A 115,343-nucleotide genomic window follows, 5' to 3' on the forward strand; every position below is an offset into this window, starting at 1 on the left:
GCACTTATCTTCCAGCTTTTCGTATTCTTGCTGCTTTAGCCTTAAATAGAATTCTTTTGAGAAGTCGCTATTCCTGCCCTTTTCTTTTGGCTTAAGTGTTTCATCTCCAAAGATTTCCGGGTGATCTTTCATCTGATGTTCTACAAAATCGTGCATCTGATCCTGTATCGTTTCCAGTCTTTTCTGATCGAATACTTTTGTTTTTGCCACCTGCTTGCTTAGTCCTCGTTTATATCCCGTTGCTATCGGAACTCCTACTACGTGCATATGAGGTGAATCCTCATCTAAATGTGTTACTGCCGATGCAATTTTGAATTCCGGAACTATCTCTTTTACATATTCAAGCTGTTCCCTTAACAGTGGCTTCATTGCATTCCACTGTTCTCTTGTCTTATCAGCCCAGAACTCCTTATCTCCTACTTGGAGAATTACTTCTGTAGCCACATCGTTCTTTTTGCTTTCGGATACATACTCCAGATAGTCCGGAATTTGTCTGTCGCTTCTCTTATCTTTGTTGTATTCCGCAAGAACTTCGGAGAATTCCCTTTCGTAAATCTCTTTTACATCGTCGAGAATATTTACTTCACTCCCGACTTCCACTTCGATCATTTCTTCGTTATACTCTTCACTTTGAAATAATCGAAGATTGTGTTTGCTCACCGATACCACATCTCTTGTTTTGGTGAGCGAATGTTTCTTACATGAGATGTGAAATGTTACTGTTATCATAAACAAACTCCTTTCGTAATATTTTTTTGCCGCCGGCAGGCCCCTCGGAGAGCCCCCGGATAATGATGTGTAATGTCATTATCCATAGGGGGTTACCCATAACGACACGTTATGGGGAAGCTCGCTGCGCTCGCCGGCCAAATCACCACCTAAAGCTTTCGCTGATACCTCGTTTTTTAAGATATTCCAGCCTGGCTTTTTCTCTTTCTTCTTCACTTGGTGCGGTTTTATATTTTGCATAAAGATCATGCATAATGATTGCATCAACTTTTGTTTCCATGGCTTTTTCTATTTTGGAAAACAGCTCATCACTCGCCATATCCAGAACAAAGTACTGCACCAAATATATAAATAACGTAAAAGGAATTTGTACATTCTTCCTCATCTGATTATTTCCTTTCATAAAAAGGGTGACGATAATGACGATGATGACGATATTTTTGATACCACCCCGGTATGTAAAATACCGTCATTACCGTCACACATCGTCACCAATAATTATTCTTCAGGGACCACCCTAAGAAGGAACGGCTTTCTGTCCTTCTTTCTCTGAAGAGGCTCGTAGTAAATGCCATACTCTTTATAGAGCTTTCCACGATTTACGTTCAGTCTCCTTACAAGAGCATTGGATGAAATGAGATTCTCCAGCCCCGGAACTGCTTCTAAAAGTTCAGAAGCTATTCCATTGAACTCACCTGCCGTTCTGACAAATACAGCAATTGCTTCAAGTACTTCATCAGGCTTCGGCTTAAAAATCTCATTCTCTGCTTTGGTAAGATTCCAAACACAGGTGTCCATGTCACGCTCAAGTGTCAGTTCCTGGTCCTGCTGATCCCTGCCGACGATATCAAGCACAGCTTCTCTGTCCGTCCTCTTCTTTTTGTAAAGAATAAACGCTCCATCTGCTGCTCCAAGCAAACCGTTAGTGCCGGAGATCATCTCAAAACTATCCGAGGATTCCAGCTTCCTTGTATGATGGACTATCAGAACACAGAGTCCGGTTCTATCACTGAACTCCTTGAACTTGGTAATGTTCTCATAGTCACCTGCATAGCTGTACTTATCCTCACCAATCTCTTTGACCTTTTGAAGAGTGTCGATAATAATCAACCTGGCATCGGGATACTCTTTGACAAATGCTTCCATCTGCCCATCGAGTCCATCCTTCAATGTCTTAGCTCTGGTTGCAAGGAAAAGATTGTCTACACCATCTTCACCAAACATCATAGAAAGCCTTTGCTGAAGTCTTGGATAGTCATCCTCAAGAGCAAGATAAAGAACTGAGCCTTTCCTTGTCGGATAGTTCCACAAAGGTGTTCCTGTCGCAACATGATACGCAAGCTGTGCCATAAAGAATGACTTGCCGATCTTCGGTGCCCCAACAAAAAGGTAGGTACCGCAGTTAAGCAATCCGTCAATTACAGGAAGCTTTGGCGGAAATGAGTTGTCATAAAGCTCAGTCATGGACATGATCTCAAGGCCTTTCAAATCGAATCTCCTCCCATCATCACTGTGAGAACTGTCATTTACTGACAATTCACCCGGTGGCTTCGTATTGCTCACATCCCCCTTGTTTGTTATAATTTCCGTATCGACTACGGAATTGTGCTGCTCGCTGGTTGTTTCCGCAACCGCATTATGAGCAGCCTTTTCTTTTGCATCTTTTCTCAAAACGCATCCTCCTTATTTTGATTTTCTATATCAATATGCCTGCCTCTGGCATCTGATTCCCTTGGAACCATTCTGTGCTCATGTACGCTCCTTTCCAGCTCAAGCTTTCTCTGAACAATTCTGCTCTGATCAACTGAAACACCTTTCTCAAAGGCCTCCATGATCTGAAGCATCGTTCTGATCGGATCAAGCAAATCTTTCCCAATCTGACTTGCATCTGTTATCCTGGTAAGCTCAGTTTCGATATTCTGAAGGGAACGCCTGAATTGCAGCATCATCAATGGGTTTCCTACTGCATAAACCTCATTGTGCAGAACCGCCTCGACTATGTAGTCCTGCTTTATCTGATACCCCATGAGTTTTACACGCTCATTAAGCTCTATTTCTTCTTCCGGAGATAACCTGAAAGCGATTGTACGATTTCTCCAACGATTCTTCTCGTCCCTCTTTTTCTGAGACATTTGCTAAACCTGCCTTTCTCCTATCAGCCTTTGGCTCAAATCCAACCAATGAAGTACGCTCTTTATCCAGATCCATTGCCATTTCACTCTGGATAGATGGAAAAAGATGTGCATATCTGTAAGTAATCGCTATAGCTTCATGGCCTACTCTGTCTCCTATAGCAAGTGCAGAATACCCCATATTGATTAAAAGGCTCACATGGCTGTGCCTGAGATCATGGATCCTTATCCTCTTAACACCGCTGAGTTTCACTCCGCGGTCCATCTCGTGATGAAGGAAAGTCTTGGATATCTGAAACATCCTATCGTAATCTCTTATCCCATAAAGCCTTGTGATGTAGTCTTTTACTTCAAGAGCAAGAAACTCAGGCATATAGATAACTCTGTTGCTCTTCGGAGTCTTGGGAGTTGTAATAACATCCTTTCCCTTTAGTCTCTGAAAAGACTTGTTTATCCTAAGTTTATTGTTATCAAAGTCGAAGTCTGCAGGAGTAAGGGCAAGCAGTTCGCCAAGACGAATTCCACACCAATACAGGATTTCGAAAGCGATATAGGATTCTTCCTTATCAGCAACAGCCTCAACAAAGGTCTGGTACTCGTCCTGTGTCCAGAAAAGCATTTCCTTCTTCTCTTCACGTCCCATGTTTCCGGCTCTGCGTGCAACATTTACTCTAAGTCCATACATATTTACCGCATGGTTTAAGATTGCACTAAGCTGATTGTGTATTGTCTTTAGATATGTCTGTGAATACCTTTTGCCATCTTTCGTCTGAAGCTTCATCATTTCATTTTGCCACTGTAATATATCTGACGTCCTAATCTCAGATAGCTTCTTCTTTTCAAAATAGGGCATGATTTTCTTTTCTATGATGCTTTCTTTGGTGAGCCAGGTATTGTATTTAACCCTCGGCTTCTTATCTCTGATGTATATTTCAACAAAATCCTTAAAATACATATCAAGATTTTCATCTTGCTGGAGTTTGAAAGAGCGTTCCCAATCAATCGCATCAGATTTTCTATCAAAACCTCGTTTGGTTTTCTGCTTAAGAGTTCCGGTAAAATCCTTATAGTAAGTCCTGACTTCCCATTTTCCGGTTTTCTCGTTTTTTAAGACAGCCAACTAAACCACCTCTTTCTCATGAGTGACACCGTAGTAGCTTTCTTCAAAGTATTTACGACTAACTCTACCATGAACTGTATGAAAGCCTTTTGCTTCCAATTCACGATTAAGCTCTCTGATGATTCTGTAGGCCATTCCATCAGACACACCTAAAACTTCCATGATTTCTGCTGCTCTCATAAATGATTTCTGTTCCATTTCTTATCCTCCTTTTCTATACCGTTCACTTTTGAACTGTTTTGGTATTTTGAATTCTAACCGTTCAATTCTGAACTGTCAATACTTTTCCAGAAAAACATTTCATTTCTGAACGGTTAGTGATATACTCATTTCAGAAACGAACTGAAAGGAGCCTTGCAAAATGAGGTACTTCGATGAACAGCACAACGACAAACTCAAAAATAATTTAGGCGAAAATATTCGTAAATACCGAAAGCTCCGGGGAATGACTCAAAAAGAACTTGCAGAAAAAATCAATAAAAGCGAATCCGCAGTCCGAAACTATGAGTTAGGAAACCGAATGCCTGACCTTAACACCTTAGACCTTATTTCCATACATCTAGGAATTAGGCGTGATTATTTTTACTCTCCAAATCCTGAGGATAGAAGTTCTGCATTCAATATGCTAGTACGCTTTGAATCACTATATGGCTTGGTTCCCAAAATGGTTGATGGCGATCTTCACTTTGTATTCCTACCTCCTTCTGAAGATGTCAGCATTGAATCTCCTACAGATAAATACATACTAAAAGAAGAGCTCCTACGCTGGTGCCAAGTAAGGGATTCCTACAAGGCAGGCGAACATACAAAAGAAGAATACGAAGAATGGAAACTCTCTGACGGCGTGCTTGAAAATGTCTTCTCCGATTATGAGGGCTATCCTCTTTCTCTTGAAGAAGAGATTGCCAATGAAACTGCTCGCAGAGAATGTGGCTTCTTCCCTTCTCCTGTTTATGATGAAAAAGGTAATCTTGTAATGCCAGTGCCAGATGATGCAAATGAATTACCTTCATACATTGAAGACCTTCCTGTATCTGAAGCTTTAGATAAATTCTTCAAAGAGCGTGATGCTAAAAAACAAGCTGATGAAAAAAAGCTTAAATCCAATAAATAACCATACAAAAAAGCCGTAGTAAATGTATTGAATACATTCACTACGGCTCATTTTATGAACTGATTTATAGTTTGATATTTACTCTAAAATAACACCATATTTTCAAAGTGTATTGTCATTTTATTGTCACTACACTTCCATACACCTCTCAAAGTCTTGTAAATACAGGCTTTGCAGAAACGCTGGTATTATTCCAGTTCCACTGTTCCGGGCGGCTTAGAAGTGAGGTCATACATTACGCGGTTAACGCCCTTAACCTCATTGATGATTCTGCTCATGACTTTCTGGAGAACTTCGAAAGGAATCTCGGAAGCCTCGGCTGTCATGAAGTCTACGGTCTCTACAGCGCGGAGAACGATTGCGTAATCGTAGGTTCTCTCATCACCCATAACGCCTACGGAGCGCATGTTTGAAAGCGCTGCAAAGTACTGATCGGGAAGCTTGGATAAACCGGCTGCCGCGATTTCTTCTCTATAGATGTAATCCGCATCCTGAACAATACGAACCTTATCGGCAGTAACTTCGCCGATAATACGGATACCAAGTCCGGGTCCCGGGAAGGGCTGACGGAACACAAGATACTCGGGAAGTCCGAGCTCAAGTCCTGCCTTACGAACCTCATCTTTAAACAATGTCTTAAGGGGCTCAATGATTTCCTTGAAATCAACGAAATCAGGAAGTCCTCCTACATTGTGATGTGACTTGATAACGGCTGACTCACCGCCAAGTCCTGATTCTACAACGTCAGGATATATTGTACCCTGTGCAAGGAAGTCAACTGCACCGATCTTCTTGGCCTCTTCCTCGAACACACGGATAAACTCTTCACCAATGATCTTACGCTTGCGCTCAGGCTCTTCTACACCTGCAAGCTTTGCGTAATATCTGTCTGCCGCATTCACGCGGATAAAGTTGATGTCGAAGTTACCTTTCTCACCGAATACGCCTTCAACCTCATCACCTTCATTCTTACGAAGAAGTCCGTGATCTACGAATACGCATGTAAGCTGCTTACCGATTGCTTTAGCAAGGAGAGCTGCAAGAACAGATGAATCAACACCACCTGAAAGAGCAAGAAGCACCTTGCCGTCTCCAACCTTAGCCTTGATATCTTTAATTGTATTCTCTACGAAAGAATCCATTCTCCATGTACCTGCAGTCTCGCAGATATTTCTTACGAAGTTATGGAGAATCTCTTTGCCTTTAACTGTATGTAATACTTCGGGATGGAACTGAATAGCGTACAGTTTCTTATCTTCACAAGCCGCTGCAGCTACGGGACAATCCGCTGTGTGAGCAATGATATCAAATCCCGGTGCAACTTTGCTGATATAGTCGAAGTGACTCATCCATACGATAGTGTCATCCTCAACACCTGCAAACAACTTATCCTTAGATCCGTCAATAAATGTCTGCGTCTTACCGTACTCTCTAACAGGCGCTTTCTCTACCTTACCTCCGAGCACGTGCATCATGAGCTGCGCTCCGTAGCAAAGTCCCAAAACAGGAATACCAAGCTCGAACAATTCCTTTGTATAAGTTGGTGCTCCATCCTCATAACATGAGTTGGGGCCTCCGGTCAAAATAATTCCCTTAGGCGCCATCGCCTTTATCTGCTCTATCGGAGTACGATATGAATAAATCTCACAATAGACGTTACACTCCCTGACACGACGAGCTACAAGCTGGTTGTACTGTCCGCCGAAATCAAGAACTATTACTTTCTCTTCTGCAGTCATGGTTCCTCCCGAAAAAAATTTACAACAATAATTATGCACGATTATACACTATGGCATAAAGGCTAACAACTGGCACATCACACAAATCTTCTGACACAGATGATCGGTCTGTACATTGCTGAACTGTATTTGATTCCGGTCTTCTGTGTACTTGCGTGAACAATCTGTCCGCCGCCAATATATATTCCCACATGCCCGCCGTAGTAGATAACATCTCCCGGCTGTGCATCGGAATATGAAACTTCCGTTCCGTAATTTCCCTGCTCCCATGATGTTCTGGGAACCGATATTCCAAACGCCTTGTAAACAGAATATACAAATCCCGAACAATCCGCGCCGTTTGTAAGACTTGTTCCGCCGGACACATATGGATTACCGACGAACTGGCAAGCATAGCTCGCAATATTAGAGCCGGATCCGCCTCCCGAAGGTGCCGGTGGAGGTGATGAGTTCTTTGAACCGCCTGAAGAAGTAGAATCTCCCGAGCCACCGCCGTTATCTGCGCTTGCTCTCTGAGCTTCCTCGCTCTTACGCTTCCTCTCAGCTTCTTCCGCCTCACGGGCAGCCTGCGCAGCTTTCTTGGTCTCATTAACCTCATTCTGCTTGGATGCTATCTGCTTCTGAAGTGCAGCCATATCAGACTGCTGGCTCTTAATCTGCGCCGTATATATCGCAGCATCCTGTTTTGCCTTAGCAAGCTTTACCTCGTAATCCGAATATTTAGCCTTGTACTCCTTAAGGACTTCTTCCATCTGCTGCTGCTCTTCTTCCATCTCAAATTTCGAAGTTTCAAGCTGTCCCTTCTCCTCTTCGAGCTGTGTCTTGGCTTTATCAGCAGCCGTCTTTACTTCAACATATTCCTTAAGCTTCTCTCTGTCATATTCATAAATCTGCTCAATGTACTGAGCTTTATTAAGTGCATCCGAGTAATCTGCGGCGGTCAAAAGAATCTGTATATAAGATGATTCTCCCTGCTCATACAAATACTTTATTCTCTGCACCATTGCTTCATACAAGGTATCTTCTTTTTGCTTCGCTTCCTCATACTCAGCTGTTTTTATTTTTATCTGCTCTTCGGTTTTCTCAATTTCTTCTTTTATAAGATCTATATCAGCCATCATGGAAACAATTGCACTTGAAGTTTCATCCATGGCTGCTTTTGTCTTTCCCTGATCTGCGGCAATCGAATTTACCTTGCCGTTTGCGTTATTGAGATTTTTCTGACTCTCGTTCTTTTTCTTCTCAAGCTCTTTTTTCTGATTCTTTAATGCCTGTTCTTCCTGTTCCAGCTTGTTCTGTTTTTGCTGTAAATCAGTACTGGTGGTAGCCCAGACAGGGTCCACCACCAGCATACTAAGGACTAAGGAAAGAGCTATAGCAGAAAAAAATTTACCTTTTTTCATTTCATCCTCCTTGTCCCTCATTATTCAGTATCTCTATATAATTATAACACGTGATATCAAGAAATTCCTTGTTTCTTCACATCAAAGATCGCAATTTCCGACTGTTCTCGGGAATGACTCAACGTCTCTTATATTTCCCATTCCTGTAAGGTACATTACGCAACGCTCAAATCCGAGACCAAATCCGGCGTGTCTTACACTTCCGTACTTTCTAAGGTCAAGATAGAACTGGTAATCATCCTTCTTCATTCCAAGCTCATCCATACGCTTTTCGAGAATCTCAAGGTCGTCTTCTCTCTGGCTTCCGCCAATGATCTCTCCGATTCCGGGAACAAGACAATCTGCTGCTGCAACAGTCTTTCCATCGGGATTAAGCTTCATGTAGAACGCCTTGATATCCTTAGGATAATCTGTTACGAAAACAGGCTTCTTGAATACTTCTTCAGTGAGATATCTCTCATGCTCTGTCTGAAGATCGCATCCCCATGATACCTTGTAATCAAACTTATCATTGTTCTTTGTAAGAATATCGATAGCTTCTGTATAAGTGATACGACCAAACTCATTACCTACAACGTTGTTAAGTCTGTCGATAAGTCCTTTGTCAATGAACTCGTTAAAGAATGCCATCTCTTCAGGGCAATGCTCAAGAACATAGTTGATAACGTACTTAAGCATAGCTTCTGCTGTGTCACAATCATCCTTAAGATCTGCAAAACACATCTCAGGCTCGATCATCCAGAACTCAGCGGCATGTCTTGTTGTATTGGAGTTCTCGGCACGGAACGTAGGTCCGAATGTATATACGTTCTTAAATGCAAAAGCATAAGTCTCAACATTGAGCTGTCCGCTAACAGTAAGGTTAACAGGCTTTCCGAAGAAATCCTTTGAGAAATCAACAGCTCCGTCCTCAGTCTTGGGAACGTTGTTAAGATCGAGGGTTGTTACCTGGAACATCTCTCCGGCACCTTCACAGTCACTTCCTGTAATAAGAGGAGTGTGAACATATACGAAATTTCTCTCCTGGAAGAAAGAATGAATAGCATATGCAGCAACTGAACGAACCTTGAATACTGCCTCAAAAGTATTTGTTCTTGCACGAAGATGAGGAATTGTTCTGAGGAACTCAAGAGTGTGTCTCTTCTTCTGAAGAGGATAATCTGAAGTAGATGTTCCCTCAATCTCAACTTCCTCAGCCTGCATCTCGAAAGGCTGCTTTGCGCCGGGTGTTGCAACGATTGTTCCTGTTGCGATAACCGCAGCACCTACGTTGAGCTTACTGATCTGTGCAAAGTTTGAAAGTGCATCAGAATATACGATCTGAAGTGGTTTAAAGTATGTACCGTCATTCAAAACTATAAATCCGATAGCCTTAGAATCACGGATACTTCTAATCCATCCTCCGACTGTCACTTTCTGTCCGACATATTTTTCTTGTTCTGTAAATAATGCTTTTATATCTGTAAGTTCCATGACATCCTCCAATTAAAAATATTTCCCAACAAATAAAACGCTCTATCAATTAGCAGGCTCAACCACATTTGCATTATCAACAAGGAATGCTACAACCTTATCTGCCATAAGGCCTTCCTTAATAGTCTTGGGATCAACATCACCCTTAAGTTCATCAAGTGAGCTGTATCCTGTAGTTCCTGCATCAAAAGCTTCCTTAAGATAATTCTCAACATCCTCATCAGAAATTGCAATATTTTCATTCTTAGCAATTGCTGCGAATGTTATAAACTGCTGAGCTACCTCATTTACCATGTTCTTCAAAAATGCATCGGCATCTGTCTGATCGGAAGCGGTATTCTCCATCATAATGCGAACAATATCGCTTGCAGTTGTAGGCTGTCCATATGCAGTGTACATCTGAGCATAATTCTCAAGCTGCTCATTCTCCTGAACAAGGTAATAATTGAGAAGTTCCTGAGGGAAATCCTTAAACTCTGAGATTTCAATGACTTTCTCAATAACCGCAGACTCAACATCAGCTTTGTGTGTTGCCTCTGCTTCTTCTGTAAGCTGCTGCTTAGATGTTTCCTTAAGCTGCTCAAGATTTGTAACACCTTCCATTCCAAGACCGGCTGCCCACTCATCTGTAGGCTCTTTTGACTTTTCACTTATCTTGTTAACTTTAACTGTAAATACAACCTTCTTACCTGCAAGATCCTTTGAACCGTATTCTTCAGGGAATGTAAGGTCAAGATCTACTGTATCTCCAAGTTTTACACCAACAAGTCCGTCTTCGAATCCGGGAATAAACATACCGGATCCGATATCAAGATCGAATCCCTGCGCTGTTCCACCATCAAAAGCAACTCCTGTGTCAGCGTATTTTCCTTCGTAATCTATATTTGCAATATCACCCTTCTGTATAGGTCTGTCTGTAATCTCTGTCTTGGCAGGATTGGACTCAATAAGATTATTGATATATCCGTCAACATCCTCATCTGTTACAGATGCGGGAGCAACCTCAACAGTCAGCCCTTTATACTCGCCCAATGTGATGTAATCCAAAGGATTTATATCATCAAGAGTCTTCACTTCAAGTTTGTCCAAATTCTGCAAAGATGCAATGTCGTTTGAGCCTGCTGTTGCAGCTGCTTCTGTAGATGAGCTCTCAGCTGCCGCATCGCTTGCAGCCTCTTTAGACTTTGAGCCACATGCTGTAAGTGAAGTTACTGCCATTGCCACGACCAACAATACAGAAAGATTCTTTTTCATAATGCTTTCTCCTTTAAAATAATTTGATATATTCAAGAATATAGAATATCTTGCTATTTCATATCAAAACAATATTTCTTATACTACCACACCTTCCAAAATGATTAAAGTATTTTATTTGCCTATCTTCCTAAAGAATGCTACAATACTTTTTGCTATGATATAGTATATTGATTTTCGGAGGATAATAGATTGAGTACCGGTTTAATTGTATTTATCGTAATAGCAGTAATTTTAGTCGCAATAATCATTGCACTTATGATAATCGGCAGAAAAGCCCAGAAGAAGCAGGAAGAACAGCAGGTTCAGCTCGATTCCATGAAGCAGAGCATGTCCATGCTTATCATTGACAAAAAGAGAATGAAGATCAACGAAGCAGGTCTTCCGCAGGCCGTTATCGACCAGACTCCCAAGCTTCTTCGCAGATCCAAGCTTCCAATCCTTAAGGTAAGAGTCGGAAACAGGGTTATGAGCCTTATCTGTGATGAAAAGATTTTCGATTCAGTTCCCGTTAAGAAGGAAGTTAAGGCTTCAGTCAGCGGTATCTACGTAACAGAAGTTAAAGGCCTTCGTGGTAAGACTGTTACTCCTGAGAAAAAGAAAGGCTTCTTTAAGAACCTTGTTGCTAAGGCTCAGGAAAAAGCCGGCGCTAAGATGGTTAAATAATATTTGCTCAAATTATAAAGCTCTCGCATGCGGTGATAATATATCACGCGATGTGAGAGCTCTTTTTTTGCCTTATCTTGCTTTTATTTCTATTATCATTTTGGAGTCGGATAAAACCTCATCTCCGGATTTAATTATGTATTCCGCAGAAATTTCACCGATCACACCGTTTTCTTCATTCTTAAAATCAAGGCTCTTGGTGATAACTTCCATCTGCATCGATCCGTACGGTGTCTTGTAATCCATGACATATTCTTCGGCGCCAAATACCATCTTTGAATTCATAGCGCCTGTGCGCACGACCTCAACACTCTTTAAATCCGCAGGTACAGTAACTTTGTTGGCTACCTTTATCCTCTGGCCACTCATATCCTGCACTTCATCATACTCTATGCATACAGAGCCGTCTGCAAATGCCTGGTAGATTCCGCTTGAACTTGTATCAATGCGTTCTTCTTCGTTTCCGTCTCTTATGTGGATACCTGCCACATTTATATCAACTTTTTTCTTCATATTGCCGTCTCAGTCCTCTTTACCGGGATTAATTGGTGCGGACAAAAAAGCTTCCGGCGCAAGCTTACTTTCAACAACTGCCTTATACCCTGCTTCTGCCGCTTCTTTTTTGTCGAATACGCCAAATACTGTGGGGCCGCTTCCTGTCATGAATGCACCTACAGCGCCCTCATTTCTGAGTATCTCTTCAATCTGCCCTACCTCTTTGTACTTGGATGCAGTGACATCTTCAAGAACATTTCCTATAAGAGAACACATCTTCTTAAGGTCACCTGCTTCTATTGCAGCCTTGATTCCGTCTATATCAGGATGTGTTATCACTTCCCTGCTGTCCAGTTCTTTATAAACCCAGCCTGTTGAAACATCTATTGCAGGCTTTGCGATAACAAGATAACAATCCGGCATGTCGCTTATAGTTGTCAGCTCCTCACCGATTCCCTCTGCAAGCGCTGTTCCGCCGACTATACAATACGGGATATCGGCACCCAGAGACACAGCAAGCTCACAAAGCTCTTTTTTACTGAGGTTAAGTCCCCATAACTCATTCAAAGCCAGATATGCTGCCGCACCGTCCGTACTTCCTCCTGCCATTCCGGCAGCCACGGGGATTCTCTTAACAAGGTGCATAGTAACACCTTTTTTCACATTAAATTTGTCCTTAAGCTGTCTTGCAACCTTGCAGATGAGGTTCCTTTCGTCAGTCTCTATCTTATCGGTAGACGCAGTCAAAACAATCTCACCGCTGTCATTATCTTCAAATGTAAGCGTATCGTACAGATCCACATTCTGCATTATCATCTTAACAATGTGGTATCCGTCCTCACGAACTCCCGTAACATCAAGTCCGAGATTTATCTTTGCATATGCTTTTCTCTCAAGCTTCATAATTATATACTCCGAAATTATTTTTCTTCATCTTCTCACTCCGAAGGATCAAACTCAAGGAAAAAATAAAATTTTTAAAAATTTTCGATATTCCGCTAAAGTTTTTTGTATAATTACCGATATGAGGATTAGGTAAACCATAGTTTCGTTTCAGCGCGGTATTTAGTACCCTGTCGCAGAAAAGGAGTTCGATATGGGCGTAAACGGAATTACCGAGGTTACTAACAACATCGCAACCACCTATGCTTCATCAGTTAATCCGTCTGTAGACGAGAAAAGTAAAAACGATGAAGTAAAGGAAAAGACCCAAGCTGCAGCCGTGTACGAGAAATCTGAGGAAAGTGATACAAAAAACGTATCTTCCAAAGAAGCGGACCGGACCAAGATCATCAAGCAGATGCAGGCAGATGTAGCAATGCGCCAGCAGCAACTTTTGAACATTGTTCAGAAGATGATGGGCAAGCAGGCCAAAGCCTACGGCATCGCCAACTCTGACAACGATGAAGATTCAATGTGGAAGTTCCTTGCAAAAGGGGATTTCACAGTGGATGCAGCAACTAAGGCACAGGCAGAGGCTGACATTGCCGAGGATGGCTACTGGGGCGTCAAGCAGACATCCGAGAGAATCCTCGATTTTGCCACCACACTGGCCGGAAACGATCCTGAAAAGCTGGAAAAAATGAGAGCTGCTTTTGAGAAGGGTTATGCTCAGGCAGAGAAAACCTGGGGAGGAGAACTTCCCGAGATTTCGAAAAACACCTTCGACGCAGTTATGAAAGGCTTTGACGAATTAACCGGCAAGACAACAACCGAATAATACGTTGCTAGTAACAAAAAAGGACTGTCACTTTAGATGATCACTCATCTAAGTGAAGTCCTTTTTTCATGTTATTCATATGTTCTTCGTATATTTTTGCTTCCGATCTTGGTTCTTCCGATGCATCGGTACTTGCCGCCTCAGTAACAGGAGCTGCAGCGCTCTCTTCAAGTTCCGCCATCCGCTGAATCCTCATTACCGAAACATTTGTCGCCGCACCGCTAAGCATATCATGCGCCCACGGACTGACCGTGCATATGAAAATAATAAGAAAAACCAATGCGATCAACGCACCTATTGCATATAATAATTCTTCCAATATCTTCTTTATAATCATAATCTTTCCTTTACAGACCGCTTCCTTGCGTCCCCTTGTCTGTTCGTTTTTTATTCTATCATCACAATATTAAAAAACGTTAAAGGATTGATTATATATAGATAAAAGAACTATTTATACAATCTTACGTATATCGTCTATGTCCTTAACATCGTACTTCTTCATGTACTCTTCGATGCCATCCACTACTTTTTCCGTAGTATAAGGATCGTGGAAGTTCATTGCTCCGACTGCAACCGCTGTGGCTCCTGCCATGATGAACTCAATCGCATCCTCAGCATTGGCAATTCCGCCCATTCCTATAACAGGGATATCAACCGCATGAGATGCCTCATATACCATTCTTACGGCAACAGGCTTGATTGCAGGGCCGGACATTCCTCCGGTCTTATTTGCAAGCGCGAACTTTCTCTTATAAATATCAATCTTCATTCCCGTGATCGTATTTATAAGTGAGATTGCATCCGCTCCGGCTGCTTCTGCCGCCTTAGCCATCTCGGAAATGCTTGTGACATTTGGACTTAATTTCATGATAATGGGCTGCTTTGCAACCTTTTTTATCTTCTCTGTTATGTCAAAAAGAGCATCTTTGTTCTGGCCGAAAGCGATAGCTCCCTCCTTAACGTTGGGACATGAAACATTGATCTCAAGCATATCTACGCGCTTCTCATCGCCAAGTCTCTCTACTACTTCAAGGTAATCCTCTACGGACTTTCCGCATACATTTACAATGACCTTTGTGTCATATTTCTTCAAAAACTCAAGATCACGTTCTACAAACACATCTATTCCGGGGTTCTGAAGTCCAATTGCATTGAGCATACCGCCGTACACTTCAGCAACTCTGGGAACCGGGTTTCCGGGCCACGGCACGTTTGCAACGCCTTTAGTTACTACTGCGCCAAGTTTATTAAGATCTACAAAGTCCGAGTATTCCATTCCCGAACCGAATGTTCCCGAAGCTGTCATTACGGGATTTTTAAATTTAACTCCTGCTATTTCAACTGTTGTATTCATATCACATCTCCAAATCGTCAGCATCAAAAACCGGGCCGTCGGTACAAATTCTCGCATTATGAACGTGAGAATGGTCATCAATTTCCTTTGTCTTACAGATACAACCAAGGCAAGCGCCTACGCCGCATGCCATTCTTTCTTCAAGAGAAAGATATGCCTTTGCACCAACCTCGGATGCATATGCTTTTATTGCTCTGAGCATAGGCATAGGACCGCATGCAAAAATAACGTCGCACTCTATTTTCTCTGCTTTCATTGCATCAATGACATTTCCCTTTGTTCCAACACTACCGTCTTCGGTTGCGATGTACATCTTGGCATACTTAGAAAACTCATCAGACAAAAATGTCTCACTGTTTCTATATCCCATGACTGCACTGACGTCTTCGGAAGAAAGTCTCTTTGCCGTCTCAAGAAGCGGTGGCACGCCGATTCCTCCGCCCATTACAACTACCTTTTTTCCCTTGGCAGCTTCAAGCGGAAAGCCGTTTCCCAAAGGTCCGAGGATATTTATATAATCACCCGGCTGATAAAGCGCAAACTCCGCCGTTCCGGATCCGACAACTCTGTAAACAAGTCGGATTGCCGATTTCTCTGCATCAACTTCGCATATACTGATAGGTCTTGGAAGTAATGTAGATTTATTTACAGGATATACCCCAACAAACTGACCGGGCTTAACATCGCCTGCAAAGGGCGTTTCAAGCCACATATCATATATTCCGTCCGCAAGAAGCTTCTGACTTAGAACCTTTGCTTCTTTTTTCATTTTTTTAGCCATTAAGAACTCTCCTCATTTATATATTTCTAAAAAGGTATTTCGCTCGCGAAATTACTGCGCTAATGTATACTCTGTATCCCCAAGCCTAAGCACGTCATCTTTAATGAAATACTTGATTGCCTGTGAAGGATCGTTATCATATTGTATTCTCTCATCGTTCCATACAAACCAGTAATCACTTTCATTTCCCGAATTATGTATTCCGGTTTTGTCACTGTAAAATACAATATAATCTCTCCACTTATACTGCATCCTCGAATCCTGATAATCTTCTTCTCTTTCGCGAATGTATACGGTGGCTTTTCTTCCTGTCCTCTTCGGATCCACAAAATCTGTAAATTTCACGTACTCATTGCCGTGCTTATCGACAATCTCCATCCACTTATCATATGAAATCTCATTGGTAGTATCCCAATAAGGACTTTCGTCAGAATAAAAATACCTGATTTTTTCTGTATTCACCAAATATTCATCACGGAGTCCCTCGACAATTTCAAGCTCATCATTGATAAACTTATAAAATGTAGCAACCTCCAATACCGATTTTGAAGGCATTGTACTGGGCTTGCTGTCTTCCTTGATGATTGTTCCGTCTGTTCCAAAATAATAGGTTTCGTCTTCTTCGCTTTTCAATACATGTACCATTACACTTTCCTGTAAAGTAAAGATATCAAAAATAAGCGTATGATATCTGTCTTTTCCCGGTATGTCGGTGTCTTTTATACATGAATTAGCACCGATGATAAGCTCCTTTATTCCATCACCGTCAAGATCTCTTATCACATAGCCATATCGCAGATCTTCGGCCTCACTCCTGTATGTATTATATACATTTGAAGAAACATCCAGCCCTTTGAGATCTCCTTTTTCAACGCAATACCTTATGTCATCAATAAACTGCTCGTACGATCCATACTTCTCTTCATCAATTTCTTCGGAAGTACCGTCTTCAACGGATTCGCTATTTTCGCCATTCGAAGCTAAGCTCGCATCTGCGCCAAGAATATCAACGGCATCTGCGGCTATCTCTTCACCTGCTCTGCTTCCATTGATCGCACTTGCTTCTGTACGACATCCTGTCAAAAAAACGGACACCATAAGTGCTAAAATAAATCTTTTCTTCATTCTTTCATTCCTTTATCAATCTGCTTCATATACCACTTTTCCACAGCATATTGTATATAAAACACGCGCAGGGAATTTTTCTCCCAAAAACGGTGTATTTGTGGCCTTTGAATATGTCTTATCAAACACCCACTCTGTCTTATTGTCAAATATCACAAGGTCTGCCTTTCCTCCGACTTTCACGCTTCCCGCATCCAGACCGTAGATCTTGGCAGGGCAGATTGTCATGCGCTTTAACAGCTCAGAAAGCGTCATGTATCCCTTGTCGACAATTTCTCTTATTCCCAGCAAAAGAGATGTTTCTATTCCGGTTATTCCACTCGGAGCCTCTTTTATCGGCTTATCCTTCTCTTCCTTCGAATGAGGCGCGTGATCGGTTGCGATCATCTCTATCGTGCCATCCTTAAGCCCCTCGATTATTGCAAGTCTGTCTGACTCAAGTCTGAGCGGAGGATTCATTTTTGCCAAAGTTCCGTGCTTTAAAACCGCATCCTCTGTAAGTGTGAAATGATGCGGAGTTGCCTCGGCATATACTTTCACGCCTCTCTTTTTGGCCTGTCTTATAAGATCGACTGACTCAGCTGCGCTTATATGCTGCACGGTTATCTTAGCGCCCGTCCTCTCAGCTATCTCAATATCTCTTTTCACCATGGAAATCTCTGCTTCTCTGGGTGAGCCTGTGATTCCAAGCTTCCCTGCAACAGCGCCCGCATTGATTCCGTTGTCTGTAATAAACTTAGGATCTTCTTCGTGGAGACTAACGACTTTATCAAGTGCCGCAGCTTTCTTACAAACAGCCTCCATTATCTTCTCATCGGTTATGGGTTTTCCGTCATCTGTGAAAAGAACTGCTCCTGCGTCAAGCAGCTTTTCCATATCAACCTGCTCTTTTCCCTCCATGTTCATGGTCACATTTGCGCAGGTATACACGTTGATTCCAGTTTCTTTGCCCTTATCAAGAGCATACTTTATTGTCTCGACATTATCCATATGCGGATTGGTATTTCCCATCATAACAACCGATGTGAATCCGCCTCTTGCCGAAGCTCTTGCTCCTGTCTCGATATCTTCTTTATAAGTAAATCCGGGGTCCCTGAAGTGAACATGTCCGTCAACAAGTCCAGCCGTTACTATTTTTCCGTCTGCATCTATCACTTGGTTTGCGGAATCCTGCAAAAGTTTTTCCACTTTTACACAATCTTTATCCACAATATCCACAATTTTTGTACCATCTATTATTATATCTTTATATCCTTCATAGCCTGATTCGGGCTCGATAAGGTATCCATTCTTAATAATCAGCATTACATTTCTCCCCGGCTGCTTTTGTTTTGCATATTACTCTGCCCCATTATACGACAAAATAAATAATAATGGCATTAAATTATATGGTAAAATATGTTTTGAATCAGAGAATTATTTAATAGAAACGAGGTTTTACATTTTATGATACGTTTTATCGCTGCAATACTTTTCATCGTGATATTCCTGATCGTGAGTATCCCGATTCAGCTTGTTCTTTTGATAATCAAGAAATCCAATCCTTACGCTGTCAAAACAGCTTCATTAAAAATCGTCGGATTTGCATTTAACACCGTTATGCTGATATGCGGCATAAAAGTTACCGTTATCGGCGAGGAAAATGTTCCCAAGGATCGTTCCGTTTTGTATGTCGGAAATCACAGAAGCTACTTCGATATCGTAGTTACTTATCCCAGAGTTCCCAGACCTACGGGTTATATTTCAAAAGATGTCATCAAAAAGATTCCCATTCTTGGCTACTGGATGGTATTCCTCGATTGTCTGTTCCTCGACAGATCTGATATCAGAAAAGGTCTCGAGATGGTTCTTGCAGCTATCGAAAAAGTTAAGAGCGGCATTTCAATGTGTATCTTCCCCGAAGGAACCAGAAACAGCACTGACGCACCCATGCTCGATTTCCACAAAGGAAGCTTTAAGATTGCCCAGAAATCAGGATGTCCCATTGTCCCTATGGTAATCAACCACTCGCGTGACATTTTCGAAAATCACATTCCTTTTATCAAACCTACTCACGTTGTTATCGAGTATTGTAAACCCGTTGTCATCAGTGAACTTGATAAGGAAGATCAGAAAAACATCGACAGCTATGTAAAAAATATCATCGAAGAAACTTATATTAAAAACGAAAAACTTCCTCTGTAATCTATTATAAATCAATATTTGCTTAGAGAAAAACCGCTGTAGCATGCTACCATGTTACAGCGGTTTATTTTTACTTATCAGCCTTTGCTTCCCTTGGAACCTCCGCCAAGCTTTACACCCTCAAGTACGTTTGTCTCGAAAGAATAAACAACCTTGTGATTCTCTCTGTCAGCCTTGAGTGCAAGCTGGATCATGTTGTCCAAAAGATGCTCATATTTCATTCCAAGAGGCTCCCAAAGATAGAATGAAAGCGATCCCGGAATCGTGTTGATCTCATTGAAATATACGTTATTAGTCTCCATATCGATCATGAAGTCGATTCTTGAAACTCCCGAACATCCAAGCGCGATGAACGCATCTACAGCCATCTTTCTGATCTTGTCACGCATCTCATCAGAAATGTCTGCAGGAATCTTTCTCTTAAGAGAAGCCATTCCCTTGCTTCCGCCTGATTTTGCGCCCTTAGCGGATCCCTTTGATCCACCACCGATATACTTATCTTCAAAGCTAAGAATATCATCAGAGTTGATAGGCTCTTCGCACTCAGATGCCTCAGCTGACTCATAATCGCCGAGAACCGAGCAGTTGATCTCTTTAAGCTTAGAAATAGCGTGCTCAACAAGAATCTTCTTGGAGAACTCAAATCCAAGGTCAAGAGCTTCAAGAAGAGATGCTCTGTCAGATGCCTTCTTGATTCCGATACTTGAACCAAGGTTAAGAGGCTTTATGATAACGGGATACTCAAATGTTCCCTCGATTTTTGCTACAAGTGCGTCAACGTCCTCATAGTCTTTCCATGTATAGCATTTGCAATCAAGAACAGGAATATCATTGTCCTTAAGAACAGTCTTCATTACATACTTGTTCATTCCGACAGCAGATGAAAGAACATCACATCCTACAACGGGAAGACCGAGTGTTGCAAGGAATCCCTGAAGTGTTCCGTCTTCCACATTTGTTCCGTGAACGATGGGGAATGCAACGTCAACCTGAGTCATAACGTTATTTCCGAATTTCTTCATAGGATATCTTACAAGATTAACCTTGTCATTCTCTTTTACCCATACAACCTGTGTGCTCTTAGCAAGGAGCTGGTTAATGTGAGTGTACTCCTCAATCTTATCGATGTCCTCTCCGACATAGAAGTCGTTGTTCTTTGTGATATAAACAGGCACAACATCGTATTTTTCCTTATTGATATGTCCTATTGCCTGAATCGCAGAGATAATTGAAATCTCATGCTCTGTACTTTTTCCGCCGAATAAAACCGCAACTTTAAGCTTCATAGTATCCCTCTTTCATAATTTCTTTTTTGATCATGTATAGTTATCGGGAAGATCGTTCTCAAGAAGTATTACTTTTTCTCTTCCCGCTTCAAGCTCGTACATAAGCTGTGTAGCTTCCGTGAGGCTGCTCTTTACAAAGAGCTTATCCTCTGCAAATCCTGCACCAAGTGCTCCCTTTTTGATCGCATGAGTCTGCTTCTCACCTACAAGTATGATGTAGTCGCAAACGCCTGCAGCCTGTCTTCCGAACTCTTCGTTGTACTCATCCTCTTTTGCCCCGAGTTCTACCATTCCGGGTGTAACAAGTATCTTTACCGAGTTCTCAAAAAGAGCAAGTGTCTCAAGCGCAACTTTCGCTCCGTTAGGATTGGAGTTATACGCATCATCAAGTATTGAAACAGCGCCGTGTCTTACAAGTTCAAGTCTGTGTGGAACGGGCTGTATTCTTCTTACCGCTATGCGAAGCTTGTTCATCGGAACTCCGAAGCTTGCCGCAACTGCGATAGCACCCGCAATATTTTCAACGTTATGTCTTCCGACGAGCTTCGTACTGAATTCAGAAGTCTCGCCCTCGGGTGTAGTCACATTAAATGTCGTTCCCGCTCCCGTAACGGAAATATCGGAAACTCTGTAATCGCATCCTTCTGAAACACCGTAAGTTATGGCATCTTTATATTTCATGTTTGCCATAACGATTTCATTATCACCGTTTGCAAACTTAAGGTGCTTGCCCTTTGCTGCGCCCTCTGCCTTTTCCTTCTCGTCAACCGCATCAAGAAGTTCATACTTGGTGCTGACGATATTCTCAAGCGAATGGAACGTCTCAAGATGCTGATAACCTATTGATGTAAGTATACCATCATCCGGATGAACAATATCCGTTATCTCTTTTATATCATGAAGATGTCTTGCTCCCATCTCGCAAACAAATATCTCATGTGTGGGAACCATCTTCTCTCTGATAGTTCTGACAATTCCCATCGGAGTGTTATAACTCTCGGGAGTCATCAAAACTCTGTATTTTTCTGAAAGAAGTGTTGTCAGATAGTATTTAACGCTTGTCTTACCGTAACTTCCCGTAACCCCGATTATTCTAAGTCCCTGATGCTCTTTAAGGATTCTTTTCGCATCGTCGATAAACCACTGATTTATCCTGTTCTCGATAGGCTTGTTAATAAGATTTGAAAGTGCAACAACAAGAGGCAGACAACCTATATAAGCCGCAACAAAGAATGCAGCAACCGCATGCTTACCTGCGCTCCAATCAGCACCGAAAGCCACACAGATACCGGCTATAAGTGCCACGATCACAAACAGAACGGCATAGGTTATAAATAATCTCTGAACCCTTTGTGTAACTACAAACTTTTTCTTCGCCTTCTTGGGAATATACATAACCGCCATAAGCGCCAGAAAGACGATAGCAAGAACAAACAATCCTCCCGCTATCTTGTTCATATCGGTCTCTTCCAGAGCTTCCGCATATTCAAAAAATCCCGCACCGAAGATAGCCGCAGCCGCACCTGCATGAAGTCCGTATTTAGTAACAGTGGTCTTTAAAAATCTAAAATACCCCTGAAACTGATAGCTCGATAACTGAAGCATGTGCGTGTAGTAACGAAGCCCCAATACCGCAGCGCAAAGATATACTATGATAAATATTATAAGTATCGCTCCCAAATATCCCTCTCCTTAATTCTTGATTCCAAGAAAGCTTCCCAGAATCTTGTTATATACATAGAGATTATCAAGAAATGAGTAATGGCCTGCTCCCTCTATAACCGCAAGTCCCGCCTCAGGCATAAGCTCTTCCATCTTCTGTCCGTCAGACAACGGTGTCGCCGTATCCTTATCACCCCAGATAAGAAGAACCGGCTGCGTAACCGACGGCATGCTCGGAACCATATCCTCATTTACCGCCATTACAAGGCTCTTTCTCATTACAGGAGATGCCGCCGCATAATCCGCACTTCCAAACTTCTTCTGAAGCTTATCAAGTGCTTTCGGATCAAGCTTAAGCAGGCCGCTCTTTGTGATGAAATTCTTATAGAACTTGTATCTTCTTGACCTCTTTAACTGAGCCTTGGTCTTAACGGGAATAACTCCGGCTGAATCTGTAAGTACGATCTTTGGAATCGTAAATCCCGGAGAAAGCTTGCCCTCATTTATTCCTGAAGCAAGTTTTATTATTATCCTTCCGCCCATGGAATGACCGAGGAAGATCACTTCTTTATCATCGGGATAAAGAGTCTTTATAAAATCGATCACGAAGTTCATGAAATCCTCAACACTCATGGGCTCTTTGGGCTCATCACTTTTTCCAAAGCCGGGCATATCCATTGCAACAACATGATAACCTCTTTTTGCAAAATTAATAACCCCCGCAAAAAGATCTATGTTGGAGCCCCATCCGTGAAGCATAACAAGTAAAGGCCCCGTTCCTTCATCTATGTAGTTTATATTTAGTCCATTTATATTAACATTCATTTGGTTAACTATAGCACCATGATTCTGCCCATGCAAATCCCACAGTTTGCAAAAACATTGCAAAAAATGCTCTATATCGAAGTGCTATTCCTCTCCCTTTTTCTCAAGCACACTGAGCATAAATACTAACAGCGCATCCGCCTGCGGATCGTTTAGGATTCCGACTCCGGCTTCATCTGCATAAGTCCTCTCCGTTGCATCCGTAACGTAGTTAACGGCTCCCGGATTCATCCCCATCAAAAAATGCGCATGATTCTCTATGATCGTAGTGTACTCATGGTTATATATTATATGGTCGGTTATGGTAAGACATCTCATATCATCCAAAAGCTCATTAAAAGCCTTCTCATCGGTTTTTGTCACCAGATAGGCCGATTGTCCTGCCTTCTGCGCAATATCCTCAGAACGCTTCATTAGAAGCTTCATAAGGTACTCACATCTTGTAACGTCAACCTGCTGACTTGTAGAAAGATATGTCACCGAACCGATCAGTATATTCTCATCCGTATTGAAAATCTGATCAAAATTAGTTCTGACAAAGTAATCCTCAAGAACTGTCCCGTACCCTGAGTTTCCCGTTGCTCTGTATAGTTCTGCCGCAGCCTTAAATACCGTGGTATTGTCCTGCGCCTTCTGGTTGTTAAAATAGCAACTCCACGCTCTGTCCGCCGCTTTAAGGCATGTTGTCGCAAATTCGCCGTCATACTTCTGATAGATATAGCTGAATTTGGCAAGCACTGACGCAAAATTTATCGTCGCATCCATAGAAACCGGTGTAACTGTGACAGGGTATGTCATTACATCTCCGCCACCCGAGCTGTCGGTAAGCGCCGCACCGTACTCTCCTCCGGTCTTTGCATCCTGCATCTTTAAAAGCCATTCAACTTCATACCTAACCTCATCAAGAATATCAGGTATACCGTTTCCGCTCTCAGGGATTCCCGCTTCATCAGTAAAAGCCGCTTCGTTCATCTCATAAGCAAGAAGAAGATTCTCCGCAACCTTACATCCGACCGTCGTATCTCTGTCAGCCTGCTCGTCCATGTGCCATCCGCCCGTAACATCTATCTCTGTTTCAGGATGTTCCTGAAGATGTGCAGGTGTCGTGTGGCAGGCACTGTGCGCATTTTCTCCCGCATATTCTTCGGACAATGACATTCCGCACCTGTTAATGTAATATTTTTTGCACGCCTCGTTAAATACGTTCGCATACACATCTTCCGATACGGTAAAAGAATATGATTCTCCTATTATATCCGCGCAGGCATAATAGGTTCCTTCTTCCTTCAGATCGGTAAAGTATCCTATGCCGGTAAATTCTTTTGTCTCTTCGTTATAGACAGACTTGACCACATCTCCCGTATATTTTTCTTCTTTTGTTCCAAGCTCCTTTATACTGAATGTCTTTGGGAGCTTCTTTCCGTGTAAAATGACTGTTTTAACCGAGTCTGTTTTATATCCGACCTGGTCGGCAAGGACGCTCGGAATCTGATTAGGAACGCTGTAATCACCGCTACCTGTAGTTTCCGGGCCTTTTGAACCTGCCTCGACCATATCAACCTGTTTTTCAGCAGAAGAAGCGCCGCAGCCTGCGACGCTTCCAATAAGCGACAGTGTCAGCACTGCCGCAATTATTCTGTTTTTCCGCCTCATAACAGAAAACATACCAATACCAGTCCCTTTTATTTAACTCTGTTGTAGTTTATAAGGCAACCGTCAAGAATTATCTGTCTTTCATCATCGGTGAGATTACCAAGCTTAAGTTCAAACTCAGTCATGCTGTCCCCTGCAACAGCATATGCCTTAATAACTTCATCCTTATTCTTAACCGCATCTCTGATTCCGGGAAGGAAGATGTAGTCTTTGTTCTTGAAAGGAAGTTCACCCTCTTCAATAACAAAAGGAAGCATACCCCAGTTAATAAGGTTTGAACGATATCTCTTTGTTGCGTATTCATTGGCGATGTTAGCCCATCCGCCAAGAACCTTCTGACATGACGCAGCCTGCTCTCTGGCTGATCCGTCACCCGGCTTTACAGCAAAGATTGTTGATCCGAATCCAACGTTGTCATTATTAACACCGCTGAACTTCTTACCGATCACATCCATTACGCCCTTAAGCTCGCCCCATGCCGCAATGGGATCTTTGCCCTCTACAAGAGCATCCTGTGCTGCACGCACTTCTTTTGCAAGTCCTACATATGCAGGATCTTTTCTTGACAATGTAAACTCAGCAAGTCCGAGAGGATTTGATCTGTAAGATGAAGTCTCTCCTGAAGGGATGAGCTCATCAGTTGTTGTTACAGGATCATGAATCTCTGATACAACTCTGAGTACCATGTTCTCAGGAAGTTCTGACATCTTAGGCCAATCCTTGATGTTGGGGCCAAGCTGAAGCTCAACGGAAGGATCTGCAACTCCGTGTGAATCAAATACACGGTTCTTATAGATCTCACTGTCAAAGTGATACTTGTATTTCTTGAGTTCTCCGTCATACTCTGTTGCAGGTGTAAGAACACCCTGATTAGCTGCTGTCGCTGCGATAGATCTTGCATCCATAAGTGCAACTGAAGCAACCTGGCCGTTCTGAACCTTAGAACCTTCACGGTTAGGGAAGTTTCTTGTCGAATGTCTGATACTGAACGCATTGTTTGCGGGAGTATCACCTGCGCCGAAGCAAGGTCCGCAGAATGCTGTCTTAAGGATTGCTCCTGTCTCAAGAATTGCAGCAGCTGCGCCGTTCTTAACAACTTCCATAAAGATAGGTGTTGACGCAGGATATACACTGAGTGTAAATCTGTCGTTTCCGATATAGTGTCCCTTAAGGATATCTGCTGCTGCGCAAATGTTCTCAAATCCACCGCCTGCGCAACCTGCGATTATTCCCTGCTCAACAATGAACTTACCGTCTTTGAGCTTATCCTGAAGTGAATACTCAATGCTGTCGCCAAAGCTTACTCTTGCTCTCTTCTCAACATCTGCAAGAATATCGGCAGCATTGCGATTAACCTCTGCGATCTCATATACGTTACTTGGATGGAAAGGCATAGCAATCATAGGATTGATCGAGCTGAGGTCAACCTTAACAAGACCGTCATAATAAGCAACCTTTCCGGGCTTAAGTTCTTTGTAATCACCGACTCTTCCGTGGATCTCATAGAATTCTTTGATCGTATCGTCTGTCTGCCAGATTGATGAAAGACATGTTGTCTCTGTTGTCATAACGTCAACACCGATCCTGAAATCAGCACTGAGCTTCTCAACACCGGGTCCGACAAATTCCATTACTTTATTCTTTACGTAGCCGCTTCCGAATACTTCTCCGATGATTGCAAGTGCAACGTCCTGAGGTCCTACGCCCTTCTTAGGCTCACCCTCAAGATAAATTGCTACAACTCCCGGCATATCAACATCATAAGTTTGTCCAAGAAGCTGCTTAACAAGCTCGGGGCCACCCTCTCCGATAGCCATTGTTCCGAGCGCACCATATCTTGTATGTGAATCAGATCCAAGGATCATGCTTCCGCCTGCTGCGAGCATCTCTCTTGCGAACTGGTGGATAACCGCCTGATGAGGGGGTACATAGATTCCGCCATACTTCTGAGCTGCTGTAAGACCAAATACATGATCGTCTTCGTTAATTGTTCCGCCAACCGCACAAAGTGAATTGTGACAGTTTGTAAGTACATAGGGAATAGGGAATTTCTCAAGTCCCGACGCCCTTGCTGTCTGAATGATTCCGACATATGTAATGTCATGTGAAGTAAGTTTATCAAACTTAACGCATAACTTTTCCATGTTTCCGGAAGTATTATGCTCTTTAAGGATTCCGTATGCTATTGTGTTCTCTTTCGCACTCTTTGCCGCATCCTCTGATACACCGTTAGATGCGAGAACCGCTGCAGCCTCTGCATTATCAGGCACTACAGTGTTACCGTTTATGAGATAACACCCATGTTCAAGTGTTGTTACCATTACCATTCCTCCTACCCATTTTTACTACGCTATACATGTATACAATTTACAGGCGTTATTTTATCATAGTTTTCGTCTTCTTTGTATGATATTTATTAATGTCCGTTCTTATCCTTATCGGCATCATAAATATTCTGCAGATATGTTTTTACCTCATCTACTCCCGCGGCCTGTAGAGCTGTCCTGAATTCATTGACCTCAGCCTCCGGCGTTCCTTCATATCTGCCATACGTGATCTCAGGAATATATTTATCGCATACCTTGGTGACTTCTTCTATCGTATTGTTAATATTGGTCGTCATAAATCGATATCTGTCCCAAGGATAGTCTATTGCAATCTTGTTATACTCTGACTTAAGTTCGTTATAATCATCCCAGGCATAGTTCGAGTCTGCTTTTTCATAGGAATCTCTTCTTCCCCACCAGAAGTTGGTTGTTATTCCATCTTTTTCGTCATTATATCCGTTGGGTCTCTCAAGCATGTCTTTGGGATTTATCTGGTACTGCACGCCTTCAATTCCGTATCTTATAAGTCTGTAGCACTCCACATCATTTCTTAAAATGTCGTACACCATAAGAGCTCTCTCAGGGTTCTTTGACTTTGATGAAATTGCCATTGCTCCGTGCAAAATACTTGTCTTTAACAGGTTTTCTTTTCCAAACCAGAAGAACTTAAGCTTTGCCTCAGGCTGATAAATTTCCATATTAGGTTTTATCGTAGTGTAATAGTCCTCTGTAGTCGCAAGAACAACCGAGGTATCTCCGTTATAGAAAGCCTCATAGTTATCCTTGTAATCCGAAAAATCACTTCTCCATACGCCCATCTCATTCCATTTCTTCATGATCTTGGCATAGTTAATAAGATAATTACCCGACATATAAGGTGAAACTATCTGGCTCTGCGCATTCTTAAAAATGCCCCATACTCCGTAGTCGCCAAGCTCATATATAGGAATATAATTACTTTCGGACATGATATATCCAAGAGCCTGCTTTGTTTCTTTTCCATCAGCATCCCAGAAAAGCTTCTCCGGATTCTGTTCTCTATAGAGTGTAAAAAATTCATCAAGAGTATCCCAATCCTGTATCTCACCGATGTTGAAATCTCTCCCGAGGTCGTTACTCTTGGCTTTCTCTACATTTTTTACATCATCCAATCTGTAAACAAAACCATAGTTTATCCACTGGGTATACTCATTTTCCGGAATAAAATATATCTTTCCGTCATAAGTGCAGCAATCCCAGTCCATGGATGACACATATTTATATGTCTGCGGGCAATATGTCCTTAGCATATCTTCAGAAAGGGGCAAAAAATATCCCTTAGCCGCGTTAGGCCATGCATCAAGCCAGTCGCTTCCCGCAGCGATTAGATCTACATTAACGTTTCCCAAACTAAGCGTCTTGTTATAGTTTTCAAGATAATCGTTCCAGCCAATATAATAGATATCCAGCTTCGCATTTACCTTCTTTAAAAGAAGCTCGTTAAGTCTGTCCAGAACCTTCTCTGTCATTCCGTTTATAGGCTTATCACCTATAGTCAGATAAGTAATTGTAACCGGAGGACCTGAAACATCTATATTACGGTATTGAAAGTCCGAAACCACTTTTCTGCTGTTTCCACAGCCTACTGTACTAATTGTCATTACCGCTGTCATAACCAGCGCGAGAATCTTCCTTTTCACTTAAAGATTTCCTTTCTGCTCTTTCTCAGCTTTATTTCTTGCTCTCAGCTCTATAAAAAAATCTTTCAGCAGTTTACTGCATTCCTCTTCCAATACGCCTTTTTTCACAACAACCTGATGATTGAAATCCGGATTGTTCAAAATATTCATAACCGATCCGGCGCATCCCGCCTTGGGATTCTCCGCTGCCATAACGACTTCGGGTATTCTTGCCTGCACTATGGCTCCCGCGCACATCTGACACGGCTCCAAAGTAACATACAACTTACATCCCTCAAGTCTCCAATCTTTTATCACCTTTCCCGCCTTGCGTATAGCAGTTATTTCCGCATGCGCGAGCGGTGTTTTGTCTGTGTTGCGCCTGTTATATCCTCGTCCGATTATCTTGTCTTCATAAACTATTACGCATCCTATCGGAACTTCTCCCAGAGCAAATGCTTTCTTCGCCTGATTAATGGCTGCTCTCATGTACTTGATATCTTTAAGCTCATCCTCAGTGCAGTTTTCCATGTTCACACCTGCGGATTTTGGCTGCATTTTCATAAATATACTTCTTTCCTAGCGAAATGGTAGTAATTCTGTTAATATATGATATACGAATTACTTCATGACTTAAGTCATTTTTGCAATTCTACATTATATCACTATATTATACCAAATTATCTATAAAAAGGGGTTTTTTATGCGAATATCCACAAAGGGAAGATACGCTTTGAGAGTAATGATAGATCTTGCCAGCTTCGGTAACGACAATTTCATTTCACTTAAAGACATTTCTCAGAGACAAAACATACCTATCAAATATCTGGAACAAATTGTTTCGACCTTAAATAAAGCGGGATACCTCAACAGCATGCGCGGAAGTAACGGCGGATACCGCCTTTCCAAGCCCTCCGAGGAATATAATATCGGCGACGTACTCAGAACAGTTGAAGGAAATCTCACGCCCGTTGAATGCGTCGCATATGAAAACGGAGTTATGTGCCCCAGAACCGATTCATGCAATTCTGTTAACTTCTGGAAAGGGCTGGATGAAGTTGTAAACAAATATATCGACAGCTACACCCTTAAGGATCTTATCCAGCAATAACAAATTGACATTACGGTCAAAAAAAAGTATAGTAATCAAAGCGGTCTTGTGAAGGGTGCATGTAGCAGTCCTTTTGTACAAGCGTGGGTCTTATGCAATGAAAATCTGCGAACCGTGTCAGGTCGGGAACGAAGCAGCACTAAGCAGAACCTTTCATGTGTTGTAAGGTCGCCTGCGCTGCGTCGGAAGTCAACGTGCATGTATCCCTCACAGGACCGCTTTCTTTTTATTCTCTTTCCTTAAGATATTTCATGTAATTAAGGACCATGAGTGCGATCTTGAAGGTAAGCGCATCATCGAATTTTCTCACATCAAGTCCACAGCTCTTTTCAAGCTTCTCAATCCTGTACACAAGAGTATTTCTATGCACAAAAAGCTGTCTTGAAGTCTCAGACACATTGAGGTTATTCTCAAAAAACTTCGAAATAGTATTCAAAGTCTCTTCATCTAGATTACTGGGTACTTCCTTATCCTCAAAAATCTCATCTATAAACATCTTACAAAGGCTCTCGGGAAGCTGATATATAAGTCTTCCTATTCCGAGCGTATTATATCCGTTTGCCCTGCACTCAGCATTGAAGATTCTTCCGACTTCGAGCGCCATCTTTGCTTCTTTGAATGATTTACTGAGATCGCGTATCTCTTCAACTATAGTTCCGTACGCAACTCTTACATTTAAAAGAGCCTCTGTATTCATCATATCCACTATAGTTGTTGCCACTTGGTTTATGTCATCATATGACTCATTTTTTCCAAGTGACTTTACTATGATAATGCTGTTCTCATCAACTGCAGTTACATAGTCACCTGACGTAGACGAAAACATGCTGGACAAAAGCTCTCTTGCGCTGTTATCTTTTGTTCGTCCCGTTTGAACCAAGATTATAGTTCTGGGCGCCGTCACTTCAATCTTGAGTTTCCTTGCCCTGTTATACACATCGATCATCAGCATATTATCAAGAAGCAGATTCTGGAAAAAATTATTCCTGTCAAATCTTTCTTTGTAAGCAAGAACAAGAGCCTGAAGCTGGCTCACCGCAATCTTTCCCACCATATATGCCTGCTCATTGTCGCCTTTTGAAAGCAGAATATACAAGGGATCTCCATCGTCCATAACCTTAAAAAGATGGATGTCACCTATCACCTGTGAATCCACGGGTGATGAAGCAAAACTTGTAATTATGGAAATATCGGAAAATCCAAGATCACTTGTAGACGCCACAACTTCTCCGCCCAGATCCATAACACATAATTCTACTTTGGTTATAGCTCCAAGTTCACTTATACTTCCTTTTATCGTCTGCGTTGAAATCATGCTTTCTCCTTTCAAAAGAAACTACCTTAAGTATATCACAAAAGGAGCCATGCGTTTGCATGGCTCCTTAATAGTATATTCACAATATTAGTTTGTGATTGTCTCTTCTGTCTCTTTGTCGAAGATGTGAATCTTCTCAACATCAAATGCGAATTTAACCTTATCGCCGGGTCTTGCTGTTGTACGAGAATCAACTCTTGCAGTGATAGGGAACTGATCAAGATCAAAGTACAGATAAACTTCTGCACCAAGAAGCTCGTATACGTTGATTGTTGACTCAAATACAGCCTTAGATGTGCTAACAACTACCTCTGAATCATCAACATCCTCAGGACGGATACCGAATGTTACAGTCTTTCCTGCGTAACCACCCTCGATAACCTTCTTAGCCTTTGCAGGAGGAAGCTCGATGAGCTGATCTGCTACTCTGAGGCTTGCTGTGTCACCTGAAACTACAACTTCAGCATCGATGAAGTTCATCTGAGGTGATCCCATGAATCCTGCAACGAAGAGGTTAGCGGGCTTCTCATAGAGGTTCTGAGGTGTGTCAACCTGCTGAATGAGACCGTCCTTCATAACTACGATTCTTGTACCAAGAGTCATAGCCTCTGTCTGGTCATGTGTAACGTAGATGATTGTTGTGCCAAGTCTCTGGTGAAGCTTAGCGATCTCTGTTCTCATCTGTACACGGAGCTTAGCATCAAGGTTTGAAAGAGGCTCGTCCATAAGGAATACCTTAGGATTACGAACGATAGCACGTCCCATAGCAACACGCTGTCTCTGTCCACCGGAAAGAGCCTTAGGCTTACGATCAAGGAGCTTGTCAAGATCAAGGATCTTAGCTGCCTCTTTAACCATCTTATCTATTTCAGGCTTCGGAACCTTTCTAAGCTTAAGTCCGAATGCCATGTTATCATATACTGTCATGTGAGGATACAGAGCGTAGTTCTGGAATACCATCGCAATATCTCTGTCCTTAGGCTCTACATCATTAACTACTCTGTCACCGATCTTAAGAGTACCTGATGTGATATCCTCAAGTCCTGCAATCATACGAAGAGTTGTTGACTTTCCGCATCCTGAAGGTCCTACGAAAATAATAAATTCTTTATCCTCAATCTGAAGGTTGAAGTTTTTAACAGCTTCAAACTTATTGGGATATACTTTGCATACATTCTCAAGTGATAAACTTGCCATAACCTTAAATTCCTCCTAATTCATTACATAGCTTATGATAGAACTTAGTATAGCTTTGGCACACTTTATTTACTATTCACTAATTTCACAAAATTTTTATAATACATTGGCCAATGTGCTCATTGACCTCAAAATACATTCCCAATTCCGTAATGTTGACGAATAATTTTAAACATCTATATGCAACTTGCTAATTATTCACCTTTTTCTTCTTCATCAAGCTCGTCGAGTTTTCTGATAGCGGCATTCATCTCCTCTTCTTCGGAGACCTCTTCTTCTTTGGGCTCGAATCTCTTGAAAGTAGGATTATAAAGAACCGCGCAAAGATATGCAGGGCCTGCTATTCCCACAAGTACATAAATGGGAATAAATTTCATGTCAAAGAAATAAGCAAGAAGAATCGGAAGAAGCGAAACAAACGCCATTCCCAAAGATCTTGGGAGCGCAATTATCGTCAATATGAATGCATTCTTTATCGTCTTCACAATAGTGTTTTCAAATTTTGACTGGAGCGGGAAAACATAGAGTCCCACCATATACAAAAAGACGAACATTGCAAAAACAACATATCTGTAGAATCCGCCTCTGCTTCTGAGGATAAGGAAATCAAGAATAAGCATTCCTCCCACAAAAAACTTTATAACCTGAAGAACTATTCCCTGTTTAAAGTTTTCCTTAAAAGATTTAAAGAATGTCTTCGTCACATAGCTGTCTTCTTCTCTGACCATCTTCAAAAGAACATAATGCATAGCAGTGCAGGCAGGGCCACATATTGCAGACAACGGAATTCCTATTATCCACGCCCACATAACCGCTGCTACAAAAACATCATAACTAAACTGTCCACCCTCTGTCATAAGCGGTGAAACAGCCGGTCCCAAGATCATAACCTGCTCGATCATAAGCGGAACAGCAAATAATAATGTTAATATGTTGAGCCACATAACATCGGCAAGTCTTGTAAGTCCAGCCACAAAGGGGCTGTCTAAGCTAAAAAATTTTCCCATTTTTCATAACCTCAATTCCATCGGTGTGAATTTTATTCCGTCGGCAACCGTCTCTTTATGCGTGTCTCTAAATCCCAGTCTGTGATAAAAATCGATCGCATACGGTGATGCATTGACTGTGAGTTTGTCTATGCCCTCTTCAGTCAAAACATAATCAGAAACAAATTTAATAAGGGCACTACCAATTCCATTGTAATGGTAGTCCCCATCAACAAACAATAGCGATATGTGTGATTTTTCCCTTATTGTAAGCATTCCCAGACATTTATTGCCATATACCGCAACAAACAACTGATAATGCCCGGCTACAAACATCTTGTGAAGATTCTCATCCGTCACAAAGTTACGAAAATTACCTATACCCTCTGCTGAATAATCAGGGGCGTCAAACTTAGCGAAAGTTTCCCACGCAAGTTTCATCGCCCCTTCCCAATCAGAATTATATGCACATCTAACGATCACTTTTGATGTATCAATTATCACTGCTCAACACTTTCTTGATCCAATCTAACTGATCTGCAAATACTTTTTCTCTTCCGATTTCCTGTTGAAGTTCATGGCGGAATCCGTCATAAATCTTTATATCAACATTCTTCATCTGTAATTGAAGCCTGTAAATATCGCAAAGTCTCTTGAGTGCCTCTCCATAGCCACACACAGGATCTTCGCTTCCGCCGGTTATAAGCACCGGAAGAGTCTTCGGAATATCTTCCATCCTGTCCTCATCCTGTATTCTCTTTAACAGCTCAGCCATTGTCTTAAATCCATTAAGTGTAAAGATAAAGTTACACGCAGGATCTGCGATATATTTTTTTATACTCTCTTCGTTATGTGATAACCAGTCAAAAGGCGTGGCAGGTTTCTCAATTTTCCTCAGATATCCCTTGAAGGCCATATCATTGATCATCTTCGAGCGATGCTTTTCACCGAAAAAGAACTGCAACAGGGATACCCAGAAATTCATCGCACCGAGTGTACCTCTTGTCGTGTACGCTGTTCCCTGAATTATCGCACCTTTTATTCCTGTTCCGTATCGTGTCATATACTCTCTGGCTATAAATGAACCAAAGCTGTGACCAAGGATAAATACCGGAACTCCCGGAAATTCTTCCTGTGTCATCTTCTTTAATCTATGCGCATCGCGCACCAAAACCGTTGCGGGATCGTTCTTGCAAAAATATCCGTAGATACTGCCGGGTGGATTAACCGACTTACCATGGCCCAGATTATCATTACCTATAACCATTATGCCGTTCTCTGCCATAAAACGGGCATATTCATCATAGCGGTCGGTATATTCCTGCATGCCATGAATAACCTGGAGAATTGCAATCGGCTGTCCCTCGGGAATCCATCTTACTGCGTTAAGCATGGTCTGTCTGTCACGTGATTTGTAAGTCAGTTCCTCTTTACGTACCATAAGAAATCCCTCCCAACGTATATGGCTTTTCGTCTATATATACATGATAACACGAAAACCCATTAAATTATCAACAGATTTCTGCTCCTGAAGGCATTGTTTTTTCAGGTGTCATAAGTGCAAGATTGCCTTCCGCATCCTCTGCGCAAAGGAGCATTCCTTCCGACATAACGCCTGCAAGTTTTGCGGGCTTAAGGTTTACAAGTACCATTACCTTCTTGCCTACCATCTCCTCAGGAGAATAATATTTTCTGATACCTGATACGATCTGCTTTACCTGGCTTCCGATCTTAACCTGTGAGCAAAGAAGCTTTTTGGATTTTGCAACCGCCTCACACTTTATGATCTCACCAACCTGGAACTGCATAGCTCCGAACTGTTCGTATGTAATCTCATCCTTTGCAGGAATATCGATAACTGCTTCGTCAGCATCACCTGCTGTTTTTGCAGGAGCGGGAGCAAGACCTGCTTTTGCAAGGTTCTCTGCAGCCTTTCTCTGTGCTTCTTCATACTCAGCCTTCTGCTTCTTTGTTATCTCTGCAGCTTTCTCAAGAACATCCTTGAGATCCTTGCGGGCAAAAAGCATTTCAGGATTCTCTGAAACCTTTGTTCCGTTCTTGTACAATCCGAACTTATTAAGAGTATCAAAATCTCTGTCAGCCGCATTGATCTGCTTCTTGATCTTAGCAGCAGTCTCAGGCATAAACGGATCAAGAAGAGCCGCACCGATTGAGATAGCCTCAACAAGGTTATACAGAACAGTTGAAAGTCTGTCCTTCTTGCTCTCATCCTTTCCGAGGATCCAAGGCTCAGTCTCATCTATATATTTGTTGCATCTCTTAAAGAGTGTAAAGATCTCTGTAAGTGCATCTGCAACACGAAGCTCGTCCATCTTTGCTTCAACCTTATCGTAGCAGCCTGTAACAACTGCCTTAAGGTCATCGTCAACAGCCTCTTTTACACCCTTATCGGCCAATACTCCGCCAAGATATTTGTTACTCATTGCGATAGTACGGTTTACAAGGTTACCGAGCGTGTTGGCGAGGTCTGAATTAAATCTCTCAACGAGAAGGTCCCATGTGATAACACCGTCGTTCTCAAAAGGCATCTCATGAAGAACGAAGTATCTTACGGGATCGACTCCGAATAAGCTTACAAGGTCATCGGCGTAAATAACGTTTCCTTTTGACTTACTCATCTTCTCGCCACCCTGCAAGAGCCATGGATGTCCAAAGATCTGCTTAGGAAGAGGCTCTCCGAGTGCCATAAGGAAAATAGGCCAATAAATTGTATGGAAGCGAATAATATCTTTTCCGATAAGATGAAGATCTGCAGGCCACCACTTCTTGTACTCTTCTGAGCTGTTGCCCTCTGCATCGTATCCGATACCTGTTATATAGTTTGAAAGTGCATCAAGCCACACATATACAACATGCTTATCATCAAAGTCTACGGGAATTCCCCACTTAAATGATGTTCTTGATACGCACAGATCCTGAAGTCCGGGAAGAAGGAAGTTGTTCATCATCTCATTCTTTCTGGAAACAGGCTGAATGAATTCAGGATGTGTGTTGATGTGCTCAATAAGTCTATCAGCATATTTACTCATTTTGAAGAAGTAAGCTTCTTCTTCTGCAGGATGAACTTCGCCGCCACACTCGGGACACTTACCGTCAACGAGCTGTCCCTCTGTATAGAAGGCCTCACACTCTGTACAGTACATTCCCTTGTAAGATCCCTTGTAGATATCTCCCTGATCGTAGAATCTCTTAAAGATCTTCTGAACCTGCTTAACGTGGTCTTCATCTGTTGTACGGATAAATCTGTCATAAGATGTATCCATGAGGTTCCAAAGGCCTTTGATAGTATCTGAAACTCCGTCAACGAACTCTTTAGGGGAATTGCATCCTGCTTCGATAGCTCTTGTCTCTATCTTCTGACCGTGCTCATCAGATCCTGTCTGAAAATGCACGTCAAATCCGTCTCTTCTCTTATATCTTGCTATAGCATCTGCAAGGACGATCTCATAACTGTTTCCGATATGAGGCTTACCCGATGTATACGCGATTGCTGTAGTTATATAGTACTTTCCCTTATTCTGCATTCTATCCATTCCTTCCTGATATATTACCAACAGAGCAGCTCATATCCCGTTTCAGTCACAAGGAGTTCAACTTCCCACTGTGCCGAAGGCTTTAAGTCTGCTGTATAAACTGTCCACTCGTTTTCTTCATCACAAAAGATCTCATCTGTTCCCATGTTCACCATAGGCTCTATCGTAAATACCATACCAGGAACCATTATCATTCCTGTTCCAGGTTTGCTGACATAACTTACAAAAGGTTCCTCGTGGAAGCCATTTCCGCAACCATGTCCGCCAATCTCTTTTACGACAGTATATCCGTTATCAAGCGCATGCTGATGTACGGCATGTCCCATATCTCCGATAGGAGTCCATGGTATTACCGCTTTGAGTCCCACTTCAAGGCACTCTTTTGTAACATCGACAAGTCTCTTCTTTTCCGGGGATACATTTCCTATGCAAAACATTCGCGAAGAATCAGAGTAATATCCGTCAAGAATTGTTGAACAATCGACGTTTATTATATCTCCGTCCTGCAAGATCACATCCTCAGACGGGATTCCATGGCAAACTTCTTCATTTATTGAAGTGCATACGCTCTTGGGGAATCCCTCGTAATTAAGATCAGCCGGTATTCCTCCCATCTTAGTGGTTGTTCTATATACGATGTCGTCGATTTCCTGAGTTGTCATTCCTGCACGTATCTTATCACCGATCTCATCAAGTACAGCCATATTTATGACCGCACTCTTTTTTATTCCTTCAATATCTTTTTCAGTTTTTAACAGGTCTCTGGAAGGAATCCTGAAACCTTTATGTTCAAGTGCAATAAGCTTATCATCAAATGCGGCGTGACATGCTTTATATTTTTTGCCGCTTCCGCACCAACACGGATCGTTTCTTTCTAGTCTTTTATACATTCTATGCCTTCTTACCTCTTCTTAATTTAACAAATATAGTATGCCTTTTCGCCTCCCAAATGTCAATTAACGCCACAGACACATATCCTTTCCGTGCCTGTGGCGTCTTATCATTATTATTTTAAATTATTTACTTCTCTGGCAGCTCTTATCGGCTCGTAATCTTCAGGATCCGCCGCCACATATCCGTCATGTTTGTAAAAAGACAATATTTTCTTGCCTTCCTCGGTGTTGCCGATATTTATAAATGCCTGCTGGATTGCTTCTTTTAACGATTCATCCATTACAGTCGATGTCTTGCTGACGCAAACGGTATCATTATAAATTCCGCTTGTGACACCGATAACGGCTGTTTCGTCCCAGATATTAAAAGGTCTTCCGTATTTACTGCGCCATCTGTCTTCAAAATCGCGTCTTGCATCAGCATATATGCATATAACATCAAGCGCTTCAGATGCCAGCCCCTCAAATGCCGTACTGTATGTATCAACTTCAGTTACATATTTGAGGTTGGTAATCTTTTTATTATATTTCTCTTTTAACCAAAGAGACGGATACAAATATCCGGCGGGTGACGTGGAATTCATTACTCCCCATCTGAGCATATTGAGTTCTTCCCATGTAAGCGGCTCCCCGTTATTTACTTTTTCCGCCATGGCCTGTCCCTTTGCCGATGGACCTGCCAAAATAAGCGCTCTGTAATATGTTACCGTTTTATCCGTAGTAGATGTTGGTGTATTGTCATTCCACACTCTCGGTTCATCGCTTTCAATCGACAATCCTTTCCTGAGTGCCGTAAGAATAACATCACAATATTCCTCATATAGTACGTACGTTGCTCCGGGTACAAAGCCTATATCAACTTCCCCGATAGCGAGTTTTCGGCCTATCATCTCATATGAAGATCCCACTTCAACTTGTACATCCCTGACATAATAGCCCTGCTTTATCATTTCGCTCTTGAACATGTTCTTGAGCGCATCGCTTGAACCAAGAATTTCTTCCTCATCAACCGATTTCACAAAACCAATTGTAAGTCTTTGAACAGACTTCTCCGCTCGTTGTGACGGCGATGCACAACTACATCCCACTAACGTAGTCAGGCATAAAAAAACAGTAACAGCTAACGAAGTAAATTTCCTCATAACGCCTCCACACCATGATAGAAATATGGTATTTTTTGGAAAAAAAGGCTCATGCGCTATGCACATGAGCCCACTTGCAGCTTATACTGAAATTGTATTTTATTTATGCTTTTTTGTCAATGTGTAGGTTGTTATTCCGATAATATCTTCCTGAATTTTATAATATTTTCAGAAATATTGCCCTTAAAAATACCTGAACCGGATACAATCACATTCGCACCAGCCTCCAATATTTCCTCTACATTATCGATGTATACTCCGCCGTCCACCTGAATATCAACATCAAGCTTTCTTTCATCAATGAGCTTTCTGAGCTCCCTGACTTTATCAAGACTTTCAGGTATCAGCTTTTGTCCGCCAAATCCCGGTTCAACCGTCATGACAAGTACCATCTCAACCTTCTCTAGATAGGGAAAGACTGCTTCTATGGGAGTTCCCGGTTTAATTGCTATGCCGGCTTTTTTCCCATATTTATGTATCTCGTCTATGACCGCTTCGGGATCATCGGTAGCCTCCTGATGAAAAGTTACGGAGTCTGCCCCAACGTCCACAAAGTCCTTTATGTAACGTATCGGGTCGACTATCATCAAATGCACATCAAAAAGCTTATCGGTTATCCCTCTTATGCTCTTAACTATAGGCATTCCATACGAAATAGAAGGAACAAACATTCCATCCATGACATCAATATGTATGTAGTGGGTGCCAGCCTTATCGACTTCTTCGATCTGCGATCCCAGTCGTGTAAAATCCGCTGACAGAATTGAAGAACTCAATATATTCATTATTTAAGAAATTCCTTTACTGAAGCATATACTCCATCTGCATCAAGTCCATACTTATGAACAAGTTCACCTGCTGTTCCCGACTCACCGTACTTATCCTGCATTCCGAGTTTCTTAACAGGAGTAGGTGCGCTCTCTGAAAGTGCATCACTAACCGCGCTTCCGAGTCCACCGATAACAGAGTGCTCTTCAACAGTTACAACCTTGCCGGTCTTCTTTGCTGAAGCGATAACAAGCTCCTTATCAAGAGGTTTGATAGTACAGATATTGATAACCTCTGCGGAAATTCCGTCAGCGGCAAGCTTCTCAGCTGCACCGATTGCTGAATCAACGCAGATACCTGTTGCAATAATAGTTACATCAGTACCTTCTTTGATAACAGAACCCTTACCGATTTCAAACTTGTAGTCGGGTCTGTCGTTGATGATACTGCATGCAGCACGTCCGAATCTGATGTAAACAGGTCCTTCATGCTCAAGAGCTGCGCGAACGCAAGCCTTTGCTTCAATATCATCTGCAGGACACATTACAACCATTCCGGGGATAACACTCATAAGAGCGAAATCCTCATTACACTGATGGCTGGCTCCGTCCTCACCTACTGTGATTCCGGCATGTGTTCCACCAATTTTTACATTAAGATGGGGATATCCCACTGAGTTACGTACCTGCTCAAATGCACGTCCTGCTGCGAACATGGCAAAAGAACTAACAAAAGGAATCTTTCCTGTTGTTGCAAGTCCTGCTGCGATTCCCATCATATTACACTCTGCGATACCGCAATCTATATGTCTCTCAGGAAATTTCTTCTGAAAAACAGCTGTCTTGGTTGATGCTGCAAGATCCGCATCCAAAACTACGAGATTTGGAAACTCATCACCAAGCTCCGCAAGAGCATTACCATAACTTTCTCTTGTTGCAATCTTCTTTACTTCGCTCATAGTGCTGCACCTATCCTTTCCAATTCTTCCATAGCCTGCTTGTACTCGTCGTCGTTAGGAGCTTTTCCGTGCCATCCAGCCTGGTTCTCCATGAATGAAACACCTTTACCCTTAACAGTGTGCGCTATGATCGCTGTGGGCATACCCTTTGTTTTCTTGGCCTCTTCGAAAGCTGCCTTGATCTCATCAAAGTTATGTCCGTCTATATTGATTACATGGAAATTAAATGCTTCAAATTTCTTATCGATAGGATAAGGTGAACATACCTTATCTACAGGTCCGTCAATCTGAAGACCGTTGTTATCCACGATAACAACAAGGTTGTCTAATTTACGGAAGCCTGCAAACATAGCTGCTTCCCATACCTGACCTTCCTGAAGCTCACCATCGCCAAGAAGTGTATATACTCTAAAATCTTTTTTATCAAGCTTTGCAGAAAGTGCCATTCCGCAAGCTGCTGAAATACCCTGTCCAAGTGATCCGCTTGACATATCAAGTCCCGGAAGATACTGCATACTGGGATGTCCCTGAAGTCTTGAACCAAGCTTACGAAGCGTTGTCAGTTCCTCTTTAGGGAAATAACCTTTCTCTGCCATTACAGAGTAAAGTCCCGGTGCACAATGTCCCTTTGAAAGGACAAAGCGATCTCTGTCCGGATCTGAAACTTTTTTGGGATCTACATTCATTTCCTCAAAATACAGATATGTGAAAATATCTGTTGAAGATAAAGATCCGCCCGGATGTCCTGCTCCGGCTGCATGAAGTGCTGTTATTATACTTTTTCTTACTTCATTAGCCGTCTTTTGTAGTTCCTGATTGGTCATAGCCATATTGAATTATTTCCTTTCCGTAATATTCAAAGACAAACTGCATTTTCAATGTATCACATGCCACATTGTTTCGTCTACAGCGCAGTTTGTCTAAGTTTTATCATTGTCACTTTTTCTGCCCATAATAGGCATTTGCGCCATGTTTTCTAAAATAATGCTTATCTTGAAGGTCAGACGAAATTACGCTGATCTCAGGATTTAAGAATTCGCTTCTTAATGCCATCTTTGCGACTTCTTCTTCAACGGCTGCATTGTGAACCGCTTCTGCCGCATCTTTGCCCCATGTAAAGACACCATGGTTCTGGCACAGTGTACCGGGAACCGCCATAGGATCAATACTGCGGCGCTCAAACTCTGCCGCGATCGCAAGTCCTGTATTTTTCTCATATTCAGACTCTATCTCAACTTTTGTGAGCGCTCTTACGCAGGGAATCTCTCCATAGAAATAATCCGCATGCGTTGTTCCGTAGCAGGGAATCCCTCTTCCTGCCTGCGCCCAGCTTGTAGCATAAGGTGAATGTGTATGAACTACACCACCGATTTCCTTAAATGCCTTATAAAGCTCAAGATGTGTTGGAGTGTCCGATGAAGGTGAAAGTTCTCCCTCGACCTTATTTCCGTCAAGGTCCATTACCACCATATCATCGGGAGTCATCTTGTCATACTCAACTCCGCTCGGCTTTATAACAAAAAGTCCTTTTTCTCTGTCAATCTCACTGACATTTCCCCATGTAAACAGAACAAGTCCGTACTTGGGAAGAAGCATATTTGCTTCATATACTTTCTTTTTAAGTTCTTCTAACATTTCTATACCCCGTTATCTTTAATGTTATCTGAGTGAATCAACCGCTGCCTTCTCAACGGCAAGTCCTGCAGAATAGTTCTTGATGAACTCATCAAAGCCTTTGACATCTTTCTCGTCAGGCTCACATGTTTCTACGCTTACATTGGTAAATACTTTATCATTCAGATACTTCTCAAGACTCTCGCCGTCCTGCTTCTGCATCATGTAACCCGCAAGGATTGCCTGTCCCCAAGGACCGCCTTCTCCCGCAGTCTCCATAAGCTTAATTGTTGTTCCCAAAGCTGCAGCCATAGTCTTGTCTCCTGCGCCTCTTACCTTGAAGAATCCACCCTGTCCGAAGAAGAAATCAACATTAACTTTCTCTTCTTTTATGAGGATGTCATTTCCAAGCTTAAGTGCACCGAGAGCAGTATAAAGATGTGTTCTCATGAAGTTTGAAAGATTGAATACATCGTCGGGTTTTCTGACGAAAAGAGGTCTTCCTTCATTGAATCCCGTGATGCTCTCTCCTGAGAAATAGTTGTATGCAAGAAGTCCGCCGCAATCGGGGTCTCCCTCCATAGCCTTTCTATAGAGCCCGCCATAGAGCTCGTCATCGCTGATATCCTGTCCGAATGTCTTTGCAAACTCTCTGAAAAGTGATACCCACGCGTTAAGATCGGAAGTACAGTTGTTACAATGTACCATGGCAACCTGCTCACCTGAAGGTGTTGTAACTATATCAAGCTCAGGATATGCCTTGGACAGATCATGCTCAAGTACAACCATTGAAAATACAGATGTTCCTGCAGAAATATTTCCTGTTCTCTTTGCAACAGAGTTAGTCGCAACCATACCTGTTCCCGCATCTCCCTCGGGAGGACATACAGGCACACCCTCTTTAAGTGTTCCTTCGGGATCGAGGAAAAGAGCTCCTTCTTTAGTAAGAACACCGGCACGCTCACCTGCGCAAAGCACCTTAGGAAGGATGTCACGAATCTTGATTCCCGCACTCTTTACCTCTGAAAGATTATCAAAAGTATCGAGCATTCCTGCGTTGTAATCGCATGTCTCGGAATCTATAGGGAACATACCCGAAGCATCGCCAATACCAAGAACTTTCTCACCTGTAAGCAAAAGATGTATATAACCTGCAAGAGTTGTAAAGAAAGCAATCTTTCCAACGTGCTCCTCTTTGTTAAGAATTGCCTGATACAGGTGTGCAATACTCCATCTCTGCGGAATGTGGAATCCCAAAGCATCTGTAAGTTTCTCAGAAGCCTCTTCTGTTATGGTATTTCTCCAGGTTCTGAATGGAACAAGAAGATTTCCATCCTTATCAAAAGGCATGTATCCGTGCATCATAGCGGAAACACCCATAGCACCGACTGTGGTAAGTTCCTCGCCATACTTGTTCTTCACGTCCTCTTTAAGACCTTTATAACATGCTCTTACACCTTCCTGAATGTAATCAAGTCCATACGTCCAGATACCGTCAACAAGCTTGTTTTCCCAGCTAAATGACCCTGATGCAAGAGAATTATACTCCTTGTCCGTAAGAACTGCCTTGATTCTGGTAGAGCCAAACTCTATTCCCAGAAACGTACTACCTTCGGCAATTGCCTTTTTTGCGTCACTCATAACTCCTTCTCCTTTTATCTTATTATTTGTAACCCTTTATTAAATAAGTCCGCTATTTCTGGAATAATAAAACAGATACTGCTGCATTATACCGTTGTACGGAGCATATTTATCAAAACTAAATCCGTTTGGATACTTAAGCTCAAGAACCCTGTTTATCCAAACATCCTTCGGAAAGGCATCAAGTCTGTGATACCCAAATAATATCTCACAGTTTGCCACCTTAACCCCAACGCCGAACAACCCCAAAAGTCCGGTCATCAGTTCCTCATCCGAGGCATTTCCCCATTCATCAAGCTTTACCGCTCCGCTTGCCACATCAAGCGCTGCCTGCCTGACATATTTATCCCTGTAACCAAGGCTACAGGATGCGAGTTTTTCATCAGATAAACCCGCCAATTCTTCAGGTGTCGGAAAAGCATAGATCTTTTTCCCGTCACCGTCTGTGGCTATTTCCCTCGACACCGCAGCACAGAGCTTTTCGATGGAAGCTTTAATGGCCGGGATGTTTTTTCTCTGGGAAATTATAAAAGAAATTAGCATTTCCCACGGATCCTGCTTTAAGATCCTTATACCCTTGCCATACTCTGCAGCATCATACAGATACCTGTCTGTATCTTTATCTATCATTCCCCTGATCTTTCTGTAATCAAGACCGAGGTCAAAATAATCCTTCCAGAAGCTCTCATATTCATCCGGTTCGCAGTCAAGTTCGTATTCGTACTCGCCACATTTCCTGATGAAAAGATGTTTGGAAGAAGCTGTAACCTCATACCCGTCACCGTGCTCGTTAAATCTGAAGCACTGTCCGCTGTCTGCAATTTTTTTCAGATCAAAATCATCAAATATTTCTATCTTCATTATGTCTTATCCATACTGTCGAGGTATCCTCTGTCCCACAACATAATGTTAAGTTTCTGGGCAAGTTCCACTGCAGGTTGTGTAAAATACTGATTGGTCATTACAACGCCGACCATTCTGCTGTAGTAATCTCTTCCCGCATATATTTCCTGAACCGCCTTAACTCCGATCGGTTTGTCGTAACACTTACACTGAACCGCGTAAGTTATACCGTCCTTCTCGGCAAGTATATCCGCTCCGAAATCTCCGCTTCCCTTTGTGACGGTCGCTTCGGCAAAGCCGTTAGCTTTAAGAAGATCGGCGCAATAATACTCAAAATCATGCCCTTCCATCTCATCCATGGGAAGAGGCTTCATCCTGTATTTCTTAATATAGCTTACGATGAAAACCGCAATCGCAATTATTGCCACTCCCACCGCTATATAAATATATATTCTCACCATAGGAATCTCCGCTTATTAAAGCTTCAAATCTCCCTCTTTTACCCATCCGAGCTTAACAACTCCGGCATGAATTACAGGAGCGATAATTGCAGGAAGTACGAATGAGATAAGTATAAGGCCGGCCCAATCTAATCCGGTTATTGCTGTCTTTGCTCCATCTGCGATATCTTGAACCCATCCGGTGTACACACCGATCTGTCCGACAAATCCGCAAGTACCCATTCCAGATGAAACAGGCGCTCCGTTCATCTTGAGCTTGAAAACACATGTAGCAAGAGGTCCCGTGATAGCCGATGTCACGATGGGTGCGATCCAGATTCTAGGATTCTTTATGATGTTACCCATCTGGAGCATTGATGTTCCGATACCTTGTGAAACAAGTCCGCCCCATTTATTTTCTTTAAAAGAGATCACTGCAAAACCTACCATCTGCGCACAGCATCCTGCTACCGCTGCACCGCCCGCAAGACCCGTAAGGCAAAGTGCCGCACAAATTGCTGCCGAAGATATAGGAAGTGTAAGTGCGATTCCTACTGTTACAGATACCAGTATTCCCATAAGGAATGGCTGAAGCTCTGTAGCCCACATGATAAGATTTCCAAACGCCATAGCTGCTTTTCCGAGAGCGGGAGCTATAAGCCATGAGAAGAAAACTCCGACACCTATTGTCACAAGAGGTGTTACCAAAATATCCACTTTTGTCTCTTTTGATACCGCTTTACCAAATTCTGCCGCAAGTATTGCAACAAACAAAACTGCAAGAGGACCGCCCGCACCACCGAGTGCATTTGCGGCAAATCCCACGGTTATCATTGAAAAAAGAACAAGTGGCGGACAATGAAGCGCGTAGCCGATTGCCACAGACATTGCAGGACCGCTCATTGCAGAAGCAAGTCCACCTACCGTATATTCCGTATCGGAAACTGTTGCAACAGTCTGCATAAGAAACGGAATATTAAACTGTTTACCAAACGTATTTATGATAGTTCCTATGAGCAATGAACAAAAAAGTCCCTGCGCCATAGCCCCTAAAGCGTCAATTCCATAACGCTTTAAAGAAATTTCAATGTCTTTCTTCTTCAGAAAATCTTTCACTTTTTCATCTCCTCCGCTATATACATAGCTTTTAAAATCATTGCTATATATTTTACCATAATCCGCATATGGTTAAAATATCGGAAGAGTCATATATTTTTGCATAAAATACCCCCGCTGATTTAAAGCGGGGGTAATATTATTATAAACGATTTATTTATTTTTAACTACTGTTTTTGCGGATCCGTAACCTGAAAGGTCACTGTATGATATTACTGTTGCTGTTCCTGATTCTCTGTCTGCAGAGCCGAACTCAGCTTTTACTGCCTTTGCGCCCTTGAATTCCTGGTTTGAAAGGTTGTCTGAAACATCGTTTCCACGACTCTTATCCTTGCAAGCCTCTTCGTACGCATCAGCTTTATTCTCTGCAATAAGAAGGTTCTTCTGGAACTTATTTGAAGAATCACATGCAAACTGGACAAGGAAGCATGCACCCTTCGTGTTGTATATTGTATTATTTGTGATTACACAGTTCTTTGCGGCACCGGTCTTCTTAGCGTCATAACCACCAATGCTTATTCCTGCCAAACCACCATTTACGATAGTATTGTTATTCACTCTGATGTCTTCAACTACAACACCTTTATGCTCTGTTGCAATCTCAATTCCAAGATCACAGTTCTCAACATAGTTATCGTAAATATCTATGTCTTTTCCTCCGTCAACATATATACCGTCGGCACAAGCGTCGTCATATGTCACGTTTTCTTTTGAGGAAATATTATAAACCACATTATTAAAGATTTTTCCGGCTCTCGCTCTATCTCTGTCATCCTTTGTTGACTTCTCAAAGCCAATTGCATCTATACCGATGTTGTCACAATCATGCACTTTGTTATTTGAAATCTCAAATCCTTCAACATTTCCGTTTACTACAACTGCTTCACTGTTTCCAAGGCGCAGGCCGTACACCTCACAATTTGTGATAGTAATGTTCTTTGTAGGCTCCTTTAAACTTCCGTCTACAATAATACCATGTGCATTATAATCATCTGATTTTTTTGAATACTTACATCCCATATCATGAATCTCACAGTCCTTAATTGTAACGTTCTGTGAGCCTTCATCTACGCATATACCCTTTGGAGCTACACTTCCTGAAGGTTTATTTAATGTGAAACCTCTGATTTCAAGATTTTCAATAGTTACATCCGATGCGCATACATAGATCATTGAATCATCGCTAGATGTAGGAGTGATCTTTGATCCCTCAAGCACTGCGCCATCTTCACCTACAATCGTTAACCCGTCGGTCTCTACACTGATCTGTTCCTTGTATTCCCCTTTAGGAATGATGATCGTATCCCCTTCATTCGCCTTCTCGATAGCATCTTCAATAGTTTTAGCCCCTTGCGAACCAACGCGGATAGGTTCTTTTGCATTCACGGGAACAGTCCCCATATCGCTGTAGAGCGACAGACATGCAATGAATGTACATGATGCAACTAACTTAAGAATATTTTTCATTTGCATTTCCTTTTCTGTTCTCTCCTTTTCTTTTCTTTGTTGGTTGATGTGTATATTATAACGGCCTCATGAATATACTTTATCACACTTCAGCAAAAAAGTGAAGAGTTTTCTTAACATTTTTAACTTTTTCTTTGAATTGGCAGAATAGTGCATTTTCTTGGCATTCAGCTAAAGTGTTTTCCTTATTTTATCAAGTGTTGCATATTTATGTTTCATAAACCGTTTACAATTGTTACTTTTTGTGTTAAAGTACTTTTGTTGTCAAAGGGAGGGAATTACTCATGAAAAAGAGAGTATTGGCACTATGCCTGGCAATTTCTTTATCAACAGTATGTATAGCTTGCGAAAGCAGCTCTGCACCGGAAACAACCGAGACTGCAGAATCCTCGGAAAATGTAACACCGGATGATACAAATAAAGATATTGCACCGATTTCCGATGAAGCTCCTATGGGCGCCACCGAAAACGTAAATAACGATATTATAGATGAAGGTACTGACGATTCTTCAGGCAGCAAAGCAACCGACTTTGATTGCTCTGTATTTACAGGAGCAAGTTATTCCGAAGTATGTGAATACGCCAAGAAGGTAAAAGACCTTACAATTGCCGAAGACTGGAATGCTCTCGGCGATATGATCCTCTATCCTGTAGAGGATTTAGATGGCAAGGTTTTAAAGTCAAAAGATGAGTTTGTTAAATACGCTTCAGATCCGGGCTTTGATAAATCTTATATTGATTCAATCAGCAAGTGGTCTGTAGATGAAATATGGTTTAACAGCCATGGCGCTTGCATTGATGACGGACTTATATGGTTCCAGGATTGCGATCCCGACGGTACGGAATTTATGATTCGCTCATTCTTCGACCTAACACCACACTAAGCCAACGATATTCAAATTCATATATACATAAAAAATCAGCAGCCGTAAATCTTGGGCTGCTGATTTTATTTTATAAAGTTAATTTGTTGTTATTTCTTTATACTCAGGAATATTTCCGTTCTTTATCTGCTCAGTTACACCTATTGAAGTAAGCTTCTCTTCTTTCTTCTTCTTGAGTTCATCTATTGTAACAAACTTGATATCCTTAAATGAATCCATTACGGTCTTGTGAGGGCTGTCTGTATAAAGGTTCGGAATATCCACAGGCTCATTTGTTTCTGAATCACATACAAGATATGAATAGTACTCTTCTGCTCCTGCCGCTTCTTCGGAACGCTCAAGTCCCAATGTATAAACACAGATCAGTCCTTCATATTCCACGCCACTGAAGTCATCATGTTCCCTGAAATCTGCAAACTGCTCGATTCCAATCTGCTCTTCTTCGTAATAACCAAATTTATATTTTCCGTCAGCATCTATGCAAGCCGCATCACTGACATGAAGGGTAGCACCACCGCTGCCTCCGCCTGAAATAAAGCCAAACTCGTTAATATTCGTCTCGCTTCTTGCCCATTCAGCATAAGCATACACAACCTGAAGTTTTGAATCGATTTCTTTGATAATAAGCGTCACTTTGCTTCCGGGCTCTATAAAAGGTCCCTGAATACGAAGCGCCATTTCTTTTACCCCATCTGCTCCGCAGTCTATATACGCATACTCCATGGATTCAACGCCATTATCGTAATTCTTATTGAGCTCATCCTTAAGCTCGGAAAGAGTATATTCTTTATCTGTCGGAATACTTCCTATAACATCAAGCGCATAATCATCTGATGAATCCTGCGGATTATCCGCGAAATTCTTAAAGCTTATAGTGTTTTTTCCCTCAACAAGGGCATCCAATGCCGCGCTGTCTGCCGCTTCAGCTTGCACATTTTGTTCTGCAGAAGCCGCATCACTTGCATCTTCTGTCTGACTGTCGGGCGATGCCGACGCACCCTCCAGCATGCTTTTTGCTTCATCAACAGGTGAACATCCGGCCATGACTACCGCCAACAGTCCTGTCATTACCATTAGATTAACTTTTCTCATTTCATTTCTCCTCCAAAAACTCATCCTATTCCCATACACTCGTAGCACAAGCGGATTGCCTTGCTCTTTATATCATGGAATCCTTTACTGTTTAGCCCGACAACAATAAGGATCACCGCAAGCACTATAAAAATAACCTGCAATGATCTCTTCTTCCTGTCAATTCTACGAATGCCTATATGTATTGCGTCTACAGGGCAATGCCTTATACACTCACCGCACTGTATACACTCTCTGTCACAGATTTTTTTTACATCCATCTTACAATTTCTGACGCACGCATCGCAATGAATGCATTTTGCTTCATCAACCTGCACTCCAAAGAACGAAACCGGTTGAAAAAAAGAATATATTGCACCAAGCGGACAGATAAACCTGCAAAAGCCGCGATAGGCAAATATGCAGATTATAATAATTGTTAATAATAGCACGACTTTCCAGCCAAACAAAATCCCGATAAGGGAACGCAATTTCTTTTGCATAAATGTAAGTGGAATCCCCGCCTCGAGCGTGCCTGCAAGGCATATATATTTACAAAAACCGGGCGCTGAATAAAATATGGGAATCATGACTGCAAATAGGACAAGCAAAACATATTTTATACAGGTAAGCCCTCGCGTGGTCTTACTCTTTTTAAGTTTGGGCGTAGGTATCTTGTGTAAAAATTCCTGAATCATCCCAAACGGACACAAAAAGCCGCAGATGAATCTTCCGAGAAATAATCCCATAAGTAAGAGCGTTCCAATGATGTAGTAGGGAAATTTATATCTCGAAGAAACAAGAGCAGTCTGAAGGCTCCCAAGCGGACACGAAGCAATCGCTCCGGGGCAGGAATAACAATTCAGCCCCGGAACGCAAACTCCCTTGCTGTTGCCTTTCCAGATTGTTCCGGTTGCAAAGCCCTTCACGTTACAATTATATAAAACGGCTGTAATCAACTGCACATAGCGTCTTGAAAACTTCTTTAAATGCTCTCCAACTTTCATGTGCCCCTCATTTCTTATCACGTCAGTTCATGCACGCATCAATTGCGCCCTTGTACTCTTTATACTGAGTATCGGCATCCTGTGCTCCAAGGAATATCTTTTCTATAACGCCGTTTTTAATAATAAGAGTGTAAGGAATACCTTCTGAGGGATATTTTGCCCCTATAGTTCCGTCTTCATCATAAGCAATCGGGAACGTGAATCCATGATTTTCTACAAGTGCATCGACAGTTGTTTTGTCTTCCTCACAGTTTACACACAGAATCGAAAGATTTGAATATTCATCTTTCTTAAGCATATCAAAAGCAGGCATCTCTCGCATGCAAGGGCCGCACCATGATGCAAAGAAATTGAGGATAACGACATCATCTTTGTGATCTGACATTTTAAACTCAGATCCGTCTACGAGCGTTGCTGTAAAATCAGGAGCCGCATCGCCTTCTTTCAGACCTTCTCCAACTTCCATAGCTTCTTGCTCACTCGCGGCACCGCAAGCAGTTAAAGATGATAAACAAATACTAATTGCAAAAACAAAACCAAATAACTTTCTGTATTTACTCATTATTTCGATCCTCCTTTGCTTTGTTTACTTTATCCTACATGCAGATCATTTTCAAATAGATCCTGTTCGTTCACTCCGTTACTGGAATAAAAAACTCCATTTTCATCAGGCTCAAATGGAAGATATCCCAAGAATTCACCACTCTTTGAATTAAATCCCATAACGTTCTGCTTTATTTCACATGGATAGATTGTTTCTCCGGCCTTGGCAGTCTTAGGCGCATCTCCCGATTCATCGGTAAATGTAACATCTTTTTTCAATATCAGACCGCCGTCAGATTCAGTAATAATGGGCCGAAGCTTTTCAGTCTTTTCTTCCGTTGCAAATCCGTCATCACCATATGTATAGTTCTTAGTGCAGATCCAGCTTCCAAAAATATCGTATCTCTTTGCAAGGACTATCTTATCAGCATAAATGCAATAAGTTGAAGAATCTGTTTTCTCATCGTAATTACTATCTACTCTCATATAATCATCAAGCTTATCGAGCTCTTTCATAGAACCATTGTCCCACTTATAAAGCGTTACTGTTCCGTAGTATGCATCTCCATAGTTTTCCAATATAAGATAATCCGCGCCGGTTTTATGGACAAATAACGCATCTGCGCCTCCGAACACAATATCGCCATCTGCATAAACCTCAACATCTATAACCTGCTCATTTATTTTCATCTTGCAGGTTGTATCTTTAAACTCAAAAAGAAGTGTATCCTGCTTGCCATCATTTCCAAGGTCTACTTCTTTCTTTTCATTCTCTTTTAATTGTTCGTAATAGAATTCACTGTCATTAGCAGCGCTGTCTGTTGCATCTGCCGCTGAATCCGCCTCCGATGATGCATCCGTAGCACCGGATATTTCTACTTCGGATACTTCCGCTGTGCTCTCTTCTTGCTGTTCACCGATGCCAAGATTGCTCATATCAATCGGAGTACATCCGACAAAAAACATCGATACAAGCGGAATTGCCATACATACCAATTTACTCTTTTTCATTTTTTCTCCCTTTCTCCCTTAGGTGTGTTGGTCGGATTACATTATTCAGTCTTCACTTTTCCAACACATAAATATTTTACTTTTTTACATTGCAGTGGGGAACTTTAATTCCGTTCCCTTAGGAATTATCTTATTTACCGACTTGGTAATACTAAGCGTAGCACCATCCCATCCATAGGTAATCTTACCTTCAATACCTGATTGTGCCTTAAAATCAATTGTTGTATCGTTGATAAGAGGGTCGTATGCAAGCTGCCCTACTTCTTTTCCGTCTACAACTACTGTTATCGCAATTGAACCGCCTTCCATTCCTTCAGATATATCAAGCATGCCGCTGTCGCTCACATATGCATTATCCATGAAATATCTTTTTGGCAATTCGTAATTATCACCTTTTATGTCAGAAAGAGTCTTTGCCAGCATATAGCAACGATTCTTCAAAAATCTTGCATCCAATTCGCTATTTTGCATAGGTGCCCATGAGCCTTCCTCATATTTAAGGACTTCGTAGCAACGATCAAAATCAGCTTGCCATTTTTTCTGTTCAGCCTGAATCTCTTCTTTTTTCGATGCGTCGGCTTCTTCAAGAGCTCTTTTCAAAAGACTGTCAAGTTCAAGTTCCCATGTATACGGCTCAGCTCCGCTTACAACATTCATCCCCTGCTGACCCAGATCTCCGTCGAAATGATATCCGGTATAATAATTTGCAATCTTTTCTATTCCCTCTATTTCTTCAGCAATTGATTTGCTGTTCTTAATTACTTCATCAACTTTAGATTTTACAATATCTTCATCATACTCCGATTCATCGAAGTCTGCTTCGACTTCTTCTCCATCGCCCATGATTTCTTTCCAGTTCTCTTCCCACTCATCTATAGGAACCAGGGACGCATCTTCTGTTGAAGCCTCCGGCGTTGTGTACTCCGCAGAAGCATCTGCTGAAATCACTTCTTTTCCGATTGATTCAGCCGGACTTACAACCGCATTGGAAGCACCCGCTCCGCAGCCCGTCACCGTCATGCATATGCACGATAATATTGATGCAGATAAATATTTTTTAGTCATAATATTACTCCTATGTTGATTACGTGTATTAGTTCTGTTAGTACAGTATAATTCCAAAAGCTCTTTTTGTCAAAATTATTTGTAAGTAAAAGGAGCCATACGCGAATTTTAGGCATTTTCGCGTATGGCTCGTCTCTTAAAAATCAAGTTTAGTTTTCTTTCTTTTCATCTTTGTATACTTTATACGCATAAGCAAAACTTGCAACACCTGCCAAGCATATATATCCCACCGAAAGCATTGTTGCCACAAACGAACTTTTCATTAGCAATGCAGTGATGATTGAAAGAACTCCGGCAATAATAAATGTTACACCTCCGAAATGATTACTCTTTCTCCAAGTAGTGTCATTATACATGCTCCAGCTTACTCTAACTCCGACCGTTCCGTTGATTCGTGTTTTGGGCATGACATTTCCCAGCCAAATAAATAGCACCCCCATCATTATTACTGACACCTTCCCGATATCAACTACTTGCTTCGCTGCTCCTAAGATAGCTCCTTTATACTCACCCAATAATATAAATCCCTGCAATACAGTAAACATTGTAGCCATTCCCACACCAACATAACTGATTACCCTAGCGTTAGATTTTGCCTCAGCACATTCTTTTTCATCAGTGCTTTTTAAAGCCTTTTTCTCATAATAACCAATGCATATTGTCCAGATAAAAGACATAAATAGAATAAGAATTGGAAAGATAAGATTTTCATTTTTAGACCCCCATCGTGTAACATTTCCCACCGCATCATAATGCATCGGAACTCTTTCAGGAATAAACTGAATCGCAACAGCTGTTCCAATCAAAGAAATAAAAGAAATACTCCACATTAGTTTTTTCATTGCTTTCCACCTCCAAACTGTCCAATCCACAAAATCAGCTCCTCAAAGACTGTTGCATTGATCTCGTAGTAAATATAGTTTTTCTGCTTATACTCCATGATTAAGTCTGCACCTTTAAGAAGCTTTAAATGATAAGACAGTGCCGCCGGAGTTATTTCAAGTTTTTCCGCAATCTCTCCGGCATTCATCCTGCCATCCTTTAACATCACAAGAATGTCTCGCCGCTGCTTATCGGCAAGCACTTTGAATATATTTGTTTCGCCCATACGTTGCGCTCACTTCCGAATTCTATTTAAAAAGTTTTTTAAATACTATAATCATAGTATGGCCATACAGTTTTCTTCGTCAAGAGCTATTTAAAATATTTTTTAAATTCTCATATTATGGCGTTTGCTTGCCTTCCTGCATCAATATTTCAGCATTCTCGTTACGGTGGATTGATAACAGGCATTCAGACTGATACACTTAAAGTGCAAAAAGGAGGCTGTAATCATGGATAAAATGAAAACCGGCGCTCTGATTAAAGAAGCAAGAATTAAAAAGAATTATACGCAAAGTGAACTGGGCGATTTACTTGGTGTTAGTAATAAAGCTGTTTCCAGATGGGAAAAAGGAGAAAGTTTCCCTGACGTTGGATTGTTGGAGAATCTGGCAACTACTCTTGATCTACGAATTCAAGAAATTGTTACCGGAATCAAAGACGAACACGATGAAACTGCATTGATTGAGATTGTCAGAGCCGCAAAGCTTCAACAACGCGAGAATAAAAAGAAAAATATCAGGCACTGTTTACAAATCGTGCCCATTCTTTGTTGCATATTATCCGGGGTTTCAGCGCTTGGAAATAACAGTTTTATCTTTGACAGTAAACCCACTTGGGAATATGTACTATTTATGGTAATTACATTTATTACGGTAGTGATCGTCTACTCCTCAAATCAACAATCCCATGGCAATTCAAATATGTTTTCCACAATTTCAAAGCTAATTTCAACACTTACCCTCATAGGAAGCACTTTATCAACGTGGATCATCATGTTAAAGACCGCAAATGGCTCAATCCCTTTCGGAATGGAGCCATCATCAATAGGACCATTTCTGAATAACATCCTGATAGTAACGTTCACAATAAACCTGATATTACTGATTATCCAAATGTATCGATATGAAACTCACGACGATGCCGTCCATTGGGGATGGTTCATTTCCATCGCCGCAATTTATCTGACTACATTATACGGAGATTGGATGCATAACATGAACACTTTTCAGGGTGCAGCAAAGGATTTTGCCATTAGAACCTCGATTGTGGTTATTGTTACTGGGATTACAAAAATCATTTCTTTTTCTACTTCTTTTACCCATAATTCCCCTAATCTCTCATAATAATTTCAGCCAAAGCTTTTATTGCTTTGTTCTGTTTTTTATCCTTATGTATTAAAACCTGTGAATACACAGGAAAATCTTCCCCCTTCCATGTAAGGCGCTTGAGTTTGCCTGTTTTTATTTCATTTTCCGAAGTAATATCCGGTATAAACGCTACGCCTAATCCGTTGATTGCAAATTGTTTCAGTATTTCTTTACTACTTGTTTCCAGAACTATATTCGGAGAGATTTCATGCCTATCAAGATCAGAAATCAACATATGTCTAAAATTACAGTTATGCCCAGTCAATAAAAGCGGAACATTCTTTAGATCTTTTTCTCGAATAGTTTTATCTGCAACAGGATTTGTTGGTGATGCATAAAAGCCCAGGCTTTCCCGTTTCTTATGCAGAATTTTAACCCTTTCATCCTCAATTAGCGGATTTAGCGTATATACCATATCAAGCTCTCCCTTCTGAAGAAGCTCAGGAATATCATCATGCGTAACAAACTGTATTCTAATTTCTGTTCGCGGATTATTCTTGGTATACTCCATCAAAATTCGTGGGAATCTACTTACACAAAGAGACTCAGACACGCCTAATTTCAATACGCCTGCAGGATTATTTTCATCTGTTACATCAAGACGAATTTCTCTCTCTAACTGAAGCATCTTCTCTGCATATGCTATTAGTCGTTCTCCCGATGAGGTAATTGAAATAGTTTTTCCAAGACGCTCAAACAACACACATCCCAGTTCATCCTCCAACTGCTTAATCTGCGTTGTAACAGTAGACTGCGCATACCCCAGGCTACTTGCCGCCGCAGAAAAACTTTTCATTTCTGATATTTTCAAAAAAGTACTTAACTGTGTAATTGTCATACGTAATCTCCATATTAAATAATTTACAAAAACATATACTCCTTGACACATATGATACTTCGTTATAATATATCACCATAGAAATGTGGTTTTGTGCCGTACGGTTTAATACCTATGCGGGGTACTACGTTTCTTTTTTTATGTCTATTAAGTCATATAGATATTTTTTACCATCTTCATCATGTCGTATGATCATTCTACCTTGGAAATAATTTCTTCCCGTTATACTCCCTCTATCATCACATGTTGGTAACGAAAATCTGACTGTGCATCTATACCAGCCATATTTCGCATCTTTATTATGTTTTGCCTCACTATTCTCTCGAAACGATACATTCGATGCAATTCTGATAAGTTCCGGAATAGCTTGCGATGCATTGGCTTTGGCTTTTCCTATAGTTCCTAATGCTTTGGCACTATATCGGCTATTTGCATATTCGTCAGGAAAATCAGAGCCTATATATATTATTTCATCCGTTTCATCTATCGCATAACGCTCTCCAACATATTTCTTTAAATATTCCTCCACTCCCGGCCAATCAATTCTCCTCTTACTGCTGAACATAATGGTTTCAATCTGAATTACTCTTTGTCCTTTTTCATTTATTACTATTGATGCCATACGCTTCCTATCATTCAATATTTTTGAATTATATAATTATTTATTTCAATTTTACTGATATTAAATCCAATGATATTATACGGTCATATCCAATTAAGCGCAAGGAGGTTTTCTTATGAATGAACTATGTAAAATAATTAAAGATACAGTAAAGCCAAACTTTTTGAATATTCGCACTTCCATACGTACCTATGACAGAGACGCCATATGTTGCGGCGCTCCTTGCTGGAGATGGGCATATCACGCTCTTCACTCAGCCGACAAATGGTTTATCAATCCATTCGTTTACGAAGAGCCTGTCTTCCACGAATATGGAATGGACAATCCCGAAAATCCGACAAGCGTTATTTTATCCGATGCTCAGCTCCTGTCATATCTTGATATGATAGAAAAGAAAACCATGAATTATCTGAATTCCCTTACGGATAATATGCTGTACGAAAAGCCGGAAAACTGCATCTATACTCGCATGGAACTTGTACTTCGCCAATACAGACACCTGTCCTTCCATACCGGAATGCTTAATGGACAAACTGCTGTAGCTACTGAAAAATTTCCCATGTGGGTCTCAGAAGCAGATCAATTTGTTGACGACGGTATCTTATTTGGACGATATCGTAAAAGCAAATTATCTAAATAAACTAATCTCACTTTATTTCTTTCCAAAAAAAGTTCCACTCAAAAGAATTCTATCTCTTCTGAGTGGAACTGACTTATATGCCCGTATCGGAATATCTATGTCTTTTCACAATTTTAATACAACAATAAGCTCTTCGCCATCCTTCTCTCCGTTTTCTTTAAAGCCAAACGAACTATAAAGCTTTGAAGCCACCGTGTTCTCAGGCTCATACGAAAGCCAGCAATACTCTGCCTCGCCGCACGGATACGTTCTTATGAACTCTAATGCCAGCTTTACGGCTTCTTTTCCATATCCATTTTCCTGATATGCTTTATCGATCATCAATCGCCATAGGTTATAATTCCCTTTTGCTATCTCCGGCGCGTCATCCCAATAATCATCCGCATCAAATCCAATCATCAAAAAGCCTACCGGTGTATCCCCATCATAAATACCAAACGGAAATGCATATCCATTTCCTGTTATCGCCGTATAAGCCTCGATAATACTGACATCATTAGATGCCACAAAACTTTTCTGTTCTTCCGAAACTTGTAATTTCAAAAGATCCCAAACATTTTTTCCATTTACTTTTTCAAGTCGTATCATATCATGCCTCACTCTTTACACAGCATCCTCTTTAAGAGCCTCAATGATATTGTCGTTCTTAATCTTGTTTACGCTAAGCGCCATACTGATTCCTAGAATTCCAAATACCGAAGCCGTAACCGCACCATACATGACCGGATCCGGATTAAAGATGAACAGATTCGAATTAAACGTGCTATACATAAGATAACTCAGCAAAAGAGATATCGGGATTCCCAGTATAAGTGCCCTAATTCCGTAAAGAAGCGTTTCTAGTCTTATCATCTTCTTAAATCCGCTATTCTCAAGGCCCACCGACTTGTACATGGCAAACTCTTTTCTCCTAAGGAGCACTCCGGTCGAAATTGTATTTACAATATTCGCGATTGCAATGAGCGTAAGGAGAATCGTAAAGCCATACATTGCAGTTTTCAGTATAAGCGTGACCGTATCCACTATCTGCAAGGAATCCGCAATATCAGAACAATAATAATTATGATATCCGTCATTTTCCAAAAGAGAATATATCTTGTCATGGACTTCTTTATGATTCGAGGTTTCAACACCCAGATCAACCGTGAGCTTATCTTCGGGAAGCACTTCTTTCGCCTTGTCATAGTACATGGATACGGGTACATATACCGCTATGTCATTCTTAGGTGTCATGTCTAAGATGCGGTTGTTTCCGTCATATTTGATCAATCCAGAAATCTCTACAGCCGGAGGATTCCCTGTAGCAACATCGTAATGAAGAACCTGCCCTATTATTCCGTCATTAAAGACTTCGCTGGGCTTTCTCTCGTGAAAATAATCATTTAACAACACTCCGCGCAATGTATCGCCATAGTAAGCACTCTTATCCAGCCCATTATCTCCAAGTATCCTGTCAAAGTCCTTATCATCCACTATGCACACGTCCATTCCCGCAAGGCTCAAATCCGCAAACCCGGGCAAAAGAAATTTGGGATCTGCAATATCCGTATTGGCAAGCTCTGCTTTAGACTCCGGAGCCTTCTTAAACAAAAACTGAATCATACTCGCACTGTATACATTATCAACGCCTTCTATCTCGCTGATTTCACTGCGTAGCCTGTCACTCTCCGAAAGCGAACATGATGCCACAATCTGATAAGGGATATCGATTTCAAACTTATTAGCTCTTGCTAAAGAATTGCAAAAATAGTTTGTTGTCAGGAACAGGATTATTGAAACTGCTAAGGTTGCGGTTATAACTTTACCTTTTACACCGTTCCTTTTTAAGTTTTTATATGCCAGCTCTCCTTCATATCCAAAGATTTTTCCTATCAATGGATTTACACGAAGACTCTTTGCTTTAACTTTCACCACATTGTTTTGTCGCAGAGCTTCAATCGGCATGACTTTTGACGCCTTGATTGCAGGAATAAATGTTGAAACAAATATTGTGAGTGCCGCAAAAAATACGATGGCAGCTATTACATAATGATTGCATACTACAGGAATACCACCACTCATACCTTCAGCACCGGCCATTAAATCCGCCTCGAGTATCTTTTTTCCAAGAACCGCCAAAGTCATTTTCGTACCGATATAACCAAGCAAAAGTCCTAAAGGAATCCCTATTCCACCAAGAACAATTCCCTCGTAGTATATTGAAAATCTCTTTTGCTTAGATGTGGCTCCGACACTTGCCAGCATTCCAAGATAGCGCATTCTCTCTGTAAGAGACATTCCTATGGAATTGAATATTAATATAATCGATGTAGCTATGACTATTGCAAGAGCAACAGCCATCATGGCAAAAAATGCCTTGTATGAACCGCCACTGTCTACAAACGCAAAGCAACTAAGCAGATACTCCGTATTGTATTCATACTTGTTGATTCCATATTCTGCCGTAATGCTGTTAAGCTGCTTAATCGCTGTATGATCGCATTTCTTAAGCGAAATCAGCACTTGAGCTTTTTCTTTTTCAGGAAAATAGCCATCATCCATTCCTCGCAGAATGTCCCAGTCACCGGTAGGTGTATTCCCATGAAGAATTGCCGTCACTGTACAGGTTTCTGTTGACTCAGCCTTAAACTGTTCGTCAGACCTGTAATTACCTGCCAGATAAGCAAGATCCTCAAGTCCGTTATCAATATATCTGTATCCTTGCTCAAAGGTAAGAGAATCGCCTATCTTAAGATCATCCAGGCCATTATCAATTAAAAACTGCTCTTCAACCGCTATTTCAGAAGATTTTTTAGGAAGCACTCCGTCATAATCCGCTACTACTCCCATGGATAAATAGCCATTATCCACATGATCGATATTTCCAATTCGGAATCTGTCTTCTTTATCATTTAAAAGTCTGACACCGGTTATTTTTTCTTCTGCATCACAAATTCCTACCGAAGCTATCCTTTTATCTTCTTTCAAAGAAACATACTGCTCATGCGTAATCTCACTAAACCGGGCATGTACATTTCCTTCTGTCTGTATTGCCAGAAGCCCAAAGAACTTAAAGAAAGAAAAAACGCCCAAAACTATAGCACTTATAAGTGCCGTAGATATTGCAATTCCAAAAATTGTAACGATGGATCTTTTCTTGTTTCCGACAAGATGTCTTAATGTCAGGGTTGATATAATATTCATGACACCATCACCCCTTCCTTCTTACTGTCGCGGGTGATCTTGCCATCTTCGATCGTGATGACTCTGTCAGCAGAAAGAGCTATTCTCTCATCATGTGTGATGATGATAACAGTCTGATTATTTTCTTTATTGAACTTGCGAAGCAGTGCTATGATTTCCTTACTGTTCTCTGAATCCAGGTTACCTGTAGGCTCATCTGCAAGAAGCAGCGCAGGATGATTCATAAGCGCCCTTCCTATAGACACTCTCTGTTGCTGCCCTCCGGAGAGCTGATTCGGAAGATGAGATAGTCTTTCTTTTAATCCAAGCTTTTCAACCAGATCGTTAAGAAGCTTTTTATCAGCCTTTTTTCCATCCAGTAAGATTGGAAGTGTCATATTCTCTTCTACATTCAGGATAGGAATAAGATTATAAAACTGATAGATAAGACCTATGTTTCTTCTGCGAAAGATTGCAAGCTTGGTCTCATCAAGCTTGCCGATGTCTGTCCCTGCGATAGTGCAAGTACCCGATGTAGGAACATCCACTCCTCCAAGGATGTGAAGAAGTGTTGATTTTCCTGAACCGGAAGGTCCTACTATTGCCACAAACTCTCCCTGCTCTATATCAAAAGAGACATCTTTAAGAGCATCAACTCTTGTCTCCCCTGTTCCATATACTTTACAAAGGTTTCTTATTTCCAGAATGTTCATTTTTCTTTTGGCTCCCTTCTCATGCAAAAAACATGTCGAATATCTTATTCATGAGAATAGAATATAGCTTCCATCTTACAATCAAGTGACTATAAAATTACAGATTAGTCACATTAGACGTCAAAAGGCAAACCGTCTCAACATGTACAGTCCAGGGAAACATATCACAGGGGCGTATTGCCTGAAGCGAATACCCTCCGTCTGCAAGAATGCGAAGGTCTCTTGCAAGTGTCGCGGAATCGCAGCTTACGTACACGATTCGCTCGGGCTGCATCTTAAGCATAGTTTCAAGACAAACTGAGTCGCAGCCTTTTCTGGGCGGATCGACTACGATAACATCGGGGTGAAGGCTGGAGCCGTCATCTCCACCGGATACAGTCTTTCTCTTTTTCTCATAGAACTCGGGAAGAACTTCTTCTGCCTTGCCGCAGTAGAACTCCGCATTGGATATTCCGTTTCGCTCGGCGTTCCTCTTGGCATCCTCTATTGCTTCGGGAATAACCTCGATACCGTAGACTCTTCCTGCAGTCTTTGCCATAGACAACGTAATGGTTCCTATTCCGCAGTAAAGATCCCACACGGTCTCTTTTCCGGTAAGCGACGCATACTCGATTGCCTGCTCATACAGTTTCTTGGTCTGCACAGGATTCACCTGATAGAATGAAAGCGGAGAAATCTCAAACTTAAGTCCGCACAAAGTATCACTAATTGTATCTTTTCCCCAGATAGTATGTACTTCAAGTCCCATGATCACGTTGGTCTTATCCGTATTGATACTTACTGAGATGCTGCTCATTCCTTTAACTTTCGAAAGCTTCTCGACAAGCGCCTTCTGTCCGCCGATATACTCTACCTGCGCGCCACCGGCTCCCGCACCCGATTTCTTCGCAGATCCGGAACCTGCTCTGTAATTTATGACAAGGCACACCATTATCTCACCGCTTGTAAAACCTTTTCGGATCAGAACATGGCGAACAAGCCCCTTTCCTGAAACCTCATCGTACGGGCGCACATGATTTTCTGCCATGTGAGATCTGATAATCTCCATGATTTCTTCATTCTCTTTAACCCCAATGCAACAAGAAGTCATAGAAATGATATTGTGCGATCTACCGGCATAAAAGCCTGTAACAACCTTGCCCTCTTTGTCACAGCCGACAGGGAACTGCGCTTTATTCCTGTACTCCCAAGGTTCATCCATTCCGATGATGGGCTTCATCACACTATCAACAAACTCTGCGTCAAATCCGCCGAGCCTTATGATATTGTTTCTTACCTTGTTCTGCTTGAATTCAAGCTGTCTCTCGTAAGACATGCTCTGAATCTGACATCCGCCGCACTGCCTCGCCACAGGGCACTTCGGCATTATACGATGCTGCGAAGGCTCAAGTACTTCCTCAAGATGCGCATAAGCATAGTTCTTCTTCGCCTTCATTATCTTCGCTTTTACTTTATCTCCGATAACTGCGTCCTTAATAAAAAGGGTATAGCCATTTATTTTGCCTATGCCCTCTCCATCATTTCCAATATCGGTTATATCGACTGTCAGGATATCATCCTTCTTGTAACCCGCAGTCGCAATTTCTTTTTTACCACTCATATATCCCACCTGATGTTATTTCCAGTGAAGCCTGTGAAGTTCGCCTTCTTTCTCAAGCCCCTCAAAATCATTCTGCCTAAGCGCCTCGTACAAAACGATTGCCACAGAATTGGACAGGTTCAAAGACCTGATGTCATTTCCCATAGGAATCCTGATACAATTCTCCTCGTTTTCCACAAGAATCTCCTCAGGAATTCCCGCACTCTCTTTTCCAAACATGATGAAATCATCCATGCCAAAAGAAACTTCGGTATAGGAACGCTTTGCCTTTGTGGTAGCCATCCAGATCTTTGCCCCCGGATGCTTTTCCTTGAAATCATTAAAGTCCATATACCTTGTAACGTCGAGTCTTTCCCAGTAGTCCATTCCCGCGCGCTTCAGCTCTTTTTCATTGAGTCTGAACCCAAGCGGCTCTATAAGATGCAGCGAAGTTCCCGTAGCAACACATGTCCTTCCGATATTTCCTGTATTCTGCGGTATCTCCGGCTGATGTAAAACTATATGCATAACTTTCTATTACTCCTCATCATCCGCATCCATGGCTTTTGCCTTCGGAAGGGAAAAGATAAATTCCGTTCCGACACCCTCTGTACTGATGACATTTATATTTTCTTCGTGTGCTTTGATTATCTCTTTTACAATGGCAAGGCCAAGGCCCGTGCCCTTCTTATCCTTACCTCTCGAAAGATCCGATTTGTAGAATCTGTCGAAAATAAGCTTCTGATCGTCCTTCGGGATTCCTATTCCGCTGTCTTTTACAGAAACAAATACCTTGCTGTGCTTCTCTGTAGTCTCGATCTTGATCGCAGAATTCTTATTGCTGAACTTAATCGCGTTATCAACAAGGTTGTAAAGAACCTGCTGTATCTTGCTCATATCAGCGCTTACAAGCATCTTGTCATCTGTGAGCACCAGATTGATCGCGATATTCTTGTTAAGGCATGTTCCTTCAAAAGACTCCGCAACCGTCCTGATAATGCTGTTTATGTCAAAATCGCTCTTATCAAGAAGCATTCCCGTTGTATTCAGATTGTTAAGAGTAAGCATCTCATTTGTGAGCTTGGTAAGTCTGTCCGTTTCGTTGATAACTATTCCCAGGTATCTGTCATGCATCTCAGGCGGTATCGTTCCGTCCTGCATTGCAACAAGATAGCCTTTTATGGACGTAAGCGGCGATCTGAAATCATGCGAAACATTGGCGATGAATTTCCTCTGATCGTCCTCCTGCCTTGCTATCTCGCCCGCCATATATGAAAGCGAAGCAGCAAGATATCCCATCTCATCCTCCGACTCAACAGAGAACTCGTAGCTCATATTTCCCACCGCGTACTGCTCGGTCGCGGTCGTGATCTTCCTAAGCGGCATATACACAAGCTCAGTGAAGAAGATAAGGATTATCAGGGACAAAAGAAATAACACAAGTAGCATCAGATACGAAATATCAAGAAACGTATTCGCCGACGCCTTTATTTCCGACAAAGGTTCATGAATGACAACATATGCCTGAACCTTCCAGTTAGCCGTTATCGGGGCAAAAACGCTTAAGTTTTCCTCGCTTAACTGTCCCCAGAAATCTCCTATCGTGTAATAAGAGTTTCCGATAACCGTCGGATCAAAGTCCTTTATCGCAATTTCCTCGTTCTGCTTAAAAACCCTTGAAGAATCAAGTACAAGTCTTCCCGAAGGGTTAACTATCCAAATTACAGATTTATCCATGTACATGGACAAAGACACCAGCTGCTGATGAACCGTCTCAAGCGAAGCCATATTTGTATAAAGATCCGCCGCGTATGTGTTTGCTATCTGCGTTGCGACGCGGTACATATTGTCGGCCTTGTCACGCCTTAAACGCTCAAAAGTCATGCTGTACACAAATGTCGCCACAACAATAAATCCGAAAATACCAAACAGCAAATACGCCAAAAGAAACTTTAAATAAAGTGTCCGTTTCATTTACTGTTGCACCTCAAATTTGTAGCCGATTCCCCAGATCGTTGCTATTCTCCAGTTATCATGGTCATTGATCTTCTCTCTGAGTCTCTTGATATGCACGTCGACCGTTCTTGTATCACCGACGTACTCATATCCCCAGATCTGATCAAGAAGCTGCTCTCTTGTAAAAACATGGTTCGGCGAAGCGGCAAGGAAATACAAAAGTTCCATCTCCTTCGGCGGCATATCGACTCTTTCTCCCATGTATGTCACAGAATAATTGGTCATATTGATCTCAAGGTTAGGATATCTTACAACCTTGTCGTCTGACTCTGTGGTCTCCTGTGTCTGCGGTTTGTATCTTCTAAGAACTGCCTTAACTCTTGCGACAAGTTCTTTTGAATCAAACGGCTTTTCCATATAGTCGTCCGCGCCCATCTCAAGTCCCAGAACCTTATCAAAAACCTCTCCTTTTGCGGAAAGCATGATTATCGGAACCTGTGAAGTAGCCCTGAGCTCTCTGCACACCTGATATCCGTCAATTCCCGGAAGCATCAGGTCAAGAAGCACCAGATTGGGCTTGAAACTGTCAAAAGCATTTATCGCAGACTCGCCATCGTTGCATATTCTTGTTTCAAAACACTCTTTTACAAGATACAACGAAATAAGCTCCGCAATATTATTATCATCATCAACTATCAGAATTTTCTGTTTACTAACCATGTCTTATTATTTCCCTCACTTTATAAACGTAACTATGGTAACTCCTGCATCTCCCTCGCCGAATTCTCCCAATTTAAAAGATTTAACATACGGAACCGACTTAAGATGAGCGTGAACTGCCTGTCTTAAAATTCCCGCACCTTTTCCGTGCACGACTCTCACATTGTTAAGATGTGACATATATGCATCGTCAAGATATTTATCAAGAGCGGCGATCGCATCATCACTGTTCTTGCCGATAAGATTTACCTCTGTTTTTATGCTTGCTGCACGCGAAAGATCCATCTTACCGCTTCCCGAAGATCTTCCGTAAAATTTCTTCATTGCAGCCTTTCCATCATCCTCTTTTATGAGAACAAGATCTCTGATGTTTGCCTTAGTACGCATGATTCCGCACTGCACATAGAGATTTCCGTCCTTGTCAGGCTTTGAGCTTATTGTGCCCTTAAGCCCCATAGATACGATTTTTACGGATTCACCGAGCTTAAGCTGTGATTCTTTCAGGATAGGATGTGTCTCTTTTGCCTTCTCTTTTTTTGCAGATATCACTTTATTCTTGTCAGAAATCTTCTGACCCACACCGGTTCTGGCTCTCTCAAGATCCTGCATTGACGCTCCCGGGCCGGCTTTTCTAAATACTCTTATAGTTTCATCCGCAACATCCTTGGCTTCCTGCAGAATATCCCTTGCCTGTTCGTTAGCTTCCCTGATAATGTCATCGCGCTGCTTATCAAGCTTGTCAGACTTCTCCTCAAGGCGCTTCTTGAGCTCCTCAACCTCTTTTTTGTATTCTGCGATCTCAAGCCTCTCGGACTCGATCGTCTTTCTGCTCTTTTCAAGATCTGCAAGAAGATCCTCAAACTTTTTATCCTCAGTACTTATCTGCTCTTTTGCCGCATCGATAATTTCTTCGGAAAGACCAAGCTTTGAAGAAATCGCAAAAGCATTACTCTTTCCGGGAATACCGATAAGAAGCCTGTATGTGGGCTTAAGTGACTCCACATCAAACTCGCAGCTTGCATTCTGCACACCATCAGTATTGAGCGCATAAACTTTAAGTTCACTGTAGTGCGTAGTTGCAAGCGTCCTGATATTCCTCTTATGAAGATCGTTAAGTATCGAAATGGCAAGAGCCGCTCCCTCTGTGGGATCCGTTCCCGCACCAAGCTCATCAAAAAGACACAGCGAATTCTCGTCTGCATTTTTGAGGATTGAAACTGTATTTGTCATATGCGATGAAAACGTTGAAAGAGACTGCTCGATGCTCTGCTCGTCTCCTATATCCGCATACACTTCGTCGAACACCGAAAGCTCGGACCTGTCACCTGCAGGTATCGCAAGTCCCGCCTGTCCCATTATGGTCAAAAGACCTACTGTCTTAAGCGTTACAGTCTTACCACCGGTATTGGGGCCCGTGATTATGAGCATTCCAAAGTCTTTTCCGGCATAAACATCTATCGGAACAACCTTGTTCTTGTCGATAAGAGGATGTCTGCCCTTCCTGATATCAAAATAGTGACGGTCGTTGAACACAGGCGGAATCGCATTGATCTCAAGCGCATATGATGCCTTGGCAAAAACAAAATCAAGATCCGTCATTATCTCAGAGTTATATCTGATATCATTTACATGCTCCGAAACTTTTACGCTAAGCTCAGCAAGAATCTTATCAATCTCAGCACTTTCATGAAGCATAAGCTCTTTTAACTTGTTGTTGAGCTCAACCACTGCCGCAGGCTCGATAAAAAGAGTCGATCCCGAAGACGACTGGTCATGGACAAGTCCGTTTATCTGTGACTTATACTCCGCCTTAACAGGAATACAATATCTGTCTCCACGCATGGTAACGACCGCATCCTGAAGATATGTCCTCATGGATCCGTTTATCATTCTGCCAAGCTGCTCATGTATCCTGTCGTTGGTAAGCATAATATCGCGTCTGATATGCTTGAGCGCAGGGCTTGCATCAGAACTTATCTCATCTTCCGAAACAATGCATCTTCTGATTTCCTGCGCAACAAAAGTAAGAGGCTCCAAAAGCTCAAAGCTCTCTGAAAGAGAATCTCTTGATTCACCGTCTCTCTGCGGTCTTCCGTATGACTTTACCCTGTTTACGTTATCCAAAAAAGCCGCTACCTTGAGAAGGTTGGCCGCATCCAAAGAGCTTCCGATCTTGAGTGCCTTGAGAACACCTGTAAAATCCTTGTTGCCCCCAAAAGAAACCGAACCTTTTTTGAATATCCTGTCGATTCCGTCTTTTGTCTTCTGCAGATTTTTTCTGATTTCTTTTATATCAGACGACGGTACAAGCTCCCTGCAAAGCTTCTTTCCGGGTTCTGAGCTTGCATGTTCCGTAAGTTTCTCTGTTATTTTATCGTACTCGAGTACGTGAAGTGCTTTCTGATTCATCCTATAGTCCTTAATACCACATCTTTTACACAATTATCCAAATTACAGTTTATCATTTATAAGACCCTGTGGCTAGTGTCCTACTAGTATTCAGCCGTAAAAGCGGATATAATTGGAGAGTAAAACGGAGGAAATGATATGCCTTTTAATGATCAGGACGAGAACAAAAAAGATACCTCGTTTATAAGCGAAAAGATAAAACAGCGCCCCATAAACAGAAAGAAACTTATACAAAGAACGATAATAACTGCTTCAATGGCAGTCGTATTCGGACTTGTTTCGTGTCTTACATTTCTTCTGCTACAGCCTCTTTTGAGTGACAAACTTTATCCCGAAAGCCAGCCCGAACCGATCACGCTCCCGGAAGAATCCGCCAGTGATGAGCTGACTCCCGAAGAAATGTTTGCAGACGATAATGAAATTGCTGAAAATGAGGCTCAGATCAATGAAGAAAATCAGAAAAACCAGTTGGAAGAGGCTATTGCTTCCTACGCTTTAAACGGATCTGACTTTGCAAAAATAATGACGTCTTCTCTTAAAGGCGTAGCAGACGAAGCATCCAGAAGCATTGTAAGAGTAACCGGCGTTTCCAACAACACCGACTGGTTCAGCGACTCTTTTGAGAACAACGGTGCATCGGGAGTTATCGTTGCGGACAACGGAACGGCTCTTTTCATCCTTGTTCCGTCATCTGCAGTAAAAAATGCCAAGAACATCAGGGTAACATTTAGTGATGAATCCATGGCTGATGCTGAGATGTGCCTTACCGACAACGTAACGAAACTGTGCGTTATCAGCGTCAAACTCTCATCCATGCAAGAATCCACCAAGGAAACGATAAAAATTGCAGATTTTGCAAATACCAATTTTACCAACCTGACAGCGGTTCCTGTTATTGCGATTGGAAGCCCCACAGGTATTCAAAAATCTGTTTCTATCGGACTGATCACTTCTGATAAGTCTCCACTTTATCTGGCAGACTCAAATTATAAGATAATTACAACCGATATGCCCGGAAACAGCGACAGCACAGGCGCCATTATTGATTTAAACGGCAAGCTTCTCGGCATCATCGATATGACTCACAACAGTGAAGAAAACAAGAAAAATCGCAAAGTTTTGGAAAATCACATATCGGCGATAGCAATAACCGAGTTGAGAAACCTCATAGAGGACCTTTCCAACAAAAAACCTCGCGCTTATTTCGGTGTCTATGGCAAAAATATTCCTGCCGCAATACGTGATGAAATGAACATTCCCCAAGGAGCCTATGTTACTTCCACGGAAGAATCTTCACCCGCAAGAAAAGCAATGATCCAGAGCGGTGACATCATAACAAAGCTCAATAACGAAGACGTTATCTCTTTTGACGCTTTTGTGAAAAAGCTTGCTGATTGCGCCCCGGATGATATAATATCAGTTACTGTAATGAGACAATCAACCAAAGGTTATACAGAGATTAAAACGCAGGTTACGCTTGAAAGCGCAACTCACGATTAATTTTTTTAGAAAGAGGCTTTCAATGAAATTTTTAAAAGACTTAAGACCCGGCGACAGAATAGCAGATATCTACATGTGCAAACACAAGTTAAGTGCCACCACTAAGAACGGAAAAGAGTATTTCTCCGTTACTCTTCAGGACAAGACAGGTACCGTGGATGCCAAGATATGGGAGCCCAACAGTGAAGGAATCGACGACTTCGACGACGCGGACTATCTTGATATTTTCGGCGAAGTAACAAGTTTTAACGGCGCAATTCAGATCAACGTTAAACGTGCAAGAAAATGCCACGAAGGCGAGTACGATCCCGCGCTGTACCTTCCCGTATCATCTAAAGACAACGACGTAATGTACAAAGAACTTCTCGGAATAATCGGAACCATTGAAAATCCTTATCTCAAGAAGCTCTTGGAAGAATTCTTTGTACAGGACGAGGATTTTATAAACAAGTTCCGCAAATCAAGTGCAGCAAAAACTGTTCACCACGGCTTTATCGGCGGACTTTTGGAGCACACTCTCAGCGTAACAAAGCTTTGCGATTACTACTGCAAGTCTTATCCCGTTCTCAAAAGAGATCTGCTCCTTACTGCAGCAATGTGCCACGATATCGGTAAAACAAGAGAGCTTAGCCTTTTCCCCACAAACGATTACACGGATGAAGGTCAGTTCCTTGGACATATCGTTATCGGTGCCGAGATGATAAACGATAAGGTAAAAAACATCAACGGCTTCCCTACTCTCTTAAAGCAAGAAATCATACACTGCATTCTTGCTCACCACGGAGAATACGAGTACGGTTCACCTAAAAAGCCTTCAATTATCGAAGCTGTAGCGCTCAACCTTGCAGATAACACCGACGCCAAGATGGAGACATTCACAGAGATACTGAACAACATAACAGAGCCCGGTTGGCAGGGATACAACAAGTTATTTGAAACAAATCTTTATGATTCGAAATTAGATATCTGATCATGATAGAACAAAACCCCGAAGGAAAATTCCTTCGGGGTATTTTTTATAATCTTGATATGAAGTTTTCAAGTCTCTCCATTGCAGCCTTAAGATTCTCCAGCGAATATGCATATGATATTCTGATATATCCTTCTCCGCAGTCACCAAAAGCTGTTCCGGGAACAACCGCAAGCTTCTCTTCTTTGAGTAGTCTCGTACAGAAATCATCACTTGTCATTCCAAATTTCTTAATGCAAGGGAACACATAAAATGCTCCATATGGCTCAAAACAAGGAAGTCCGATACGCTTAAACTCGTTAAGAAGATATCTTCTTCTGTGGTTGTACTGCTCACGCATCATCTTTACATCATCATCGCCATTTTTGAGTGCCTCTACCGCAGCATACTGGCTGGTTGTCGGAGCACACATAATTGCAAACTGATGAATCTTGACCATCTGCGCCATGATTTCTTCAGGGCCGCAAGCGTATCCAAGTCTCCAACCGGTCATGGCATATGCCTTAGAGAAACCGTTTATCAAAATAGTTCTCTCTTTCATTCCGGGAAGTGAAACAATAGATACATGCTTTCCCTTGTATGTAAGTTCTCCGTATATTTCGTCGGAAATGATATAGAGATCTTTTTCTCTTACAACTTCTGCGATCTTTTCAAGATCCTCTTTTTCCATAACCGCACCTGTCGGGTTATTGGGGAATGGAAGTACCAGAATCTTGGTCTTGTCCGTTACCTTCTCAAGAACTTCTTCTGCTGTAAGTCTGAACTCATTTTCTTCCTTAAGCTCGATTATAACAGGCTTTGCATCGGCAAGTATTGCACAGGGCTCGTATGAAACATAGCTGGGCTGAGGAATGAGAACCTCATCTCCCGGATCTACCATTGCTCTGAGCGCAAGGTCGATTGCTTCAGATCCACCTACCGTTACAAAAATCTCTTTTATCGGATCATAGGTCACTCCCTGAGTTCTCTTGATATACTCAGAAACTTCTGTCCTAAGCTCCTTTAATCCGGAGTTGGAAGTATAGAATGTTCTTCCCTTCTCCAGTGAATAGATGCCCTCATCTCTTATATGCCAGGGTGTGTCAAAATCAGGCTCTCCCACCCCCAGTGATATTGCCCCCTCTGTTTCCTGAACAATGTCAAAAAACTTTCTGATGCCCGAGGGCTTTATATCAACAATCTTCTTACCTATCGGATTTCTCATGGTGTTATCTTCTCCCTTGTGTCTTCGTACTTTCTGGTCAGTATTGTTCCGTGATCCTTGTATTTCTTGAGAATAAAGTGTGTCGCGGTACTGAGCACAGTATCAAGTGTAGCAAGCTTATTGTTTACAAAGCCCGCCACTTCCTGCAGAGTTTTACCTTCAAGAATTACCATAAGGTCAAAACCTCCGCTCATGAGATAGACACTCTTAACTTCGGGATATTTGTATATTCTCTCTGCGATGCTATCAAAACCAAGACCTCTCTGAGGTGTAACCTTAACTTCGATAAGGGCATTCACCTTATCAATGCTTGTCTTTGACCAATCAACCATTGTATGATAACCGCAAATTACGCCTTCGTCCTCAAGGGCTTTAAGCTCATTTGCGACTGTTATTTCTTCTGAACCGATAAGAACGCTAAGTTCCTTAACATCTATACGGCTGTTTTTCTCAATAATTGTTAAAATTTCTTCTCTGATGCTCATAACTTATCTCCATCCTCCTGTTAATCATCCCGATATATATAATACTACAAAAATCGGTTTCTGAGCATTTATCCCAGTATTTTATGTATCATGTCGCATCCCGGCATCTCCAGAAACCTTGATTCATCAGCATTTGTGATAATCTTGTCGTTTCCACTTTTTAGATATCCGACAACTTTCGCGGGTATTCCCTCTTTTTCCAGCTCTGCAACCAGTCTGTCTCCGTCTTCACACGCAAAAAGAAGTGCACCTCCCGACAAAAGCTGATATGGATTTATCTCATAAAACTCGCAGATTTCTACCGTTTCCTGTCGTATCGGAATACTTTTTAAATCCACGCAAAGTCCGGTTCCGGCACGCTCTGCGATATCCCAAAGTGAGGCATATACTCCCCCATTCGAAATATCGGTAACAGCGACTGCACCGGACTTAATGGCGACTGCGGCCTCTTTCGCCACATTAAGATAATTCTTAAAATCAATCGCATCTCTGATAAAAGGATCGGGATATTTGGCACAAAGCTCTTCATGTCCCTGCTGCGCCAACATTGCTGTTCCTTCAAGCCCTATCCACTTTGTAATAACAAGTGCCAGACCTTCTTTAAGATTGTCATTCTTGCCTATATCAAAACCGGCATCCTTCGTAGTTCCTACGCAGTTTGCTGTTATAACAGGCCTTGTAACTGCACTTGTTACCTCTGTATGTCCGCCCGCATAGGTAACTCCATACTCATTGCATGCCGCTATTATGTCCCTTACGATTTCTTTTAACTGTTTTTCCTCAGTCTCCTCGGGAAGAAGAATCGACACAGTCACATGTGAAGGCTTGATTCCATGAATGACAAGATTTCCGATTGCTTTCATAGCCGCATAATAACCTGCACATGCGACATTTTCAGTAACCGGACATACTGCGGAGTAAACCCTCTCAGACTCAGAAAAAGCGCAGTCTGTCCCTACAGCTGCGCTAGTCTCTTTTTTATGTTCTGTTTTTATCAATTTCAACACGGATCTCTTAAGAGTATTCTCTGAAATTTTGCCTATCTTCATGCCTTCTCCGAGTTTCGATATTTATTAGCCTTCGCTTAATACTTTCTTCTTCTTTTCCTTTGATTCTGCAACAGGCTTATCATTTCTTGCCTCTGCTCCCTCAAGCTCTGAATCTGTAGTAGCAGTCTTCTTTTTATCAGCATCTGATTCTGTGGTTGCACTTGCTGTTACAGTCTTCTTCTTACCAAGCTCCTGTGCAACATTACGTACAGTCTTAATTTCTTTAGTCTCCATTGCTACCTTAAGCTCATCAATATCAGCCTGTGTTGCACCCTTTGTTCCAACCATGATGATTCTGGGAACCATGTTGTATGTGCTTGTATTGATTATCTTTGTTGCAGATTCAACACCATCTTCCTCAACAACCTTGCAAAGCTGAGACTTATATCCAAGGTGAGCAGACTGCATTCCAACATAACCAAGTGCCTGTGAAGGATCTGTCATGTACTTGTCTTCTGAAGCAGGAGTCTTATCAAGAATAATGCTCTTGTATGTAACTTTTCTTCCTGCAGGTCTGTTGTCATGTCCATAAATTGTAAATGTGACATGCTTATCAGGTGTGCAGATAGCCTCAATATAAATAGGCGAATCTGTATTATTTCTAAACTTGAAATCCTTACCGCCTGACTGCGCAATAGCAGCGTCTGCAGAAGGCTCAACGTAAGATACGATCATTGAATGATTATGTCTCTCTGTAACGTCAAGTTCTGCCAAAAGAACTGCGTTATAAAGAGTTGATGATACCTGACAGATACCACCACCGATACTCTCAACAACAAGACCGTTCAAATATGAACCGGCCGGATAATAACCATTTTCCTCACTGAATGGTGTGATTGTATCAAGAATTGAAAGCTCCTGGCCGGGCTCAAGTCTGATTCCGTCCAAAAGGGCGCACGCATTTTCAATATTTGCACTTCTTGCGGCACCTGAATCTCTGTATCCTGTAGTGTATGTTCCTAGAACATCACTCATTTTCTGTAATTCATCTAAATTTTTGAAAGCATCAACAGTCTTTACTGCAAGCTCAACCTCATTGTTTTCGGGAGTCCATGAATTGGCAATAAAATCCTTGATGATTGCTTTGGATTCATCAGAATTAACGATGTATGCTGTCATTCCTGATGTCTGCTTATCGCCTTCACCTTCCTTACGAGCCTGTTCTCTTTTATCCTTGTTGACCTTTTTAGCTTTTTCTTCTTTCTCTTTTTCCTTCTCAAGGTCTATCTTTTCCAGATTTTCATTGAATTCCGTATTACATTTACGGATTATCGTTGTAAGGGCTTCGTCATCAATACCATAATCGATATCGAACTTAACGGCATTCTCTTCAACATCCTTGCCTTCTTTGTATCTCTCTACTACGTTGCCTTCGTGTCCAACGGCATACGCATCCTTGACAACATCAGGGTTACCCCATGATATTCCCAAATCTGAGCCCTTAACCGGAATCTTTTTTCCGTTTCCACCTGTGAGAATCAATTCACCATCAACTACTTCTTTTACCTTGTTGGCAACAGCCTCCTTAGCTTCTTCGATCGTCATCCCAGACGCGTCGATGTCCCCGATCATTACGCCCTTTGCTATCGTGTTGCTTGCAGCCGAAACCTGTGCCACCGGAACAGCTGCCAAAGTAAGTACCGAAAGAGCGAGTCCGCAAAAAAATCTCTTCATAATACTTCCACTTCCTACTTTCCTTTTGTCCTAATTTGTCCTATAAGCGTTATTTTGTGCTAAAATTGTACGTGAAAAACTATCAAATGTGTTTATGGAAGGTAATTATAGATGAAATTTCCCTTTTTAGCAAGTATTATTATTGTCGCATTTTTTTTTAATATTAGCATGCGTCGAGTTAGCAGAAAAGAAGAGGCTCGCGAGATGAGCTTCTGGGAAAAAGAACGAAAATCCAACAATGTCAGAAGAAAAAGTCTTGAAAATCTTGATTATATCTGCATTCCCGTAGACGTTCTTCCGTTCGGAACATGCGGAAGCAACAAAGAACTGGAAAATTCTGAACAAAATGTGCTCGCACTGAAGGATGAAAAGATTGTCAATCTCACGGGAATCACCAACACCGATCTAAAGCTCGAGTACGGAACCGCCAATATTACTGAGCTTTCACTCTACGATCAAAACTACACCGCTCTTGTTCGTGCACTTCAAAACTGGGGCAAGGCTCTTTACGATGCAGGACGCTACGAGGACGCAACCAAAGTTCTTGAGTTTGCCGTAAAGACCAGATCGGATATCACCGCAACTTATAAACTCCTGATCGACATGTACAAGACAAAATTATTTCTGAGTGCTCCCGAGATTGAAAAAAAGATTAATTCATTAATTCCTATAGCAGATAATCTTAACTCACTTAGCAGACTAACAATTCTTAAGCTTCTCGGATGTGATGTGACAACCGACAAAAAACACGCTTCTGCTCATAAGATTAATGCCACTTAATCGATTGCAAAATAATATGTTTTAAAACACTATATTAATAGGAAGAAACTCATTCAATTTTGACCTATTTTCATTAATATTAGTATTAAAAAAATTATTTTAACTATCATCAGATTAAACGTTTTCAACGACTAATATAATCCTTGCGAATCAAAAAAGCATCTTTTCAGATCTGTTTGATAAAAATCTGAAAAGATGCTTTTCTATTTTTTATATTTTGCGGAATAACGTTAATCTAAATTTCGACTAATTTTTAGCTGCCTGAAGTAGTTTATCTTTTAACTGATTTTCAATCTGTGCGAGCTCGGCTTCGGCTTCTCGACGTTTTTCTTTTCCTTCTGTCTGAATTTTAAGAACCTCATCGAGTGTAGAAATAAGAGATTCGTTTGTATGTTTTAACGTATCAATATCCACGATTCCGCGCTCAGCTTCCTTCGCGCTCTCAATCGTAGCAACCTTAAGTGCATCAGCATTCTTCTTTAGAAGCTTGTTCGTCATATCGTTAACTTCTCTTTCAGCCTTTGCAGCCTGTGTCGAGTGCTCTATACCGATTGCAATTACCATCTGGTTTTTCCAAAGAGGAATTGTATTTACGATGGTTGACTGAATTTTCTCAGCCATAACGGTATTTGAACTCTGTACCATTCTGATCTGAGGACCTGTCTGCATTGCAATTGTCCTTGTAAGCTCAAGATCGTAGATCTTTTTCTCAAATCTATCGCAAAGACTTGCAAAATCCTTCGCCTTTTCAGCATCTTCGGGAAGTCCCGACTCTGCTGCTTTTTTCTGAAGATCTACAAGTGTAGTGTTTCTCTCTTCTTCAAGTTTCTTCTTTCCTGCAAGAATATACATAGAGAGCTCTTTGAAATAATTGAGATTGAGCTCATACATTCTGTCGAGAATCTCAACGTCTTTCATAAGTGTAACCTGATGCTTCTCAAGCTCGTTACTTATAGTCTGAACGTTTGTCTCAACTTTGCTGTATTTAGCCTTGATTGCTTCGAACTTGTTGGCTCCTCTCTTAAACAACGCTTTAAGTCCCTTCTCATCTTCGGCTATCTCAAAATCCTTGAGCTGTGTAACAAGGTCGGTGATCATTCCGCCGACTTCGCCCATATCCTTAGTTTTTACGTTATCAAGCGCTTTCTCGGAAAAATCTGCAAGTTTCTTCTGCGTTCCAACGCCGTAATTCATAATTCCTGATGAATTCGAAATATCTATCTGCTTGCTGAATTCTTCAACCTGCTTGAGTTCTTCGGCTGAAAGCTGCGCTTCCATAGCTACATTTCCGTTATCCTTTGCTTTTTCTTTGGGCTCTTCCTGCGTAGCCTGTGCTTCTTCCGCGCCAAAAGACAAAGTAGGTGCAGCAGGCGCTGCATCGAAATTAAATTCTTCGCTCATAAATCCTCCTTAAAATCATTACCCTAATTACTCTTTCATCTGCATGGCAACACCACTCTCGGTCAATCCGTCCTGTGCCATCATTGTTTTCATAACTGAAATATCCGAAGAAATATCCCATGCCATATCCTGAAACATACTATCAAGAAGTTTCTCAAATGCCATATTTATGGTATCCATTGCCTGGCTTATTTCTTTCTTGGTCTGAACTATATTCTCCCCGGCATCAGGCTGCTTATCTAGTTCAACATAAGCAGAAAGAAGTTTTCTGGTGGTGGGAAGATAATAATTCATCAGTTTGTGAAGATCGTCCGCGCTCTGGTTGTCTTTTTTAACCTGAGCAAAAATCCTGTTCATGATTTCTTCCAAACGATACAACTTATCGGACATCTCCTCTGTATCGGGAATAACATCATTTATCTTTCTTACAAATTTAATATAGTCATCGCCTTCTTCCAGAATACTTCTGACTTCAGACGTCATGCCCTCAAGGTCTGCTTTCTTTGCCGCATCTTTTTCAAGTGCTCTCTTTTCTCTTTCGAGTTTGTCCTGTTCTGCACCGATATAGAGATTATATGCATTATCGGTGATCATCAGATTTTTCTCTGAAGCATCGAATCTGGCTCTTGGAAGGAACCCTGCTTTTATCATCTCTTTAAGTTCCCTGACAACCTCTTTATCTGTCTTAAGCAACCTTGCAGCAAGTTTACTTATCTCAAAATACTCAACATCTCCGACGAGTTGTCCGTATTCATAAAATTTCTTGGTAAGACTAAGCTTTTTTGCCCCCTTAAAAACCTGATAAACACAAAATAATAAAAGAAGAGCCGGAAGCACAGCAACAGGATGCGAACCTGCAGCAAGTAACACGGCAAGTGACAACGGCATCAGGCATACCGTGCCGATACTTCCAAATAATATCGAACCGGTCCCGTTATATCTGGAAACTCTTTTCATTAAAAAAGGTGTCTGCTTTAACGGTTTGGCCTGTGTATAAGGTACATAGCCGGTCTTTCGCTCATAGTTATACCCATATTTCTGTCCGCCGGGTCTATTCTGTCTTCCGCTCGCATAAGTTGTTTTTCTGTCTATTGATGTGACAGTAACCGCCTTTACCGTATTTGCTATGTCGGAAGCAAGCTTACTGTAGTCATTCTTTTCAATCGCTATTGAGACATCTCGCAAAATATCTTTGCCCATGTCCGCAAGCTCATCGGGTAAATTCTTTGCCATCTGTTCCTCCATACGCCCAATACTTTTTTATCTGATAACTATCAAATAAAAAAACAAGCGTACATATAATTTTACAGTATTATATCACAAAAGACAATTTCTCAAAAATGCGTCAAAATGGGTTCCCGAAGAATCGGTCAACTCTCCGGGAACCCACTGTTTATGGCACTTATTCCTTTTTTACTTTACGGGAAGTTCAACTTTATCAAGCTTCCAAACTTCGTCTACATACTCCTGAATAGTTCTGTCAGATGAAAACTTTCCGCAGCTTGCGGTGTTCAAAAGAGCCATCCTAGCCCAGCGCTTCTTATCCGCATATGCTTCCGATATTCTTCTCTGAGCCTCAAGGTACGCCTCGAAATCCTTCAGAATGAAGTACTGATCAGCTTTTGAAGAATTAATCGTATTAAGAAGGCAGTTATAAAGCGGTCTAAAGAGCTCTTTGTTTTTGGAGAACGTTCCATCAACCAGCATATTAAGGACAGTCTTTACGTTAGGATTGCTATTGTAAATGTCCATGGGATTATATCCGCCGTTTTTCTCATAGTCCATTACTTCCTGAGAAGAAAGTCCGAAAATAAAGGCATTCTCTTCACCCACTTCATTTACGATTTCGACATTGGCGCCGTCCATAGTTCCAAGCGTAACGGCTCCGTTTAGCATCATCTTCATGTTTCCTGTACCTGACGCTTCTTTACTTGCTGTCGAGATCTGCTCGGAAACATCCGCTGCCGCAAAGATAAGTTCAGCGTTTGAAACCTTGTAATCCTCGATAAATACTACCTTTATCTTGCCGCCGATTGAGGCGTCTTTGTTGATCACATTAGCTACTGAATTAATTAACTTAATTGTTAGCTTAGCAGTTAAGTAACCCGCAGCGGCCTTTGCTCCGAAAATATATGTCTTTGGATAAAAGTCTTTATTCGGGTGACTCTTGATGTCGTGATACTTATACATTACCTGCAAAATATTAAGGAGCTGTCTCTTATATTCATGAAGTCTTTTTACCTGAACATCAAAAATTGAATTGGGATCGACTTCTATATTGTTGTGCTCAAGAATATATTTTGCCAGGCGCTCTTTATTCTTGTGCTTGATCTCCATAAACTCAGCCTGAGCCTTCTTGTCATCCACAAAGCTCTTTAGCTTATCCATCTGAGAAAGATCTGTTATCCAGCCGTCTCCTATCTTCGCTGTAATCCAATCGGCCAAAAGAGGGTTCGCGTGAAGAAGGAACCTTCTCTGAGTAATTCCGTTTGTTTTATTATTAAACTTCTCAGGCATCATCTCATAGAAATCCTTAAGCTCTCTCTTCTTAAGAATCTCAGTATGAAGCTGAGCAACACCGTTTACAGAATGTCCTCCGACAATCGCAAGGTGCGCCATCTTTACCTGATTGTCATAGAGAATTGCCATACTCCTTATCTTGGACTGAACATCCATTCCCGGAGAATTTGTGTACTGTCTCATTATCTGATCCACAAATCTTCTGTTTATCTCATCAACAATCTGATAAATTCTCGGAAGAAGTCTCTGGAACAAGTCAACAGGCCATTTCTCCAGAGCTTCCGACATTATGGTATGGTTCGTGTAGCAGCAAGTCTTGACCGTAACTTCCCACGCCTCATCCCAGGTGAGATAATACTCGTCCATAAGAAGACGCATAAGTTCGGCAACCGCAACAGTCGGATGTGTATCGTTGAGCTGGAATACTGCTTTTGTGTAGAATTTCTTGATATTGTCATGATCCTTTAAGTATCTCTTAAGCGCAGTCTGCACAGACGCGGATATAAAGAAATACTGCTGTTTTAATCTGAGCTCTTTTCCCGCAATATGATTGTCGTTCGGGTAAAGAACTTCGCAAAGCTGACTTGCAAGATTCTCCTGCTCTACAGCTTTCTGATAATCGCCCTTATCAAAAGAATCAAGCTGGAAGCACTGTATAGGCTCTGCATCCCATATTCTCAAGGTATTGACCATTCCGTTTCCGTATCCGAGAATTGGCAGATCGTACGGAATAGCCCTAACAACCTGGTATCCCTCCTGCTTAAAGATAGTTCTTCCGCTGTCATCCGTATATACATTCACATAGCCGCCAAATTTAACTTCTTTGGCGTATTCATTTCTTCTAAGCTCAAAAGGATTACCGTTTTCAAGCCACGCGTCCGGCACTTCGACCTGATAACCGTCGCGGATAGTCTGCTTGAACATACCATATTTGTAGCGGATTCCGCAGCCGTAAGCCATATACCCAAGAGTTGCCAAAGAATCGAGGAAACATGCCGCAAGTCTCCCAAGACCACCGTTTCCAAGTGCGGGATCGGGCTCCTGATCTTCAACCAGGTTCACGTCGATTCCAAGCTCATCCAGAGCTTCTTTTACCGCCTTATATGCCTGAAGATTTATCAGATTGTTTCCAAATGCCCTTCCCATAAGGAATTCCATGGACATATAATACACAATCTTGGGATCCTGCTCGGCTGCAGCTTTCTGAGTGGTCATCCAGTGATCTATAATGGCATCTTTTATTGCATATGCCGAAGCCTGATATACTTCCTGCGGTGTAGCCTCTTCCATAGTTTTCCTGTAAAGAGTCTTCACATTATACAACACGCTTCGCACAAACAATTCTTTGTCAAAAGGTAATGTTTTCTTCTTCATGCTGCCTCCTAAAAAAATATTGCGATGATATTTTTCCTATCGAGACTGTTACGTTAATATTTTACCGCAAAACCGACTATTATTCCACTCATATAAAGGCACAAAAATAGCCTTAGAGAAATCTTGTTTCCCTAAGGCTATACGTTTTAACAATAATATATCAGACTTTTTCTACGCCGATAGTAACTTTCTCGCCGTTGATATCCCATTCTTTTGCATTTGCTACATCTTTGTCGAATACGATCTCATTAGCAAGAACCTTGGTTGCGATGCTGTCGTTATTATCCTTAACGATTGCTGCAAGCTTGTCATTTCCGTTAAGTGATACCTTAATGTGATCCATAACTTCGAATCCGGAATCCTTACGCATTGTCTGGATCTTACTGATAACTTCAAGTACGAATCCCTCTTTGATAAGTTCTTCTGAGAGATTTGTATCAAGAACAACAGTAATTCCCCAGTTCTCCTGTGAAATGAAGCCTTCCTTCTGCGCGATCTCGATAAGAAGATCTTCCTTAACAAGCTCTACATCAACATCATTTACGTTGAATTTGATGCTACCGTTCGTATTAAGCTCGTCCATTGTGGCATTTCCGTCAAGCTTCTCAAGATAAGCCTTGATAGCTCCGATGTTCTTGCCGTACTTAGGTCCGAGTGTCTTAAGCTGAGGTTTGAAGCTGTAGCTTGTGAAGTCTCTTACATCATCTGTGAAAGATACTTCCTTAACGTTGAGCTCTTCTCTGATGATCTCTTTGTAGAACTCTCCTACAGTCTCTTCTGCCTTAACGTACATTGTTCCGATAGGCTGACGGTTCTTGATGTTGGCTGCATTTCTTGCCGCACGTCCGAGAACTACGATATCAAGAACTTCTTCCATATCCTTCTCAAGCTTCTTGTCGATGAATGCCTCATCTGCAACAGGGAAGTCGCAGAGGTGGATACTCTCAGGAGCATCAGCAAAGCTCTTTCTTACAAGATTCTGATAGATTTCCTCAGTCATGAAAGGAACCATAGGTGCAGCTGCCTTGGAAATAGTAACAAGTGCAGTATACAGAGTCATGTATGCTGAGATTTTATCCTGCTCCATTCCCTTTGCCCAGAAACGCTCTCTGCTACGACGAACGTACCAGTTGGACATCTCGTCGACAAAGTTATCAAGTGCCTTTCCTGCTTCAGGAATTCTATAGTTTTCAAGGTTCTCATCAACTGCTTTTACACAGCTGTTGAGCTTTGAAAGAAGCCATTTATCCATTACAGTGAGCTTATCGGGCTCAAGCTTGTAATTAGCTGCATCGAATCCGTCAATATTTGCATAAAGAACGAAGAATGCATATGTATTCCAAAGTGTTCCAAGGAACTTACGCTGTCCTTCCTGAACGGCATCACCTGAGAAACGGCTGGGAAGCCAAGGTGCGCTGTTTACATAGAAGTACCATCTGATCGCATCTGCGCCGTATTTAGCAAGTGCATCGAAAGGATCTACCGCATTACCCTTGGACTTACTCATCTTCTGTCCATTCTCATCCTGTACAAGTCCGAGAACTATAACGTTCTTAAACGCAGGCTTGTTGAAAAGAAGTGTTGCTTCAGCATGAAGTGAATAGAACCATCCTCTTGTCTGATCGACAGCTTCCGAAATGAACTGAGCAGGGAACTGCTTCTCGAAGAGTTCCTTGTTCTCAAATGGATAGTGGAGCTGAGCGAAAGGCATTGCTCCTGAATCGAACCAGCAGTCGATAACTTCTTTTACACGGTGCATTTTCTTGCCGCACTTAGGACAAGTAATCTCAAATTTATCAATATAAGGTCTGTGAAGTTCTGTAGTCTCAGCTGAAGGATCTCCGGAAAGCTCAGCGAGCTCTTTTCTTGAACCAACTGAAAGCTGGTGTCCGCAGTCATCACACTCCCAGATATTAAGAGGTGTTCCCCAATATCTGTCACGTGAGATACCCCAGTCCTGAATATTCTCAAGCCAGTCACCGAAACGTCCCTTACCGATTGACTCAGGGATCCAGTTGATCTCTTTGTTGTTGCGGATAAGGTCGTCCTTAACTTCTGTAACCTTGATGAACCAAGATGAACGAGCATAGTAAAGAAGGGGTGTTCCGCATCTCCAGCAATGAGGATAATCGTGCTCCATCTTAGGTGCAGCAAAAAGAAGTCCTCTCTTATCAAGGTCTTTTAATACCTCGGGATCCGCACTTACAGCGCCCTCATCCATTTCTTTCTGAGTAGGCTTACATCTCATTCCGCCGAAAGGTGTCTCAGGCTTTAACTTACCTTCGCCGTCAACCATCTGTACAAGAGGAGCGTCGTACTTACGTCCAACACGAGCGTCGTCTTCACCGAATGCCGGAGCGATATGTACGATACCTGTACCGTCTGACATGGTTACGTATGTATCGCAATAGATAAAGAATGCTTTTTTATGCTGTTTCTGAGCTTCGTCAGCTGCGCACTGATATAAAGGCTCATATTCTTTGTACTCAAGGTCTGTTCCTACGTATGTTTCAAGAACTTCGTATGCCTTCTGACCTTCTTCTTTTACAAGAGAACCAAGTACCTTATCTGCAAGTGCCTCTGCAAGATAATATACATTGCCGTCAACAGCCTTAACCTTGATATATTTCTCATCAGGGTTAACGCAAAGACCGATATTTGAAGGAAGTGTCCAAGGTGTTGTTGTCCATGCAAGGAAATAAGCATCCTCATCCTTTACCTTGAAACGAACTACCGCTGTACGCTCTTTAAGGAGCTTATAGCCCTGAGCAACCTCGTGTGATGAAAGAGGTGTTCCGCAACGAGGGCAGTAAGGAACTACCTTGAAGCCCTTGTAAAGGAGACCTTTTTTCCAGATCTCGTTAAGAGCCCACCACTCGGACTCGATGAAATTGTCATCATATGTGATGTAGGGATGCTCCATATCAGCCCAGAAACCGACTGTGCCGGAGAAATCCTCCCACATTCCCTTATATTTCCATACGGATTCCTTACATTTCTGGATGAAAGGCTCCATTCCGTATTCTTCAATCTGCTCTTTTCCATCAAGATTAAGGAGTTTCTCAACTTCAAGCTCAACAGGAAGACCGTGTGTGTCCCAGCCTGCCTTACGAGGAACTGTATAGCCCTTCATTGTGCGGTATCTGGGAATCATATCCTTGATAGCACGTGTAAGAACGTGTCCGATATGAGGCTTTCCGTTAGCTGTCGGAGGGCCGTCATAGAACATATACATTTCACCCTTGCTTCTGGTATCTACACTTTTTTTGAAAATGTCTTCTTTTTTCCAGAACTCTTCAATCTTCTTTTCTCTGCCGACAAAGTTCATGTCTGTTTCGACTTTGTTATACATTTGAAAACTCCTCTCTTTCAAATAAATAAGACCTCGTCCTTTTTTGTAAAAAGGACGAGGTCGTTAATTTACACTCGTTATACCACCTGTTTACACATACGCGCCAAGAGCTGTCATACAACATCCCGGTTGAATACGCTCCCCGTTAACGCTGGGATACACGTCAAAATCTACTGTCATTTCGATTTTGCAGCTCAGAAGTGATTTTCTGTCAGTTCCTACTCGCACCGGTTCGCACCAACCACCGGTTCTCTGAAAGCTTTCAAATACTGCGTACTGTCTTCGTCATAGCTTTTTATCTTCTTTAATAATGCATTATATTACTACTAATCTCCTAAATACGCAAGTCTGATTTTTAGCCTGCTAAGCTAAACCGATTATCATAAATAGCTAAGAAGTCTCTCGACATCGGCCGTCTCGGTAGCCCAGTCTGTTGCGAATCTGATCACGGTATGATCTTCGTCATATTTCTCCCAGAATCCGTATCTGACATTCTTGCTAAGCTCCTCCAGTTTTTCATTGGAAACCACAACAAATTGCTGGTTTGTAGGAGAATCAAGGAATATCTTGTATCCTTTGCTCTTAAGACCTTCTTTTAACAGATCTGCCGCTTCGATAGCTTTTTTGCTGATATCAAAGTAGAGATTGTCGGTAAACAATGTGTCAAACTGAAGTCCAAGAAGCCATCCCTTTGCAAGAAGCGCACCGTGCTGCTTGATCACAGGAATCGGGTGCTTCGTTGTTACGCCCTTGGTGAAAACAACCGCTTCGCCAAAGAGCGCGCCGACCTTAGTTCCGCCGATATAGAAAACATCCGCATATTTTGCAATATCTTCTATTGTCACATCGGTTCTTTTGCTCATAAGACCGTATCCGAGCCTTGCTCCGTCTATAAAGAGCGGAATATTATACTTCTTGCAGACACTTGAGATATTCTCAAGTTCTTTTTTCGTATAAAGAGTTCCGTACTCTGTGGGATGCGAAATATACACCGCTCCGGGAAATACCATATGCTCATGGTTTGCGTCATCATAGAAATTTGAAATAAGCTTATCCACTTCAGCTGCGGATAACTTACCGATATCCGATCCGTATTTCTCAGTATCCTTCTCTTCTCCGCGTCCGGGAACCGTAAGTACCTTGTGTCCCGCATGCTCAATGGCACCCGCCTCATGTGCCGCAATATGTCCGGTTTCAGCCGCAACGATTCCCTCATATGGCTGAAGGAGCATATCAATTATTGTCTGATTGGTCTGAGTTCCGCCTACAAGGAAAAAGACCTCTCCGTCAGGACATCCGCACACTTTCTTTATCTTCTCGGCAGCGCTCTTGCAGTACTCATCCGTGCCGTAACCGTCTATCTGCTCAAAATTTGTCTCCGTAAGGCGCTTTAAGATCTGCGGATGCGCACCCTTTGTATAATCACTGGAAAATGAAATTCTATTATCCATACTCTTATCCTCTTTATGCTTTTATTACTCAAAAGAAACTGTGGAAAAATCTATTACTTCTTCCAAAGTCTTTGCAAACATTTCAAGTCCTGCCTTATCATCTTCGTTAAACCTGTTAAGACTGGGGCTGTCTATATCAAGCACTCCAACAACCTTGCCCTCTTTGTGAATCGGCACAACAATCTCCGAATTGGATGCACTGTCACATGCGATATGTCCCGCAAATTCGTGAACATTCGCAACAAGCTGCGTCTCATCGTTTCCTGCCGCTGTTCCGCAAACGCCCTTTCCGAGCCGGATTCTGATGCATGCAACTTTCCCCTGGAATGGTCCAAGTAAAAGAGATCCTTTATCCATAAGGTAAAACCCTGCCCAATTAAGGTCTTCCATATTGTCATATAAAAGCGCCGAGGCATTGGACAATACCGGAATAAAATTAGGTTCATCTTCTGCCAGAACTTTTATCTGTGCAGCAAGCAACTTGTAATCTGTCATAAATAGTACTCCTTATACCAAAAAGCATTTAGCTTTTCAAAAAAATCGTGGATATGACTTTTATCCATATCCACGATTCTAACACCATTTTATCTTGTGCACAATCTATTTCCGCACTGCTGTTATACCCTTGTCCAGGCCTCGAATTCTTCATCCGTACACTTCACAAAATGAGTTCCGTCAACCAGATGTTCCGTTCCTTTGTTGTAGTCAAGTCCCGATGTCTTGTAGTCGTAGCTTATAGCTTCACGATTCTTCTCAAGCTCAGGATTGGGAATAGGAATTGCCGATAAAAGACTCTTTGTATATGGATGAATCGGATTATTAAAGATTTCATCCGTTGTACCTGTCTCAAGAAGATGTCCCAAGTGCAAAACACCTATCCTGTCCGAAATATACTTAACCATTGAAAGATCGTGTGCAATAAAAAGATATGCTGTTCCAAGCTCCTCCTGAATGTCCTTCATAAGGTTTACGACCTGTGCCTGAATGGAAACATCAAGGGCAGAAATACACTCATCGGCTATAACAAGCTTTGGATTCAAGATAAGAGCTCTTGCAATACCGACTCTCTGTCTCTGTCCGCCCGAAAACTGATGAGGATAGCGATCGGCGTGCTCTTTGGCAAGCCCAACCTTATTAAGAATTGCCTCTACCTTTTTATCCCTTTCCTCTTTGCTCTTGCAGACATGGTGGATATCAAGGGCTTCTCCGATGATATCTTTGATCTTCTTTCTGGGATTGAGCGAAGCCATCGGATCCTGGAAGATCATCTGCATCTGAACCCTTAAATTTTCCTTGGTCTCTTTGTTCATCTTTCCGGAAATATCCATTCCGTCAAAAGTGATCTTCCCGTCCGTCGGATCGTATAGTCTTATGATACTTCTGCCAATCGTAGATTTTCCCGATCCCGACTCACCGACAAGACCGTAAGTCTCGCCCGGATAAACCTTAAAGCTGACATTTTCCACAGCCTTAACCGTAAATGTCTTACTGACGGGAAAATACTGTCTAAGTCCCTCTACTTCAAGGAGAGGCGCTGCATTATAATTCGCTGCCATTTGCCTGTGCCTCCTTTTTCATTCTCTGAATTCTTGCCTTTAATTCTGCCGGCATCTCAACCTTTGGTGCCCTCTCATCAAGAAGCCATGTTGCTGCAAAATGACTTTCTGTTATCTTGAACATAGGTGGCTCAAGCTTGTCGTCAATCTCCAGAGCATAAGCATTTCTCGGAGCAAAGGCATCACCCTCTTTTTCATGCAAAAGATTCGGTGGTGAGCCCGGAATCGTATAAAGTCTGTCATCATCAGTTCCCAGATCCGGCATAGCCGATAAAAGTCCCCAGGTATACGGATGTCTCGGATCGTAGAATATTTCATTGATCTTACCGACTTCTACAATCTTACCTGCATACATAACATTTACGTAATCCGCAACCTTAGCCACAACTCCGAGATCATGAGTAATATAGATAACCGCAATATCTCTTTCCTTCTGAACCTTTTTGATTAGTTCAAGAATCTTGGCCTGAATATTAACGTCAAGAGCTGTTGTAGGTTCGTCGCAGATAAGAAGATCCGGATTGCAGGAAAGAGCTATTGCAATAACTACTCTCTGTCTCATACCGCCGGAAAGCTGATGAGGATACTGCTTCATTCTCTTTTCGGCATCCTCAATACCAACTTCCTTTAAAAGCTCTACCGATCTTTTATATGCATCTGCTTTATCAAGCTTGTAATGCCAGATCATGCCTTCCATGATCTGTTTGCCGATAGTCATTGTAGGATCAAGGCTTGTCATCGGATCCTGAAATACCATTGCCATCCTTCGACCGTTAATGTGCTTTCTGATCCACTTTTTGTCCTGCTTTAAAATATCTGCTTCTTTCCACTGCGCAGTCTCATCACTGTCAGGGTTATAATCGATTCCGCCTTTGTTATCGCGATATCTGTAGATTATTTCTCCTGAATTAACCTCAGCGTTCTTGGCAAGGATTCCCATTGCAGCACGCATGGTTACAGATTTTCCCGAACCTGACTCACCAACTATAGCAACAGTCTCGCCCTGATAAAGTTCTAAATTTACTCCGCGGATCGCATGTACTTTTCCCGCGGTAGTCTTAAAGGTGATGTCAAGATCTTTGACATCAAGTATTTTTTCTCTTCTATTATTTTCACTCATGTCAGATCACATCTCCTTTAACTTTGGATCAAGCGCTTCTCTGAGCCCGTCTGCCACAAGGTTAAAGCTGAGCATCAAAAGAGCCATAACTATGATAGGCGGAATTATCTGATAAGGATGTGTCGTAAAGCTGTTAAATCCTTCAGAAATAAGTGATCCCAGCGAGCACCTCGGTACAGGGATTCCAAGTCCTACAAACGAAAGAAACGCTTCTGTAAAAATAGCTGTAGGAATAGAGAACATAACCTGTGTGATAATAGATCCGATAATGTTTGGAAGTACCTCGCTAAAAATGATATGCATATTTCCCGCACCTAAAGTTCTGGATGCAAGGACAAATTCCTGCTCTTTTAACTTGAGCATCTCTGCTCTGGCAATTCTACTCATTCCAACCCACTCAGTGAGCATAAGGGCTATGATTATAGTGATCATACCCGGCTTAAATACCAGGAGAAGAAGCGTAACTATTACAAGCCTTGGAATACCGTTGGCAATCTCTAAGATTCTCTGAAGTACCATGTCCACTTTGCCTCCAAAGTATCCGGAAATAAGGCCATAACTCATACCAATGATCATATCGATGATTGCTGCCGCAACAGCTATAATAAGTGAAACCTGTGCTCCCGACCATGTTCTGGTCCAGATATCTCTGCCAAAGTTATCGCTTCCAAACCAGTAAAATGTATCAGGCAGCTTTTTTTCAAAGTAATAGTTCACTGTCTTGGTGCCTGATGTAGTCTTGATATTTTCATGTCCGTCAAAAAGACCTGTGTACTCAATGATTGGTATTCTCGGCGCAAGATTCTTATTCTCTAAGTTCTGTCCCGAATAGGTATATTCATTCATCACAGGACCTAAAAAGGCAAAAAATGAAATTATAAGAACAAAGACAAGACCTATAACAGCGCTCTTCTTACGCCAAAATCTTGCTATTACTTCTTTCCAAAAATTCTGAGACGCGAAGTTTGTATCAACAAAATCATCCGCCGTTTTTCCTTTTAATCTGAAATCCGCTTCTACAGGGACATAGGAGTTTGCTTTATCAAAAGTTGCTTCTGCCATATCAATCTCCCTCCTTTGCCACACGAATTCTGGGATCTATCACGCCGTAGAGAATATCTACAACAAGCATGATTCCAATGTACATAGCTGAATATATGAAGCTAAGGGCTATAACAACGTTATAGTCATTAGACTGGATTGCATTTACTAACAATGAACCAACTCCGGGTATAGAAAAGATCTTTTCAACGACAAGCGAACCTGTCATAAGATCAACAACAAGTGGTGCCAATACAGTAATAATAGGAATAAGGGCGTTTCTTAAAGCATGTGAGAACACGAGCTTGTTTCCCGAAAGTCCCTTGGATTCAGCAAGAAGCATATAATCCGAGCCCAAAACTTCGATCATTTCTGCTCTTGTGAATCTTGCAATTGAAGCCATAGTAAACATGGAAAGTGATACTGACGGTAATACACTTGAACGAACAACATCTTTTGCCGAATAGAGCATAGGGAACCAGTCCAGCTTAAAACCGAACTGATAAGAAAGTGCCAGAGCAAAAACATATGACGGAACCGATACGCCGATAACTGAGATTACTGTTGCAAACGTATCCCAAGCGGTATCTCTTTTGAACGCCGCAAGAAGTCCCAATAAAAGACCAATTATTGCCCCGATAAATACTGCAGCAAATCCAACGCCGATAGAAATCGGAAGTCTGGATGCGATCAGCTGTGTAATAGGGGTATTCTTGGAAATCTTGTAGCTTACTCCAAGGTCTCCTTTGAACATATTAACAACATAATGAAAAAACTGAATGACAATCGGTTTATCCAGTCCATATTTGGCGTACAGCGCAGCTTTTTGAGATTCGTTCAGCTTCTCATCATTAAACGGCGAGCCCGGCATAAGCTGCATCAGTATAAAAAGAATCAGTGTAATTGCCAGCAATGTAAAGATTGCTGTGATCACTCGTTTTAATACATATTTTTTCATAGCTACCCCAAAAGATTAAAGCGCGAGGAAAAGTAGAAAAAACACTACTCTTCCTCTCGCAAAAGTTTTAGTTTATTTGATTATTTCTTTTCTGCATTCTTGTAAACTCTGTTAAGTGCTACAGGGTGGAATTCAATGCCGCTTACGTTTGTTGAAATAAGCTCCGCATTGCACTGTGTATAAAGCGGGAAAATAACCGCTTCATCCATTACGAGCTTCTCTGCCTTATAGAGTGCTGACCAACGTGCTTTGGGATCCATTGCTGTCGAACCTGTTGTACAATCGGCAATGATCTCATCGTATTCAGAATTACTCCAGAAGCCATAGTTGTTGGCATTCTTTGTTACCCACATTCCGAGATATGTCATAGGATCAGCGTAATCAGGTCCCCAACGTGTAAGACCAAGTTCAAAATCACCTTCCTGCATACGCTGAACTCTTTCCTTCTTAGGCATCTGCTGAAGTTCAACAGTAAGTCCGGGAAGTGTTGTCTCAAGCTGTTCCTTAACAACCTGTGCCACCTTGATGGGAGCATCGTCTGCATCGTGGATCATTGTGACAGTAATTTCTTTTGCACCAAGTTCTTCAAGTCCCTTGTTCCAATAATCTGCAGCTGCAGTTGCATCATATCTGCAAACATCTTTGAACTTCTCCTGATCGGCTGAGAAATCCGATCCGTCAGGGCCGGTTGCAAAATCCATAGGAACTGCCGTATAAGTAGGAGCTGAACCATCCTTAAGAACATCTGTTGTAATTGCTTCACGGTTAAGTGCCATTGTGATGGCATAACGAATATTTTTATTCTGAAGTTCTTTTACTTCTTTCATGTTAGGACTGATGTACCAGAGATATCCTGCGCCGATTGCCTTGTATGAAGGATCGTCTTTTACCTGATCAACCTGCTCACCGTTAACAAGAGTAGTATCAAGATCTCCGCTCTGGTAACTCATAAGAGCCTGCTGAGAATCCTGAATTACCTGATAGTTAAGAGCCACAAGTTTAACTTTGTCTGAATCATAGTAGTCAGGGTTCTTGATAAGACGAATAGTAGTTGCTGCCGGCTGGTACTCATCAAGGATGAATGCTCCATTTGAAAGAGTTGTCTCGGGGCTTGTTGCATATGTATCTGCACAGCTCTCAAAGAACGCCTGGTTTACCGGATAGAATGTCGGGAAATACATAAGACTAAGGAAATAGCTTACAGGTACGTTGAGCTTAACTTCAAGAGTCTTTTCATCAACAGCCTTTACACCAAGCTCGCTCTTATCCTTTGTTCCATCTATGATTTCCTGAGCATTTACGATCTGTCCGATATCACTGAGCATATATGAATACTCAGAAGCAACCTCGGGATCAACTGCTCTCTGCCAAGCAAATACGAAGTCTGCAGCAGTTACAGGCTTTCCATTGCTCCAATTTGCATCATTACGAATATGGAATGTATATGTAAGACCATCTTCTGAAACATCGACCATATCAGCAAGAGCATTTACTGCCTTTCCGTCTGCATCCATCTGCATAAGGCCATCTGTATAGTCAGCGATAACTTCAAAAGATGTACCGTCTGTAGCCTGTTGAGGATCAAGTGATTCAACAGGTGTCTCAAGCATTACATTGAGATTTCCTTCCGCACTCTTTTTTGAATCAGATGCATCTGCTTCGTCTGAAGTAGTGTCATTCTGCTCTGACACCCCGCTTACTGCAGAACTTCCGCAACCAATCATGCTAAGCGTAAGTGCTGACGCAAGCACGATTGATAATAACTTTTTCTTCATGGATAATTCCTCCTATATACTTTATACATGTATACAATCTTATGTATTAATTATAATCAAGGATTAATGGGCAAATGTCAATGAAAACTTTTTCGCAATGCTAAATTTATGCGTTGACGCGTTTGCTTATTAAAGCGAAAAACTTGTGCTATAATGCTTTATTTCCTGTACATTCGACAAAGAAATGATACCTTAGAAGCGTCTTTAGAAGAATTATCAAAAACTTATATCCGGTGATAAGAAGTAGTGATATGTAAACCGGAATAGACTGTCTATTCTAATTTACAAAATAAGAAAAAACCTCAGATGAAATCATCTGAGGTTTTTAAGAGCGATAGACGGGGCTCGAACCCGCGGTCTCGACCTTGGCAAGGTCGCGCGTTACCAACTACGCCACTATCGCATATATCTAAAGTCGCTTGCGCGACAGCAATAGTAATGTTATACCAATCAGAAAAATATGTCAACAGAAAAACAAATTTTTTAAGCAATAAAAATACCCCGGCACTGGTGATTACACACTTGTGCCAAGGCATTATTTTTATTACATCTCATCACAAACCTGATATATCACAAATTTAAGGTAATATGACGCAGCTCCGCCTACAAGGATCGGATGGTCTGCCGCCTGTTGTCTGAATTCAACCTGCTTGAGCCTCTTGTGCGCATCTCTTGCTGCGTCCTGAATTGTTTTGAGGAAAAGTTCCTCATCCATAAAGTGTGAGCAAGAGCATGTTGCAAGGTATCCGCCGTCTTTAACAAGCTTCATTCCACGCATATTGATCTCTTTGTACCCTGTTGTAGCTTTCTTTACTGAAGCTCTGGACTTTGTAAATGCCGGAGGATCTAGAATAACAACATCAAACTTTTCGCCTTTTTTCTCAAGGTCAGGAAGAAGTTCAAATACGTCGGCACATTGGAATTTCGCTATATTCTCAAGTCCGTTGAGCTCTGCGTTTTCTTCAGCCTGCTTGCATCCAAGATCTGATGCATCGACACCAAGAACCGACTCCGCTCCGTTTGCGGCGCAGTTAAGCGCAAATGAGCCTGTATGTGTGAAGCAGTCCAGCACCTTTTTACCCTTACAAAAAGAAGCTATGGCTTTTCTGTTATTCTTTTGATCAAGGAAAAATCCCGTCTTCTGGCCATTCTCAACGTCAACGTAGTACTTGACCCCATTCTCGGTAATGATAACTTTTGTGTCGAATGAATCTCCGATAAAGCCCTTAACTCTCTCAAGCCCTTCAAGCTCTCTTACCTTCGCATCACTTCTCTCATATACGCCGCGGATCTTAACTCCGTCTTCAAGAAGAACTTTTTTGCAAAGGTCGATAATAAGCTCTTTCATTCTGTCTGTCCCAAGCGCCAGTGACTCAATTACAAGAACATCCGAGAATTTATCAATTGTAATTCCCGGTAAAAAATCTGCTTCTCCAAAGATAAGTCTGCAAGAAAGCTGCTCAATAGGCTCATTTGTTGCCATAACAGCCTTTCTATACTCCCAGGCATCACGAATTCTCTTTTCTATAAGCTCCTTGGTAACCGGATGGTCTTTTTTACGGGACATCATCCTGACTCTGATCTTGGATACAGTATTTATGAAACCGTATCCCATGAAGTAACCGTCAAAATCATGAAGTTCTATAATGTCTCCGTTATCAAAAGTGCCTTCCACTCTGTCTATTTCATTATCGTAAACCCAGAGTCCGCCTGCCTTAAGCTCTCGGCCCTGTCCTTTTTTCAGAAATACCTTGGCATCAGAAATTTTTATATCCAAATCTATGTCCTCTCTATATTTACATGATTAAAATTCTATCAACGCAAGATAATATACCACATTTTTGCAAATACATGTTGACAATGTAGTAAATTTATTCTAAAATCAATTCGTTGTCACAGTTGTGATGGCCACGTAAATGCGATAGTGGCGTAGTTGGTAACGCGCGACCTTGCCAAGGTCGAGACCGCGGGTTCGAGCCCCGTCTATCGCTCTACGAACCCCGAATAGATTTCGGGGAATTTTTTTGCTCTTTTTTATCAAAATAGTTATGCACGTAATTACAGTGAGGAAACTATGTTTAATTGGATCTACAAGCATCAGAAATTTGTATTGTCTCTACTCATCTCAGTTTTTTTCATTTCTATTATTCCAATATGCATTATTGCAGGATATGATTGTGCGTCAGGAGACGATTACAACTATGGTTCGGGTCCTCACTTAGCATATCTTTCTACCGGTTCTGTATTGGCAGCCGTTTCTGCGGCATGTAAAAACACAGTAGACATATGGCACAAATGGCAGGGAACTTGGTTTGATGTCTTTGCCTTTTGCCTTCATCCGGAAGTCTTTTCCGACAGCGCATACGTAATTGTTCCATATATTTTTATGCTCATGCAGATTGCTGCAGTATGCTATTTTTCATATTATTTCTTAAAAGTAAAATGGAAAATTGACGGCTTTTATTGGTTAATGATCGCTGCAATCTTCCTTCTTTTCAGTTTCCAGTTGGTTCCTTCACAGAAAGCGGCATTTTTCTGGTGGGTTGGCTGCATACACTACTGCATGCCATTCTGCTTATCGCTTGTCACGATTGCTCTGACAGATCGTTTTTTAACTCTTCACAAAATATCAGATCTGATATGGATCTCACTCGGATATCCCTTATTGGGAGGCGCTACATATCCGGCCTCTCTCCTGGTCTTTTTGTCAGGTATCCTTCTTTTACTTGTGAAATACTTGATAGAAAATAAAAACGATAAAAAAGATCTTTACTTGATTATTCCTTATGTTTTGGAATTAATTGGTCTTGGAATCAGCATGATTGCTCCCGGAAATGCAATCAGAGCAGCTGCAGATTTAGCTGAAGGCGCTGAACCTGTCGACGGTTTAATCGCAACAATAGTAAGTAGCATAGTATTTTCAGTGCAAGATGCCGTAACATATTTCATGGCGGAAAAAAGCTTTATTCTCATTGCTCTTATTATAGTCGCGCTTATTACTTGTGCGTTTTTTAAACAAAACAGATTTAATATAAACAATCATGTATTTGCACATCCGCTGTTATTCGTTATAACACTGTTCCTCCTAAATGCGAGCGTCTATGCTCCCAGAATGTATACCGGCAACACACCGTCTTCAGGCTATATGAACTTTAACTTGTGGATATGCTTTTCATGTATGATCGCTATAGTCATATATCTGTGCGGCTGGGCTTATACCGTAAAGAGCATTAAGTTCCGACTTCCGGAATATGCTGAAACAATCGGAACAATATTAAGCGTAATTGCCATCATGTTTATTATGGTTCTTGGAAGGCACGGCGTAAAAGAATATACCGATTATATCTGCCTTGACTATTATCTTTCCGGACAGGCCGATGATTTCAGGGATCAAATGAGATTGCAAAGACAACTTATGGAAGATCCTACAGTCACTGATGTAGTTGTACCCGAAATAAACTTTGAGCAGGGTCCGCTTATGCATATGCCTGTATTTTCAGATCCCGAAAACATAAATAGCTATATGACTTCAGCTTTCTACGGAAAAAACAGTTGCAGATCCATTCCCAGAGACGAATGGTTTGAAAAATACAACATAGATAACATTGATAACGATAATCTCTTGGAACAAAGAAAATGATACGAGCGCTACCTTGAAATGGTAGCGCTCTAATTATTTTATGGTCCACTAACCCCGTCCCCTAGGTCCCTCGTCATTAACATATCTGAGTATCAATAGTTCTCTGTCTTCGTCGGATATTTCATCCAAAGCCTGTCTGATGGACAACTTATCCACAATAGCGTTTTCAAATCCGCTCTGAATCCCCAATTCTTCTTCACAATTGTTGATATCTGTGAGTTCAGGCTTATTTTTCCTATACTCATCTATGCACAGATTCTTCGCGATCGTATACAGATATCTGTCAGGATATGTGCACTCCGCGCCAAGGAATCGTAAGAACGTTTCCTGCGTCAGATCTTCTGCAAGTGTCTTATTATTTACTTTAAAGTAGCAATATCGATATATCTTGTCATAATACTGTTCTATTTCCATGGAAAACTTCTCACATCCTCCCTTCTATAATGTTAGACGTAAGGCACAAAGAAAATGTGCGCAAAAAAATTATTTTTTTACCAAACCCGCTGATTGTCATTCAATTTGCTACTTGGTATTATAAGAAAGATTGAATTTATCACTAATTCTTCTAAATACATTATTCAAAAATCTTGGAGAAAAAAATGAAAACCATCTCAAAGCATAAGTCTCTCTTAATTTTCATTACAACAGTAATAATGTGTGGTTTCAGCATTTTAGGCGGCCCTCTGGATTATGCCGGAAATGATGATACTTTTAGAAACCTCATCAGTGCCGGAGCATTCGGAAACAGCTGCAGCTACTATACTCCATACAGCAATGTACTCTATGGAATACCTGCATATCTTCTGAATATGATCATTCCCCAGATCAATTGGTATTATTGGATCATGATTGCCCTGACAGTTCTTTCTATATCTGCATCTTGCTGCATATGCCTTGAGAATTGTAATTTCATGATAGCTGAAGCAATAACTATCTTTATAAATATTATTCTTGCCCGAGACTACTATATCGCGGTGCAATACACCAAATCTGCATCATTATGGGTTATCGCAGGTTTTATCATCATCTTTCATTCAATATGCAAAGAAAATCTGCACTGGATATGGGGAGCATTACTCTTTTTATTCGGAACTGCAGAACGCTTTAAATGCATGATAATGACGCTCCCATTTATCGCAATATTCATAATAGTGTACTACTTAGCAAACTACAAACAGCATAACCTTCCAAAACTTAAAGTCATTATAAAACCACTTATCACTATCGTATTAGGAATTATAATTCTGTTGGTTGCGGATAAATCTTTTAGAACACTGCATCCCGAATGGAATGAATACTTGGAATATGATCAGGCAAGCGTTAATCTGCGCGATTATATGTGTCTGGATTACATGCACAATCCCTCAGAATATGATTCAATCAATACTGATGAAAACGATATCGCGCTTTACGGCAATTGGTTATTCGGTGATACTGACTTTTACGATATTTCCTGGCTTAAAAAAGTATATTCTATTGAACAGCCCTTCAACAATTGCAAGATTAGACTTAATGTAAACATTATACAGCAGACGTTCATTAACTTATTTAATATTCCAACCCGAAATCCTTTCGAAAGCTTAGGTCCCGTATTCCTTACCTATATTCTCATTGTATTTTTATTGTTTAGAAAAAGCAGTATGGATAAATTATTCGGATTAGGTATTCTGGGCAGTGTAGTAATGATATATTGGTACTTTGCCTGCATTAACAGATATATGTGGAGAGTTGAAATAGGAGTATTTTTATCTGCGGTATTTCTTTCCGGATTCTACCTTTCCAAAGCCCAGCAAGACATTAGCCACGTACCGTCAAAGAAAACCCAGACTTTATTTATGTGTATCGCAGTAATTCTTTTCGGAGTTTATTCGATATTCATGACATATCAGTGGAGATACGTAAAAGACAAACACATTGTTGCACATGAAGCCGATATATCCGGACGATTGGAAACATTTATGGAAAATAAAGATAATTTCTATATTTTAACCGATTTTTACGTGACAAATAACCCCATATCGCTCACTTACGCAAAATGGAACAATTTATACAGCAATTCATGCTACCTCGGAAACTGGATAGTGCCCTCACCGGCAGCAATGCACTTTGCACAGGAATATGATATTGATAATCCAATGACCGCCCTTATAAGCCAAAAGCCTGTTTTCCTTCATTGTGATTCGGAAAATAAGCGGAACATGATCGTGCAACATCTGAAAAAAATCGCAAATCATGATATTGAAGCCACTGAATTTCCTGATAATATCTGGAGATTTGAAGTCAAATAACACTTTTTATTATAAAAGGGATAATCAAGCCTTCAAAAGCTTGATTATCCCTTTTCAATGGTCCATTACCCCCGTCCCCCGAGTCTATTTCGCATTTCAAGTGCAAGTGCGTTCTCTTCGGGGGTGGGCTCGGACTCTTTGTTTCCGTAGACCACGCGATAAAAGACATCAAACACTTTTCCAAGCTCTTCTCGCATGCTTTCAGGTGCCGCTTCTGTGAATTCAGACAACAGTCCCCTGTCTGTGAGCGTGCCTCCCGAGCGCTTTATAAGGCTCTTTTTAATCTGTTCGACATCGTAAAAAAGCTTTTGCCTGGGAGTTCCGTATCTGTAGTGCAGGATTTTTATCAGATAGATTCCTGCAACCAGCAAGATTATGATAACAACGGTAAAAACTACAGTCGGCAAAAAGACTTTAAATGCCAAAAGTGCAGAAACTTTCTCCTCTTCTTCCTCTTCATCGACATGCGCCGAAACTCCGTTTGAATCATACGGATTGATTCCGCCATGATATTCTGCAGTCCATGCATCATCTGCATTAGCCCCGCTCCTGTGCCAGGAAGTACCGGATAACGCATAATATGCCCCTGTAGGCTCAAACGGAATCCACCCTACATTCTCTATATATGCCTCAGGCCATACATGCGCACAGCCCGAACTGACTTCATATTTTTCTTTTCTGTCAAAAGGAAATGCATATCTAAATCCGCTTGCGGCTCTTGCAGGAATCCCCGAAAGCCTTAGAAGCATTATCATAGAAGATGTGTAATGAACACAATACCCTTTCTTCGTATCAAAAAGGAATCTCTCCGCAATATCCGCCATTCCCTCTGCTGTACTCATATTTGATTCGGGATTATATCCCCCGACTGCATCCTTACTGTACGTATACTGTCTAAGATAATCCTCCAAAAGCCTGCACTTATCATAGTCTGCTTCAGCCCCTGCAGTAACCATATCCGCAAGCTCCTTAAGTTCCGGGGTGACTCCCGTCACATTCAGATACTCGCGTTTTGTACCGCTCTTAATCTGAGCTAAAGCCTCATCATACTCATCGCGGCTCATTATATCGGTAAATCTCATTCCCCAGAGCTCGTTTACATAGTTGCATGCTTCATCATACGTAAGCTCAGGAAGTTCTGTGGGTGCATCTTTAAACATTGCGATTAGCTCAGGACTTGCGTAGTCTATATCCAGATACTTTACACTTATTCTATATCCCTTTCTGTGAGCTTTTTCGCTGACGCCTTCCCGAACTTTTTTCTCGCCCTCGGTCACAAGTAGCGCTCTCGACGGCACTATCACATCCTTTGTGTCTATATAAGCATACTCAAGGTCGATGTTCGAAACTTCAGTAAACGTCAGCGCCCTTTCCCTGTCTGTCCCATTTGCATACAAAAAAGCTATAAATTCGGCAAACTGCGCCTTTTCTGTTCCTCTTCCGCCCGCAAGATAAAGCGTCTTTCTAAGCTTTGTATTTTTCCCCGTCGCCTCATCCAGATATGTATAATAAGGCGCGTCTTTAGACTCGATAATAAGCTGCGTTCTTTCGCCTTCTGTGATTTTTTTTCCTGTTGAGGTAAAAGAACTGTAGCCCGCCGTATAACTATCTCCAAAGGAAGACGCAAAGCGATAAGATACATCAGAAGCAATGCTTTCAATCCTGTAGACAAACCTCTGCCCCAGATCAACGACTTTATTCCAGTCTATAGGCTCTTTCTTCATCGGAACGATCAGCGTAACCAGCGCAATTATCAGGAAATAATAAATCGGAAACGAAGCCTTGTTCTTTTCGAAGAAAAGCGTCTGAACAGCCGAAAGTGTCAGCGTTACAAGGCATATACACATCACTTTCTCTGCTAAATTTTCCCCCGTAAAGCTACTCTTTCCGATAAAAAGCCCAATTACAACAATATCCAACAAAATAACCGCATATAGAAGTTTCTTTTCCCTACTTGGTATAAAATGAATCGCCAGCCTCAGAGCCACTCCAAAAACCATCGAAGACAGGAGAACCGGAATGGCCGATAAATCTTTTAACAAAAAGAACAAGAAAAAGGCAGGAACAGTTGAAAGGACAGCCGAAACAATTCCCGAAACAAAAAGGCGGAATATATAGTAAAGCCCTGTAAACAACATAAAGAAAACTATCGTCCAAAACGGGAAAGAAACATCTCCGACAAAAGCATTATCACCCATAACCCCTCTGATGATTTCTGAAAAAATCGCAGCAAAAGAAAAGGCAAATAATGTGCATACCGCCTCAGTCGCAAATACCGATAAAATTCTCTCCCGCTCTGGGATTTTCAGTGATAACAATCCATGTTTCTCTGTCATTCTTATTACTCCTGCATGAATTCGCCAACTCACAAATCCGGCTATATTCCTGATCTGATGCATAAAACACACCGTCTGAAACCGTGTTGTAAAAATCCATGAAACTCTCTCTCGAATCGACAAGCTGCTCTCTTACCGTTCCCGCGGGATATACAATTGTCACGGGAATTCCCTGATTTCCAAAAAGCCATGCCGCCGAAACCACAAACTCAAGGAAATAGTCGCGCTTTATGAGAAACTCCGTATCCTGCTCACGTTCCGGCGTATTATCGGCATTCATCAGGATAGACAACGTTCTTTTTTCCATCTTATCCGGAACTCTGACCATCAGCTTTGAAGCCTTTGCTGAAACTTTCCAGTTAACTGACGAAAGACTGTCACCTTTTATATAAGGGCGTATGTCATTTCCCGGAATGTCTTCAAGAATCCTCTCACTCTTACGCCCGCGGCTGCTGTACAGATTCTCAAGATCCAGCGCTTTACCTGCAATCTCAGTTATCCTCGGCTTTACGACAGCCCTAAATGAATACGGAATATTAAATCTCGCGGAAATAATATGAAACGGATCGGTGAAAGATACATTCTCGATTCCGACATCATAAACTCCCGCAAAAAGGCAATTGATGCCCGAAAACAGCTCTTTTTTCTCGTGAATATCAAGTGAAAGCTTTGTTTTATCAGGAATTTCATAGAGATTACACCGGCTTTTGAATGTGCCGATTTCCATATTGTGGATAGGAAGAACCCCGGCATTTTCTATAAGCGTGCGGTACCTGTGGTCCTCTCCCTTGGTGAGCTTGTGGACTTCGACCTCCTGATAGACTCTCAGAAAGGCATAATTTAAGACAATATATATTACCGAAACAGGAATGATCAAAAGAAGCGCAAAAAGTGGCGCATAAGCAACAGGACCGCCATAAAAGCTCGCAAAAACTATGCCGGCTACAAGTGCTGTAAGATAGATGATCAGTCCTTTTTTATTAATTGTTATCTTCATGGTACGATTACTTTTCCAAGAATGGTCTTGATCAGATCTTCGCTCGTTATATGGCTGAGCCTTGCTTCTCCCGTAAGTATCAGTCTGTGAGGAAGTGTAAGTTTAGCCGCATCTGCGATATCTTCTGGAATGCAATAATCTCTTCCCGCAAGGTATGCTATGGCCTGAGCGCATCTTAACATGGACAAAAGAGCTCTCGGGGAAGCACCTACCGCAATCTCCGGCTTATTTCTGGTCGCATCCGTAATATTTACCGCATAGCTTCGAAGATTATCTTTTACAGTGACAGAGGCTACGTCTTTTCTCATATCCAGGATATCTTTTCCCGAAAGAACGGATTCAGTCTCTTCATGAAGCTGCCCCAAAAGAAATCTCTCCGCCATATCTTCCGATGCTCTCGTGTCAGGATATCCCACCGACAATTTGATCATGAAACGGTCAAGCTGAGCTTCGGGAAGCGGATACGTTCCCGCCATATCCACGGGATTCTGCGTTCCTATCACCATAAACGGCTGCGGAACATCAATAGGCTTACCGTCTATAGTAACCCTGTGTTCTTCCATTACTTCCAGCAGAGCCGACTGCGTCTTGGGTGAGGTCCTGTTAAGCTCATCCGCAAGGACAATATTGCTCACAACAGGTCCCGGCATCACAGAGAACTCTCCTTTTTTCGAATCGTAGATTGAAATACCCGTTATATCTGACGGCATCGTATCAGGAGTACACTGAATCCTTGCAAAAAAAAGAGACACGGAATCCGCAAGCGCCTTTGCAAGCGTCGTCTTACCAACTCCCGGCACATCCTCCAAAAGAACATGACCGTCAGCCAAAAGTGCAATGATAACCTTCTCAATCACATCGCCCTTTCCGACTATCCTCTTCTCTATGCTGTTCTTCAATTTCTGCACCGATTCATTCATAGTGCACACCTCCTGAGACTTGACCTATATTAACTATTATAACGGTAATTAATATATGTGTGCACGATATTTCTGTGCAAATAAAAAGCCGAGAGCTACTGTATGTTAACCTATATCTTTCTTCAATCTTTTCAATGCCATGGAAAGTTTTTACATGGTATTGAAAAATAGTAATATGACTGATATAATCAGATTTGCTGTCAGATTTTTTTCAGGCAGCACAACGGAATGTGGCTCAGTTTGGTAGAGCGCTGCGTTCGGGACGCAGAGGCCGCAGGTTCGAATCCTGTCATTCCGACTCAGTATTTTCAAGGGTTTGCAGATTTGCAACCCCTTATTTTTTTATCTCAGTTCTACCATTTTTCTACCGTTTCCAATTTATTCTCTATATAATTTACTCATAATACCATAAAGGAGGCGCATCCCTATGAGACTTGAGCTAAGCCAAAACATCAAGAAGTACCGAAAAGAAATGAATCTGACGCAGGAAGAACTTGCCGAAACTTTTGGGGTTACAGTGGGCGCGGTATCAAAGTGGGAAAGCGGAAGCACTGTTCCGGATATTTTGACAATGATGGAACTTGCAGACTTTTTTAATGTTTCAATGGATGTTCTTTTGGGATATAATCTTTCCTCTAAAAGTATTGATGATATTTATCATAGACTCTGTGACTTGACCACGGAGCAGAAATTTGATGAGGCTGTTTCGGAAGCAGAAAAGGCGTTAGTCCGCTATCCGACTTGTTTTAAGATAATCATGGCCTGTGCGGCTTTGTATAATGTTCTCTTTATCAACGGAGGTAAAGAAGATGATGCCCAAAAAGCAGTGGAGCTATATGAGAGAGCGCTTAAATACTTTTCTCAGAATGACAATTTGAGCGTCACTGAAGTTTCGATAAGAATGGATATCGCCAGATTAAAGAGTTTTAATGATACAGATGGCGCATTGAGCGAGTTTAATAAGATCAATCACATGGGAATCGCGGATATAGAAATTGCACGTTTGTTGTCTTCAAAGGGCAAGACTGAGGAAGCGCTGGACAGATGTACAAAAGCAATGCTTTATAATCTCATGAGAGAATACGACATAGCACTTAATATGTCTTCACTGATTGCATCACGGGGAACAAAAAAAGATTTTAAGGAAGCATATGACATTCTTGATAGAGGAATTGCATACATTGATTCCGCCGGTAACGGTAAAATCAGCTGCGCTACAAAATTTAAGATCAATCTTCTCATAATTAAAGCTATGACTCTGTGCTTTCTAAAAGAGTATGACTCCATGAAAAAACTTATCGCTGAAGCCGGTATGCTTGCCAAGAAATATGATGCGGATCCGAATAACGCATTTCACAACGGCATGAATTTCTGGCATGCAAAAGAGGATTTTGCGCCGTATGGATTTGATGACTTAGGATCCGGTGCTATAGAAACTATTGAACTGTTTTTTGCCGAAACTCCTGAATTATATCCGTCAAAAGAAACGAAAGAGTTTAAGGAAGCAAAGAAATATTGGCATAACGAAGCCAAAGAGTATTGGCACAGTATCAAGGATCAATAACGGGTAAAAACTGACGATTTATTGATAAAATCGCCCTCTTGTAGTATTATATAGTCTGCAGGGGGTGTTTTTTCTGTCTTTTTTGAAAAAATGCATCTAAATGATAGTGTCTTTTTTTGTAGAAAGGGAGGACCTAGGATGAATTTGGAAGGAACAGAAAGAATAGACAATTTATGTAGACGGTTACGAAGAGCGAATTTGATAGCATTTATACTTACATTTGCTATTATCGCTGCGGTATTCACAGGAAGTTTGTTGTACAAAAAGACTGAACATAAAATCAAGAGCGTAAAGATCAATTACGCAACAGAACAGGAAATTCAGGACATTATAGGTTTTGAGGAATATGAAGACGGAAAATGGTTCAAAGGAAACCTTAAGTATGACCATTCCGAAGATCTTGACTACGGTATGAAGTGTGCAAACTATACCGGGGTCTTGTATGAGACTAAGTAAGTCTTATTTGACTAATAATGATTACCTGCTATAATAAGTGTAGGCAAAGAAATGAAATAGCGAGTTTAACAAGCTAACAAAAAAGCTAGGAGTTGCCGCTCCTAGCTTTTTCTATACCATTTTGGTCAAGGTGGTTTAGTCCTTAGGCTCATTGCCATGATCATCTCTGTCGAGCCATTTGCAAATGTAATAGGCTGTTACACTTGCCAAGACAGAAATTAGAAATGAAATAACGAGTTCCAAGCCAACATCCCCTTCCTGTGCCTGTATAGGGGTAGCAACGCTAATGATTATAACATAAACTCATTATTCATATCTTTACATATTTTGAAGTGAATCAAGGAAAATCTTCAGTCTCTTTCTTCTCTAAACCGCTAAGTTCCTTAAGATCGTCAAGGCATATCGTCATCATATCGTCATTTGAAGGTGCTTCGAGAGTAGATACACGCTTTGCCTGATTGGTGATGATCTCTTCGAAAAGATTTCTTATCTCTCTGGCATTGGCGAAATTATCTATACTTCCCATCTTTCTGGAAGTGATAAGTGCTCTGATCTGATGCTTAACGTCCTCTTCTACCTTGTAATCATATTTATTGCAGTTCATGTAGAAGATTTCTTCAAGTTCGTCCACCGAATAATCGGGGAACTCGATATATTTGTTGAATCTGGACTTTAATCCCGGATTACTTTCTATAAATTTCTTCATAGGCTCTGTGTAACCCGCAACTATCACAACGAAATCTTTTCTGTTATCTTCCATTGCCTTAAGTATGGTATCTATGGCTTCCTGACCAAAAGCGTCATCTTTCTGGGAAAGTGCATATGCCTCGTCAATAAAAAGGACTCCGCCCATAGCTTTTTTTATCTGCTCTGTAGTCTTAATCGCGGTCTGTCCGACATATCCAGCAACAAGTCCCGATCTGTCTACCTCAACGAGCTGTCCTTTTGAAAGAACGCCTATCTGCTTATAAATCTTTGCGATTATTCTCGCAACGGTCGTCTTTCCCGTTCCGGGATTACCTGTGAACACAAGATGTAGTGAAACAGGCACGGATTTAAGTCCCTGCTCCTGTCTTGCTTTCTGAACCTTAACAAAAGCTGTAAGTTCTTTTACATCATCTTTTATGGAACCTAGGCCTATGAGCTTTTCAAGCGCCTCCATGGGATCTTCTTCAGGTTCCTCATCCTTCTTTTCTTCCGAAGAATTAAGGTTTCCGTCAGCAGCAAAAAGAGCCTTTGCTTCATCAAGCGCATTCTGCGCATTTTTCATAGCATCGACTTTATCTTCCACAGTCTTATCACTAACAGTCTCTTTAGCGCTATCTTCTTTCTTTACGTTTTCTGTCCCTGCTGAAGGCTTGGAAACAGGTGTAGAAAAGAAATCACCATAAAGGCTTCCCAAAAGATCTTTGCTCATAAATAATACTCCATACTTATAGTAAACGACACATCCTTACGGATGTGTCGAGTCTAATTCAGTCTATTGTTAATCTCAGTCGTTCAAAAACCAACCGTTTCTGCTCATAAATGTTCTGTTTGCAACCAAAGCATCTACATCCTGTCCGATTATCTTGGATGCTTTTGCCTTGTAAGTTCCTGCCTCTTTTGTATCCATATACTTGTAAGCATCATAAGACTGTTTCTTGCTTCCGTCAAGGTTTTTAAGTCCCTGAGCTATATGGCTTTCCATTTCATGCGCATCATCTGTCTCTCTGAACAGGATAAAGCTTGTGATATATGGATTGCTCTGAGCCATCGTATATGCATATACGATTGACGCAAGCTGTGCATCCTCGCCAAAGCTTGAAGTATAACCAATCTCAGAAAGTGAAATCTGTCTTACATGTCCTGCAGGATTAAGCATCTCCTCACGGTTCATATAATCTGTAAGAAGATAGATATTCTCGATCGTAATATATGGTGTACCAAGAGATGTGCTTACATACTGGGACTGCTGCTTCCAAGCGTAAGGGTCAAACAAAGGTGCATTGTAAGGATGTACCGAAAGTGACCAGTCTACGTTTCCTTCACGTCTCATATAGTAGTTAAATCTATCAAGATATTCTTTTGCAAGGAAACATCCCGGATTGGACTTTCTGTTCCACTCCTGATCGATAGAGTTATAAACTCTTGCATTCGCATTTACACTCTTGATACCGTTGTAGAATATTCTAAATGCCTTTACATACTCACTTACGTTGAGCTCAAGATTTGTTGAGTCCATGTAGTACCATTCTGTTCTGGCATTTATCTCGTTTCCGATTACCCAGTTATCAACAGTTCCAAACTGTCCGCCTGAATATCTCTGTGCAAGGAATGCTGCGATAGCCTTAAGGTGCTGTGTACCTTCATACTCTTTGGTATTCATTGCATATCCAGGACATACATGTTCATCTCTTGAAAGAGGATGTATAAGATCTGCCCCTGCAGCTGTCTTATTATTCAAAATAGTAAGAGTAAGCTGGAAGTTATTGATCGAACACCATCTTACAAAGCCGTCATACTGCTGAAGTGCAGCCGTGTTAAACTGATATGTCTTTCCGTCATATGCAAACTCTGTTGTAGGATAAGCTCCGTTTGTTGAAGGACCTACTATATCACCCATGTAGAGGTTATATACCATCTGTGCTATGCCGAGATCCTTAAAAGTTGCAGCGTCCGCATCATTTGGAAGAATACCCTTCATACCATGGTCGTTTCTTCCGACCGTTTTGGATGCGATTGCTTCGGGATTTGTGATGTAGTGTTCATCACTCACCTGAACCATTGATCCGCCGCTCTTTACAGCAACAAGGAATTTCTTGGAAAGATTTGACTCTTTTGTTCCAAGTGCAAGGTCAAACTTAAAAGTAGCACTCTTACCCTTCTCTGTTGTTGCCACAACATTACCTGTTACACCGTCCTGATAAACCTCATCTGCGTAAAGGTAATATTTACCGTCATCAGAACCCGGCAAACTGCTTGCAGAAACATTAACAACAACACTGTCTCCGGAAATAGTACATGAATCAATACTTACTACTCTTCCTGCAGCTTCTACAACACTGCCGTTTTCCCCGTTAAAAGCATCATATGTACCAGCTGCACCAAGAACTGCTCCCGCTGTCATTATGATACCGATGATCATCTTAAAAGTATTACTTCTTTTCACAACCTTCCTCCACATCGTATTACGATATTTCTAATATTTAATTTCTTTTTTGAGTTTATACTTAAAAGCGTGAATTTGCAACAGCATCAGCAAATGCCTGAACTGCATCCATATCACCTGCTGAAAGAGCACTCTTAATAGTCAGATTCTGTTCAAGTATTTTGACATTCTTAAGTGTTGCAAGTTTATCTGTCATAAGCTTAACCGTAACAGGGGCCCATGTTCCGTTCTGTCCGAGGGCAAATATCCTGTTCTGAACACCAAGCGCGATCATATCGTTTATAAACGCTTCCATCGGAGGATAGATTCCGCCGTTATATGTAGGACAGATAAGAACTATCTTGCTGCATCTCCAAACTTCACCGATAAGATATGACACATCTGTACCTGAAACGTCATATACTTTAACGTTCTTTCCTGTCTTCTCTCTTATAGAAGCTGCAACGGCCTCTGCAGCGCTCGCTGTATGTCCGTAAAGACTTCCGTAAACAACTGCGATATCATCCGTCTCTGCCGTATATGTGCTCCACTTCTGATATTTATCGAGAAGCCAGCCTATATTTTCTCTCCATACGGGACCGTGAAGGGAAAGTATCAACTTAATATCAAGTCCTGCCGCCTTCTTAAGAACTGTCTGAACCGGCATGCCATACTTACCTACGATGTTTGCGTAATATCTTCTTGCGGAATCAAGGAAATCTTTCTCATAATCATACTCATCCGCAAACAGTCCGCCATCGAGTGCTCCGAATGTACCGAATGCATCTGCGGCGAAAAGAGCTTTCGATGTAACATCATATGCCATCAATACCTCGGGCCAATGAACCATGGGAGCAGCAACAAATTTAAATGTGTGCTTTCCTGTTGAGAGTTCATCCCCTTCTTTTACTTCCAATTTTTTATAGTTTTCAGACTCGGGGAAAAACTGCTTCATAAACTCAAAAGATTTGCTCGAGCTGACCACTGTAACCTCAGGAAACATCGTAACTACAGTGTTTATAAGAGAACAGTGATCGGGCTCCATATGAAGTACCACAAGATAGTCCAATTTTTTACCCGAAATAACTGTCTTAAGATTCTCAAGATATTGGTCTGAAATTGTTATATCAGCAGTGTCAAAAACTGCCGTCTTCTCATCGTCAATAAAATAGCTGTTGTATGAAACGCCTTCGGGAATCGGAAAAATATTCTCAAATCTTGCAAGTCTTCTGTCACTTCCTCCGATCCAGAAAATATCATCAATTACTTTTTTTATGCCGTTCATATAAGTCTCTCCTCTCAAAAAGATAATTTGCAATGATATAAAAACAGGGACTACAGTATGCCTCTGCACTCCCTATTTTCTCATAAATTCACGCTTTTTTAAACTCCATTATTGTCTTTTCGACAACCCTTATATCTATAGGTTTCGAAATATGTGCATTCATTCCCGAATCATAACTCTTTTGGATGTCGTCGGCATAAGCGTTTGCAGTCATGGCAATTATAGGTATTTTCTGCGCCCATTCATCCTTAAGACCACGTATCAGGATAGTCGCTTCGTATCCGTTCATAACAGGCATCTGAATATCCATAAGGATCATGTCAAAATCGCCTTCCTTTGAACTCTTTACTTTCTCTACCGCATCCTGTCCGTTTACGCACCTGATAACCGATGCTCCTTCCATAGCCAAAAGCTCTGTCAGAATATCCGCATTGATATCATTGTCTTCCACAGCAAGGAATTTCATTCCGTTAAGCGGATTCTCCGTCTCTTCATAGTTTTCTTCCTTTGTCCTCTCTGCAATGTCATTTAATGACTGTTTAAGACTTGATATAAAGAGCGGCTTCTGCAAAAGATCGTTTGCCCCTGCCTCTTTTGCTTCGTCTTCTATAGACTCAAAATCATCCGCCATAACTATGATCAAAGTTGTCGCTGATTTTGACTTATCTTTTGCCCTGATAATTTTTACAATTTCAGGTGCCGTCATATTCTGTACTTTCTGGTCCACAAGAACCAGGTCTACAGGTGTATCCTCAGCCTGGCAGACATCTATAAGATGAAGTGCCCCAAATCCCGTTGGCGCTTCCATAACATCAACACCATCGATATTAAGCTTCTCCGCAAGCTGTTCACACTCACTGTGTTTGCTGTCGATAAAAAGAATCCTTCTTATGCCGTGACTCTTCCAGAAATCAACGTCCGCTTCATCCACTGCCTGAAGCCTCAAATTGACTGTAAAAGTACTTCCTTTTCCTTCCTCACTTTCTACTCTTATAGTGCCTCCCATAAGCTCTACAAGACTTCTTGTTATAGCCATTCCAAGGCCGGTTCCCTGAATCTCTTTATTTACATGACTTTCTTCTCTTGAAAAAGCCTCGAAAATCTTCTCCTTGTACTCAGCCTTCATTCCTATGCCGTTATCCTTTATGATAAAGGTCAGATCCCTGAAGCCTTCCGTTGCCGATTCAGACTCGATTATAGTAAACTCGATTCTTCCTCCCTCACCTGTATACTTAATGGCATTGCTGAGTATATTCATGAGGATCTCATTAATTCTCTGCTTGTCACCCAAAAATACATCGTGCTCAAGTCCTTCTGTATTAACGATATATTTCTGCCTTTTTGTCTTGGCCTGATATCCTATTACTGAGTTGATCTCTTCAAGGAGTATTCCCATCGCCATTTCCTTGATATCAAGTGTAGTCGTTCCGCTCTCAATCTTACTCATATCAAGTACTTCATTAAGTAGTGCCAACAAGCTCCTTGAAGCAAGGCTTATCTTTTTGGAATATTCCCTTACTTTTTCGGGCTCATCCGAGTGCTTTTCGATGAGGAGCGTAAAGCCTGTTATTGCATTCATAGGAGTCCTGAAATCATGCGACATATTTGCAAGGAAATTAGTCTTCGCTTTGTTCGCCGCTTCTGCCGCGTTAAATGCCTCCTGAAGCTGATGATTTCTCTTCATCTCCTGTGTCCTGTCATACAGGGCTATCGCAAGCCTTCTTCCGCTGTCATCTATTGTGCAGGCTACAGCGCCTCTGTAATACAGGTCCGTATTGAGAATAAAGTTATGCAATTTTATCTCATCCACGATCTCAACTTTACCTGTTTGGGCACACCTTTCAAATATCGTACTAAGCCTGTCATCTTTGCCTGGTTTTTGCACGATATTTATGTTTCTTATATCCTTAAAAAGTTCCTTTGAAGGAATACCCAAAATATCCGCAGCATTGGCTGTAAGGAATTCAACACCAAAGCTCTTTGCATCTACAATCGCGAGAATATCGTTGTTTTTTTCAACCACAAAATCAAACAACCAGTCTCTGTAATGGATATCATTTTCCTTAAGGAACAACTCCCTCTCGTTCCTTCTCTTAATCTCATCAACCATTGCCTTAAGCTGGGCAGCCATACTTATCATCGAATCATACAGCTGTCCTATCTCGTCTTTTCCCTCATCGACAATGGCCACTTCAAAATCGCCTCGTTTTATGTCTTCTGCAATGATATTCAGTCCTTCAATTCTTGAGCACAGACGATTTGCCATCTGCGATGCTATAACAAAACCAAGTATGAGGATTGTAATGGCTATGATAAGGTCACCCAAAAGAATCGTGATCTCATCCGCAAGCATTTCCCTGCTGTCGATATAATAATAAAGCTTCCAGCCGTTATTCATTTCTCCGGCCTTGATTATCAGGTAATCATCTGTCGACTTAAACCTGTCAAGTTCTGCATATTTTCCTTCCAAAATATCTTCTGTTACTTTTCTGTCCAGTTCACTGCTTCTAAGTTCCTTTTTGGTGACTATCTTATTTGATGAATCAACGATCGCAAGTCCGTTGTCCATATACCTGGTACTCGTGGTAGCTGAAAAAAATCTCTTTTTATCCACCTTTAAAGTTATCATTCCGATCATCTTGGAAGTGGTCGCCGCATCCAGGAGAGATTTTATGATATACACATCTCCCTTTCCGTTCATAACCCATATGCTTTCGTTTTCATTTTTGCACATCTCATACCACTTTTTTACTTCTTCATCTTCGGGATAACTTAAGAATTCACCTATTCTATTCTCCTTGATTCTTTCCGAATAAATATGTATTTCTTCAATGTCGTTGTCACTTCCGATGTAATACCATATAAGCGGCTCGATTGTCTCCGTCATCTCGGCTGAAAGAGTGTATGGATCTGCATCTGCATGATCGAGGGCGCCTCTGAATGCTTCCTCATATAAAAAAAACTTGATTACATCAGTCTCTCTTTTTACCCCCGTTTCTATGCCATTAAATATCACCTCGGCACTTCCCTGCATAGATGCTTTCGTAAGCTCCGTAACATTGCTCTTGGAAACCACATATGCATAAATACCGATGATAATAATAGGCAGTACTACAAGCATGGCAAAAATAGCTTTAAGCTGATGCTTTATGCTTCTTAGTTTTAAAAGTTTAAGTAAGCCGTCCATACTTTTTCCTCTAGACATCAGTTGCCTTCAACGATTGCTTTAACCTTCTCGTCTATCCTCTTAAAAGCATCTTCAAGATTTTCCCTTCCAAGCAACACCTGCTGGAACTCATTTTCAAGCTCAACAGAAATCTCTCTGCTGTAATATCCCCATCCCGTATAGGGCAAATATAGATTGTTCTCAAGCGCATCTTGTAAATTGTCGAACTCATGCGGCGAATCAAATTTGACATTCTTAAGATAGGTTTTGCTGCCCGGCGAATCTTTCCAGATAGCCTTCTGTCCCATAAGCGTGGTTAAAGACCTTGCAACCTCCAGTACATCACTGACATTATCACCGTCGTTTACCACCGCAAAACCATATTCGCATCCGCCCGTCAAAAGTTCCGTTCCGTCATCCTTTCCGCCAAACGCTATCGTACCCAGATTTATTGAAGGATTTTCTTTGTATATCTGGTTATAATCCTCAGGTCCACCGGATAAAAGAACTGTCTTACCATCCGCAAACTCTTTTATCGCCGCCTTTTTATCCATAAGACACATATCTTTGGTAAAGATCTCATCCTCGATCATCTTGTACCACATCTCCATGTGCGGATATACCTCTTCGTAAAAAGAAGCTTTTCCCTGCCCGAGTCTTTCTCCAAAGTCTTCTCCTTCAGGAGTCCTGAAATACGATGCCTGCATTATGGCCATTGCGCTGCTTGCAAGACCTTCTTTATCTTTTAATCCAGATGACAACGGTTTCATTCCATGCTTGCGTATTGTTGCGCACATATCATAGAAATCCATATATTCTGAAGGCGGTTTAAAACCGAACTTTTCAAAATAATCTTTGTTTATATAAAAACATTCATACGCACTGACACCCGGAATCGCATAATATTCATCCATATATTTGAATTTATCGAGTGCTTCTTCGTCAAATCCGTTGACCATCTTTGTAAGAGGCACAAGATATCCGCCTCTTGCGTATCTTTTGGCCATATTTTCTGTTACAAAGATGATATCGGCCGCACCATCATAAGAAATCTGTGAATCGATCACAGACTCATAGTTGGTTCGCTGTACATACGTATATTTAAAATCATATTCGGGAAATCTTTCAGCCAGATAGGCTTTGAAATTTGTGATATAAGAATCCTCGTACCACGTAGCAATACGTATTTCTTTACGGGTATTCTCCTCTTTTGGCGCAAGAACAACCTGTTGTGCATTATCAGATACTTCTGCACAACTGCACAAAAAAGACATCGTAACCGTGACAAAAACTAATATGCTTACAAAGAGCCTTTGCGTTTTGACGTTCTTCATATATTCCTCATAAGATAGCCTGATCTGTTATTTCAACAATATCGTCTGTACCTCACCTACATACATGATGTACTTATCATTATCAAGATGCAGGTCGCGGATTATACTCTTATCAATAAAACTGCTCTCATCAAAGGGATGCGCATATAAAACTTTGCATGGTATTACCTCATGTGCTTCATCAATAAAAGGTATTCCTTCATAGTTATTGACGTTAAGCCTGGATCCGGCAATCTTATCCTCATCTCTTCCCGATACCATTCCAAGGTATTTAAGAGCTCCGCGATAAGCCTCCTGATTCACAAAGCTTATGGAATATTCCCCTGATTTATCAATGCACTCTCTTGTATATCTGTTTGCGCGAACAAATATGAAAGTGACTCTTTTATTCCATACGTATCCCACTCCGCCCCAAGAAGCGGAGACTGCATTAATTTTTTCGCCATTCTTACAGGTAATAATTATCTTCTGTCCAACAAAACTGTACGCACCCTCTTCGATATCTTCAGGGTTTACCGGTTGAAATGCGTGCATAATACCTCCATCTCGGAAAGACCGATTAGAAATCTCTTATTTTGTCGTTATCAGTTAATCCTGTATTTTCTATTTTTGTTATCGTTACACCGTAACTATATTCTTCACTTACTTTAATAGTAACATGGTCTCCTACTTTATGTCCAAGTAATTGTTTTCCAAGCGGAGACTCGATGCTGATAAGTCCCTTAAGAGAATTCTGTCGCATTGTTGTAACTATTTTATACGTTTCTTCGCTCTTATCTTCATCCAGAACAACCGTAACCGACTTGTTCATTCCGACCTGATCTTCTTTGCTGTCGTCATCAATTACTTTAGCGGTCTTGATCATTCTCTCAAGGAATCTGATCCTGCTCTCATTCTGGTTCTTAGCTTTCTTGGCTGCGTAATACTCGAAGTTCTCAGAAAGATCGCCCTGTGCACGAGCTTCCTTTACATGCTCAAGAAGTTCCTTTCTCACAACAACTTTGCGGTGTTCAATCTCCGCTTCCATGTCCTCTATATCTTTTTTTGTAAGTTCGTTATGCATATTTTTACCTCTGTAGTTGATAAAAAGGCGAAGCCAAACGGCTTCGCCTCGTTAATTTTATAAGTTGCCCACGGAAATAAACGATCAAGCCTTTCCAACTGATCCGAAGAGCTCCATCTTCTCCTTAACTGTAGCCTTGATAGCATCAGCGCCGGGAGCAAGAAGCTTACGAGGGTCAAATCCCTTACCTTCAAGATCCTTACCTGCTTCAACATATTTACGTGTTGCTTCTGCGAATGAAAGCTGGCACTCTGTGTTAACGTTGATCTTTGATACACCAAGTGAGATAGCTTTCTTGATCATTTCTGCAGGAATTCCTGTACCACCGTGAAGAACGAGAGGCATAGCTCCTGTCTTCTGCTGGATAGCATCGAGAACGTCGAATCTAAGTCCCGGCCATCCTTCAGGATATTTACCATGGATGTTACCGATACCTGCAGCAAGCATATCTACGCCAAGATCAGCGATTCTCTTACACTCGTTGGGATCTGCACACTCACCCATTCCAACTACTCCGTCTTCTTCTCCACCGATTGAACCAACTTCTGCCTCGATAGAAAGTCCGAGATGATGAGCAACGTTTACAAGCTCTGTTGTCTTAGCAACGTTCTCCTCAATATCATAATGTGAGCCATCAAACATGATTGATGTAAATCCGGCCTCAACACACTTATAACATCCGTCGTATGTACCGTGATCTAAGTGAAGAGCAACGGGAACTGTGATTCCAAGGCCCT

Annotated in this window: 101 protein-coding genes, 3 tRNA genes, 1 other RNA gene and 1 other annotated feature (2 of these 106 cut by a window edge); of the genes, 18 read left to right on the top strand and 87 right to left on the bottom strand. The window is 41.5% G+C overall.

Annotated features, from left to right (window positions below):
- The 6 genes from BM398_RS04535 to BM398_RS04560 form a co-directional block, all read right to left on the bottom strand.
- Positions 1 to 729, bottom strand: the 5' portion of a protein-coding gene (locus tag BM398_RS04535; protein ID WP_092336622.1) for a plasmid recombination protein. Its footprint begins 351 nt before the window's first position; only the first 729 of its 1,080 coding nucleotides appear in the window; the start codon lies at positions 727 to 729; its stop codon lies off the left edge, out of view.
- Positions 730 to 871: 142 nt separating this feature from the next.
- A complete protein-coding gene (locus tag BM398_RS04540; protein ID WP_092336623.1) occupies positions 872 to 1,114 on the bottom strand; it encodes a complexin-2 in 243 nt (80 codons plus the stop codon).
- A 113-nt stretch (positions 1,115 to 1,227) separates the two neighbouring features.
- The gene (locus BM398_RS04545; protein WP_242949758.1) at positions 1,228 to 2,400 is read right to left on the bottom strand and encodes an AAA family ATPase; all 1,173 of its coding nucleotides are present in this window, start codon (positions 2,398 to 2,400) and stop codon (positions 1,228 to 1,230) included.
- Positions 2,397 to 2,861, bottom strand: a complete 465-nt coding sequence (locus BM398_RS04550) for a plasmid mobilization protein (protein WP_242949759.1) — start codon at positions 2,859 to 2,861, stop codon at positions 2,397 to 2,399. Before BM398_RS04550 ends, BM398_RS04545 begins: the two co-directional genes overlap by 4 nt.
- On the bottom strand, positions 2,773 to 3,981 hold the full coding sequence (locus tag BM398_RS04555) for a site-specific integrase (RefSeq protein WP_092336624.1): 1,209 nt from the start codon (positions 3,979 to 3,981) through the stop codon (positions 2,773 to 2,775). Before BM398_RS04555 ends, BM398_RS04550 begins: the two co-directional genes overlap by 89 nt.
- The gene (locus tag BM398_RS04560; RefSeq protein WP_090008876.1) at positions 3,982 to 4,179 is read right to left on the bottom strand and encodes a MarR family transcriptional regulator; all 198 of its coding nucleotides are present in this window, start codon (positions 4,177 to 4,179) and stop codon (positions 3,982 to 3,984) included.
- Positions 4,180 to 4,342: 163 nt separating this feature from the next.
- Here BM398_RS04560 and BM398_RS04565 point away from each other — a divergent pair, with 163 nt between their 5' ends.
- Positions 4,343 to 5,095, top strand: coding sequence for a helix-turn-helix domain-containing protein (locus BM398_RS04565; RefSeq protein ID WP_092336625.1), 753 nt, complete (start codon positions 4,343 to 4,345; stop codon positions 5,093 to 5,095).
- Between the two features lie 188 nt (positions 5,096 to 5,283).
- Here the strand turns inward: BM398_RS04565 and guaA are convergent, their stop codons facing one another.
- The 4 genes from guaA to tig form a co-directional block, all read right to left on the bottom strand.
- Positions 5,284 to 6,834 (bottom strand): glutamine-hydrolyzing GMP synthase, encoded by a 1,551-nt coding sequence (guaA, locus tag BM398_RS04570; RefSeq protein ID WP_026513965.1) that lies wholly within the window; start codon positions 6,832 to 6,834, stop codon positions 5,284 to 5,286.
- A 77-nt stretch (positions 6,835 to 6,911) separates the two neighbouring features.
- Complete coding sequence (locus BM398_RS04575; RefSeq protein ID WP_092336626.1) at positions 6,912 to 8,237, bottom strand: C40 family peptidase; 1,326 nt, start codon at positions 8,235 to 8,237, stop codon at positions 6,912 to 6,914.
- An 81-nt stretch (positions 8,238 to 8,318) separates the two neighbouring features.
- Complete coding sequence (asnS, locus tag BM398_RS04580) at positions 8,319 to 9,710, bottom strand: asparagine--tRNA ligase (protein ID WP_092336627.1); 1,392 nt, start codon at positions 9,708 to 9,710, stop codon at positions 8,319 to 8,321.
- A 45-nt stretch (positions 9,711 to 9,755) separates the two neighbouring features.
- Positions 9,756 to 10,964, bottom strand: a complete 1,209-nt coding sequence (gene tig, locus BM398_RS04585; protein WP_092336628.1) for a trigger factor — start codon at positions 10,962 to 10,964, stop codon at positions 9,756 to 9,758.
- A gap of 192 nt (positions 10,965 to 11,156) precedes the next feature.
- Between tig and BM398_RS04590 the strand changes: the two genes are divergently transcribed.
- Positions 11,157 to 11,630 (top strand): hypothetical protein, encoded by a 474-nt coding sequence (locus tag BM398_RS04590; RefSeq protein WP_026656433.1) that lies wholly within the window; start codon positions 11,157 to 11,159, stop codon positions 11,628 to 11,630.
- Between the two features lie 72 nt (positions 11,631 to 11,702).
- Here BM398_RS04590 and BM398_RS04595 read toward each other — a convergent pair whose 3' ends face one another.
- On the bottom strand, positions 11,703 to 12,143 hold the full coding sequence (locus tag BM398_RS04595; protein WP_092336629.1) for a YwiB family protein: 441 nt from the start codon (positions 12,141 to 12,143) through the stop codon (positions 11,703 to 11,705).
- 9 nt (positions 12,144 to 12,152) lie between these two features.
- Positions 12,153 to 13,028, bottom strand: a complete 876-nt coding sequence (gene ispE, locus BM398_RS04600; RefSeq protein WP_092336630.1) for a 4-(cytidine 5'-diphospho)-2-C-methyl-D-erythritol kinase — start codon at positions 13,026 to 13,028, stop codon at positions 12,153 to 12,155.
- Between the two features lie 193 nt (positions 13,029 to 13,221).
- Here ispE and BM398_RS04605 point away from each other — a divergent pair, with 193 nt between their 5' ends.
- Positions 13,222 to 13,845 (top strand): hypothetical protein, encoded by a 624-nt coding sequence (locus BM398_RS04605; protein ID WP_092336631.1) that lies wholly within the window; start codon positions 13,222 to 13,224, stop codon positions 13,843 to 13,845.
- Positions 13,846 to 13,885: 40 nt separating this feature from the next.
- On the opposite strand, the gene BM398_RS04610 is transcribed toward BM398_RS04605, so the two are convergent.
- From BM398_RS04610 to BM398_RS04630, 5 genes are all read right to left on the bottom strand, one after another.
- Complete coding sequence (locus BM398_RS04610; protein ID WP_092336632.1) at positions 13,886 to 14,182, bottom strand: hypothetical protein; 297 nt, start codon at positions 14,180 to 14,182, stop codon at positions 13,886 to 13,888.
- 114 nt (positions 14,183 to 14,296) lie between these two features.
- Complete coding sequence (locus tag BM398_RS04615; protein WP_092336633.1) at positions 14,297 to 15,199, bottom strand: dihydroorotate dehydrogenase; 903 nt, start codon at positions 15,197 to 15,199, stop codon at positions 14,297 to 14,299.
- 1 nt (position 15,200) lies between these two features.
- Complete coding sequence (locus BM398_RS04620; protein ID WP_092336634.1) at positions 15,201 to 15,980, bottom strand: dihydroorotate dehydrogenase electron transfer subunit; 780 nt, start codon at positions 15,978 to 15,980, stop codon at positions 15,201 to 15,203.
- 51 nt (positions 15,981 to 16,031) lie between these two features.
- Positions 16,032 to 17,105 carry a hypothetical protein gene (locus BM398_RS04625; RefSeq protein ID WP_092336635.1) on the bottom strand — a complete coding sequence of 358 codons (1,074 nt, stop codon included), beginning with the start codon at positions 17,103 to 17,105 and terminating at the stop codon, positions 16,032 to 16,034.
- Between the two features lie 15 nt (positions 17,106 to 17,120).
- Entirely contained in the window at positions 17,121 to 18,410 is a 1,290-nt protein-coding gene (locus BM398_RS04630; RefSeq protein WP_092336636.1) for a dihydroorotase, read from the bottom strand.
- 141 nt (positions 18,411 to 18,551) lie between these two features.
- Between BM398_RS04630 and BM398_RS04635 the strand changes: the two genes are divergently transcribed.
- Complete coding sequence (locus BM398_RS04635) at positions 18,552 to 19,289, top strand: lysophospholipid acyltransferase family protein (RefSeq protein WP_092336637.1); 738 nt, start codon at positions 18,552 to 18,554, stop codon at positions 19,287 to 19,289.
- Between the two features lie 77 nt (positions 19,290 to 19,366).
- On the opposite strand, the gene BM398_RS04640 is transcribed toward BM398_RS04635, so the two are convergent.
- The 7 genes from BM398_RS04640 to tadA form a co-directional block, all read right to left on the bottom strand.
- Entirely contained in the window at positions 19,367 to 20,575 is a 1,209-nt protein-coding gene (locus BM398_RS04640; protein ID WP_092336638.1) for a D-alanine--D-alanine ligase family protein, read from the bottom strand.
- A gap of 30 nt (positions 20,576 to 20,605) precedes the next feature.
- Positions 20,606 to 22,255, bottom strand: a complete 1,650-nt coding sequence (locus tag BM398_RS04645) for a Mur ligase family protein (protein WP_242949760.1) — start codon at positions 22,253 to 22,255, stop codon at positions 20,606 to 20,608.
- Between the two features lie 12 nt (positions 22,256 to 22,267).
- A complete protein-coding gene (locus tag BM398_RS04650; RefSeq protein WP_092336639.1) occupies positions 22,268 to 23,062 on the bottom strand; it encodes an alpha/beta fold hydrolase in 795 nt (264 codons plus the stop codon).
- 84 nt (positions 23,063 to 23,146) lie between these two features.
- Positions 23,147 to 24,727: a glycoside hydrolase family 9 protein gene (locus BM398_RS04655; protein WP_092336640.1), complete on the bottom strand. Its 1,581-nt coding sequence runs from the start codon at positions 24,725 to 24,727 to the stop codon at positions 23,147 to 23,149.
- A gap of 17 nt (positions 24,728 to 24,744) precedes the next feature.
- The gene (locus tag BM398_RS04660) at positions 24,745 to 27,036 is read right to left on the bottom strand and encodes a hydratase (RefSeq protein ID WP_092336641.1); all 2,292 of its coding nucleotides are present in this window, start codon (positions 27,034 to 27,036) and stop codon (positions 24,745 to 24,747) included.
- A gap of 95 nt (positions 27,037 to 27,131) precedes the next feature.
- Positions 27,132 to 28,721 (bottom strand): extracellular solute-binding protein, encoded by a 1,590-nt coding sequence (locus BM398_RS04665; RefSeq protein ID WP_092336642.1) that lies wholly within the window; start codon positions 28,719 to 28,721, stop codon positions 27,132 to 27,134.
- A complete protein-coding gene (gene tadA, locus BM398_RS04670) occupies positions 28,722 to 29,258 on the bottom strand; it encodes a tRNA adenosine(34) deaminase TadA (protein ID WP_442857303.1) in 537 nt (178 codons plus the stop codon).
- Positions 29,259 to 29,403: 145 nt separating this feature from the next.
- Here tadA and BM398_RS04675 point away from each other — a divergent pair, with 145 nt between their 5' ends.
- Positions 29,404 to 29,811 (top strand): RrF2 family transcriptional regulator, encoded by a 408-nt coding sequence (locus BM398_RS04675; RefSeq protein WP_092336643.1) that lies wholly within the window; start codon positions 29,404 to 29,406, stop codon positions 29,809 to 29,811.
- A gap of 81 nt (positions 29,812 to 29,892) precedes the next feature.
- Positions 29,893 to 29,992, top strand: an RNA gene (ffs, locus tag BM398_RS17645) — signal recognition particle sRNA small type.
- A 45-nt stretch (positions 29,993 to 30,037) separates the two neighbouring features.
- Here ffs and BM398_RS04685 read toward each other — a convergent pair.
- The 17 genes from BM398_RS04685 to BM398_RS04765 all read right to left on the bottom strand — a co-directional run bounded on the left by BM398_RS04685 (position 30,038) and on the right by BM398_RS04765 (position 47,745).
- The gene (locus BM398_RS04685) at positions 30,038 to 31,126 is read right to left on the bottom strand and encodes a PucR family transcriptional regulator (protein WP_092336644.1); all 1,089 of its coding nucleotides are present in this window, start codon (positions 31,124 to 31,126) and stop codon (positions 30,038 to 30,040) included.
- Positions 31,127 to 31,213: 87 nt separating this feature from the next.
- On the bottom strand, positions 31,214 to 32,323 hold the full coding sequence (locus tag BM398_RS04690) for an ABC transporter ATP-binding protein (protein WP_026656417.1): 1,110 nt from the start codon (positions 32,321 to 32,323) through the stop codon (positions 31,214 to 31,216).
- 194 nt (positions 32,324 to 32,517) lie between these two features.
- A complete protein-coding gene (locus BM398_RS04695) occupies positions 32,518 to 33,330 on the bottom strand; it encodes a YesL family protein (protein ID WP_092336645.1) in 813 nt (270 codons plus the stop codon).
- A gap of 3 nt (positions 33,331 to 33,333) precedes the next feature.
- A complete protein-coding gene (locus BM398_RS04700) occupies positions 33,334 to 33,750 on the bottom strand; it encodes a GNAT family N-acetyltransferase (protein WP_092336646.1) in 417 nt (138 codons plus the stop codon).
- A gap of 52 nt (positions 33,751 to 33,802) precedes the next feature.
- The gene (locus BM398_RS04705) at positions 33,803 to 34,750 is read right to left on the bottom strand and encodes an alpha/beta fold hydrolase (protein ID WP_092336647.1); all 948 of its coding nucleotides are present in this window, start codon (positions 34,748 to 34,750) and stop codon (positions 33,803 to 33,805) included.
- Between the two features lie 70 nt (positions 34,751 to 34,820).
- The gene (gene metG, locus BM398_RS04710; RefSeq protein ID WP_026668115.1) at positions 34,821 to 36,854 is read right to left on the bottom strand and encodes a methionine--tRNA ligase; all 2,034 of its coding nucleotides are present in this window, start codon (positions 36,852 to 36,854) and stop codon (positions 34,821 to 34,823) included.
- A gap of 23 nt (positions 36,855 to 36,877) precedes the next feature.
- Positions 36,878 to 37,753 carry a methionyl aminopeptidase gene (locus BM398_RS04715; protein WP_092336648.1) on the bottom strand — a complete coding sequence of 292 codons (876 nt, stop codon included), beginning with the start codon at positions 37,751 to 37,753 and terminating at the stop codon, positions 36,878 to 36,880.
- A 116-nt stretch (positions 37,754 to 37,869) separates the two neighbouring features.
- Positions 37,870 to 38,898 (bottom strand): phosphate/phosphite/phosphonate ABC transporter substrate-binding protein, encoded by a 1,029-nt coding sequence (locus BM398_RS04720; protein WP_092336649.1) that lies wholly within the window; start codon positions 38,896 to 38,898, stop codon positions 37,870 to 37,872.
- A gap of 131 nt (positions 38,899 to 39,029) precedes the next feature.
- Positions 39,030 to 39,686: a ribulose-phosphate 3-epimerase gene (rpe, locus tag BM398_RS04725; RefSeq protein ID WP_092336650.1), complete on the bottom strand. Its 657-nt coding sequence runs from the start codon at positions 39,684 to 39,686 to the stop codon at positions 39,030 to 39,032.
- Positions 39,683 to 40,624 carry a transketolase family protein gene (locus tag BM398_RS04730; protein ID WP_026513993.1) on the bottom strand — a complete coding sequence of 314 codons (942 nt, stop codon included), beginning with the start codon at positions 40,622 to 40,624 and terminating at the stop codon, positions 39,683 to 39,685. Before BM398_RS04730 ends, rpe begins: the two co-directional genes overlap by 4 nt.
- Positions 40,621 to 41,448: a transketolase gene (locus BM398_RS04735; protein WP_092336834.1), complete on the bottom strand. Its 828-nt coding sequence runs from the start codon at positions 41,446 to 41,448 to the stop codon at positions 40,621 to 40,623. The genes BM398_RS04730 and BM398_RS04735 overlap by 4 nt, the downstream gene beginning before the upstream one ends.
- Before the next feature lie 112 nt (positions 41,449 to 41,560).
- Entirely contained in the window at positions 41,561 to 42,259 is a 699-nt protein-coding gene (locus tag BM398_RS04740) for an L-ribulose-5-phosphate 4-epimerase (RefSeq protein ID WP_092336651.1), read from the bottom strand.
- A gap of 24 nt (positions 42,260 to 42,283) precedes the next feature.
- A complete protein-coding gene (locus tag BM398_RS04745; RefSeq protein WP_027208922.1) occupies positions 42,284 to 43,879 on the bottom strand; it encodes a xylulokinase in 1,596 nt (531 codons plus the stop codon).
- A gap of 39 nt (positions 43,880 to 43,918) precedes the next feature.
- Positions 43,919 to 44,740: a DNA-3-methyladenine glycosylase family protein gene (locus BM398_RS04750; protein ID WP_242949761.1), complete on the bottom strand. Its 822-nt coding sequence runs from the start codon at positions 44,738 to 44,740 to the stop codon at positions 43,919 to 43,921.
- A complete protein-coding gene (locus BM398_RS04755) occupies positions 44,740 to 45,183 on the bottom strand; it encodes a restriction endonuclease (RefSeq protein ID WP_092336653.1) in 444 nt (147 codons plus the stop codon). The genes BM398_RS04750 and BM398_RS04755 overlap by 1 nt, the downstream gene beginning before the upstream one ends.
- Positions 45,184 to 45,198: 15 nt before the next feature.
- Positions 45,199 to 46,278, bottom strand: coding sequence for a PTS sugar transporter subunit IIC (locus tag BM398_RS04760; protein ID WP_175531844.1), 1,080 nt, complete (start codon positions 46,276 to 46,278; stop codon positions 45,199 to 45,201).
- Between the two features lie 153 nt (positions 46,279 to 46,431).
- Positions 46,432 to 47,745, bottom strand: coding sequence for a right-handed parallel beta-helix repeat-containing protein (locus BM398_RS04765; RefSeq protein ID WP_175531845.1), 1,314 nt, complete (start codon positions 47,743 to 47,745; stop codon positions 46,432 to 46,434).
- A gap of 284 nt (positions 47,746 to 48,029) precedes the next feature.
- Between BM398_RS04765 and BM398_RS04770 the strand changes: the two genes are divergently transcribed.
- Positions 48,030 to 48,629 carry a hypothetical protein gene (locus BM398_RS04770; RefSeq protein WP_092336656.1) on the top strand — a complete coding sequence of 200 codons (600 nt, stop codon included), beginning with the start codon at positions 48,030 to 48,032 and terminating at the stop codon, positions 48,627 to 48,629.
- A 78-nt stretch (positions 48,630 to 48,707) separates the two neighbouring features.
- On the opposite strand, the gene BM398_RS04775 is transcribed toward BM398_RS04770, so the two are convergent.
- The 7 genes from BM398_RS04775 to BM398_RS04805 form a co-directional block, all read right to left on the bottom strand.
- Positions 48,708 to 49,721, bottom strand: coding sequence for a hypothetical protein (locus BM398_RS04775; protein WP_092336657.1), 1,014 nt, complete (start codon positions 49,719 to 49,721; stop codon positions 48,708 to 48,710).
- 20 nt (positions 49,722 to 49,741) lie between these two features.
- Positions 49,742 to 50,707, bottom strand: a complete 966-nt coding sequence (locus BM398_RS04780) for a 4Fe-4S binding protein (RefSeq protein WP_092336658.1) — start codon at positions 50,705 to 50,707, stop codon at positions 49,742 to 49,744.
- 22 nt (positions 50,708 to 50,729) lie between these two features.
- Positions 50,730 to 51,269, bottom strand: coding sequence for a TlpA family protein disulfide reductase (locus BM398_RS04785; protein ID WP_092336659.1), 540 nt, complete (start codon positions 51,267 to 51,269; stop codon positions 50,730 to 50,732).
- 29 nt (positions 51,270 to 51,298) lie between these two features.
- Positions 51,299 to 52,261 (bottom strand): hypothetical protein, encoded by a 963-nt coding sequence (locus BM398_RS04790; protein ID WP_092336660.1) that lies wholly within the window; start codon positions 52,259 to 52,261, stop codon positions 51,299 to 51,301.
- Positions 52,262 to 52,345: 84 nt separating this feature from the next.
- Entirely contained in the window at positions 52,346 to 53,326 is a 981-nt protein-coding gene (locus tag BM398_RS04795; RefSeq protein WP_092336661.1) for a lysozyme inhibitor LprI family protein, read from the bottom strand.
- Between the two features lie 149 nt (positions 53,327 to 53,475).
- The gene (locus BM398_RS04800) at positions 53,476 to 54,168 is read right to left on the bottom strand and encodes an SdpI family protein (RefSeq protein ID WP_092336662.1); all 693 of its coding nucleotides are present in this window, start codon (positions 54,166 to 54,168) and stop codon (positions 53,476 to 53,478) included.
- Entirely contained in the window at positions 54,165 to 54,434 is a 270-nt protein-coding gene (locus BM398_RS04805; RefSeq protein ID WP_092336663.1) for an autorepressor SdpR family transcription factor, read from the bottom strand. The genes BM398_RS04800 and BM398_RS04805 overlap by 4 nt, the downstream gene beginning before the upstream one ends.
- Positions 54,435 to 54,660: 226 nt before the next feature.
- On the opposite strand from BM398_RS04805, the gene BM398_RS04810 reads away from it, so the two are divergent.
- On the top strand, positions 54,661 to 55,554 hold the full coding sequence (locus BM398_RS04810) for a helix-turn-helix domain-containing protein (RefSeq protein ID WP_092336664.1): 894 nt from the start codon (positions 54,661 to 54,663) through the stop codon (positions 55,552 to 55,554).
- On the opposite strand, the gene BM398_RS04815 is transcribed toward BM398_RS04810, so the two are convergent.
- Together BM398_RS04815 and BM398_RS04820 are read right to left on the bottom strand one after the other, a co-directional pair.
- Positions 55,541 to 56,416, bottom strand: coding sequence for a LysR family transcriptional regulator (locus BM398_RS04815; RefSeq protein ID WP_092336665.1), 876 nt, complete (start codon positions 56,414 to 56,416; stop codon positions 55,541 to 55,543). The two genes, BM398_RS04810 and BM398_RS04815, sit on opposite strands and share 14 nt — an antisense overlap.
- Before the next feature lie 124 nt (positions 56,417 to 56,540).
- Positions 56,541 to 57,038, bottom strand: coding sequence for a hypothetical protein (locus tag BM398_RS04820; RefSeq protein WP_092336666.1), 498 nt, complete (start codon positions 57,036 to 57,038; stop codon positions 56,541 to 56,543).
- A gap of 115 nt (positions 57,039 to 57,153) precedes the next feature.
- Between BM398_RS04820 and BM398_RS04825 the strand changes: the two genes are divergently transcribed.
- Positions 57,154 to 57,678: a hypothetical protein gene (locus BM398_RS04825; protein ID WP_092336667.1), complete on the top strand. Its 525-nt coding sequence runs from the start codon at positions 57,154 to 57,156 to the stop codon at positions 57,676 to 57,678.
- Positions 57,679 to 57,783: 105 nt separating this feature from the next.
- Here the strand turns inward: BM398_RS04825 and BM398_RS04830 are convergent, their stop codons facing one another.
- The 8 genes from BM398_RS04830 to BM398_RS04865 form a co-directional block, all read right to left on the bottom strand.
- The gene (locus BM398_RS04830; protein ID WP_092336668.1) at positions 57,784 to 58,266 is read right to left on the bottom strand and encodes a GNAT family N-acetyltransferase; all 483 of its coding nucleotides are present in this window, start codon (positions 58,264 to 58,266) and stop codon (positions 57,784 to 57,786) included.
- Between the two features lie 15 nt (positions 58,267 to 58,281).
- Positions 58,282 to 60,861: an ABC transporter permease gene (locus BM398_RS04835; protein ID WP_092336669.1), complete on the bottom strand. Its 2,580-nt coding sequence runs from the start codon at positions 60,859 to 60,861 to the stop codon at positions 58,282 to 58,284.
- On the bottom strand, positions 60,858 to 61,553 hold the full coding sequence (locus BM398_RS04840) for an ABC transporter ATP-binding protein (RefSeq protein WP_026656391.1): 696 nt from the start codon (positions 61,551 to 61,553) through the stop codon (positions 60,858 to 60,860). The genes BM398_RS04835 and BM398_RS04840 overlap by 4 nt, the downstream gene beginning before the upstream one ends.
- 97 nt (positions 61,554 to 61,650) lie before the next feature.
- Complete coding sequence (gene rlmD, locus BM398_RS04845; protein ID WP_092336670.1) at positions 61,651 to 63,153, bottom strand: 23S rRNA (uracil(1939)-C(5))-methyltransferase RlmD; 1,503 nt, start codon at positions 63,151 to 63,153, stop codon at positions 61,651 to 61,653.
- 15 nt (positions 63,154 to 63,168) lie between these two features.
- Positions 63,169 to 63,660, bottom strand: a complete 492-nt coding sequence (locus BM398_RS04850) for a tRNA (cytidine(34)-2'-O)-methyltransferase (protein ID WP_026514014.1) — start codon at positions 63,658 to 63,660, stop codon at positions 63,169 to 63,171.
- Positions 63,661 to 63,669: 9 nt separating this feature from the next.
- Positions 63,670 to 65,106, bottom strand: a complete 1,437-nt coding sequence (locus BM398_RS04855) for a HAMP domain-containing sensor histidine kinase (RefSeq protein WP_092336671.1) — start codon at positions 65,104 to 65,106, stop codon at positions 63,670 to 63,672.
- Positions 65,107 to 65,808 carry a response regulator transcription factor gene (locus BM398_RS04860; RefSeq protein WP_026656384.1) on the bottom strand — a complete coding sequence of 234 codons (702 nt, stop codon included), beginning with the start codon at positions 65,806 to 65,808 and terminating at the stop codon, positions 65,107 to 65,109. It lies immediately after the preceding gene.
- Positions 65,809 to 65,823: 15 nt separating this feature from the next.
- Positions 65,824 to 68,217 carry an endonuclease MutS2 gene (locus BM398_RS04865; RefSeq protein WP_092336672.1) on the bottom strand — a complete coding sequence of 798 codons (2,394 nt, stop codon included), beginning with the start codon at positions 68,215 to 68,217 and terminating at the stop codon, positions 65,824 to 65,826.
- Between the two features lie 138 nt (positions 68,218 to 68,355).
- On the opposite strand from BM398_RS04865, the gene BM398_RS04870 reads away from it, so the two are divergent.
- Together BM398_RS04870 and BM398_RS04875 are read left to right on the top strand one after the other, a co-directional pair.
- Positions 68,356 to 69,717, top strand: a complete 1,362-nt coding sequence (locus BM398_RS04870; protein WP_092336673.1) for a S1C family serine protease — start codon at positions 68,356 to 68,358, stop codon at positions 69,715 to 69,717.
- Positions 69,718 to 69,739: 22 nt separating this feature from the next.
- Positions 69,740 to 70,687: a 3'-5' exoribonuclease YhaM family protein gene (locus BM398_RS04875; RefSeq protein ID WP_026667268.1), complete on the top strand. Its 948-nt coding sequence runs from the start codon at positions 69,740 to 69,742 to the stop codon at positions 70,685 to 70,687.
- A gap of 46 nt (positions 70,688 to 70,733) precedes the next feature.
- Here the strand turns inward: BM398_RS04875 and BM398_RS04880 are convergent, their stop codons facing one another.
- The 4 genes from BM398_RS04880 to BM398_RS04895 form a co-directional block, all read right to left on the bottom strand.
- Positions 70,734 to 71,891, bottom strand: a complete 1,158-nt coding sequence (locus tag BM398_RS04880) for a pyridoxal phosphate-dependent aminotransferase (protein ID WP_092336674.1) — start codon at positions 71,889 to 71,891, stop codon at positions 70,734 to 70,736.
- Entirely contained in the window at positions 71,888 to 72,370 is a 483-nt protein-coding gene (locus BM398_RS04885; RefSeq protein WP_026656380.1) for an Lrp/AsnC family transcriptional regulator, read from the bottom strand. Before BM398_RS04885 ends, BM398_RS04880 begins: the two co-directional genes overlap by 4 nt.
- A 74-nt stretch (positions 72,371 to 72,444) precedes the next feature.
- Positions 72,445 to 73,425, bottom strand: coding sequence for an AIR synthase-related protein (locus BM398_RS04890; RefSeq protein ID WP_092336675.1), 981 nt, complete (start codon positions 73,423 to 73,425; stop codon positions 72,445 to 72,447).
- Between the two features lie 24 nt (positions 73,426 to 73,449).
- On the bottom strand, positions 73,450 to 75,099 hold the full coding sequence (locus BM398_RS04895) for a VanW family protein (protein WP_092336676.1): 1,650 nt from the start codon (positions 75,097 to 75,099) through the stop codon (positions 73,450 to 73,452).
- 204 nt (positions 75,100 to 75,303) lie between these two features.
- Here BM398_RS04895 and BM398_RS04900 point away from each other — a divergent pair, with 204 nt between their 5' ends.
- Positions 75,304 to 75,879 (top strand): hypothetical protein, encoded by a 576-nt coding sequence (locus BM398_RS04900; protein ID WP_092336677.1) that lies wholly within the window; start codon positions 75,304 to 75,306, stop codon positions 75,877 to 75,879.
- A 246-nt stretch (positions 75,880 to 76,125) separates the two neighbouring features.
- Here BM398_RS04900 and BM398_RS04905 read toward each other — a convergent pair whose 3' ends face one another.
- From BM398_RS04905 to BM398_RS04965, 13 genes are all read right to left on the bottom strand, one after another.
- Positions 76,126 to 77,280: a toxic anion resistance protein gene (locus BM398_RS04905; protein WP_092336678.1), complete on the bottom strand. Its 1,155-nt coding sequence runs from the start codon at positions 77,278 to 77,280 to the stop codon at positions 76,126 to 76,128.
- A 27-nt stretch (positions 77,281 to 77,307) separates the two neighbouring features.
- Positions 77,308 to 78,513: a 5-bromo-4-chloroindolyl phosphate hydrolysis family protein gene (locus tag BM398_RS04910; protein ID WP_175531846.1), complete on the bottom strand. Its 1,206-nt coding sequence runs from the start codon at positions 78,511 to 78,513 to the stop codon at positions 77,308 to 77,310.
- A 180-nt stretch (positions 78,514 to 78,693) separates the two neighbouring features.
- Complete coding sequence (locus BM398_RS04915) at positions 78,694 to 81,174, bottom strand: glycogen/starch/alpha-glucan phosphorylase (RefSeq protein ID WP_092336680.1); 2,481 nt, start codon at positions 81,172 to 81,174, stop codon at positions 78,694 to 78,696.
- 160 nt (positions 81,175 to 81,334) lie between these two features.
- Positions 81,335 to 84,526, bottom strand: coding sequence for an isoleucine--tRNA ligase (ileS, locus tag BM398_RS04920; protein ID WP_092336681.1), 3,192 nt, complete (start codon positions 84,524 to 84,526; stop codon positions 81,335 to 81,337).
- Between the two features lie 47 nt (positions 84,527 to 84,573).
- Positions 84,574 to 84,824: a binding site (T-box leader), on the bottom strand.
- A gap of 82 nt (positions 84,825 to 84,906) precedes the next feature.
- Positions 84,907 to 85,977: a threonine aldolase family protein gene (locus BM398_RS04925; RefSeq protein WP_092336682.1), complete on the bottom strand. Its 1,071-nt coding sequence runs from the start codon at positions 85,975 to 85,977 to the stop codon at positions 84,907 to 84,909.
- Between the two features lie 24 nt (positions 85,978 to 86,001).
- Positions 86,002 to 86,472: a GAF domain-containing protein gene (locus BM398_RS04930; protein ID WP_092336683.1), complete on the bottom strand. Its 471-nt coding sequence runs from the start codon at positions 86,470 to 86,472 to the stop codon at positions 86,002 to 86,004.
- A 122-nt stretch (positions 86,473 to 86,594) separates the two neighbouring features.
- Positions 86,595 to 87,533 (bottom strand): ABC transporter ATP-binding protein, encoded by a 939-nt coding sequence (locus tag BM398_RS04935; protein WP_026656371.1) that lies wholly within the window; start codon positions 87,531 to 87,533, stop codon positions 86,595 to 86,597.
- On the bottom strand, positions 87,517 to 88,653 hold the full coding sequence (locus BM398_RS04940) for an ABC transporter ATP-binding protein (protein WP_027208905.1): 1,137 nt from the start codon (positions 88,651 to 88,653) through the stop codon (positions 87,517 to 87,519). Before BM398_RS04940 ends, BM398_RS04935 begins: the two co-directional genes overlap by 17 nt.
- A gap of 6 nt (positions 88,654 to 88,659) precedes the next feature.
- Entirely contained in the window at positions 88,660 to 89,715 is a 1,056-nt protein-coding gene (locus tag BM398_RS04945) for an ABC transporter permease (protein ID WP_092336684.1), read from the bottom strand.
- Between the two features lies 1 nt (position 89,716).
- On the bottom strand, positions 89,717 to 90,652 hold the full coding sequence (locus BM398_RS04950) for an ABC transporter permease (protein WP_026656368.1): 936 nt from the start codon (positions 90,650 to 90,652) through the stop codon (positions 89,717 to 89,719).
- Positions 90,653 to 90,732: 80 nt separating this feature from the next.
- Positions 90,733 to 92,427: a peptide ABC transporter substrate-binding protein gene (locus tag BM398_RS04955; protein ID WP_092336685.1), complete on the bottom strand. Its 1,695-nt coding sequence runs from the start codon at positions 92,425 to 92,427 to the stop codon at positions 90,733 to 90,735.
- Between the two features lie 330 nt (positions 92,428 to 92,757).
- A tRNA-Gly gene (locus tag BM398_RS04960) sits at positions 92,758 to 92,830 on the bottom strand.
- Positions 92,831 to 92,971: 141 nt separating this feature from the next.
- Positions 92,972 to 94,192: a class I SAM-dependent rRNA methyltransferase gene (locus BM398_RS04965; RefSeq protein WP_092336835.1), complete on the bottom strand. Its 1,221-nt coding sequence runs from the start codon at positions 94,190 to 94,192 to the stop codon at positions 92,972 to 92,974.
- Positions 94,193 to 94,345: 153 nt separating this feature from the next.
- Here BM398_RS04965 and BM398_RS04970 point away from each other — a divergent pair.
- A tRNA-Gly gene (locus BM398_RS04970) sits at positions 94,346 to 94,418 on the top strand.
- 83 nt (positions 94,419 to 94,501) lie between these two features.
- Positions 94,502 to 96,067 carry a hypothetical protein gene (locus tag BM398_RS04975; RefSeq protein WP_092336686.1) on the top strand — a complete coding sequence of 522 codons (1,566 nt, stop codon included), beginning with the start codon at positions 94,502 to 94,504 and terminating at the stop codon, positions 96,065 to 96,067.
- A gap of 48 nt (positions 96,068 to 96,115) precedes the next feature.
- Here BM398_RS04975 and BM398_RS04980 read toward each other — a convergent pair whose 3' ends face one another.
- Positions 96,116 to 96,481 carry an RNA polymerase sigma factor gene (locus BM398_RS04980; protein WP_092336687.1) on the bottom strand — a complete coding sequence of 122 codons (366 nt, stop codon included), beginning with the start codon at positions 96,479 to 96,481 and terminating at the stop codon, positions 96,116 to 96,118.
- 185 nt (positions 96,482 to 96,666) lie between these two features.
- Between BM398_RS04980 and BM398_RS04985 the strand changes: the two genes are divergently transcribed.
- The gene (locus BM398_RS04985; RefSeq protein ID WP_092336688.1) at positions 96,667 to 98,355 is read left to right on the top strand and encodes a hypothetical protein; all 1,689 of its coding nucleotides are present in this window, start codon (positions 96,667 to 96,669) and stop codon (positions 98,353 to 98,355) included.
- Between the two features lie 65 nt (positions 98,356 to 98,420).
- Here BM398_RS04985 and BM398_RS04990 read toward each other — a convergent pair whose 3' ends face one another.
- From BM398_RS04990 to BM398_RS05000, 3 genes are read right to left on the bottom strand one after another with little or no spacing between them, the layout of a single operon-like run.
- On the bottom strand, positions 98,421 to 100,691 hold the full coding sequence (locus BM398_RS04990; protein WP_092336689.1) for a transglutaminase-like domain-containing protein: 2,271 nt from the start codon (positions 100,689 to 100,691) through the stop codon (positions 98,421 to 98,423).
- Positions 100,618 to 101,688, bottom strand: coding sequence for a DUF58 domain-containing protein (locus tag BM398_RS04995; RefSeq protein ID WP_092336690.1), 1,071 nt, complete (start codon positions 101,686 to 101,688; stop codon positions 100,618 to 100,620). The genes BM398_RS04990 and BM398_RS04995 overlap by 74 nt, the downstream gene beginning before the upstream one ends.
- Positions 101,685 to 102,608, bottom strand: a complete 924-nt coding sequence (locus BM398_RS05000) for an AAA family ATPase (protein ID WP_092336691.1) — start codon at positions 102,606 to 102,608, stop codon at positions 101,685 to 101,687. The genes BM398_RS04995 and BM398_RS05000 overlap by 4 nt, the downstream gene beginning before the upstream one ends.
- A 224-nt stretch (positions 102,609 to 102,832) precedes the next feature.
- Between BM398_RS05000 and BM398_RS05005 the strand changes: the two genes are divergently transcribed.
- From BM398_RS05005 to BM398_RS05015, 3 genes are all read left to right on the top strand, one after another.
- Positions 102,833 to 102,906, top strand: a tRNA-Pro gene (locus tag BM398_RS05005).
- 129 nt (positions 102,907 to 103,035) lie between these two features.
- Positions 103,036 to 104,172 (top strand): helix-turn-helix domain-containing protein, encoded by a 1,137-nt coding sequence (locus BM398_RS05010; protein ID WP_092336692.1) that lies wholly within the window; start codon positions 103,036 to 103,038, stop codon positions 104,170 to 104,172.
- A gap of 138 nt (positions 104,173 to 104,310) precedes the next feature.
- Positions 104,311 to 104,628 (top strand): hypothetical protein, encoded by a 318-nt coding sequence (locus tag BM398_RS05015; protein WP_092336693.1) that lies wholly within the window; start codon positions 104,311 to 104,313, stop codon positions 104,626 to 104,628.
- 337 nt (positions 104,629 to 104,965) lie between these two features.
- On the opposite strand, the gene BM398_RS05020 is transcribed toward BM398_RS05015, so the two are convergent.
- The 8 genes from BM398_RS05020 to fba form a co-directional block, all read right to left on the bottom strand.
- Positions 104,966 to 106,045 carry an AAA family ATPase gene (locus BM398_RS05020; protein WP_092336694.1) on the bottom strand — a complete coding sequence of 360 codons (1,080 nt, stop codon included), beginning with the start codon at positions 106,043 to 106,045 and terminating at the stop codon, positions 104,966 to 104,968.
- 75 nt (positions 106,046 to 106,120) lie between these two features.
- Positions 106,121 to 107,779 (bottom strand): DUF5722 domain-containing protein, encoded by a 1,659-nt coding sequence (locus BM398_RS05025; RefSeq protein WP_092336695.1) that lies wholly within the window; start codon positions 107,777 to 107,779, stop codon positions 106,121 to 106,123.
- A 61-nt stretch (positions 107,780 to 107,840) separates the two neighbouring features.
- Positions 107,841 to 109,043, bottom strand: a complete 1,203-nt coding sequence (locus tag BM398_RS05030; protein WP_092336696.1) for an FprA family A-type flavoprotein — start codon at positions 109,041 to 109,043, stop codon at positions 107,841 to 107,843.
- A gap of 88 nt (positions 109,044 to 109,131) precedes the next feature.
- Positions 109,132 to 112,248 carry a hybrid sensor histidine kinase/response regulator gene (locus BM398_RS05035; protein ID WP_092336697.1) on the bottom strand — a complete coding sequence of 1,039 codons (3,117 nt, stop codon included), beginning with the start codon at positions 112,246 to 112,248 and terminating at the stop codon, positions 109,132 to 109,134.
- Entirely contained in the window at positions 112,248 to 113,543 is a 1,296-nt protein-coding gene (locus BM398_RS05040; RefSeq protein ID WP_092336698.1) for an ABC transporter substrate-binding protein, read from the bottom strand. The genes BM398_RS05035 and BM398_RS05040 overlap by 1 nt, the downstream gene beginning before the upstream one ends.
- Positions 113,544 to 113,570: 27 nt before the next feature.
- Complete coding sequence (locus tag BM398_RS05045; RefSeq protein ID WP_092336699.1) at positions 113,571 to 114,077, bottom strand: flavin reductase; 507 nt, start codon at positions 114,075 to 114,077, stop codon at positions 113,571 to 113,573.
- Positions 114,078 to 114,102: 25 nt separating this feature from the next.
- Positions 114,103 to 114,606, bottom strand: coding sequence for a GreA/GreB family elongation factor (locus BM398_RS05050; RefSeq protein WP_026656352.1), 504 nt, complete (start codon positions 114,604 to 114,606; stop codon positions 114,103 to 114,105).
- 84 nt (positions 114,607 to 114,690) lie between these two features.
- A protein-coding gene (gene fba / locus BM398_RS05055) for a class II fructose-1,6-bisphosphate aldolase (protein WP_092336700.1) crosses the window boundary here: on the bottom strand, positions 114,691 to 115,343 show its 3' portion. It continues 211 nt past the right edge of the window; only the last 653 of its 864 coding nucleotides appear in the window; its start codon lies off the right edge, out of view; its stop codon occupies positions 114,691 to 114,693.

The sequence above is a fragment of the Butyrivibrio sp. M55 genome, from assembly GCF_900116865.1.
In the GTDB taxonomy this organism is placed as follows: Bacteria; Bacillota; Clostridia; order Lachnospirales; family Lachnospiraceae; genus Butyrivibrio.

Bases quoted from the DNA above. Each gene is read 5' to 3' on its own strand.
- BM398_RS04540 (WP_092336623.1), bottom strand. From the start codon at position 1,114: ATGAGGAAGAATGTACAAATTCCTTTTACGTTATTTATATATTTGGTG.
- BM398_RS04550 (WP_242949759.1), bottom strand. From the start codon at position 2,861: ATGTCTCAGAAAAAGAGGGACGAGAAGAATCGTTGGAGAAATCGTACA.
- BM398_RS04560 (WP_090008876.1), bottom strand. From the start codon at position 4,179: ATGGAACAGAAATCATTTATGAGAGCAGCAGAAATCATGGAAGTTTTA.
- BM398_RS04565 (WP_092336625.1), top strand. From the start codon at position 4,343: ATGAGGTACTTCGATGAACAGCACAACGACAAACTCAAAAATAATTTA.
- guaA (WP_026513965.1), bottom strand. From the start codon at position 6,834: ATGACTGCAGAAGAGAAAGTAATAGTTCTTGATTTCGGCGGACAGTAC.
- BM398_RS04575 (WP_092336626.1), bottom strand. From the start codon at position 8,237: ATGAAAAAAGGTAAATTTTTTTCTGCTATAGCTCTTTCCTTAGTCCTT.
- asnS (WP_092336627.1), bottom strand. From the start codon at position 9,710: ATGGAACTTACAGATATAAAAGCATTATTTACAGAACAAGAAAAATAT.
- tig (WP_092336628.1), bottom strand. From the start codon at position 10,964: ATGAAAAAGAATCTTTCTGTATTGTTGGTCGTGGCAATGGCAGTAACT.
- BM398_RS04595 (WP_092336629.1), bottom strand. From the start codon at position 12,143: ATGAAGAAAAAAGTTGATATAAATGTGGCAGGTATCCACATAAGAGAC.
- ispE (WP_092336630.1), bottom strand. From the start codon at position 13,028: ATGAAGCTTGAGAGAAAAGCATATGCAAAGATAAATCTCGGACTTGAT.
- BM398_RS04605 (WP_092336631.1), top strand. From the start codon at position 13,222: ATGGGCGTAAACGGAATTACCGAGGTTACTAACAACATCGCAACCACC.
- BM398_RS04610 (WP_092336632.1), bottom strand. From the start codon at position 14,182: ATGATTATAAAGAAGATATTGGAAGAATTATTATATGCAATAGGTGCG.
- BM398_RS04615 (WP_092336633.1), bottom strand. From the start codon at position 15,199: ATGAATACAACAGTTGAAATAGCAGGAGTTAAATTTAAAAATCCCGTA.
- BM398_RS04620 (WP_092336634.1), bottom strand. From the start codon at position 15,980: ATGGCTAAAAAAATGAAAAAAGAAGCAAAGGTTCTAAGTCAGAAGCTT.
- BM398_RS04625 (WP_092336635.1), bottom strand. From the start codon at position 17,105: ATGAAGAAAAGATTTATTTTAGCACTTATGGTGTCCGTTTTTTTGACA.
- BM398_RS04630 (WP_092336636.1), bottom strand. From the start codon at position 18,410: ATGCTGATTATTAAGAATGGATACCTTATCGAGCCCGAATCAGGCTAT.
- BM398_RS04635 (WP_092336637.1), top strand. From the start codon at position 18,552: ATGATACGTTTTATCGCTGCAATACTTTTCATCGTGATATTCCTGATC.
- BM398_RS04640 (WP_092336638.1), bottom strand. From the start codon at position 20,575: ATGAAGCTTAAAGTTGCGGTTTTATTCGGCGGAAAAAGTACAGAGCAT.
- BM398_RS04650 (WP_092336639.1), bottom strand. From the start codon at position 23,062: ATGAATGTTAATATAAATGGACTAAATATAAACTACATAGATGAAGGA.
- BM398_RS04655 (WP_092336640.1), bottom strand. From the start codon at position 24,727: ATGTTTTCTGTTATGAGGCGGAAAAACAGAATAATTGCGGCAGTGCTG.
- BM398_RS04660 (WP_092336641.1), bottom strand. From the start codon at position 27,036: ATGGTAACAACACTTGAACATGGGTGTTATCTCATAAACGGTAACACT.
- tadA (WP_442857303.1), bottom strand. From the start codon at position 29,258: ATGCAGCCAAAATCCGCAGGTGTGAACATGGAAAACTGCACTGAGGAT.
- BM398_RS04675 (WP_092336643.1), top strand. From the start codon at position 29,404: ATGCGAATATCCACAAAGGGAAGATACGCTTTGAGAGTAATGATAGAT.
- BM398_RS04685 (WP_092336644.1), bottom strand. From the start codon at position 31,126: ATGATTTCAACGCAGACGATAAAAGGAAGTATAAGTGAACTTGGAGCT.
- BM398_RS04690 (WP_026656417.1), bottom strand. From the start codon at position 32,323: ATGGCAAGTTTATCACTTGAGAATGTATGCAAAGTATATCCCAATAAG.
- BM398_RS04695 (WP_092336645.1), bottom strand. From the start codon at position 33,330: ATGGGAAAATTTTTTAGCTTAGACAGCCCCTTTGTGGCTGGACTTACA.
- BM398_RS04700 (WP_092336646.1), bottom strand. From the start codon at position 33,750: ATGAAACTTGCGTGGGAAACTTTCGCTAAGTTTGACGCCCCTGATTAT.
- BM398_RS04705 (WP_092336647.1), bottom strand. From the start codon at position 34,750: ATGGTACGTAAAGAGGAACTGACTTACAAATCACGTGACAGACAGACC.
- metG (WP_026668115.1), bottom strand. From the start codon at position 36,854: ATGCAGAATAAGGGAAAGTACTATATAACTACAGCAATCGCGTATACA.
- BM398_RS04715 (WP_092336648.1), bottom strand. From the start codon at position 37,753: ATGTATAAAAGACTAGAAAGAAACGATCCGTGTTGGTGCGGAAGCGGC.
- BM398_RS04720 (WP_092336649.1), bottom strand. From the start codon at position 38,898: ATGAGGAAATTTACTTCGTTAGCTGTTACTGTTTTTTTATGCCTGACT.
- BM398_RS04730 (WP_026513993.1), bottom strand. From the start codon at position 40,624: ATGAGCGAAGTAAAGAAGATTGCAACAAGAGAAAGTTATGGTAATGCT.
- BM398_RS04735 (WP_092336834.1), bottom strand. From the start codon at position 41,448: ATGACCAATCAGGAACTACAAAAGACGGCTAATGAAGTAAGAAAAAGT.
- BM398_RS04740 (WP_092336651.1), bottom strand. From the start codon at position 42,259: ATGTTAGAAGAACTTAAAAAGAAAGTATATGAAGCAAATATGCTTCTT.
- BM398_RS04745 (WP_027208922.1), bottom strand. From the start codon at position 43,879: ATGAGTGACGCAAAAAAGGCAATTGCCGAAGGTAGTACGTTTCTGGGA.
- BM398_RS04750 (WP_242949761.1), bottom strand. From the start codon at position 44,740: ATGAAGATAGAAATATTTGATGATTTTGATCTGAAAAAAATTGCAGAC.
- BM398_RS04755 (WP_092336653.1), bottom strand. From the start codon at position 45,183: ATGGTGAGAATATATATTTATATAGCGGTGGGAGTGGCAATAATTGCG.
- BM398_RS04765 (WP_175531845.1), bottom strand. From the start codon at position 47,745: ATGAAAAATATTCTTAAGTTAGTTGCATCATGTACATTCATTGCATGT.
- BM398_RS04770 (WP_092336656.1), top strand. From the start codon at position 48,030: ATGAAAAAGAGAGTATTGGCACTATGCCTGGCAATTTCTTTATCAACA.
- BM398_RS04775 (WP_092336657.1), bottom strand. From the start codon at position 49,721: ATGAGAAAAGTTAATCTAATGGTAATGACAGGACTGTTGGCGGTAGTC.
- BM398_RS04780 (WP_092336658.1), bottom strand. From the start codon at position 50,707: ATGAAAGTTGGAGAGCATTTAAAGAAGTTTTCAAGACGCTATGTGCAG.
- BM398_RS04785 (WP_092336659.1), bottom strand. From the start codon at position 51,269: ATGAGTAAATACAGAAAGTTATTTGGTTTTGTTTTTGCAATTAGTATT.
- BM398_RS04790 (WP_092336660.1), bottom strand. From the start codon at position 52,261: ATGAAAAAGAGTAAATTGGTATGTATGGCAATTCCGCTTGTATCGATG.
- BM398_RS04795 (WP_092336661.1), bottom strand. From the start codon at position 53,326: ATGACTAAAAAATATTTATCTGCATCAATATTATCGTGCATATGCATG.
- BM398_RS04800 (WP_092336662.1), bottom strand. From the start codon at position 54,168: ATGAAAAAACTAATGTGGAGTATTTCTTTTATTTCTTTGATTGGAACA.
- BM398_RS04805 (WP_092336663.1), bottom strand. From the start codon at position 54,434: ATGGGCGAAACAAATATATTCAAAGTGCTTGCCGATAAGCAGCGGCGA.
- BM398_RS04810 (WP_092336664.1), top strand. From the start codon at position 54,661: ATGGATAAAATGAAAACCGGCGCTCTGATTAAAGAAGCAAGAATTAAA.
- BM398_RS04815 (WP_092336665.1), bottom strand. From the start codon at position 56,416: ATGACAATTACACAGTTAAGTACTTTTTTGAAAATATCAGAAATGAAA.
- BM398_RS04820 (WP_092336666.1), bottom strand. From the start codon at position 57,038: ATGGCATCAATAGTAATAAATGAAAAAGGACAAAGAGTAATTCAGATT.
- BM398_RS04825 (WP_092336667.1), top strand. From the start codon at position 57,154: ATGAATGAACTATGTAAAATAATTAAAGATACAGTAAAGCCAAACTTT.
- BM398_RS04830 (WP_092336668.1), bottom strand. From the start codon at position 58,266: ATGATACGACTTGAAAAAGTAAATGGAAAAAATGTTTGGGATCTTTTG.
- BM398_RS04835 (WP_092336669.1), bottom strand. From the start codon at position 60,861: ATGAATATTATATCAACCCTGACATTAAGACATCTTGTCGGAAACAAG.
- BM398_RS04840 (WP_026656391.1), bottom strand. From the start codon at position 61,553: ATGAACATTCTGGAAATAAGAAACCTTTGTAAAGTATATGGAACAGGG.
- rlmD (WP_092336670.1), bottom strand. From the start codon at position 63,153: ATGAGTGGTAAAAAAGAAATTGCGACTGCGGGTTACAAGAAGGATGAT.
- BM398_RS04850 (WP_026514014.1), bottom strand. From the start codon at position 63,660: ATGCATATAGTTTTACATCAGCCGGAGATACCGCAGAATACAGGAAAT.
- BM398_RS04855 (WP_092336671.1), bottom strand. From the start codon at position 65,106: ATGAAACGGACACTTTATTTAAAGTTTCTTTTGGCGTATTTGCTGTTT.
- BM398_RS04860 (WP_026656384.1), bottom strand. From the start codon at position 65,808: ATGGTTAGTAAACAGAAAATTCTGATAGTTGATGATGATAATAATATT.
- BM398_RS04865 (WP_092336672.1), bottom strand. From the start codon at position 68,217: ATGAATCAGAAAGCACTTCACGTACTCGAGTACGATAAAATAACAGAG.
- BM398_RS04870 (WP_092336673.1), top strand. From the start codon at position 68,356: ATGCCTTTTAATGATCAGGACGAGAACAAAAAAGATACCTCGTTTATA.
- BM398_RS04875 (WP_026667268.1), top strand. From the start codon at position 69,740: ATGAAATTTTTAAAAGACTTAAGACCCGGCGACAGAATAGCAGATATC.
- BM398_RS04880 (WP_092336674.1), bottom strand. From the start codon at position 71,891: ATGAGAAATCCGATAGGTAAGAAGATTGTTGATATAAAGCCCTCGGGC.
- BM398_RS04890 (WP_092336675.1), bottom strand. From the start codon at position 73,425: ATGAAGATAGGCAAAATTTCAGAGAATACTCTTAAGAGATCCGTGTTG.
- BM398_RS04895 (WP_092336676.1), bottom strand. From the start codon at position 75,099: ATGAAGAGATTTTTTTGCGGACTCGCTCTTTCGGTACTTACTTTGGCA.
- BM398_RS04900 (WP_092336677.1), top strand. From the start codon at position 75,304: ATGAGCTTCTGGGAAAAAGAACGAAAATCCAACAATGTCAGAAGAAAA.
- BM398_RS04905 (WP_092336678.1), bottom strand. From the start codon at position 77,280: ATGAGCGAAGAATTTAATTTCGATGCAGCGCCTGCTGCACCTACTTTG.
- BM398_RS04910 (WP_175531846.1), bottom strand. From the start codon at position 78,513: ATGGCAAAGAATTTACCCGATGAGCTTGCGGACATGGGCAAAGATATT.
- BM398_RS04915 (WP_092336680.1), bottom strand. From the start codon at position 81,174: ATGAAGAAGAAAACATTACCTTTTGACAAAGAATTGTTTGTGCGAAGC.
- ileS (WP_092336681.1), bottom strand. From the start codon at position 84,526: ATGTATAACAAAGTCGAAACAGACATGAACTTTGTCGGCAGAGAAAAG.
- BM398_RS04925 (WP_092336682.1), bottom strand. From the start codon at position 85,977: ATGGATAATAGAATTTCATTTTCCAGTGATTATACAAAGGGTGCGCAT.
- BM398_RS04930 (WP_092336683.1), bottom strand. From the start codon at position 86,472: ATGACAGATTACAAGTTGCTTGCTGCACAGATAAAAGTTCTGGCAGAA.
- BM398_RS04935 (WP_026656371.1), bottom strand. From the start codon at position 87,533: ATGGCAGCGAATTATAATGCAGCGCCTCTCCTTGAAGTAGAGGGACTT.
- BM398_RS04940 (WP_027208905.1), bottom strand. From the start codon at position 88,653: ATGAGTGAAAATAATAGAAGAGAAAAAATACTTGATGTCAAAGATCTT.
- BM398_RS04945 (WP_092336684.1), bottom strand. From the start codon at position 89,715: ATGGCAGAAGCAACTTTTGATAAAGCAAACTCCTATGTCCCTGTAGAA.
- BM398_RS04950 (WP_026656368.1), bottom strand. From the start codon at position 90,652: ATGAAAAAATATGTATTAAAACGAGTGATCACAGCAATCTTTACATTG.
- BM398_RS04955 (WP_092336685.1), bottom strand. From the start codon at position 92,427: ATGAAGAAAAAGTTATTATCAATCGTGCTTGCGTCAGCACTTACGCTT.
- BM398_RS04975 (WP_092336686.1), top strand. From the start codon at position 94,502: ATGTTTAATTGGATCTACAAGCATCAGAAATTTGTATTGTCTCTACTC.
- BM398_RS04980 (WP_092336687.1), bottom strand. From the start codon at position 96,481: ATGGAAATAGAACAGTATTATGACAAGATATATCGATATTGCTACTTT.
- BM398_RS04985 (WP_092336688.1), top strand. From the start codon at position 96,667: ATGAAAACCATCTCAAAGCATAAGTCTCTCTTAATTTTCATTACAACA.
- BM398_RS04990 (WP_092336689.1), bottom strand. From the start codon at position 100,691: ATGACAGAGAAACATGGATTGTTATCACTGAAAATCCCAGAGCGGGAG.
- BM398_RS04995 (WP_092336690.1), bottom strand. From the start codon at position 101,688: ATGAAGATAACAATTAATAAAAAAGGACTGATCATCTATCTTACAGCA.
- BM398_RS05000 (WP_092336691.1), bottom strand. From the start codon at position 102,608: ATGAATGAATCGGTGCAGAAATTGAAGAACAGCATAGAGAAGAGGATA.
- BM398_RS05010 (WP_092336692.1), top strand. From the start codon at position 103,036: ATGAGACTTGAGCTAAGCCAAAACATCAAGAAGTACCGAAAAGAAATG.
- BM398_RS05015 (WP_092336693.1), top strand. From the start codon at position 104,311: ATGAATTTGGAAGGAACAGAAAGAATAGACAATTTATGTAGACGGTTA.
- BM398_RS05020 (WP_092336694.1), bottom strand. From the start codon at position 106,045: ATGAGCAAAGATCTTTTGGGAAGCCTTTATGGTGATTTCTTTTCTACA.
- BM398_RS05030 (WP_092336696.1), bottom strand. From the start codon at position 109,043: ATGAACGGCATAAAAAAAGTAATTGATGATATTTTCTGGATCGGAGGA.
- BM398_RS05035 (WP_092336697.1), bottom strand. From the start codon at position 112,248: ATGTCTAGAGGAAAAAGTATGGACGGCTTACTTAAACTTTTAAAACTA.
- BM398_RS05040 (WP_092336698.1), bottom strand. From the start codon at position 113,543: ATGAAGAACGTCAAAACGCAAAGGCTCTTTGTAAGCATATTAGTTTTT.
- BM398_RS05045 (WP_092336699.1), bottom strand. From the start codon at position 114,077: ATGCACGCATTTCAACCGGTAAACCCTGAAGATATCGAAGAGGGTGCG.
- BM398_RS05050 (WP_026656352.1), bottom strand. From the start codon at position 114,606: ATGCATAACGAACTTACAAAAAAAGATATAGAGGACATGGAAGCGGAG.